A 115,343-nucleotide genomic window follows, 5' to 3' on the forward strand; every position below is an offset into this window, starting at 1 on the left:
GCAGCTCGTTTATATTGAACCGAGGGCACTGGAATATCCGTTAGGCAAAGAGCTAAGAGATAAATTTGAACATATGGGAATTGAAATCAGAGAAACAACATCACATAATCAGGTCCGGAATATACCCGGAAAAAACCACCTTCAGCAATACAGAAATGCAAAGTCGACACTGGTCATCGGCGTACGGAAAACATTAAAATTTGATTCTTCAAAACCATCGGCTGAATATGCGATTCCGTTTGCAACCGGCTGCATGGGCCATTGCCATTATTGCTATTTGCAAACGACGATGGGGTCTAAACCTTATATCAGAACGTATGTGAATGTGGAAGAAATATTAGATCAAGCGGATGAATACATGCAAGAACGGGCCCCTGATTTTACAAGGTTTGAAGCTTCTTGTACATCAGATATCGTCGGTATCGACCATCTGACACACACGCTGAAGCGTGCTATTGAACACTTCGGGCAAAGTGAATTGGGGAAACTCAGATTTGTAACCAAATTTCATCATGTGGATCATTTGCTGGATGCGAAACACAACGGGAAGACAAGGTTCAGATTCAGCATTAACGCCGACTATGTCATCAAAAATTTTGAACCAGGCACTTCTCCTCTCGATAAACGGATAGAAGCCGCTGTAAAGGTAGCAAAAGCAGGCTATCCTTTAGGCTTTATCGTCGCACCGATTTATATTCATGAAGGCTGGGAGGAAGGTTACAGGGTCCTGTTTGAAAAATTGGACGCCGCTTTGCCGAAAGACGTAAGACATGATATTACGTTTGAATTGATTCAGCACCGATTCACTAAGCCGGCGAAACGAGTGATTGAAAAGAACTATCCGAAATCAAAACTAGAACTTGATGAAGAAAAGCGCCGCTATAAATGGGGACGCTACGGCATCGGCAAATACATCTACCAAAAGGATGAAGAGCACGAACTTCGGGAAACGCTGGAATCCTATATCGACCGTTATTTCCCTAATGCAAAACTCGAATATTTCACTTAAAACGGGCTCACACAGCCCGTTTTTTGATAAAATGGGTTTTTCCACTCCATCAGGACGCCGTAATGTAAGGATTCCTCATCTTCCAAATAGTTTCTCACCACACCGACAGGTTCTCGCCCGCAATGCAGCAGAAATGACAGAACCGGATCATCCTTCTCTCCCTCTAGCACGGCTTCGACATATTGCTCAGCGGTAAGTTCATGCGAATATTTATGATAACAAGGAATTCGAGCGCCACCCAGCAAACGTTCCAGCTGCTTTGAAACCGTCAGTTCATACATCGTTTGCATCAGCCATTTTCCGATCCCCCGCTTTCGGTAAGAAGGGGACACCGAAATATCAACGACATATAACGTATTGCCTTCTTTATTATGATTTCTGATATATCCATGATCAGTAATTTCTGCCCAAGTATGATCAGGATGTCCAGGGTCAAATTGGACAATCAGCGCGGTCATGGAACCGATGATCACATCATTCACCAGCGCGCATAAAGCCCCTTCCTGAAAGGTTTCTATATGGCTGTGTAACTGCTCCTTGGACCACAGAAGTTCCTGAGGAAAAGGGGAAGGGAAACATTCTTTTTGCAGAGAAAGCAAACCTGCAACGTCTCTGTGAGTGTATTGCCTGATCAACAGCTTCTCGTATTTGCGGCCATCATAAAAACGGATATTCTTTTGAATGGTAATCACCCTCCTTTTTCCAAATTATTATATCGTATACCTTACGGCAGGAAAATAAAAAAAGTAATTTTCTGAATATATAGTTCCCATTTCATATTATTTTCTTTTTCAGTATATTCATTTTCCTAAAGAGAAAGCCGATATACTCATTAGGAGGGGATTGCTTTGTTTAAAAAACTGCATATGAAAATTGCTGTTTTTGTTTCGATTATGTTAATTTTGACGGTTATTCTTTTGCAGCTTTCTTCTTTTCTCATTTTAAAACCAATGATTACTGAAGAAGGTAAAAACGCAACAGAAAATGTAACGAATTCGCTTGAGCAAAACATACAAATACAATTAAAGAACTATGAAATCTCATTATTAAGATTGGCGAACGGGGATCTCTCCCAATCTTTTATAAAAAAACCCGCTAAAGAAGTGACTGCGCTGTTTCACGATGAAATTAAGCAAATCCAGGAAAATGATAAGTATGTCGCACTTGCTTACATAGGGACCGGCAAAAAAGAAATGTTTGCATATCCAAAGTCCGAATTTGCCAAAGATTATGATCCGACGGCAAGACCTTGGTACAAGCTTGCAGCTGAAACTCCTGATAAGGTCGTCTGGACGGAGCCTTATGAAGATGTTGTTTCAGGAGAAATGATTGTGACAGCCGCAAAAGCCATTAAGACCAATAACAAGGTAACAGCCGTCGCGAGCTTAGATCTGAAACTGTCCTCCATTCAGAGTATGGTGAATAAACAAAAGGTACCTTATCAAGGCTTTGCCTTTTTAGCAGACGGAAGCGGCAGCCTTTTGGCACACCCTTCTAAGCAGGGTAAAAATATATCTGAGGATCAGTCGCTTAAGGGACTAGCTTCAGACACTGAAGGAATACAAGATGAAAACGGAAAAATGGTTGTTTACCAAACCATTGAAGAAACAGGGTGGAAAGTCGGCACTCAGTTTAACACAGATGAGTTAATGTGGATCTCTGAGAAAATGAACCGTTCAGGCATTCTGATTGCCGTCATCGCGCTTTTAATCACGATTGTACTCAGCTATTTCCTGGCCAAAACGATTACCGGTCCGATTCAGCAGCTGATTGCAAATACAAAAGCAGTTTCAGCCGGTGATTTGACAGTCAGCGCGCAATCGAAATCAAAGGATGAAGTCGGCACACTGACGAAACATTTTAATGCCATGGTTGAAAACATGAAGGATATGGTGGAACAGGTTAGGAATTCATCAGGAAAAGTATCTCAGACAACTGATCAATTAAGCACAGTATCCGCAGAAACAAATGAAACGAGCGGGCAGATTGCCAAAGCGATTGAAGAAGTGGCGGCCGGAGCGACAGAACAAGCTTCAGAAGTCGAAACGATAAATGAAAAATCAGAGAACCTTTCAAACAAAATCAAACAAATTGCAACTCATGCGGGGGGCATCAAATCGCTGTCAAAATCATCTGAGGATGCCAGCTATAAAGGGCTGGATTCTCTCGGGCATCTGCTGATGAAATCAAATGAAGCCAATACGGAAACAAAGAAAGTAGAATCCATGCTGTCAGATCTTGAAAAGCAAACGAAAAACATTGAGGAAGTAGTTACGGCCATCTCAGCAGTATCTGATCAAACAAACCTGCTCGCGTTAAATGCCAGCATTGAAGCGGCCAGGGCCGGAGAAAGCGGACGAGGCTTTGCGGTTGTGGCTGACGAGGTTCGAAAGCTGGCTGAGCAATCAGCCCTCTCAACAAAGCATATCAGCGATACGGTGAAGCTGATTCAGAAGGAAACGGAAGAAGCGTCCCATGCGATGACAGAGGCGAGCAGGATGAATGATGAGCAAAACAGCGCCATTCATGAGACTGGTGAAGTATTAAACACCATTACCTCAGAAATGCAGTCTCTTGTGAAAGGGATTGATTATATTTATGAAGAAATCCAAAGAATGAGTGAAGAGCAGCTTGTGATCTCTGAAGCCATTCAAAGCATTTCCGCTATTTCACAGGAATCCGCTGCAGCTGCGGAGGAGGTTAACGCCTCTACTGATGAACAGCTGATCACGCTTGATAAGGTGAAACATTCAACAGATACCTTGAAAAATGCAAGTCAAGATCTCATGAATGCGATTGCCAAATTCACATTGTAATAGGACGATAGCCAGGTCATTTTGATGATCTGGCTTTTGTCTTTCTTTCAGTGTGACTGAAAACTCTTGAAGGCATGGATAGTGGGCATCGGAGCAGGATATGACAGTCATTGACCTGACATCCTAAACAGGCCTGACAATAGATTGGGAATTATCAACCCGCTGTAACCCTAAAGGTTTTTTTCAATGGCTGCTCTATTTCTATATAGATATGGTAAGCTAATGAATGTCAGATTATTACGAAACAACACTACATATCTCATCATCGGGGAGGAAGTCACATTGAAAAAAACAATCGGATTTATCGGACTGGGAGTTATGGGTAATAGCATGGCGTCACATATTCTGTCAGAAGGCCATCCTGTTTTAGTGTATACCCGCACGAAACAAAAAGCGGACAAGATATTGGAAAAAGGAGCGGTCTGGAAGGATACGGTCGCAGATATTTCTAAGGAAGCGGATGTTATTGTTACAATGGTAGGCTATCCAAGCGATGTGGAGGACATTTATCTTGGCAGTAATGGAATTATTGCTAACGCTAGAGAAGGCGCATATGTCATTGATATGACAACTTCAAAACCGTCACTCGCAAAACAGATTGCCGAAGAGGCTAAACAAAAATCCATATTTGCTTTAGATGCGCCAGTTTCCGGCGGGGATATCGGTGCTCAAAACGGGACGCTCGCCATTATGGTCGGGGGAGAGGAAGAAGCATTTGAAGCTTGCCTGCCGATCTTTGTATTAATGGGTGAAAATATTCAATATCAAGGCCCCGCGGGCAGCGGACAGCACACAAAAATGTGCAATCAAATCGCCATCGCGGCGGGTATGATCGGTGTATCAGAAGCAATGGCTTACGCTCAAAAATCAGGCCTGCAGCCGGAAAAGGTTCTCAAAAGTATCACAACAGGAGCCGCAGGAAGCTGGTCATTGTCAAATCTTGCTCCCCGTATGCTGAAGGGTGACTTTGAACCGGGATTCTATGTAAAACACTTTATTAAAGACATGGGGATCGCTCTTGAGGAAGCGGAATTGATGGGGGAAGAGATGCCTGGTCTGTCGCTTGCGAAATCATTATACGATCAGCTTGCGGAACAAGGAGAAGAGAACAGCGGAACTCAAAGCTTATATAAGCTGTGGGTAAAATAAGCAAAAAAAGAGATTGCCTATAAAACAGGCAATCTCTTTCACTATTATTTTCCGATGAATTGCTGTGTCCAGTAGTTTCCTGACTCAACATAGCCGACACCGATATGCGTAAAGCTCGGGTTCATAATATTTTCTCTGTGCCCTTGGCTGTTCATCCACGCTTTTACGACTTCTTCAGGTGTTTTTTGGCCTTGCGCGATGTTTTCACCTGCTGTTTTGTAGCTGATTCCGAATGATTTCATCATATCAAACGGTGATCCGTAAGTCGGGCTTTGGTGGTCAAAGTAGTTTTTATCTTTCATATCTTGTGATTTTGCATGTGCTGATTTGCTTAACTTTTCATCAATTTGAAGCGGTTTTAAGCCTTGTTTTTGTCTTTCAGCATTTGTAAGTTCAACGACTTTCTTTTCATACGCGCTTACAGATGAAGCGTCAGACGCAGTTGTATTTTTGTTTGTTTTTTCTGGCTGTTTTGAAGCGTCAGCTGCAGGTGCTTCCTTTTGAGTGTTTACATTGGCAGGCTCAACTTTCTTGGACGCCTTTGGTGCTGCTTTGCTTTCATCCTTTTTTTGTACATCTTTAATCGTCATATTTGAATTTGATTTTTTCGCATAATTTTGAAGCATATGCTGTAATTTCTCTGCATCCGCAGCATTTAGTTTCTTTATATCCGTTTTAATATGTAGTTTGGCAACCACATCTTGAAGTTTAAGAGTCTGCACCGTATTTCCTGTTTTAACAGTCACAACTGGCTGGCAGGAGAGTTCTTTGGCAGATGCTTGCTGAACGCCTCCGAATGTGAAAATTGATACCGCTGCCGCAGCAGATAAAATAAAAGCTTTCTTCATAAGTTCCGTACCTCCTAGAAATGTTTGTTTTTCTACACCAAAAATCATAACATGGACTTTCTGTCATAATGTATCCATCCTTTTCCTTTGACAAGTGCAGATTGTTATTTTTGTAATGTAGGAGACTGAAATGCTATCTGACTGGGAAATAAGTCTGTTACGCTTCTTCATTGGATAGTTATATAGCTTCCATTATTTTAAAACGCTACATAAATTTTAATAAATTTGAATCTTGACAAGTTTTTTTTACCTCTTTTCGCTGTAACAACTTTTACAAAGGTGTTACAATTAATATCAGTTTATGTAAATATATTGAATGTTTTGAGAGGGGAAAACCAGAAGTGACTGAAATAGGACGCGAATCGAAAACAAAGCCAAAAAACAAACGAAATAGAGCGTGGAGAATGAACCTTTATTTCCTTGTCGTTTTTGTTCTATTCGCTGCACTCATCTTTAAACTTGGCGTGGTTCAGATTGTAGAAGGAGAAAAGCATGTAGAAGACGCCCAAAAGGCAAATGCCAAGACGGCGTATTATCCTGCTCCGAGGGGCAAGATGTATGACAAGCAAAAAAGGGTGGCTGTCGATAACCAGGCAGTTCCTGAAATCGTATATGTCTCAACTTCAAAGACGAAAACAGAAGATAAATTAAAAACAGCGAAAAATCTTTCTTCTTATATCAGTATTGATACCGAGTTTTTGAAGGAAAGGGACCTGCGTGATTTTTGGCTTGCTTCCCATCCTAAAAAGGCGCTTAAGCTGCTGAAGACATCTGAAGATGACCTAAATGGGGCAGAAGCTTATAAACGGCAGGTAAAACGAGTTCCGGAAGAAGAACTGAAAGCCCTTAAAAAAAATAAGAAAGAGCTGGAAATCGCAGCAATCTTCACACGTTTTTCAAGCGGGAATTCATATGAGCCACAGGTTGTAAAATCAATGGACCCAAATAAAATCAGCGGTAACGGCAGCGAAGGATCCTTGCTGGATGAAAGTAAAAACACGTCTCTAAAACCGAAAAGCGACTTAACGTATGAGGAAGTCTCTCTTGTTTCCGAACATTTAGAGGAACTGCCGGGAATAGACGTTGTCGATGATTGGACGCGGAAATATCCGTTTGACAAAACACTCTATTCTGTATTTGGCGGTGTCACAACACCTGAACAAGGACTTTTGAGCGACCGTAAAGACTATTATTTAACAAGAGGCTATTCGAGAAATGACAGAGTCGGCAAAAGCTATCTTGAATATCAGTATGAAGATTATTTAAACTCGCAAAAAGCAAAAGTGGAGTACGTGGAAAACAGCAAAGGCGAAGTCACCAGCCAAAAAACCATTGATAAAGGAAGCAGGGGTTACGATCTTCAGCTTTCATTTGATATGGAATTACAGGCAAAGGTTGAAAAAATTATTGAAGAAGAGCTGAGAAACAGCAGAGCCCGTGGCAACTATATGGTGGACAGAGCTTTTGTTGTCATGATGGACCCGAATAACGGAGATATTCTAACAATGGCGGGCAAACGTATTGATCTGGAAACGAATAAATTACAGGATTATGCTATCGGAGCCTTTACGACCCAATATGAAATGGGATCGTCCGTCAAGGGAGCGACCGTGCTTTCCGGCTATCAAGCCGGGCTTCCGCATTACCAAACGTTTGTGGATAGGACTCTTGTTTTTAAGGGCGGATTGAAAAAGAGCTCTTATACGAATATGGGAAGCATTACTGAGCTGACGGCCCTGCAAAGAAGCTCAAACGTATATATGTTTAATGTCGCCATGCACATCGCGGGTGTGACATATAAGCCGAACGGGGCTCTTCCTGCTGATCAGGAGGACTTGCGCAAAATGAGAAATTACTACAGCCAATTTGGATTAGGCGTTAAGACGGGAATTGATCTTCCGCAAGAATCAGCGGGAATGCAGACAACTCCTGATGCAGTCGGGGGCCTCATTTTAGACTTAGCGATCGGCCAATATGATACATACACACCGCTCCAGCTAGTCCAATATATGTCTTCTATCGCAAACGGAGGCTATCGCATTCAGCCGCGAATCGTGACAAGTGTGCATAAACCGGGAAGGGATGATAAACTCGGCACGATGATCGAGGAGCGGCAGCCGAAAATTTTAAATAAAATAAACAACTCGGCAAGCGATATAGAACAGGTCAAAGCAGGGCTGAAAAAAGTAACATCTACAGGCGGGACCGCTGGAGGTGTTTTTGGAACAAATGATGTATCTGGAAAAACGGGGACGGCACAGACGTTTTATTATGGAACCAATAAAAATTGGTGGGGACTTGAAACATATAATCTGACGTTTGCCGGCTATTATCCGTCAACAAATCCGCAAGTGGCTTTCAGTGTCGTTGTTCCTTCCGTGAGGGACGATCACGATGAAATAACCAAAAAAATTGAAGGCCGCGCGATTGATGCCTATGTAAAATTGCAAAAAAGTTACTAAACGTCTAAGACAAGAAGGGCCGCTGGTTAATAGTTTGGCCCTCTTTCTTTTATTCAAAAATTGACGATCACAATAAGAATAGAAGGAGAATTCTCATTTTTTAGCGAATCAGTCTAGTGAAATTTCTTTTTGTGAAAAAAAGATGAAAAGCTGATGGTGATTACAATGCAAAGGAGGGATTCTGTGGAACAGGATACGCAGCACGCACGACAATTTCAAATCAAAACGGATATTCACGCCGTCTTAACTTCTAATGGACGCATCATTTATATTTCCGCAAATTGCAAGCCGTATTTAAGTTATGCCCAAGAAGAGATGATTGGATCATTCATGAAGGAGTTTCTGCACGAGGAAGACCAGTTTTTAGTGGAAAGCTACTTTTATAATGAACATCATCTGATGCCTTGTACCTTTCGTCTTATAAAAAAAGACCATACCATTGTGTGGATAGAAGCCGGTGTAGAAATCGTCACCACCCAGGTTGAAGGAAACGGCAGGGAGATTATACTGAAAATGAAGGTGCTTGAGGAGGAATCCGGTCATCAATCCCTCAACTGCAATAAAAATAAAATACAGCCTGAACATCAAACATCATCCTCTTATCTGAATAGTGAATTTGAACGGTTAGTTGAAACTCTTCCAAGCCCATTATGTATCAGCGTCAGCGGTAAAATCGTCTACGTCAACAATGCAATGCTCTCCATGCTCGGAGCGGAAACCAAGGATCACATTATCGGCAGATGGTCTTATGAATTTATCGAAGAGGAATACCATGACATCGTAAAAAATAGGATTTTGCGAATGCAAAAAGGGATGGAGGTAGGAATGATCGAACAGACGTGGAAAAGGCTTGACGGCACACCTGTTCATCTGGAAGTAAAAGCCGCTCCGGCCATTTACAAAAACCAGCGGGCTGAACTGCTGCTGCTGATTGATATATCCTCGCGAAAAAAATTCCAAACCATCTTGCAAAAAAGCAGGGAGCGGTATCAGCTCCTTATTCAAAACTCTATCGACACCATTGCGGTCATACACAATGGAAAATGGGTATTTATGAACGAATCAGGCATTTCTCTTTTTGAAGCGGCGACGTATGAAGATTTAATCGGAAAAAATATATACGACCACCTTCATCCGTGCGACCATGAAGATGTAAAAAAGCGAATTCAGAACATTGCGGAGCATAAAACTGATTCAGAAGTCATGAAGCAATCATGGTTCACTTTTCAAAATCGATTGATTTATACGGAAATGGTCTGCATTCCGACAACCTTTTTTGGCGAAACCGCCGTTCAAGTGATTCTGCGGGATATTTCTGAACGCAAGCAAACCGAGGAGTTAATGCTTAAATCTGAAAAGCTCTCGATCGCAGGGCAGCTTGCTGCTGGAATTGCCCATGAAATACGCAATCCGCTCACAGCGATTAAAGGATTTTTACAGCTTATGAAGCCGACGATGGAGGGCAATGATCATTACTTTGACATTGTATTTTCTGAGCTGAGCCGAATTGAATTGATTCTCAGCGAACTGCTTATGCTTGCCAAACCGCAGCAGCATGCCTATAAAGAGCATTTAAACCTTAAAAAATTGATCAGCGAAGTGACAGCCCTGTTGGAAACCCAGGCGAACTTAAATGGAATATTCATTAAAACCGCCTTTCAAAGAGAAAGTATTTTTATTAACGGTGATCAGAACCAGCTCAAACAAGTGTTCATCAATTTAATTAAAAACGCTGTGGAATCAATGCCTGACGGGGGAACAGTTGAAATTGACACGACAGAGGATGAGCATTCCGTCCACGTTACTATTAAAGACGAGGGAGAGGGCATCCCTGAAAAGGTACTGAAGCGTATAGGAGAACCATTTTTAACAACAAAAGAAAAGGGAACGGGACTCGGACTTATGGTTACATTTAATATTATTGAAAATCATCAAGGAACCATCCAGGTAGACAGCAAGCCGGAAAAAGGCACGGCATTTAAGATTTCATTTCCAAAAAAATAAAACAACGGCTTAAAGCCGTTGTTTATACAGTCTGCATTGATTCTCTTTTCTTTAATACAAACAATTCCAAACGGTCTAAGCCTTCTCTTAACGTATCTAACGAGTATGCAAAAGACAGCCTCACGTATCCTTCGCCAAACTCTGAGAATGAGCTGCCCGGCACAAGAGCGACGCCAGAATCCTCCAAAAGAGCCATGCTAAAATCAAATGACGACATTCCAAAGGATTTAATCGAAGGGAAAATATAAAATGCTCCTGATGGCTTCACGACATCCAGCCCCATTGAGACAAGGCGGTCATATACATAGTCGAGTCGCTTTTTATATTGCTCTCTCATAATAAGGGCGTCATCAACTCCGTTGGTGACTGCCTCCACCGCCGCTTTTTGAGAAATGGAGGAAGCGCACGACACGTTATACTGATGCACTTTTAAAATGTGCTTAGCGATTTCCTTGGGGGCGAATAAAAAGCCGATTCTCCAGCCAGTCATGCTGTGTGATTTTGATAAACCGTTAATGACAATCGTTTGATCTCTTAAAAATGTCGCAATTGAGTGATGCGGCCTGTCATATGTCAATTCGCTGTAGATCTCATCAGACAGGACAAAGATATTTCTTCCTTTTAAAAGAGAAGCGATGTTTTTCAGCTCTTCTTCAGACAGCGTAACGCCGGTCGGATTTGACGGATAAGGAAGCACGACACATTTTGTATTAGGCGTCAGCGCTTCTTCAATCAGCCGCGCGGTGAGCTTAAAGCCGTGAGAGGTTGTATCCGCGAATATAGGTGTGGCGCCGCACATTCTGATGATAGGCTCATAACCAGGGTAAATAGGACCCGGCAAAATGACTTCATCACCCGGGGACAAAATCGTCCGGAAAGAAGCGTCAATCGCCTGGCTTGCTCCCGTGGTTATGATGATTTCACTTTCAGCTTCATAATTGAAATCGTATTTTTTCTTCATATAAAGCTGCACAGCTTGTCTCAATTCAAGGTAGCCGGCATTTGGTGTATATGAAGTGACATTATCATCGATCGCCTGTTTGGCGGCAGCTTTTACATGATGCGGCGTAAAAAAATCAGGCTGGCCGATTGTGAGCGAGATGACATTATCGTATTGAGCTACAAGATTTGAGAATTTGCGAATTCCTGAAATTTCAATCTCTTTAACTTTCGGGTTCAGCAAATGTTCCATAATTCATCACCTTAAAATATATAATGAGTTTTTATCCTATTTTACCATTAGCTGATCATTTGTCATCTTTTTAGCTGATATATAGTTGATTGTATGCCGGAGTTTTTAAAACATACCTCTTATCAGAGAAAAAAATAAGACAACCAGCAAATATGATTGTCTTTATTGTATCATGATCTATTATTGTTTATATGTGTAAATTTGATCAATAACCATATTCTGAATGAAGGTCTTCGTGCCAAATCAAATACGCGGGATGTTCTTCATGCTGTTCAGCGGCTTTTTTCTTCATTTCGAGATAAGCCTTTTCGCTGACTTCCTCTAAAACAGTCATTTCATTTTGTTTAAATATTACTAAAGTACCCATTATTTACACCCTTCTTTCAAAAAATCCTTGACTATTGTACCATGGACAGATTGAAAGTCAATGGATAGCAGGCAAAAAGTATCTTTTTTCTGAAAAAATCCGGCTCAAATGAACAGGAATCGCAATTTGAAGCAGTGCGCCATTCACTTTTTATTATTTTGTCCGATATATACAGTACAATACTGAAAGCGAATTGTGAGGGATTGAATTGTCTTTACATCAACACGACATTTTATTAGATTCTGGAACTAATGAATTGGAGATTGTGAAATTTGGCGTCGGAGAGAATACGTTCGGCATTAACGTTATGAAAGTCAGAGAAATTATCCAGCCCGTCGGGGTCACCTCTGTGCCGCACTCCCACCAGCATGTAGAAGGAATGATCAAATTAAGAGGGGAGATTCTTCCGGTCATCAGCCTGTTTTCGTTTTTTGGCGTTGAGGGCAGCGGGTCTAAAGATGAGAAATACATCGTGACAGAGTTTAACAAACGGAAAATCGTATTTCATGTCGGCTCTGTTTCGCAAATCCACAGGGTATCTTGGGAGTCAATAGAAAAACCGACTTCCTTAAATCAGGGAATGGAACGGCATTTAACCGGAATCATTAAATTGGAAGAAACGATGATCTTTCTGCCTGATTACGAAAAAATCATTTATGATATTGAATCGAATTCAGGTGTTGAAACGTACAATGTGCACCAAGAAGGCTTTGATGAAAGAAGAACAGGCAAAAAACTCATTATTGTAGAGGATTCACCGCTTCTTTTACGCCTTTTGACTGATGAATTAAAGGAAGCCGGCTATAACGACATTACGTCATTTGAAAACGGGAAAGAAGCGTACGAACATATCATGGGCCTAACGGAAGAAGGGGGCGACCTCTCCGAACAGGTTGATATGATCATCAGTGATATTGAGATGCCGAAGATGGACGGACACAGGCTGACAAAGCTGCTTAAGGATAATCCGCGAAGTTCTGATGTTCCGGTGATGATCTTCTCGTCCTTAATAACAGACGATTTGCGGCATCGCGGTGAAGTCGTAGGTGCCGACGAGCAAATAAGCAAGCCGGAAATCAGCGATTTAATTAAAAAGGTCGATACGTATGTAATTGATTAGTATCCGTAAAAAAAAGCCGACGCGTAAAAACGCATCGGCTTTTTTTTTCAGCTTAAAAGTAACTTTCTCCAAGCTTTTTGAAAACAGGTTTATGGTAAGTTGGCTGCTGCCGATTTGTGACAAACGGTTTTTCTTTCATGCCGACATAATCTTGCAAAAGGTTTTTCGCTTTTGTTAAAGACATTTGAGCTTTAGGATTCCGGTACGATTGATTTAGCGTACCTAAATGCGGAAGGTGTTCGAAGTCTTCTTTTGTTGGAGGCATGTGAAAATAGTAGTCTCCGATTGAGATGAGCACGTCCGATTGCTGTTGGCTAAACCTTGGATTTTTTGAAAAATGAAGCCCTACTTTCTTTCCTTTACCTTCTTTCACCAGCTTTTGTAAAGCCCGTTTTTTCAAAGTATAAAGGTATTTAGGGTTGGGGGCGGTTTTTGCATGGCGGTTCACAGTGTAGACAGCTTTTGAAAGATTTTCGATGGTTGGCCGCAGATCTTTCGTATATGCATGGTCGTCCATTATTACTCTCCTTTACAATTCATCAATGTTCTTATGATTAGATTATACTTTTTTAAAGTTGAAATGCAAATATTGAATATAAAAATGCGCTTTTTCATTGGAAAACAGCGCATTTTTACCCTTTAATATACGGATTTTACTCTTTTTTTTCGCTGAGTTCCCAGTTTTTCCTGAACATCGATCTCAGCAGCCTGAGCACTGAATTTTGGCAGTGCAATGAAATAGAAAATAAAAACAAGAAGAATAACCGCTCCCATCCCATAATAAAGGTAATCTATATTTGGAACGATCTTTGGAAATAAAAGAGCGACTAAGCCAAGTGTCATGGACTGGGCAAACATCATAAACGGGTCTTGCCACCCGCTTACACGGCCCATTAATTTCGGATGAACAATCTTTGGCATCCAGCCTCCGATCGCAATATTGACAGGGCCGATGCACATTCCCAGTACAAATGCGGTAGCATAATAAACCCATAGCACATTTGTATATCCAAGCAGAAAAATAAGAAATCCTGCTATCAAAATGGGAACCGACATTAAAAAATGAGGCTTGATTTTTTTGGAGACCAAGGTGCCGATCACACTGCCGGCTAAGAGCCCAAACCCGATGGCGACCGTAAACACGGAAGTATGCCATTCATAACGGTCAGGGGCCAGTCCATATTTCATAGTGAACATAGGGAGCACGGCAAACGCCCCGTTAACAAAGCCGAATACAAAAAAGCCAAATATCAGGGAGGCGAGCAATTTGTTTTTTAAAATGTAAACAATGCCTTCCTTAAAATCGTTTAAAGAATCTTTGACGGAAGCCTTTCTCCAATTAAACGCTCCATTAGGCTGTCTGGCTTCTAAAGGTATTTGGCAGGCACGAATGAGAAAACCCGATACGATAAAGCTTACAAGATCAAGCAAGATGGCGCCGTGGATGCCGATGGTATTGTACATAAACGCTCCGATTCCGACACCGAAAACCATAAATATACTGAAGAGCATCTGATTAAGCCCCGCTGCTTTTGCATATTGCTCCTTCGGTAAAATAGCTTGTACAAGACTTGCCTCGGCGGGATAAAAAAACTTTGTGACAGCGCTTCTGACAAATAAAATGAAAAACACAAGCGGAATATTGCCGGTAAACAAAGTGAAGAAAAGAACGACAGTCAGTCCGGCTCTGATCCAATCACAATTCTCGGCGACTTTTTTCCTGTCAAACCTGTCAGCTACAACTCCGACAATCAGAAACACAAACACCGTCGGAAGAGAATACATAAGCTCAGCCAAAGTGGCATACGCAGGCTGGCTGCTGAACCGGTCCAGCAGGAAGAAAGCAAACGCCATGTTGCCTACTGTCGTTCCCATTTGAGAAGCAAGTGCTGCGAAAAAAAGTCGAACAAAATTACGATTTTTAAATATATCCATAAAAACGCTCCTTACCCTAAAGGTCCCACTTTATCATATTATAAACCGCTTGTTTTTCAAACTAATAAGTGAATATTACCGATTAATGGTTACTCTTGTTCCGTTTGGAACGATAGAAGCGAGTTCAACAACGTCTTTGTTATACATACGGATACAGCCTTTAGATACAGCCTTGCCAATTGATGAGGGATTATTCGTTCCGTGAATGCCGTAGTGCAGTTTTGAAAGGCTCATCCAATAGGCTCCGAAAGGACCTCCCGGATTAGGCTGCCGATTGACGATGTAATATTCTCCCGTCGGGGTTGTTGTCAGTATTTTTCCTACAGCTATCGGATAAGTCTTGATCAGCCGATTGTTTTGAAACAGCCGGAGTGTCTTGCCGCTGATAGAAACAACGATATGATACGGAATGGAATCCGGATTTGGGATCCCGGGTATAACAATAATCTGTCCTGCGAGGAGGATTCCTGTTTGCAGAGAAGGATTTGCACGCACTAAAGCCGCTTGGTCTATTCTGAAATCCGCTGCGATACTGGCTAATGTTTCACCCTGTTTCACTCGATAAGTGAGCAGTTGAGTCATCTCCCTTTTTTCAAAGCAAAAAGAACCATTCCTTTAGCTTTAATGGTTCTTTTTGTTTCTTCATTATTTTATATAAATATTGATGAGAATCGCATTTATGCATGAGGACAAAGACATAATGAAAATCTAATAAGTTCCTCTTAATACGAAAATTGTAATTTCCGGCTTGGCAAGAAACCGTAAAGGGAGCCTTGTCGTGCCAAGCCCGCGGTTGACATACACTTGCATGCCGTCAACTTTATACATTCCGTCTGTGTAGATTTTTCCATAGGGCGGCGTAATGAGCGGTCCGTAAAACGGGAGCTGTATTTGACCGCCGTGTGTGTGGCCTGAAAGCTGAAGATTAACAGGGTATGCTTTCGCTTTCAATGCGGCATCAGGCTCATGGACGAGCAAGATGGCAAAAACATCATCTCTCAGGTTTGAAAGCGTTCCTTTATAATCGGGTTTTCCGAGCATCAGGTCATCAAGAGCTGCGATGTCCAATTGACTTCCGTCCAAAAGCTTTATCGTCTTCAGCCCATTGCGAAACACCTCAAAACCGGCAGCCCTCATAAGATTTTCGTAAGCGGCAGATCCATAGCCTCCATGGTCGTGATTGCCGAAAACACAAAGCTTGCCAAAGGGCGCGCTCAGCTTTTTTAACGTCTGAAGCGCTGGATAATGGTCTTGGTAAATATGAGGTTTATCAATTAAGTCACCGGTAAAGACGATTAAATCCGGATGAAGATCATTGATATGAAGTACGGTCTTTTCCAGATCCTTCAAAGTAAACTCTTCGCTTAAATGCGTATCGCTGAATTGTACTATTTTAAATTGATCTAAACCGCCGGCAAGAAGAGGACTTTTAATGGTCTGTTTGACCGTAACCATCATTTGAGGTTCAAGGTATCTGGCATAGCCGTAGCCGCCTCCCGCAGTCAGCAGGCCTGCTGCAAAAGTGCCGAGCGCACCTTTTAAAAACTGTCTTCTTGATAATTTACGCATGGGTAATCCAACCTTTTGTAGAGTTTCTCCATTATATCATCAGGGCTTATGAAAAATCTCTTCTCAGCATCTGATGACGGAATGCGTGACATTATGTTAAAATTAAATTGAATGGCTATTCATTCATTATTTAGGGGGAGAACGTTATGGAAAAAAAGGTGGTCATTGTCACTGGCGGATCAAGCGGAATGGGAAAAGCGATTGCGAAGAAGCAGGCTGAGCTTGGCTGGAGTGTCATGCTGACGGGAAGAACGCTCGATGCACTTGAAGAAACGAAAAAAGAGATTGAAAACTCTGGAGGCAAAGCCGCTTTTTTTCAAATGGATGTCCGTTCTGAATCGGCGGCTAAGGAAATGATTACAGGAACGGTCGAAACCTTCGGACGGCTCGACGCGCTGATTAACAATGCGGCGGGAAACTTTATCTGTCCGGCTGAGAAGCTCACGCCAAATGGCTGGAGGGCAGTAATTGATATTGTCTTAAACGGTACATTTTTTTGCAGCCAGGCTGCAGCCCATTACTGGATTGAACAGCAGCAAAAAGGAACGATACTAAACATGGCTGCGACTTACGCTTGGGGAGCGGGGGCCGGAGTCGTCCATTCGGCCGCAGCCAAAGCGGGAGTGCTTTCTCTGACAAGAACGCTTGCCGTCGAGTGGGGCGGCAAATACGGCATCCGCACAAATGCCATCGCTCCCGGCCCGATTGAACGCACCGGCGGGGCAGAGAAGCTGTGGGAATCAGAGGAGGCGATGAACCGGACGCTGAACAGTGTGCCGCTCAGACGTCTCGGCACTCCTGAGGAAATTGCTGGGCTTGCCTCATTTTTGCTGTCTGATGAAGCATCTTACGTGAATGGGGAATGTGTGACGATGGATGGAGGCCAATGGCTGAATCCTTATCCGTTTTAATTACACGTTTCATGCATTTTATTTATGAACTTTAGAAAATAACCTTCTTCTTGATCAATTTTAATCTGTTGGATAAGTTTTTTCCTTGATGCAGTTGTTGTTCCTATTGTTAGCCTATAAAGAAATTTTTGATGTACCGGATTATAGTGAAGATATTGGGGGAATAACAGCACAAGCATTTAGAGTTGTTATTGAGAAGAAAATGATATCTGAATAAAAGCTGCAAACAAGCGAACATAAGCTGGTAGTTCGCTTGTTTTATTTTCTATTCAAATTTATGATATAATTTTTAAAATTAAGGGGTGGATGCTTGAAAAAAGGCTGGGCCCGAAGGCGATACCCCGGCTGTTTGATATGTATCTCTGCCAACAAGGCTGGTAGAAACACTTTAATTTGATACTCTATTAAATAAGATCTTGTATTAAGCAATCTATGAAGATATAAAACTCAAAATCATTCCTTCCTCCTCAGATACTCCCGCACTACCTAAACTCTTATCAATATAAATTTAAAAAATTTGTGGTGTCGATATAATTGTGTGTATAATCAGACAAAGATAGAGAAGCAGGTGATAACATGTTGGATCCACTTGATATTTTAACGAACATTGATGATGTCATCCCATATTACCAGGCGATTTTCAGTGCCGAGGAGCAGAAAATCATAGGATATGAAGTATTGGGACGTATTTTGGCAGATTCAGAAATTCAAAGTCTCGGACCCTTCTTTTTAGACGCAGGGATCCCCGAAGAATATAAATTAGAGATTGATAACAGGATTATCCGCCAGGCCCTTGACCGTTTTTTAGACGCAGATTCGGATTTGCTGATTTTTATGAATCAAGATGCGAATCTCTTGATGCTTGATCACGGCGAAAGCTTTCTGGAGCTTCTGAAAGAATATGAAGCGAAAGGGATCGAACTTCATCGTTTCGTGCTCGAAATTACGGAGCATAATTTTGATGGAGATATTGAGCAGCTTTACCATATGCTTGCTTACTATCGTACATATGGAATTAAAATTGCAGTTGATAATATCGGAAAAGAAAGCAGCAACTTGGATAGAATTGCACTTCTCTCACCAGATTTGCTAAAAATCGACTTACAGGCACTGAAAATATCACAGCCGTCGCCGTCATATGAACATGTGCTGTACAGCATTTCTCTGCTGGCGAGAAAAATCGGCGCCGTTTTGCTTTATGAAGACATTGAGGCGAACTTTCAGCTCCAATACGCCTGGAGAAACGGGGGCCGTTATTTTCAAGGTTTTTACTTGCAGTCTCCCTCTGAACGCTTTTTGGAAAGGGACTTGCTGAAGGATCGGCTCAAGGCTGAGTTTCATCAGTTTATCACTCACGAAAAAAAGAAGCTGGAAACCGTTTATGAGCATTCTGAACAGTTTTATAAGCGTGTCCACCAAGTCGTTTCAACATTGAAGAAGTCCAGTCAAGACGATGACGATTTTATTAAAAAGCTGGCGGAAGAACTAACCGATTGCAGCTTTAGAATTTATATGTGTGACGAGGAAGGCTACCAATTGACAGGGAATGTCTTTAAACAATCCGGTGAATGGATCTATCAGCCGGAATATGTGGAGAAAAACTGGAGCTGGCGTCCTTATTTCCTGGAAAATATCATGAGAATGAGAAATTCGCGAAAAGGATTTTTCAGTGATCTGTACAGTGATATTGAAACAGGCGAGATGATCAGAACGTTTTCTTATCCAATGGATGACAATATGTATCTGTTTATTGACCTTCCCTATTCTTACTTATACGAGCAGGACGGATTAATTTAAAGCGGCTGAAGAGCCGCTTTTTTATGTTTGACGTTTCGGCCGATTCTGAAGAGTTTTAAAAAAATTTCAAAAAACAATTGACATCGAGACTGATAATCATTATCATTTAGTTATAGAGAGAAGCTACTCTCTGTTCCCCAACCCCTCTATCAGATCAAGATCCGAAAAACTTGGCGCTACCCCCGCCAAGTTTTTTATTTGTCCAGGTATAAGACAAACTGTGCATTAAATAAACCTTACTAGTGGTGAGTGATGAACGCTGGGGAGGAAATCAAATGATAAAAAGAAGCAATAAACTATTAATTGATCTGCCTGTACCTGAGCATCCCGACGCCAATGCGGCGGCCGCTGTCCAAGAACTTCTGGGCGGCAAATTCGGCGAGATGTCCACTTTAAATAATTACATGTTCCAATCGTTTAACTTTCGCAGCAAGAAAAAATTAAAACCGTTTTATGATCTTGTATCAAGCATTACCGCCGAGGAATTCGGACATGTGGAACTGGTGTCCAACACCATTACTTTAATGCTGACAGGGACAACTTTTAAAGGTGATCCTGACGTAACTCCGATGAGAGACGCAAAAAACAAACGGAATGCACAGCATTTCATTGAAACGGCCCAAACTTCCTATCCTTTTGATTCAATGGGAAAAGCTTGGACCGGCGAAAATGTGTTCAACAGCGGAAACCTTGTGCTAGACCTGCTTCACAACTTTTTCCTTGAGTGCGGGGCCAGGACCCATAAAATGAGAGTCTATGAAATGACGGATCATCCCGTTGCAAGAGAAATGATCGGATATTTACTGGTCAGAGGCGGAGTGCATATTGTCGCATATGCAAAAGCCCTCGAAGTTGCCACAGGGGTTGATCTCGGGAAAATGCTGCCGATCCCGAATCTGGATAATAAGCATTTTGACACAGCCAGAAAGTTTGAAGAACAAGGCATTCATACAAAACTGTATACATTCAGCGATACAGATTATAAAGATATCAATAAAATTTGGAAGGGAGAGCATCCGATTGACGGGGAGCCTCTTCAAGTGATTGAAGGAACCCCTCAAGGCGCTCCGGTTCCGGAACACAGAGAGGTGCCTGAGGAATTTGCCCCGGGCATCTCAAAAGAGGATTTTGATGAGATTGCAAAAAGGCTGATGAGCTCCGCCGGAATATCAAAAAAATCATAATTGTGTGCATGACATTCAAAAAAAAGTCTCAAACTATGCCGGAAAACAGTTTTTTCCGCTTTTTTCTTTTCTTAAATTCCGCAGGGAAAATGCCATCCTGTCTAACTTTATGGTATGATGCTCAATAGAACTTGTATTATAATAAATACTTGTTGATTTGAAGTTGTTTTTTGAAAGGAGTCTTTTTTTAGAATGTCACAATTAATGGGTATCATCACTAGGCTGCAAAGCCTGCAAGAAACGGCGGAAGCGGCCAGCGAGCCAATGCAGCGTTATTTTGAAGTAAATGGCGAAAAAATATGCAGTGTAAAATATTTCGAAAAAAATCAAACGTTCGAACTTACGGTTTTTCAAAAAGGTGAAAAGCCAAACACATTCCCGTTTGATAACATCGACATGATTTCAATTGAAATCTTTGAACTTCTTCAGTAATTAAAGGATACCTTGTCTCTGGAGCAGCGGGTAATAGAATAAAGCGTAAAGGAACATACTTGTTTCATGGTTGTAAGATAATTGAAAAGGAGTGTCGCGATGGCTGATTCTTTTCTTTTTTATAATCTTTCTGAAGCACAGATGACCTTTCACGATGTGTTTCAACGGATGAAAACCTTTATTGAAAGAGATCCCCGTTCTGCTTATGTTTTATCAATCGGGACGGATTCTCAGGTTTACCGTGATCACACAAAGTTTATTACAGCGTTACATTTGCATCGTACAGGCAAGGGAGCATGGGGCTGTTTGAAAAATCATGCAGTGAACAGGCCCATACATAGCCTTCGGGAAAAGATCTCGTTAGAAACAGCGTACAGCCAAGAGGCAGCAGCCCATATCCTTGATGAATACTTTATGGATATTACGGATCTGCTCCTTCCTTTTACAGGCGAGGGAGCAGATCTTACCTTTGAGGTTCATTTGGATATCGGAAAAAAAGGGCTGACGAAAGAGCTGATTCAGGAAATGACGGGCCGCATCACTTCAATGGGAATTGAAGCAAAAATCAAACCTGATTCATATACAGCTTTTAGCTATGCAAATCGTTACACAAAATAATAGTCTCTCAAAAACCAAAGGAAATGTCGAAATATGCGGTTGACGATTTTTTTCTGTTTACTTATCCTAGCGGTAGAGGCTGAAAGTAAGATCATTCTTACCTTCAGAGGTATTCAGTAAAAAAACAGGGGGCCTGGTTACGAATGAGTCTTATCGGTGAAAGATTTACGGAAGAAGAACAGAAACTTCTGCTGAATGTCCTTATCAATCACGAATATGCAATCGAGCTTTTGAGCAGTGAAATCAATGATATAGAAACAGGCACAAAAAACGTTGATGGAACAACCTATAAAAAACTCGTGACTCTTTATGACCGATTTCGATTTGAAAATTAATGACAGATCTATAATTTGATACTCTGCTGATGAGTATCTTTTTTGTTGAGGGAAACTTTTCGACAAATACTGATAAAGTTTATATTATAGTAGTATAGGGAAAAAATGTGTTGATGAAAACGTAAAGGGGACGAAGTGACATGATTAGCTTACAATCAGATCAGCTTCTTGAAACAACGGTCGAACAATTTATGATTGAAGCGGACAAAGTGGCGCACGTTCAAGTCGGCAATAATCTGGAGCACGCCCTTCTTGTTCTGACAAAGACGGGCTATACAGCGATTCCCGTTCTTGATGCCTCATACCGGCTGCATGGATTGATCGGAACGAATATGATCATGAACAGCATTTTCGGGCTGGAGAGAATTGAATTTGAAAAGCTTGATCAGATTACCGTCGAGGAAGTAATGCTTAAAGATATTCCGCGGCTTCATATAAACGATCCAATCATAAAAGGGTTCAGCATGGTGATCAACAACGGGTTTGTTTGTGTCGAAAATGACGATCAGGTATTTGAAGGCATTTTCACAAGAAGAGTGGTTTTAAAGGAATTGCATAAACATATAAAGTCACTGAATAAGTAGGCTGCTATCGGCCTATTTTTTATATATCCGACCGGTAATTTGAAAACGTATACATATAACTATGTAAAAAAACTTGATTATGAATTGCCGATGTCATTACAATAAGAGATAAGAAAATCTTATTGTTTTTTATAAAAAGGAGGCCGACATGCAGCTTCAAGAGCTTCATATGCTCGTAGTTTTAGCTGAGGAATTAAACATGAGGAAGGCTGCTGAACGGCTTTTCGTGTCACAGCCCGCACTTTCGCAGCGTCTACAAACCATTGAAAAAACGTGGGGAACTAAAATATTTCTGCGCTCCCAAAAAGGACTGACCGTGACCCCAGCCGGTGAAAAGATTATTCAATTTGCAAATGATGTGACCGACCAGCAAGAGAAAATACGGGAAGATATTGATGAGCTTGAAGGAGAAATACACGGCACATTGAAACTAGCCGTCGCTTCGATTATTGGCCAGCACTGGCTTCCGAAGGTGCTGAAAACGTATGTCGAGCAGTACCCGAATGCAAAGGTTTCGCTCATTACCGGATGGAGCAGTGAAATGCTGAAGAGCCTTTACGAAGATCAGGTACATATCGGCATTATCCGGGGAAACCCTGAGTGGAAGGGGCGCAAGGATTATTTAATGACAGATCATTTATACTTGGTCGATACAGAAATTTCCTGCATTGATGACATTGCGCATACCGAACGGCCCTTTATTCAATTCAAAAGCGACAGCACCTATTTTCAAGAAATACAGCATTGGTGGCATCAAAAATTCAAAACATCGCCGAAGCAGACCATTTTGGTTGATCAGATTGAAACGTGCAAGCAGATGGCTCTCCATGGTATCGGTTACGCGATTCTTCCCTCTGTCACTCTTCAGGATGAAGACAAAGTCAATAAAATGCCTCTCTTAGACTTAAAAGGAAACCCAATCGGCAGGGACACGTGGCTTTTGGGGTATGAACCCGCATTTGAATTGAAACAAGTTCAGGCCTTTGTCGCAGTGATAAAGGATATGCTGAAACAGGATCGTCCATTTTAAGACAGCCCAGGAGCTGTCTTTTTTTATTTTATCATTGACAATGAAAATCATTATCATTTAAAGTAATGATATGAATTAATGAAAATCATTATCAATTACCGAGGTGGTACAAATGCCGAAAGCATTGATTACATATGCAAGCATGTCCGGAAACACAGAGGACATTGCCGGAATTATTAAAGAAACGCTTCAAGAGCATGATATGGAAATAGATTTTATAGAGATTGACGACACGGAAGCGGAGTCTCTGTCGTCATATGATTATGTTTTAATCGGTACATATACGTGGGGAGACGGAGATCTTCCGTATGAAGCAGAAGATTTTTATGAAGAGGTCTCAAGGCTTCAGCTTAATGGCTTAAAAACAGCCTGCTTCGGTTCAGGAGATTATTCCTATCCGAAATTTTGTGAAGCCGTCAATCTGTTCAGCAGCATGCTGGAAAAGACGGGAGCGGCGGTTTATCAAGAAACGCTGAAAATAGAGCTCGCTCCGGAAACAGATGAGGATACAGAATGCTGCAGAGAATTCACACGCGGTTTTCTTGCATGGGCTGCTCACCATAACAAGGGGAAAAGCCATGTTTCATAAAGGCGCCACCGCCGTTACAGCATCAAAGTCTTCTGGATATTTTGTGGCCGTTAAAAGGGAAGGGATTTTTCATTATTCTCTGGAGACAGGGTGGAAAAAGCTTTTTCATTTGAAGAGTAAAATACATTCCATCACTTACATCGGCCCTTATTTATTCGGAGTCGGTGAAAAAGGGACGGTCATTCGTTCATCAGATCAAGGGAGAAGCTGGATGATGTCCAGTTTTCCGACAAACGCGACAGTATGGGCCATAACCGGCCAAAAGGATGGATTTGTTTGCGCTCACGGCAAGCATTGCATTTATTTATCAGATGATTACGGAGTTTCCTGGCAGGTTGCCAAACCATTCAGTTCATTTTTACATCCGCCTGTTATCCGGTCGTTATGCCTGCATGGGGATACCCTTTTTATCGGCACACAAATACATAATATGCACGGAGGGATCTGGGCGTACGATTTTAAGCTCGAAGGCATCAGGATGATCAAGAAAGAAGAGTGCCGCATGACAGCATCTATGCTTGTATTTAACGGAAAGTGGCTTGTTTCCGCAATGGGTTCTGTCAAAGGAAAGAGAGGAGTTGTCACCGTTTTGAATGTGCAGACGCACGAAGAATATATGATTCACTCCGGCATTATCGGGAGTGAAGAGTCTTTTCTCGATGTGTCTGAAGACGACGGAATTATTTATGTGACGACAACTCAAGACGAGGATGGCTACTCAAGAATTTATCAGGTTGACCTGGCAGCGTATGAATTAAAATGGTTCGACACCATCAAGGGCCACGGATTGAGAGTGGCAAATCAAAAAGAAAACTTCTTTTGTGCTGGTTTATACGAATGCAAATTCGTCAGGCCATACGAGGAACCGGCAATCACACACTAAGAGCTTACACATCTTATAGAGGAGGAGTTTATATGGGGAATATTTTGCTTGTTTACGCAACGATGTCAGGCAATACGGAAGCAATGGCGGATTTAATTGAAAAAGGACTGAAGGACGCTGAAGCGGAGGTAGACCGCTATGAAGCGATGGATATAGATGCGGAGCTTCTGAATGACTATGATCATATTATTATGGGCGCTTATACATGGGGAGACGGTGACCTTCCCGATGAATTTTTAGATATAGCCGATGATATGGAAGAGCTTAATTTTGCCGGCAAAAAGTTTGCTGTTTTCGGTTCCGGCGATACCTCTTATGAGTTTTTCTGCGGGGCAGTTGATACACTTGAAGAAAAAATAAAAGAACGGGGCGGAGAAGTTATTCTCCCTTCAATTAAAATCGAGATGAATCCTGAAGGGGAAGAGGAAGAGCAATTGCTCGAGTTTGGCAGACAATTTGCCATTCAAAGCGGATTGGCTGTAGGATAATGGCATGAAGGAAACGAGCTGCCCGGCTGTTTCCTTTTTTTCTTGTCTTTGTATCTTTCCTTTGTTACAGTAATGAGGTAGAAAATCAGAAGGAGGACTATACATATGAAAATGATGGATGCAAATGAAATTATTTCATTTATTCAAAATAGTACAAAATCTACACCTGTAAAGGTTTATGTCAAAGGTGATCTTGAAGGAATTGATTTTGGCGCGTCAGCAAAAGCATTCCTAAACGGAAATACTGGTGTGGTATTTGGCGAATGGAACGAAATCAAATCCGCTATCGAAGAAAACAAAGGTAAAATCGAGGACTACGTTCTTGAAAATGACCGCCGCAATTCAGCGATCCCTATGCTTGATTTAAAAGATGTGAAAGCGCGAATTGAGCCAGGCGCTATCATTCGTGACCAAGTGGAGATCGGCGATAATGCCGTTATCATGATGGGAGCTTCTATTAACATCGGTTCTGTCATCGGAGAAGGCACAATGATTGATATGAATGTTGTGCTTGGCGGGCGTGCGACTGTCGGCAAAAACTGCCACATCGGAGCGGGTTCTGTATTGGCCGGCGTTATTGAGCCGCCATCTGCCAAGCCGGTTGTCATTGAAGATGACGTAGTCATTGGCGCAAACGCTGTTGTGCTTGAAGGTGTTACAGTCGGTAAAGGCGCTGTCGTTGCAGCCGGTGCGATCGTCGTAAACGATGTCGAACCATATACAGTTGTTGCAGGTACACCTGCAAAGAAAATCAAAGACATTGATGAAAAAACAAAAGGCAAAACCGAAATCAAACAGGAATTACGCCAACTGTAAGAAACCGTTTGATAGTAAGAGGCGTGGATGTCAGATCCACGCCTTATTCGTATAGGCAGGAGGTATATAAAAATGAAGATCGATCAGCTCATTGCAATCCGCAGAGACTTGCATCGGATACCTGAGCTTGGGTTTCAGGAGTATAAAACACAGCAATACTTGTTAAATGTATTGAACGAATATCCGAAAGACAGAATTGAAATCGAAAAATGGAGAACCGGGCTTTTTGTGAAAATTAACGGGACTGCACCGGAAAAAATGCTCGCATACAGAGCGGATATCGACGCGCTTTCTATCGAGGAACAGACCGGGCTTCCATTTGCTTCCGAACATCACGGCAAAATGCATGCTTGCGGACACGATTTACATATGACGATTGCGCTCGGCATTATTGATCATTTTGTCCATCAGCCGGTTAAACATGATCTGCTCTTTTTATTCCAGCCGGCTGAGGAAGGCCCTGGAGGCGCGGAACCAATGCTTGAGAGCGACGTGCTTAAAAAATGGAAGCCGGATTTTATCACGGCGCTTCACATTGCGCCGGAACTTCCGGTCGGGACCATTGCCACAAAAAGCGGGTTGCTTTTTGCCAATACGTCTGAGCTTGTCATTGACCTTGAAGGCAAGGGAGGACATGCCGCTTATCCGCATTTAGCAGAGGATATGGTGGTAGCGGCCAGCTCACTTGTCACTCAGCTTCAGACCATTGTGGCAAGAAATACAGATCCGCTTGACAGCGCCGTTGTTACAATCGGCACCATTACAGGAGGATCGGCTCAAAATATCATCGCGCAAACAGCTCACTTAGAAGGAACGATCCGTACACTCTCTGAAGAAGCGATGAAGCAGGTGAAGGAACGAATTGAGGACCTGGTGAAAGGCATAGAAATCGGATTCCGCTGCACTGGTAAAGTCACATATCCTTCTGTTTATCATCAAGTGTACAACACAAGCGGACTGACAGAAGAGTTTATGTCATTTGTGGCCGAACATCAGCTGGCAAACGTAATTGAAGCTAAGGAGGCCATGACCGGAGAGGATTTTGGCTACATGCTGAAAAAATATCCGGGCTTCATGTTTTGGCTTGGTGCTGATTCGTCCCATGGCCTTCATCACGCTAAACTTAACCCTGACGAAAACGCAATAGAAACGGCAGTGAATGTCATGACCGGTTATTTTTCAGCTTATGCCAATTAAGTCCGATTTGAAGAATAATATGTCATAAAATGAGCACTCTAATAACCGGAGGTGTTCTATATGACGAAAAAAATCGGGATTGAACAATCACTGACGGATGTAGAAGCAGCTTTAAAAGAAAAAGGCTATGACGTTGTCATGATGAAAACGCCGGAAGACGCAGCCGGATGCGACTGCTGTGTTGTGACCGGTCTTGACAGCAACGTGCAAGGAATAGCAGACACATCAACACAGGCATCTGTTATTACAGCTTCAGGTATGACTGCTGATGAAATTTGCAGCGAGGTCGAAAAGAAATTTCATTAATCTAAAAACCGAAGCAGCAAGGCTTCGGTTTTTTGTATTTACTGGGCTGAGGAGGCATGATAACGGTCGAGCGCGTTTTTCATTTCTTTTCGAAGCACCCGTTCCACCCGCCATTGCTCCATATTTTCTGTCTTGGCAATGATTCTGATAACAACCTCCGAAGCACCTAATTCCTGAACGCCGATCACATTAGGACCTTCTTTTATTTGCGGCAGCCCGGCAGCAGCATGATCACAGGCAGACTGAAGTATATGAATGGTCTCGTCGAGATTTTTTTCTAGCGGCACGCTGATATCAACCAATGCCTGCATCGTCCCTCGGGAATGATTGCTGACATTTATAATCCCCCGGTTCGGCACATAGTTAAGTGTTCCGTCGAAGCTGCGGATTTGAGTGGTTCTTAAACCGACTTGTTCTACAATTCCGTCAAAATTGGCAGCAGTTATATAATCGCCGACATCTATCTGTTTTTCTAAAAGGATAAAGAAACCTGTGACGATGTCGCTGACAAGCCCTTGTGCGCCGAAGCCGACAGCAAGCCCTACAACTCCAGCCCCCGCGATTAGGGCAGTCGGGTCATAATGAAATAAATCAAGCACCATCACGATGAAAATGAAAATCAATATGTAAGCAAACACGTTAAGCGTCAGCCCTTGCAGCGTCTGAGACCGCCCCAAGGACAGGTTGTTTTGTTGTTCGAATTTCTGAAATAAATGTTTAATGATTTTGCTGCCTAAAGAACGGACGATTAAATAGATGAGAATGATCGCAAGCAGTTTTAATAATAAAATACCGGCATTCATTAACAGTCCGGGCCAGTCGTAGTCTTTTATAACGTCCATTTGTGTCTTCCTTTCCTATGTATATTGCCGAAAGCTAAAAGTTTGTTTCCCTGTTCAGGAACGTGTTAAACTTTTTGTAGTATTCCTTCACGGGATGTTAATTAAATTTATTCTTTTTTAATTTTGACTAAAAAAACTAACTCCGTTATAATTGTTTTGTGAAGTTATTAACTAAATGAGAATTTATTAACTCTATTCTCATTTTAATATGGCTTTAAAGCCAAAAAACATTGCTGGAGGGATTTACATATGGCAGAACGTATGGTAGGTAAACAAGCTCCTCGTTTCGAAATGGAAGCAGTTCTTGCAAATAAGGAATTTGGTAAGGTTAATCTTGAAGAAAACATGAAAAATGACAAATGGACAGTGCTTTTCTTCTATCCAATGGACTTCACTTTTGTTTGTCCGACAGAAATCACAGCTATGTCTGACCGTTATGATGAATTCGAAGATCTTGATGCGGAAGTAATCGGTGTTTCTACTGACACTATCCACACTCACTTGGCTTGGATCAACACTGACCGTAAAGAAAACGGATTAGGCGAATTGAAATATCCGCTAGCTGCTGATACGAATCATGAAGTATCACGCGAATACGGCGTATTAATCGAAGAAGAAGGCGTAGCGCTTCGCGGATTGTTCATTATCAATCCTGAAGGCGAACTTCAATACCAAACTGTTTTCCATAACAACATCGGCCGCGACGTTGATGAAACATTGCGTGTGCTTCAAGCGCTTCAAACTGGCGGACTTTGCCCGGCTAACTGGAAACCAGGCCAAAAAACATTATAATTCTTTTTTAACAGCGAAAAAGAGAAAGAAGGTCTAACAATTCGTTAGGCCTTTTTGACTCTTACTTTATTGGAGGGAAAAAAGATGAAATTACGTCAACCAATGCCTGAACTGACAGGTGAAAAAGCATGGTTCAACGGTGAAGTAACCAAAGAGCAATTGATTGGTGAAAAACCGACACTGATTCATTTTTGGTCAATCAGCTGCCACTTGTGTAAAGAAGCAATGCCGCAAGTGAACGAATTTCGTGACAAATATAAGGATAAGCTAAACGTGGTGGCAGTTCATATGCCGCGTTCTGAAGACGACTTAGACCTTGATAAAATTAAAGAGGTTGCAGCGGAACATGATATTTCCCAGCCTATTTTTGTCGACAGTGATCATGCTTTAACTGAAGCATTTGAAAATGAGTATGTGCCTGCGTACTATGTGTTTGATAAAACAGGCCAGCTTCGCCACTTCCAAGCGGGCGGCAGCGGAATGAAAATGCTTGAAAAGCGTGTGAATCGCGTACTCGCTGAAACTGAGCAAGCAGCCGAATAATTAAGTTTATCCAAGAAACCTGATCAAAGTCAGGTTTTTTTGTATGGATTATTTTTATATCAATTGACTGGTTCCATAATTAGTAAATGAATAAAATGTAATAAGTTTATTTTTCCATATTTGGATGTTGAATATTGAAGGCGCAAAAAAGCGCTTTAAGCCTCCAATATTAGGAATTGACAACATTTAGCGCTTTATTGTCTGAAAAAGCAGGTTCTTCACTGAATGAATCGAAAAATGTAGATATTGCACTATTTTTCATTAAAGAAGTAATATTTTCAACTTTATGGCAAAAGAGAATAGGGACCTACAAACCCCATGAATAAAGGGTTCTTTGATAAAAGTTTTATTTTCAGAAAATAGGGAATTTTTCATAGAGTAAATATAATAGTAAAATGATAAAATAATAGTTGATAAAATTACTTTTGTAATCTAATATCTTAAATAAAGCATGATAATTTTGATAGGGGGTTAAATGGATGTTTAATGAGAGGGAAGCTTTACGCTTGCGTTTGGAACAGTTAAATGAGGCTGAGGTTAAAGTCATCCGTGAATATCAAATAGAGCGTGACAAAATATATGCAAAACTAAGAGAGCTTGACCGCAATGGAAGCTCAGCAGCGGAAACAAAAAAAGATTTTCGCCCTGAAAGAAAAAGTGAGTCTCTTCCTGTGCTAGCCGAGCTTGCAGCACAAGAGATCAGAAGCTATCAGCCGCAGCAGGCATCACAGCCGCAGCCGCAATCCATCTCTTCTATTCCGGCGGGTATTCCGGACGGAACGACAAGAAGAAGAAGAGGAACTGCAAGACCGGGTTCAAAGGCAGCAAAGCTTCGTGAAGCGGCAATCAAAACATTAAAACGCCATAACGCAGCGATCAAAAGCTCCGAACTTCAAAAGGAAATTGAGAAGGAAAGCGGGCTTGAAATCCCTAATATGACAACGTTTATGCAAAGTTTAATTAAAATGTATCCGGAAGTGAAAAAGCCGTATCGCGGCCAGTACATTTTAGAAGGCGAAATCGCTTCAGACTCTGCTGAAAATGTGACTGAATAACTTATAAAGAAAACTGCTTGGTTTGAATCAAGCAGTTTTTTGGTGCTATTTGGGCTTTTTCTGAGAGGATATGTTCTTTTTTTCAAGCTTGTAAACCCACTTTTGAGACGGCTTTTGCTCTGCCGCGCGATCCTTCCATCCCGCTAGCTTTTCGTCCAGAGACTGATCGTGCGATTGGGTATGATCCAGCTGTTTTTGGAGCGTAAATACTTGTTCTGTTACATCCTCTAAAATGTTTTCTACATGCTCAGAATGCTCAAAAACAGTTTGATTTTCTTCAAGAGCTTCTTCTGTTTGCCGCGAGTGGCTATCAATATCGGCAAAATGAGAAGCAATCCAGGCGTCACTTTCGTCAAGCTGCCGTTTGTAGGATAAAATAGTTTCTTGAAATAGTTTTTCTTTTGTTTTTTCTATTTGAAGCAGCCTTTCTTTTGTTTCTAGTATTCGATCTTTTATATGATCAATTTCTATTTTAATATTTTCTAACTGAAATTCTTTTTCCGCGATTTGTACATTGAGCTTGATATTTTCATCTTTTACGGCGGCTGTTTGCTGATTGGCTTTAGATAATTCAGCCTTTTCGTTTTGGATGGCGGTCTTGAGGGCGTCAATTTGTATATGTAAATTTTTATTTTCTTCCTCGAATCTTACATTTGTGATGTGCAGGCGATGTTTTTCATCAATCTCTTTTTTGTGTTTATATGTTTCGTTTTGAAGAAGTTCCTGCAAGGTGACGATTTTATCAAGGAGTTCAGCTTTCACATGGTTTAATGCTTGGCTTGTATCTAACGCATGCTTTTCTTTCGTTGTGATTTGTTCTAATTCAGCTGTCAGTGCTTGAAGCTTCTCTTTCATGCTTGAGTTTTCTTTTATCAGCTTATTGTTTTTCTGATGGAAATAGCTTGCCTCTAGCTCGGCGATTAACTTACGGCACCTGGCAAGTTCTGATTTTAAATAAAGGTTCTCCTGGGACATGTCATGGAAAAAAGGACCTGATATTTTCAATCGAACCATCTCCCTCGTGATGTTAACACTAAAATATGCAAAAGCCGGATAGCTATGCCTCTTTTATAAACAGACAAGCATTTAAAGATTGTCTTTGCCGATGAGCATTTGCTATTCTTTTTATATTATATAGGAGAGATGATATGAGACATGTAAACGTTTTGCTGGCAGGAGGAGCTTCCCGCCGATTTGGAGAACCGAAAGCATTTGTTAACTGGAGAAATAAGATGTTTTACGAATGGGGCAAAACAGCTTTAGGAGATAAAAAACCGGTCATCATCAGCCATCCGGAGCTGATCAAAAGATTTCAAAAATACGGGGAAAAAAACGTGTTTCAGGATGTGGATCCGTTTCAAGGCTTAGGACCGTTAGCCGGCATATATACAGCTTTTGAAAAAACGGACGGTGATGTTTATACTGTTCTTTCTTGTGATACGCCACTTATAAAAAGAAGCACTCTTCTAGCATTGAAAAGTGTTCTGAATGAACGAACAGACGCCGTAGTTCCGGTTTCTGAGGGCAGAGAGCAGCCTCTCATGGCGGTGTACCATAAACGTATCAGTTCATTGCTTTACGAGCAGCTTTCTCAAAAGCGTTTAAAGATATCGGACTTTCTGCACCAGCTTTCAGTGTGCTATGTGGATGCTGAAGAGATTGGCGCAAAACCGGAAGAGTTTATGAATATAAATACACCCTGTGATTACCAGCAAATGGATGAGCAGTACTGATAAGCCTCTCCAAGGACTGACAGCGTGAAAACATGATATGATGAGATAAAAAAGCAGAGGGAGCAAGTTTGATGCAGGAGCGTTATTCACGGCAAACCAGATATAAGCCAATAGGAGAAGAGGGTCAGCAAAAGCTGGCTGGCAGCCAAGTGCTTTTCGTCGGCGCCGGTGCGCTGGGAACGGCCGGCGCAGAAGGCCTCGTGAGGGCGGGAGCTGGAAACATCACGATCATTGACCGGGATTATGTAGAGTGGAGCAATCTGCAAAGGCAGCAGCTATATACAGAGGATGACGCAAACAAACGATTGCCGAAAGCAATGGCGGCTAAGCAGCATCTTACATCTATAAACAGTGATATACATATTGAGGCGCTTGTCGCTGAGGGAACAGCAGAAACACTTGAACCGCTCATCCGGCAAGCAGATGTCGTGATTGATGCGACCGATAATTTTGAAACGCGTATGATTATCAATGATTTGGCACAGAAAACGAAGACACCTTGGATTTATGGAGCTTGTGTAGGCAGCCAAGGCATGTTCATGACGATCATTCCCGGTGTTACACCTTGTTTATCGTGTTTATTTGACCAAATCCCGGTTGGAGGGGCCACATGCGATACGGCGGGGATCATTTCGCCGGCCGTTCAGATTGTCTCGGCATATCAGCAGGCTGAGGCGCTTAAGCTGTTAACGGGAAAATCAGGGGCCGTTCAGCGCGGCTTCGTGACCTTTGATGTGTGGAACAATTTACATATGAAAGTTGATGTAGAACAAATCAAGCGAAATGAGTGCCCTTCGTGCGGGTCTCAACAGATTTATCCGTATCTTCAAGAATGGAATATGCCAAAGGCAGCCGTTCTATGCGGAAGAGATACCGTTCAAGTCAGATCAGAGGCTCTGAAAAGAATTTCAAAGCAGGAGCTAGTTCAGCGTTTGGAGAAAATCGGCAAGGTAGAAGCTAATGAGTTCTTGCTTCATATTGTCTATGAACGGTTCAGAATCGTCATTTTTAACGATGGAAGGGCTCTTGTGCATGGAACAAAAGAAGTGAAAGAAGCAAACTCCGTTTTGGCGAGACTAATTGGAATGTAACAACAGGGGGTTTTTTAAAATGTTAGAGAAAAGAAAGCCGATACCGGTAGATGAAGCAGTGCGGCGCGTCAGTGAATTTCAAAAACAGGGAAAGACAGAGTGGGTGCCGCTTGAAGACAGCCTTCATCGTTTTTTAGCTGAAGATGTAAAAGCGGATCACGATGTGCCTGCTTTTGACCGTTCTCCTTACGATGGCTTCGCTGTCAGAGCATGTGATACAGCCTCTGCCACCCGTGAAAAGGCAGTCCGATTCGAAGTTATTGACCATATCGGAGCTGGCGCGGTTTCTGAAAAAGAACTAGGTTCGTTTCAGGCAGTCCGCATAATGACAGGCGCTCAAATTCCAAAAGGAGCGGATGCAGTGGTCATGCTTGAGCTGACGAAAACGGATGAAGAAGGCGGGAAGACTTACATGGCTTTAAAGCGTCCGTTCAAGTCGGGAGATAACATCTCAAAAACAGGAGAAGACGCGCAAAAGGGAAGCTCATTGCTGAAACGGGGAACGAAAATAACACCCGGAGTAACAGCTCTTTTAGCGACATTTGGCTATGCCTCCGTGCCTGTTGTAAGAAAACCTGTCGTCGGCATTATAGCAACCGGAACTGAGCTTCTCAATGTCAGTGATCCGCTCGAACCGGGAAAAATCCGCAACAGCAACGCCGGAATGGTCTGCGCGCAAGTCATTGAAGCCGGAGCTTCTCCACTGTATCTGGGGAAAATTTCCGATAACTTTGACGAAAGCTATGAAGCGGTAAAAGAAGCGATGAAAAAAGTCGACTTCCTGTTGACGACTGGGGGTGTCTCAGTAGGTGACTTTGACTTTTTGCCGGCAATCTATCAAAGGCTTGGGGCAAACGTTCTCTTTAATAAAGTAGCGATGAGACCCGGAAGCGTGACAACGGTTGCCCATGCAGATGACATGCTTTTGTTTGGTTTGTCAGGAAACCCGTCCGCATGCTATGTGGGTTTTGAATTGTTTGTAAAGCCGATGATTCAAACATGGCTGATGAATGATAAGCCTCATTCGATATGTGCTGAAGCCACCTTAACAAAGGACTTTCCAAAACCGAATCCATTTACAAGATTTGTCCGCGCGTTTGTTTATCATCAGGACGGTAAACTTGCGGCGTCTCCGGTCGGTTTGGACAAGTCTAGTTCTGTGACATCGCTTGCCGAAGCCAATGCTTTTATTATTTTACCGGGCGGTACAAGGGGATACGAATCAGGCCGGACGGTTAAGGTGCTTTTGATCAGAGAAGAGAACGGAAGTGAATGGCCTTGGACCGCCCTCTCCCAATCCTCCAAATCATAGGGTATCAAAACAGCGGAAAAACAACTTTTATTGAGCGTGTACTGAGAGAAGCTGCAAGACAGGGACTACATGCAGGCTGTCTGAAGCATCACGGGCATGGAGGCGAGCCAGAGGCGTTTACTGAAGGAAAAGATACAGATCGCTATTCGGAGGCTGGAGCCGCAGCGTCAGCTGTTGAGGGGGCAGGCGTTTTGCAGCTCACTGCCCGGCGTCAGTGGGATCTTCCCCAGCTAATTGAGCTATATCGTTTTCTAGATGTGGACTGCCTTCTCGTAGAAGGCTTTAAAAAAGCCTCCTATCCTAAAGTTGTCATCTTAAAAGAAACGTCGGAATGGCGTGAACTTCAACAATTGGATCACATCATTGCCGTTATCTGCAGAAAAAAAGAACATGTGACAGCACAGAGCGGAGCACCCGTTTTCCATGCGGATGATCCGGCTGCCATCGCTTTTGTGCTTTCACAGTTGAAGGGAGGATCTGCATAATGGAACGTTTTCAGATTACGAAGCATCCAATTATTGCGGAAGACATTGTAAAGAAAGTCGAGAAACGGGAAGCAGGGGCGATTACCACATTCATCGGGACAGTCAGAGAATGGACACATGGAAGAAAAACCGTTCGTCTCGAATACGAAGCGTACGAACCGATGGCTGTGAAAATGCTTGCGAAAATCGGAGCTGAAATTGAGGCTGAATGGCCGGGGGCTTCTGCTGCTATCACCCACCGTGTCGGCGTGCTGGATATCGGGGAAGCGGCGGTTGTCATTGCCGTGTCATCTCCGCATCGTAAAGCTGCTTATGAAGCAAATGAATACGCCATTGAAAGAATAAAACAAATTGTTCCGATTTGGAAAAAAGAAATATGGGAAGACGGTGCACAGTGGATCGGCGATCAACTTGAGAAAACTCCCTATCCAAACGGAAAGCCTGATATAGAAGGGGACGGGGCAAATGATTAAAATCCTTTTATTTGCGGGGTTGGCTGAACAGGCCGGTACCCAAATGATTGAGTACAATAAGGATCGGGCAACAACAGATGAAATAAAAGACCTGCTGAAGGAACAATACGGCCTTCAGTCCATTGACACAGCAATGGTAGCCATAAATGAAATATACGCAAAAGAAAATACTCCTTTAACATCGGGCGACACAATCGCCCTCATCCCTCCTGTCAGCGGAGGATGAAAAAAACCGGACGGCAAAGCTTTCAATGAGCTCAGGCCGCCCGGTTTTTTATTTGCATAAATGGCATTGTGCCCTGCATATAATGATGTTCTGTAGGCATTGATTTTTACATAAACCCTCCGTCTAAAAGGCGGAAAAAACCTCCATACTAAGTCTGAATTTTTAAAATATAGTGGAAATTGATTTTGGTAATCGATATAGTAATCACAAATTGCTAAAGAGAAAGGTGCTATAGAATGGAAACGTTTAAAAAGTTGAGACATTTTTACTGGCCTTATAAAAAAGTATTTATATGGTCACTTGCCGCAATGCTTTTGATGACAGCTATTACAGTTATTTATCCGATTATCCTGCAAATTACGATTGATGAAATTGTAATCGGCGGACGCTATCAGCTCGTGGCGTGGGTCAGTCTTGGTTTTATCGCTGTAATGGCGGTGAAAGGAACAGCCACCTTCTTTCATCAATATTTGGGTGATCTGTTTGGAATCAAATCTGTTTATCGATTAAGAAACGGTTTGTATGGAAAGCTGCAGAAACTTCCGTTTTCCTATTATGATAACGCCAAAACAGGCGATCTTATGTCAAGGCTGACAGCTGATGTAGAAGGGCTTCGTTTTTTCTTGTCATACGGGCTTTCAGAGCTGATCCGTTTTGTCTTGCTTGTGGCGATCAGCTTATCCGTTATGTTTTACTACTCTGTCCCCTTGACCCTTGTAACCATTGCAGTTCTCCCGTTTTTGGCAGTCGCTGTTTACCGGTTTGATAAAAGAGTACATCCCGCCTTCAGGGGAATCAGAAAATCATTTGCGAATCTTAATACGAAGGTTCAGGAAAATATCAGCGGCATCAATACGGTCAAATCACTCTCAAGAGAAGATTTTCAGATCAGCGGTTTTAACAAAGCGAATCAAGAGTACCGTGCTACATTTTTACAGACTTCCTCGATTTGGTCGACATACTTTCCGCTGATGGAGTTTATCGGCAATATTTGTTTAGTTGCCCTCCTGTCTTACGGCGGCTACCTAGTCATGCAGAATCAGCTGAATCCCGGTGAGCTTGTGGCTTTTTTCAGTCTTGTCAACTATATGATGTGGCCAATTATGAACCTTGGCTTTGTCATTAATATGTTTTCACAGGCAAAAGCATCTGGAGAGCGACTGCTGGATATTCTTGAAAAGGAAGAAGACATCAGCGATCAGGTTCATGCTTTGACAGATCAAAAGCTGGCGGGTGATGTTGAGTTCAAACGGGTCTCGCTTCGGTACGTAAATGAGGACCATGCAGTTCGAGGCATAAATTTCACGGCAGAACGGGGAAAGATAGTCGGACTGTTCGGGCCAACAGGCTCCGGAAAAAGCACAATCACGCAGCTGCTCACCCGATTCTACAGCCCGGAAGACGGCATCATCACTATCGACGGCAAAGCGCTGACAGATTACTCATTAAAAACTCTTCGTTCAAACATCGGAGTTGTGCTTCAGGAATCTTTTTTATTCTCTTCTACTATTAAATCTAACATTTCTTACGGAAAGCCGGACGCTTCGATGCAGGAGATAGTAGAGGCTGCAAAAAGGGCGCAAGCACATGATTTTATCAAAGAGCTGCCTGATGGGTATGACACGATGCTTGGCGAAAGAGGCATGGGCCTTTCAGGAGGACAAAAACAGCGGATCGCCATTGCAAGGGCTATCTGTTTGAATCCAAGCATTTTAATATTAGACGATGCGACAAGCGCGGTTGATATGGAAACTGAACATCAAATTCAGCTTGCTTTAAAAGAAGTCATGAAAGGACGCACGACTTTTATTATCGCCCACCGAATTTCTTCCCTGAAGCATGCTGATGAAATTCTTGTGCTGAACAAAGGGGAAATCTGTGAAAGAGGAACACACGAAGAGCTTCTTGTACAGAATGGCTATTATAAGAGAATTTATGACTTGCAATATCAAGATTTGAAAATAGTGAATGAGCCGCATCAGGTCGGATAGGAGGGCTTATGGAAAAAACAAAAAAACAAGCGATCATGGAGCGGTTTTTTTACACCGCGGATGAAATTATTGAAAAGCCTTTTAACTGGGCGCAGATGTGGCGGCTGCTAAGTTATGTTAAACCTTATCGGAAAAATATCCTGCCGCTTTCTTTTCTTATGGTGATCATCGGGACGGCTGTCAGACTCCTCATTCCCATTTTAATTGGTGTTTATGTGCTGGATCACGCGATCTCCCGGCAAAACCCCCAGCTCCTTTTACAGCTTATCTTGATTATCAGCGGCCTGTACGTGATAAATTACGCGGCTAACATATTAAGAATACGTTGGATGAACCAGCTTGGGCAGCATGTCATTTATGATTTGCGCCAGCATTTATTCACACATGTTCAGCGCTTGTCTCATAGATTCTTTGACCAGCGGTCCGCAGGGTCTATTCTCGTTAGAATCATGAATGATATTAATTCCCTTCAGGAACTTTTTACAAGCGGCGTGATCAATCTGCTGACAGATCTTTTGCTCCTTCTCGGCATAGTCGTGATCTTATTCACGCTGAGTCCCGAGCTGACCATTGCAATCATGATTACATTGCCGATCATGTTTTTCATTTCAACAAGCCTGCGCAGAAAAATTCGCCGCTCATGGCAAATGGTGCGACTAAAACAATCTAAGCTCAACTCGCATCTAAACGAAAGCATCCAAGGTATCCGGGTGACACAGGCATATACACAAGAACAAGAAAATATGGCCTATTTTGATGGAGTGAATCATGAAAATTATCAATCTTGGCGGGATGCTACAAGAAAAAATGCGATGTTCCGGCCGCTTGTGGAACTGACAAACGCGGCAGGAACAGCTGTTTTGATCTGGTATGGGGCGACGCTGATTATGAATGGCACTGTCACGATTGGCATTTTTGTCTCATTTGCATTTTATTTAGGTATGTTTTGGGAACCGATATCACGGCTTGGTCAAGTGTACAATCAGCTCTTAATGGGAATGGCATCTTCTGAACGGATATTCGAGTTTTTGGACGAACAACCGAGCGTCAAAGAAATAGAAAATGCAATTCACATCAAGAAATTGAAAGGTGACGTTGAATTTGAGGATGTTGAGTTTTCTTACGATCACAAACGGAAAGCTCTTCATACTGTCTCTTTTTCAATCCCTGCCGGAACCACATTGGCGCTGGTTGGTCATACGGGCAGCGGGAAAACGACGATTGCCAATTTAATCAGCCGCTTTTATGATGCGACTGGCGGCACAATAAAAATAGACGGAATTCCCATTACTGATATGTCTCTATCCAGTCTGCGCTCACAAATCAGCATAGTGCTCCAAGACACATTTATTTTTTCCGGCACCATTATGGAAAATATTCGATTCGGAAGACCGAATGCTGCGGATCAAGAGGTTATAAAAGCCGCAAAAGCCGTCGGCGCAGACGATTTTATCTCAAGATTAGCAATGGGATATAAAACCGAGGTAGAGGAAAGGGGGAGCGCATTATCAGCAGGGCAGCGCCAGCTCATTTCCTTTGCAAGGGCGCTTCTTGCCGACCCGGCAATTCTGATCCTTGACGAAGCCACGGCAAGTATAGATACAGAAACGGAGGTCAAGATCCAGCAAGCGCTGAAAACCCTCCTCCACGGGCGCACGGCTGTAATGATCGCCCACAGACTTTCCACAATCCGCGACGCCGACCGGATTATCGTCCTTGACCATGGCAAAAAAATAGAAGAAGGCAGCCATAAACAATTAATGAACAAAGCAGGTATATACTCAGGGCTTGTGAAAGCACAATACAGCGTATCCTGAGATCTAAAATAACCTTCAGAGCTATCTGTCTGAAGGTTTCTCAATTTTAATAAAAATTAAATTTCGAAAAATTGGTTTTGTGATACACTTTTAGTATAAATATGGATGTTTACGAAAAAATGAAACTTTTTTTCTGAATTTTCGTATTTACATTCAGAACAATTCATAGGAGGTTTTATAAAAATGGAGACCAATCTAGAAAAAGGCCACGAGGCTCAAACCGAAAAACCCTCACTTCTCGGAGTGATTACAAGCCCGGGTGTCCAGTTTGAGAGAATAAGAGTAAAGCCTGTTATTGGAATGCCGTTAATTATCGTTCTTGCAATGATTATCGTTGGAACTGTGTTGCAGGGATTAGGCATGGACTATGGGGATTTGATGAGAGAATCTGGTTTGACAGGCGAGGAATTAGAAATGGCTCAATCATTTGCTGCCATAGTAGGAATCATTGGCGGTATTTTTGCAGGCGTTGCCATGTTGTTTATTGCGCCGCTTATTTATTGGCTTTGTGTAAAAATATCCGGGGGAACTACAACATATAAAAAAATGTTATCTCTCACACTTTTTATTTCGTTTATTACCAGCTTAGGCTTGCTTATTAATGGAATCGTTCTGTACTTTACTGATACAAATTCCTTTTATAGCGTCACATCCTTGGCGAGTTTAATTACTTCTGATCAGCCGTTAACAAGTGTTTTAAGTGCATTTGAAATTTTTAGCATTTGGGGATATGTTTTATTGGCTATCGGTCTGCAAAAAACAGGCGGAATCTCTAAGAAATCGGCATGGATTTCTGTCATTGTCTTGTTTGTTCTTATGCTGCTATATTCATTTATTACAGGCTTTTTCAATTCACAGGCAGGTGTATGATCATTGAAAAAACTTTGGATCGGAATCGGAATCGCAGCCATTGTCGCACTGTTTATCGGAATCAACATATATAAATCTGCCGCTCAAACGGGCGGCAGCACTGCGGAGAGTATAAAAACCGGGAAAATGGAAGAGGAGGAAATAGGTACAACTGTTATGGTCCCCGGCACTCTGAAGTTTTCTAATGAACAATATGTATTTTATGAAGCTGACAAAGGGACTCTTACAGACATTAAGGTAAAAGAAGGGGACAAGGTCGAAAAGGGAACGGCTTTGATCAGCTATGAGAATGAACAGCTGAACCTGGAAAAGGAGCAAAACGCATTAACCGCCGAATCCAACCAGCTGCAAATTGATCAAATAAATGAAAAAAAGAATGCATTAAACAGTAAAGAAAAAGAGCTGACAAAGCAGCTGGGAGAAAAGGAAGCGAAAAAACAAATAGAGTCAGAACGCACTGAGCTTGAGATGCAAGAAAAGAGCGCCCAAATTGAATTAAAGCAATCTGAGCTGCAAAAGCAATCGCTGGCAAACCAAGTGGCAGACCTTGAGGTAAAAAGTGAAATGGAGGGAACCGTCATTGCAGTCAACCAAGAGGCGGCCTCGAAAAAGTCCGACATTCAAGAACCGGTGATACATATTGGAAATCCTAAAGACCTCATCGTTTCTGGTAAGCTGTCTGAATACGATACGCTAAAGGTAAAAAAAGGCCAAAAAGTGACCCTGACATCAGATGTCATTCAGGATAAGTCATGGAAAGGCACGGTGTCAGCGGTCGGCCTTGTCCCTGACCAGCAAGAAAACGCCGCAGCATCAGGTGCGGAGCAGGCGGTTCAGTATCCGCTTCAAGTCAAAATAAAAGGCAGCCTTCCGGAAGGCAAGCCCGGCTTCAAATTTATTATGAACATCGAAACAAATAAACGAAAAGCGAATACCCTTCCTTCAAAAGCTGTGAAAAAGGAAGATGATACGTACTATGTATACGTAGTAAAAGACGGCAAGGCCCAGCGGACGGAAGTAAAAGTCGGCGAAACAACAGATGATTTGGTGGAAATTAAAGAAGGCATTTCAAAAGATGATCAAGTCATTTTAAATCCTTCTGACGATGTTGCCGACGGAACGGATGTGAAGGCTTAATGATTCAGCTTTCTAAAGTGAAAAAAAGCTATCAGATCGGCAAGGAGACTTTTGATGTTCTCCATTCGATTGATCTTTTGATTGAAGGAGGAGAGTATGTCTCCATTATGGGGCCGTCCGGTTCGGGCAAATCAACGATCATGAATATTATCGGCTGTCTGGACCGGCCGACATCAGGCATTTACAGGCTGGACGGAGAGGACATTTCTTCCTATAAAGATAAAGAGCTGGCCGCTGTCCGCAACAAATCCATCGGCTTTGTATTTCAGCAGTTTCAGCTGCTCCCCCGTCTGAACGCCAAAAAAAATGTCGAGCTTCCAATGATCTATTCAGGTTTTAATAAGAAAGAACGGCAAGAAAGGGCTGAAAAGGCGCTGGAAAAAGTCGGATTAAAGGACAGAATGCTTCATATGCCAAATGAACTGTCCGGCGGGCAAAAGCAAAGGGTTGCCATTGCGAGAGCCATTGTAAATAATCCTAAATTAATTTTAGCGGATGAGCCGACAGGTGCGCTTGATACAAAAACAAGTGCCGCTATTATGGAACAATTTACGGAGTTAAATGCGGAAGGTACGACAATTGTGCTCGTCACCCACGAATCGGAAATTGCTGACTACACAAATCGGGTGATTACCGTGCGTGACGGTGAAATCGTCCCTCTCCAAGAACAAAGGAGAGTGGGAGAATGAGCCTGTTAGAAAATTTGGGCATGGCTCTCAGTTCCGTGTTGGCGCATAAAATGCGCTCCATCTTGACAATGCTCGGTATCATTATCGGCGTTGGTTCGGTAATTGTCGTAGTCGCTGTCGGGCAGGGCGGAGAACAAATGCTGAAGCAGTCCATCAGCGGACCCGGAAACACGGTAGAATTATATTATTTGCCAAGTGATGAAGAGCTTGCGAGTAACCCTAATGCCATGCAGGGAGCAAGTTTTACAGAAGACGATATTAAAGGATTGAAAGATATCAAAGGCGTAAAACAGGTCGTCGCTTCCTATGCCGGTAATATGACTGCCCGTTATCGGGAGGAAGAAACAGATACGTCAATCAACGGCATTAATGACGGATATATGAATGTAAATTCATTAGACATTGAAAAGGGCAGAAGCTTTACGGATAATGACTTTCTTTCCGGAAAAAGAGCGGGTGTGATTTCTCAAAAAATGGCGGAAGAATTATTTCATAAAAAAACTCCGCTCGGTCAAGTCGTCTGGATTAATGGACAGCCAGTTGAAATTATCGGGGTGCTCAAAAAACAAACAGGTTTGCTGGCTTACGGGCTCAGTGAAATGTACGTGCCCTTTACGATGATGAAAACCTCTTTTGGCACAAGCGATTACAGCAATGTGTCTCTGCAAGTCGAATCAGCCGACATGATTAAAGAAGTCGGTAAAGAGGCGGTTCAGCTAATGAATGATCATCACGGGACGGAAGATTCTTACCAGGTAATGAATATGGAAGAGCTTGCGGCGGGCATCGGTAAAGTGACGACAATCATGACGACGATTATCGGCTCAATCGCAGGTATTTCTCTTTTGGTCGGAGGAATCGGTGTGATGAACATTATGCTTGTGTCAGTTACAGAAAGGACACGGGAAATCGGAATCAGAAAATCACTGGGAGCGACAAGAGGGCAAATTTTAACTCAATTCTTAATTGAATCCGTCGTTTTAACTCTGATCGGAGGACTGATCGGAATCGGAATCGGCTATGGAGGAGCCTCGCTTGTCTCTATGTTTGCAGGCTGGCCGTCCCTTGTATCATGGGAGGTCGTCTTAGGCGGTGTATTATTCAGTATGGTCATCGGCGTCATCTTCGGGATGCTCCCTGCAAATAAAGCCGCGCGTTTAGATCCGATTGAATCTTTACGTTACGAATAACCTCATGCAAAGCATGGGGTTTTTTATATGTATGCGTTTTTTACTATCAAATGAATATAATAGATTTTTTTATTTATGATAAGAAGAAAATTGTCATACAATCGTCCTTCTTTTTGTCGAATTTACAGTTTACAAACCATACTTGCATACGTTAATATGAACAAATGTGAAAGATTTTGATAGTTATTGAATGAATTTGAATGATTTTAGTTGCCTAACGTAAAAAAAGCGAATACAATTAGATTGTATCCAAAATGAATACGTTTTCATTGGAGGTGAAGCATGTTAACTCCTGAAAGGCATCAACTGATTATTGATCAGATTGAAAAGTACGATGTGGTTAAAATTCAAGAGCTGATAAACCTGACAAATGCTTCTGAATCAACGATAAGAAGGGATTTATCAACGCTCGAAGAACGCGGCTTTTTAAAGCGTGTTCATGGCGGAGCTTCAAAGCTTTCCGACATTCGGCTTGAACCCGACATGCTTGAAAAATCATCCAAAAACCTTCACGATAAATTAAAAATCGCTGAAACAGCGGCTTCTCTGTTGGAAGAGGGTGATTGCATTTATCTTGATGCAGGCACTACAACTTTACACATGATTGAATTTATGGATAAAAGTAAAGATATAGTCGTTGTCACAAATGGGATCATGCACATTGACGCTTTAATAAGGAAAGAGATTACTTTTTATTTGCTTGGCGGTTATGTCAAACAAAGGACGGGTGCAATGATCGGCGGCACTTCTCTGACTGCGATGGAGCAGTACAGATTCGATAAAAGTTTTCTGGGAGTCAACGGCATTCATGCAGAAGCCGGTTATACGACTCCGGACCCTGATGAATCTCTTTTAAAGCATAAAGCGGTCAAACAGGCGAAAAACGCTTATGTGTTAGCAGATCCTTCAAAATTTGGAGAAATTTCATTTTCAGCTTTTGCCAGCTTAGGCGACGCAACAATCATTACCACTGACGCTAAGGAATGCACATTCGATAATTACCAAGAAAAAACTGTCGTAAAGGTAGTGAAACCATGATTTACACTGTAACGCTTAATCCATCTGTCGATTATATTGTGCATGTTGAAGATTTTATCGTCGGAGGGCTGAACCGCTCTAAATATGATACAAAATATCCAGGCGGTAAGGGAATCAACGTATCAAGATTGCTTAACAGACATCATGTTCCGTCAAAAGCACTCGGATTTGTCGGCGGATTTACCGGTGAATATATCAAATCATTTTTGAAACAGGAAAAACTTGAAACAGCGTTTTCCGAGGTCAAAGAAGATACACGTATCAATGTAAAGCTGAAAACCGGCGATGAAACGGAAATTAATGGACAAGGGCCGTCTATAACAAATGAAGATTTCAATACCTTTTTAGAGCAGTTCTCAGCGCTTGAAGAAGAAGATATCGTCGTCCTTGCGGGAAGTATCCCTTCATCATTGCCGCAAGATACGTATGAAAAAATTGCAAAAGCGTGCCAGCAGCAGGGCGCCCGCGTTGTTTTAGATATTTCAGGCGAAGCGCTCACGAAAGCAGCTGACATGAAACCGTTATTGATGAAGCCGAATCATCATGAGCTTGGCGAAATGTTCAATACAACAATCGAAACTGTTGAACAGGCTGTTCCTTATGGGAAGAAGCTTGTTGAGCAAGGTGCTGAACATGTGATCGTATCAATGGCTGGAGACGGCGCGCTTTTATTTACAAAGGACGCTGTTTTCTTTGCCAATGTACCGAAGGGGAAATTAGTGAACTCAGTGGGAGCGGGCGATTCTGTCGTAGCAGGTTTCCTTGCGGGTGTATCGAAACAGCTGCCGCTTGAAGAGGCATTTCGTTTAGGGGTTACTTCCGGAAGCGCAACCGCATTTTCCGAAGAGCTCGGAACAGAAGAATTTGTACAGCAGCTTCTCTCGGAAGTTCAGGTCACACGTCTATAGAGGAGGAATGAAAGTGAAAATAACTGAGCTGTTAACGAAACATACGATAAAGCTGAACATTGAAAGCAAAGAAAAAGAAAATGTCATTGACGAAATGGTTACAGTACTTGACCATGCCGGAAAACTGAATGACAGAGCAGCTTATAAAGAAGCAATTTTAAACCGTGAAAGCCAAAGCTCTACAGGAATCGGCGAAGGGATTGCCATCCCGCATGCGAAAACAGCAAGCGTCATAAATCCTGCTATCGCATTCGGACGTTCTAAAGAGGGTGTTGATTATGAATCACTTGATGCACAGCCTGCGCATCTGATCTTTATGATTGCGGCTACCGAAGGGGCAAATAACACCCACCTTGAAGCGTTATCAAGACTCTCTACTCTTTTAATGAGGGAAGAAATCCGCAAACAGCTGCTCGAGGCTGAAACAGAAGATGCGATCATTGATATCATCAATGCACATGATAAAGATGACGACGAAGAGGAAGAAGAAAATGAGCCGCAAGCTCCGTCATCAAAAGGGAAAATTTTAGCGGTCACAGCTTGTCCGACCGGAATTGCCCATACATTTATGGCAGCGGATGCGCTTAAAGAAAAAGCAAAAGAGCTCGGCGTTGATATCAAAGTGGAAACGAACGGTTCTAGCGGAATTAAGCATGCGTTGACGGCTCAAGAAATCGAAGACGCGCCGGCCATTATAGTTGCTGCTGACAAGCAGGTTGAAATGGAACGCTTTAAAGGAAAACACGTGCTTGAAGTGCCTGTAACTGCAGGGATCAGACGTCCGCAAGAACTGATCGAAAAAGCCGTAAATCAGGATGCTCCTATCTATAAGGGCAACGGCGGCGGTTCTTCTGCCGGCAGTGAAGAAGCTGAGTCCAAAGGCAAATCGGGCGGCATAGGAAACACATTTTATAAACACTTAATGAGCGGTGTCAGCAACATGCTTCCGTTCGTTGTAGGCGGCGGTATACTCGTTGCGATTTCGTTCTTCTGGGGGATTAATTCATCCAAACCAGATGATCCGACTTACAATGCATTCGCGGCTGCTCTTAAGTTTATTGGCGGCGACAATGCGTTAGCCTTAATCGTGGCTGTTCTTGCCGGATTTATCGCAATGAGCATCGCAGACCGCCCGGGTTTAGCCCCAGGTATGGTAGGCGGTTTCATGGCATACCAGGCAGACGCTGGATTTTTAGGCGGGCTGATCGCAGGGTTCTTGGCTGGTTACATTGTCGTTCTGCTTAAAAAAGTGTTCGCCGGTATTCCTCAGTCACTTGACGGATTAAAACCAGTATTGCTTTACCCGCTGTTTGGTATTTTCTTAACCGGTATTATTATGCGCTTTGTCATCAACACACCGGTAGCTGCTTTTATGTCGTTCTTGACAAACTGGCTTGAAAGTCTCGGCACAGGCAACCTTGTGCTTATGGGAATTATTTTAGGCGGTATGATGGCAATTGACATGGGAGGCCCCCTGAATAAAGCTGCCTTCACATTCGGAATTGCGATGATTGACGCAGGAAACTATGCGCCTCATGCGGCAATTATGGCAGGCGGTATGGTTCCGCCGCTTGGCATCGCACTTGCGACAACGTTTTTCAAAAGCAAATTCTCAAAACGTGACCGTGAAGCAGGGGTTACATGCTATTTCATGGGAGCGGCTTTTGTAACAGAAGGGGCGATCCCGTTTGCTGCAGCTGATCCGCTTCGCGTCATTCCTGCATCCGTTATCGGTGCAGCCGTAGCGGGCGGTTTGACAGAATTTTTCCGGGTGACATTGCCTGCACCTCACGGAGGAGTTTTCGTAGCCTTTATTACTAACCATCCGCTGCTTTACTTATTGAGCATTGTGATCGGTGCTGTCATAACGGCCGTTCTTCTCGGGATATTTAAAAAACCTGTTACAGAACAATAAGATGAAAAAAGCGTCCTTTAGGGGACGCTTTTTCTTCATCAGCCTATTTGGCAGCATGGTTAGGTTATGTATTTTATGATGAATTGTGATAAAGTAAAGATAATGAGAATCAACTGAAATAGTGATCGTCTAGGAGGAACCATTTTGACCGAAGAGAAAAATCCTAAAACTGAAAAACCGGTGAAAAAAAAATCCAATACGTATTGGGAATGGGCAAAAGCGATTGTCATTGCCGTGGTTTTGGCACTCTTAATCCGCCACTTTTTGTTTGAACCGTATTTAGTGGAAGGTTCATCCATGTATCCAACCTTGCATGACGGAGAACGTTTGTTTGTGAATAAAACCGTCAACTATGTCGGAGAGCTGAAGCGGGGAGATATCGTCATTATTAACGGCGATTCATCAAAAGTGCATTATGTGAAGCGGTTGATCGGTAAGCCTGGAGAAACCGTAGAGATGAAGGATGACACGCTTTATATAAACGGGAAAAAGATAGACGAGTCATATCTGTCTAATAATAAAAAAGATGCGAAAAAGCTGGGTGTTAATCTTACCGGGGATTTTGGGCCTGTCAAGGTTCCGAAAGGGAAGTACTTTGTAATGGGTGATAATCGCCTGAATTCGATGGACAGCCGGAATGGACTCGGGCTTATTGCCGAAGATCGGATTGTCGGCACTTCCAAGTTTGTCTTCTTCCCATTTAACGAAATGCGCCAAACAAAATAAAAAACGCCATGCTGTACTCACTCCGGAGTCAGCAGGCGTTTTTTTACATTGAAAAAGAGGCAGCTATCGCGATAAACAATACGGTTACAAACACGGAGCCTATAATGGCTAACACACTGAAGAAAAGGTGAATTTGCTTTTGTTCTTTCCCGCGTTTTTGCCAAAAGCGCTTCGCAAATATGTGCGAAAATGTGTATATAAAAGCAATACCGATGTATAAGCCGATATCTTTGGCGGTAAACCCTGTTACGGCCAGATATATGCCTGTAAAAAAGATAAGTAAACAATATTCTGAAAGTGTTAAGAGCCTCAACGTAATCCTCCGTTACTATGGTCATTGACCCACTTCTTTTCTTCTATTGTAACATAGCTGCATCCCTTATCGTGTAAGTGTTTTCGGCTTCCATTTAGCAGGAAGCATTTCTCTTCCTTCTTATTCATGGTATACTTTTATTGATGATAGATACGATGGAGGATTATAAATGATTGCTGTAAATAATGTGAGCTTACGGTTTGCGGACCGTAAGTTATTTGAAGATGTAAATATTAAGTTTACGCCGGGCAACTGCTACGGATTAATCGGTGCGAATGGTGCGGGTAAATCAACGTTTCTTAAGATTTTATCCGGAGAGCTTGAACCTCAGTCGGGCGATGTCCATATGAGTCCGGGCGAACGCCTTGCCATCTTAAAGCAAAACCACTTTGAATATGAAGAGCATGAAGTATTAAAAGTCGTTATTATGGGCCACAAACGTCTGTACGAAGTGATGCAGGAGAAAGATGCGATTTACATGAAGCCTGATTTCTCTGATGAAGACGGCATTCGCGCCGCTGAACTTGAAGGCGAGTTTGCGGAGTTAAACGGCTGGGAAGCTGAAAGTGAAGCCGCAATTCTTCTGAAAGGGCTTGGTATTTCAGAGGATTTGCACTCTAAGAAAATGGAAGACTTGGGCGGATCAGAGAAAGTGAAAGTTCTATTGGCTCAGGCATTATTCGGGAAACCTGATGTATTGCTGCTGGATGAGCCGACAAACCACTTGGACCTTCAAGCTATCCAATGGCTGGAAGAATTTCTGATTAATTTTGAGAATACCGTTATTGTGGTATCACATGACCGTCACTTCTTAAATAAAGTATGTACCCATATTGCTGATCTCGATTTTAACAAAATTCAAATCTATGTCGGCAACTATGATTTCTGGTATGAATCAAGCCAGCTTGCTTTAAAACTTTCACAAGAAGCGAACAAGAAAAAAGAAGAGCAAATTAAACAGCTGCAAGAGTTTGTGGCCAGATTCAGCGCAAATGCGTCTAAATCAAAACAGGCTACTTCAAGAAAGAAACTTCTTGATAAAATTTCTCTTGATGATATTAAACCGTCTTCACGCCGTTATCCTTACGTCAACTTCACACCGGAACGAGAAATCGGAAATGATGTTCTTCGGGTGGAAGGTCTGACAAAAACAATTGACGGAGTAAAGGTACTCGACAATGTCAGCTTTATTATGAATAAAGAGGATAAAATTGCGTTTACCGGACGCAATGAATTAGCTGTTACTACGTTATTTAAAATCATTTCCGGGGAAATGGAAGCAGACAGCGGCACATACAAATGGGGTGTCACAACGTCTCAGGCATACTTCCCTAAAGACAACAGCGAATATTTTGACGGCAGCGATGTGAACCTTGTTGACTGGCTTCGCCAATATTCGCCTCATGATCAAAGTGAAAGCTTCCTGCGCGGCTTCCTGGGCCGGATGCTATTCTCGGGTGAAGAAGTGCTTAAAAAATCAAATGTATTATCAGGTGGAGAAAAAGTCCGCTGTATGCTCTCGAAAGCAATGCTTTCAGGCGCTAATATTTTAATACTCGATGAGCCGACGAACCACTTAGATCTAGAATCCATCACGGCTTTGAACAACGGCTTAATCAGCTTTAAAGGAGCCATGCTGTTCACATCACATGACCATCAGTTTGTTCAAACCATTGCCAACCGTATTATTGAAGTAACACCTAAGGGCATTGTTGACAAAAAAATGAGTTATGATGAATTCTTAGAGAGCAAAGACGTACAGCAAAAACTCTCAGAATTATACGCCTAACCAAAAAAGCAGAGGAAACTCTGCTTTTTTTCTTTTTCACTTAAAGTGTTCAGAGTCGCTGAGGCCGTTGTAATAAAAAAATGAGACAGTTCATTAAAGAAAAATTCATTATTGTCTGTTTTTACTGTAAACTTTTATTTTAAAAGGGGATAGAGTGTTATATGCTGTAGACATTGTATTTCAAATGCAAGTAAATGAAATAAACAATAATCGCGGCAAGAAAGGACTTATCGAGACTTAGAGAGTTCACTATAATGAAGTAAATACATAAAGAGAAAGGATTGTTACCAATGAAAATTCTAGTGGCAGGAGCAGGCGGAGTAGGCGGATATATCGGCGGAAGGCTGGCGGAGCAGGGGAAAGACGTTACGTTTCTCGTCCGCCAGCAAAGAGCCGCGAAGTTAAAGAAAACAGGACTCGTTATTAAAAGTGAAAAAGGTAATATATCGTTTCAGCCTTCCTTAATTCAGGCAGGAGAAAACGGATCTTTCGACGTTGTCATTATCGCCTCTAAGGCCTACTCTTTACAGCATGTGATAGAGGATGTCAAACCCTTTATTCATGCTGAGTCGGTCATTATCCCTTTTTTAAACGGCTATCAGCACTACGAGCAGCTGTTTGCGGCATTTGCGAAAAGCCGGGTGCTTGGAGGTCTTTGCTTTATCGAAAGTGCATTAAATGAGGAGGGTGAAGTAATTCATACAAGCGCTTCCCACCGTTTTGTGTTCGGCGAATGGAATGGCGAACAGACTGAGAGAATGAAAGAGCTTGAGAAGGTGTTTGCCAACGTTAACGCAGAGGTCATGATAAGCAGAAATATAGAGAAGGACATATGGAAGAAGTATTTGTTTATTGCAGCTCAGGCGGGGATCACTTCTTTATTTCAAAAGCCGATCGGACCCATTTTGGAAACAGACAGCGGCAGAAATACTGCGAAAACCCTTATCGGAGAAATTGGTGCAATTTTGCGTGCGGAGGGGGTTCCGGCTGATCCTGATCTAGAGGAAGAGAGTTATTGCACGATGACAAAAATGTCTTATCAAATGAAATCCTCTATGCTGCGGGACATGGAAAAGGGACAAACAACAGAAGGAGACCATCTGCATGGCTTTTTGCTGGAAAAAGCAAGGGATTTATCAGTGATAGCTCCCGTTTTGGAAACCGTTTATGCGAATGTGCAAATCTATGAGGCGGAAACGAAATAAAAAAAGGAGGCGGTCAGCCTCCTTTTTTTGTTTAAAACGCCCAATTCCCATTTCTGAAAACAGGTTCTCTTTTTCCGTCTGCCGTAATGCCGTCAATACTCATATCTTTAGACCCTATCATAAAATCCACATGGGTAATGCTTTCATTCAGGCCTTCTTTTACGAGTTCCTCACGAGACATTTGTTTTCCGCCTTCAATGTTAAAGGCATAAGCACTGCCGATCGCCAAATGGTTTGACGCGTTTTCATCGAATAAGGTGTTATAAAAAAGAATATCCGACTTTGAAATCGGTGAATCATACGGCACAAGCGCCACTTCGCCAAGATAATGGGAGCCTTCATCCGTTTCAACTAATTCTTTTAGAATGTCTTCTCCTTTTTCGGCCTTAATATCTACAATACGGCCGTTTTTAAAGGTTAATGTAAAGTTATCGATAATATTTCCGCCATAACTTAAAGGCTTGGTGCTTGATACGGTTCCGTTTACACCGTCTTTTTGAGGCAGAGTGAACACTTCTTCGGTCGGCATGTTTGCCATAAATTCATTTCCGTTCTCATTAATGCTTCCTGCTCCCGCCCACACATGTTTCTTAGGAAGTTCAATCGTCAGGTCTGTTCCTTTCGCCTGATAATGCAAAGCGCTGTAGTGTTTCGCATTAAGATGATCGACCTTCTCATGAAGAGTTTGATCATGCTCTTTCCATGCTTGAACCGGATTTTCTTCATTTACCCGTGTTGTATTAAAAATCTCTTCCCACAGCAGCTGAATCGCTTCTTCTTCTGAATGACCGGGGAATACCTTTGATGCCCAGCCAGCCGATGCTGCGCCGATGACTGTCCAGCTAACCTTATCTGATTGAATATATTGTCTGTATGTATGTAATGCTTTACCTGCTGCTTTTTGGAAAGCCGCAATTCGTTTTGATTCGATCCCTTTTAATAAATCTGGGTTTGATGATACGACTGAAATAAAGGCGGCACCTTTCTCAGCAAGCGCTTCTTTGCCTTTCGCTTCCCACTCCGGATACTCGTCAAAGGCTTCAGGCGGCGCCAATTCATATTTTAATCTTGATACTTCATCGTCCTGCCAGTTCACTGTCACATGTTTTGCGCCTTTTTCATAAGCGTGCTTTACAATTAGCCGGACAAAACCCCGCACCTCTGTAGACGCGTTGACGACAACATGCTGCCCCTTTTGGACATTAACGCCGACTTCAACCGCCAGCAGGGCGTATGTGCTTAACTTCTTTGAAAAAGAATCCATGGTTCATTCCTCCTAATCCTTTTTCTCATCATAACAAATATTCTCTCGAAAAGAAAAGAAAGGAGCGTGATTGAAAAAAGGCACAGCAAGCGCTGCGCCTCTTACGGATGATTCAGTTTTACAGTTTCTCCTGCGGGTGAAGGAGGCATATTCGCCAACGAGATACTCATTCCCCCAAGAATAATTCCGCTCAAAATAATCGCTATAGCTACTCGTCTTCCCAAATCTCTGATCATTTGTTTCCTCCTTATGGTTTCTCCATTCCTCACCATATGAACGAAACAAGGGAAAGAGAAGCAAAAGATTTATTAAATTTGCTTCTGGGTTTGTAAAAGGCTTATTTAACGGCTTTTTGAAGTTTATCAATCACTTCTAAAGAGCGTCCGGTTCCGATTGCAACAGATTCAAGCGGATTAGGCGCAAGATGCACGGGAACGACAATTTCACTGGAAAGCCACTCTTTAATGCCGTTTAACAGCGCGCCTCCGCCTGTTAAAATCACGCCGCGGTCTACAATGTCCCCGCTCAGTTCAGGCGGACAGTCCTCAAGGGTGGCTCTGATGGCTTCAAGAATATGAAGGAGAGATTCGCGCATTGCACCTTGAATTTCATTTGACTGAAGCATAATTGTTTTCGGCAGCCCTGTTACAAGATCGCGGCCGCGAATTTCAAGTGTCTCAGGCGCATGTTCAATAAGCGCGTAGCCGATTTCCATTTTGACTTGCTCAGCAGTCCGTTCGCCAATCAGCAAATTATATTTCTTTCTGACGAAGGAGATGATATCTTCATCAAGCTGGTCGCCGCCGATACGGATGGAATGGCAAGATACAACACCGCCAAATGAAATAATGGCGACTTCAGTTGTTCCGCCGCCGATGTCTACCACTACATTGGCCACAGGCTCATCGACCGGCAGATCTGCACCTATTGCAGCAGCAACCGGTTCTTCAATTAAATGGACGTTTTTGGCGCCGCAATTTTTAACCGCGTCACTGATTGCGCGTCTTTCTACTGCCGTTGAGCCTGACGGGGTGCATACGACCACGTTTGGCTTTCTGAACGTCATGCCGATGCTTTTACCGGCTTTCTTCATGATGTGTTTTAACAAATCAGTTGTCATATCATAGTCTGCGATGACGCCGTCTTTCATAGGTCTGACTGCGACAATTTTTCCGGGTGTTTTCCCGATCATGTTTTTTGCATCGGTTCCGATCGCAAGTACTGCTTTTGTAGCCGTGTCTACTGCGACAACAGAAGGTTCATTTAAGATGATGCCTTTATTTTTACTGTAAACAAGTATATTAGCTGTTCCTAAGTCGATTCCAATTTCGGTTGATTGAAACATTTTTTCACCCAATCTCTATCCTGATTTAAAATGATTTTACATTTAAAGTTTCTTAAAAACTGTAGGATTTTTGGGGGTGGGTGTCGGGAATGAAATGTTTTTGTAAAAAAACAACGAATTATGTATTTGACGTAATAAACATTTCGTTATAATGTCAAAAATATCTCTTGTTTCTGTGGAAAAAAGGAAACTTTTTTAAAGTTTCATTCGTCTAGGTTGTATTAAGGTCTAGCCTTGAACTTAGATGACTAAAGAAACATTTAAAGGAAGTAGGGGATTTCTATGAAATCAATTGGTGTTGTAAGAAAAGTAGATGAACTTGGCCGTATTGTTATGCCGATAGAATTAAGAAGAGCGTTAGATATTGCGATTAAAGACAGTATTGAGTTCTTTGTAGACGGAGATAAAATCGTCTTGAAAAAATATAAGCCGCACGGCGTGTGTTTAATGACAGGGGAAATTACGACAGAAAATAAAGAATACGGCAATGGAAAAATCATTTTAAGTCCAGAAGGCGCACAGCAGCTGCTTGACGAAATTCAGGCTGCTTTAAAAGCATAATGTGAAAAGTGGTAAAAAAGGCGGGGGGCGATTCTCCGCCTTTTTTTGCGTGCAGGTGTCTGATGGCTAGTCTATTTGCCGTGCAAGCGCGATTTTATTTGATAAAAAACAGGTAAGGAACCCCAAATAATTGGGATACTTTTCATATTTTAATCAAATGTTTTCTAAACAATGTTACAATAAACAGAGAAACACAAGCGGCAGGTGGGAGTATGAAAAAATATCAAGCACGCATCATTTCCACATCTCTGGCAATGATTTTTATTTTGTTTTGGGATTATATATTCTATTATATCGAAAAAAATCCGATTAACTGGCCTGTTGATATTTTATTTTCAGCAGTCGTCATTTTCAGTGTCTGGATGATGGCGTATTATTTCGATCAAAAACAACAGCTTATTGAAAAAGTCCAAGAAAGTGAACGCAAGTACAAATATCTTTCTAATGAAAAGAACCGCATCATGGATAATTTGCAAGAAATCGTATTTCAAACAAATGCAAAAGGTGAAATTACATATTTAAATCAAGCATGGGTGATCATTACCGGCTATTCGATCAAAGAATGTATGGGAACCATGTATAATGACTACTTTATTAAAGAAAAACACGTAGTCGACTATATCAGCAACCAAATCAGAATAAAGGCATCCTCGGGCACGTTTAACGCAAAGTATGTCACAAAAGCCGGCGTGGAATTTTGGGGCGAAGTACATTATAAGCTTTACTATGACAAGTATCACCGGTTCACAGGAAGCTTGGGGACTTTGTCTGATATCACAGAGCGGAAAAACGCCGAAGAGAAATTGTTTGAAACAAATGAGCGGCTCGCGATGCAGTCGCAAAAGCTGGCAATCGCAGGAGAACTTGCAGCCGGTATCGCCCACGAGGTAAGAAACCCTTTAACATCAGTAAGCGGGTTCCTTCAGCTCATGAAGACGCAATATCCTGACAGAACAGATTATTTTGACATTATATTTTCTGAGATTAAAAGGATTGATTTAGTGCTCGGTGAACTGCTGCTTCTCGCAAAGCCGCAGACGGTTACCTTTAAGCCTCATAAAATCAACGGCATTTTGAAACAAGTGACAACATTGCTTGATACAAACGCGGTACTGTCCAATATTGTGATTGAGAAGAATTTTAATCTGACGGAAAGCTGCAAAATTAACGGAGACGAAAATCAGCTGAAACAAGTGTTTATTAATATTATCAAAAACGGAATTGAAGCGATGCCTGCCGGCGGCGTTATTAACATTTCTTCTGAGAAAAAAGGGTCTTACACAATCATCAGCATCAAAGATCAAGGAAGCGGCATGACAAAAGAAAATATGAAACAAATCGGTGAGCCTTTTTTCTCTACAAAGGAAAAGGGTACGGGGCTCGGCCTGCCGATTTGTTTAAGAATTTTGAAAGAACATAAAGGTGAATTGAAAATTGAAAGCGAATCTGGAAAAGGAAGCACGTTTTATGTTATTTTGCCTTTAGAGTCAGACAAGTGAGGGGAGATCAGGATGAATTCACTTCTGTTTGTATACGGCACATTAAGGAAGCATGAGACCTGTCACGGTGTCTTATCACAGTCAGCATGCGTAAATCAGCAGGCAAGAATAAAGGGAAAGATGTACGATACAGGACAAGGGCGCCCGGCTGCGGCGTTTTCAGAACATACATATATTTGCGGAGAAGTATATGAAGCGGACGAATCTGTCATACATAAACTGGACTTTCTGAAAGAAGGATATCATAAACGGCGGGTTACCGTTGAGACTGACACCGGAAAGAAAACAGCATATGCCTATTTCATTAAGGAAGAAGAATGCGCCGCTTACACCGAAATTAAAAGCGGCGATTGGAAAGAATATCAGATGATCAGCCGCAAACAAAAGCCAGTGTATTATTTTGCTTACGGATCATGTATGGACAACGCACGCTTTAAAACGGCACGGGTCGACCATTATTTTAATCATCTGGTAGGCGGAGCCGGTCTTCCGGGATATTCAACCCGATTTACGTTAAGAAGAGAAGATGGTTCAAGGGCTGATCTTGTAGAGGACGGAGGCTCGGCAGAAGGTGTGTTATACCGCCTTCCTTTTGAAGCCGTTGCTTATTTGTATAAAAGAGAAGGTGTTGATTCGCGCACTTATCGTCCGGCTTTTGTGGATGTCGAGGCAGACGGACATTTGTACACAGACTGTTTAACATTTCTTGTGCTGGATAAAAAAGCGGAAATCGCGCCGCCTGAGCACTATAGCAGAGAAATTGAACGGGGCGCGCAGCAGTATTTGTCAGCAGATTATGCTGAAAAGCTGAAGCGGCACATAGAATCCCTGCCTATACAGCATGTTCGTTAAAAATATGATAAAATTTTCATCATGATATGTTAACTAAAGGAGCTCCATTATGAAAAAAGAATTTGCAGTCATTGGACTTGGCCGCTTTGGAGGCAGCATTTGCAAAGCATTAAGTGAAGAGGGCCTTGAGGTTATGGCAATGGATATTGATGAGGACAAGGTAAATGAATATGCCAAAATCGCTTCTCATGCCGTAATCGGAGATTCGACGGACGAATCTGTTTTGAAAAATTTAGGCATGCGCAATTTTGATCATGTTATTGTAGCCATTGGTGAAAATATTCAAGCGAGTATTTTGACGACTCTGATATTAAAAGAATTGGGTGTCAACACAATCACGGTGAAAGCGCAAAACGATTATCATGAGAAAGTACTTTCTAAAATCGGCGCCGATCATATCGTGCATCCTGAACGTGACATGGCGAAAAGAATCGCCCATAACATTGTTTCAAATAATGTTCTTGATTATTTAGAACTTTCTGATGAGCACAGTCTCGTTGAGATTGTGGCAAACAGCCGCCTGGCCGGAAATACCTTGCTTGATTTAGACATCCGTGCCAAATACGGGGTAAACATCGTAGCCATTAAACGCGGGAAAGAGGTTATTGTGTCACCGCTGGCAACAGAAGTGATACAAAAAGAAGATATTTTAATTGTGATTGGTTCGATCACTGACATTTCCCGATTTGAAAAAAGAGTGCTGCACATAAAATAAATCAGATGTAATGCCGTTCGATCGCTATGAACGGTTTTTTTGTCTGTTTAATTATCTGAATATAAAAACATTCAATATGTTTGTACGATTTCTTCGGTTTTTTATTGACTAAGCATTATCGTTCCGATAGCATATTGTACCATATAAATAAAAAGAGGAGGGGGCATAATTGAATAAGGAAACATTGGTCAAACGGCTTGATGCTTCAGCCCGCCGGAGAAAAGCTGATACCGTCATCAAGAACGGAAAAATCATGGATGTTTTTAACCAAGAATGGATTCAAGCTGATATCGCCATTACTGACGGAGTGATCATCGGTCTGGGCCAGTATGAAGGGGAAGAAACAATAGACGCAGAAGGCCAAATGATTGTACCGGGTTTTATTGACGGACATGTACATATCGAATCCTCTATGGTGACACCGATTGAGTTTGCAAAAGCGGTTTTGCCGCATGGTGTGACAACCATTATTACTGATCCGCATGAAATCGCGAATGTCGCCGGAGGTAAAGGGATCAAATTTATGATTGAACAGGCGCGAAAAACGCCGCTGAATATACATTTTATGCTGCCCTCCAGTGTTCCCGCCGCAAGCTTCGAGAAATCTGGCGCCATCTTGAAAGCGGCAGACCTTAAGTCTTTCTATAAAGAGGAAGAGGTATTGGGGCTTGCGGAGGTTATGGATTATGTATCAGTCGGACAAGGCGAAGACGATATGCTGGATAAATTGCTTGATGCCAAGCTGGCCGGGAAGCGAATTGACGGCCATCTAGCCGGCTTGTCAACAGATTTCGTCAATATATACAGAACGGCTTTTGTCCTGAATGATCATGAAGTAACAACTAAAGAAGAAGCGCTTGACCGCATCAGAAGAGGAATGTATGTCATGCTTCGTGAAGGTTCAGTAGCCAAAAATGTCCTCAATGTTCTGCCGGCTGTAAATGAAAAAAATGCCCGCCGATTCTTTTTCTGTACGGATGATAAGCATGTGGATGATTTATTGGAAGAGGGAAGCATTAATCATCAGGTCAAAATAGCCATCAAAGCAGGGCTTGATCCGTTTTTAGCTTATCAATTGGGCAGCCTGAATGCCGCGGAATGCTACGGCCTTGATACAAAAGGCGCTATAGCACCGGGCTATGATGCTGATCTGCTGTTCATTTCAAATGTAGAAAATGTCAGTATCACTAAGACAATGGTAAAAGGACAAACAATCGCGGAAAAAGGAAGAAACGTATATCAAAACGAGCAGGAGTCTATTACACCAGATCAGTCTCTGCTTCAATCCGTCCGTCTTGCGCCTCTGAACAAACAAGATTTTGTCATACCAATTGACCCGAAAAAGAATATTCGTGTCATTCGTATTATCCCGAATCAGCTTGAAACAAAGCTGATTAGTGCCCCTGCGGCCAATAGTGTGTTTCAGCCGGATATCAATCAAGATTTATTAAAGATTGCTGTTGTTGAACGGCATAAAGCATTGAGGGAAACAGGCCTTGGGGTTGTTCAAGGCTTTGGTTTAAAAGACGGAGCGCTGGCGACTACGATTTCCCATGATTCACATAATATTATAGCTGTTGGCACGAACGATACGGATATAGCAGCTGCGGTCAATAAGCTCCAGGAAATCGGCGGCGGATTAACGGTCGTAAAAGGCGGCAAGGAGCTTCACTCCGTTCCGCTTCCGATCGCAGGTTTATTATCTGATCAATCTGCTGAATGGGTAAACGACAGCCTGCATGTTCTTCATGAACAGCTTTCATTGATCGGGTTCACCGGTGATTTCAATCCTTTCCTTACTCTTTCATTTTTGGCGTTACCAGTCATTCCTGATATAAAAATGACGACAAAAGGGCTTTTTGATGTAAAGGCGTTTCAACATATCTCATTACAATAAAAAAGATGCACTCAAGGTCGAGTGCATCTTTTTTTATACTTCCATAATAATCGGAAGGATCATCGGACGGCGTTTTGTCTTTTCGTATAGGAAAGGAGCAAGCGTGTCTGTTATTTCATTTTTAATTTCAGACCATTGAGTTGTTTTTCTTTCCATAACCGTTTCTAAATGGTTTGAAATCAGCTCTTGTGCGTCATGGATCAGATCACCGGATTCTCTCATATAAACGAATCCTCTTGAAATCAAGTCAGGACCTGCTGAGATTTTAAATTCATTCATATCCATGCTGACAACTACAATGACAAGTCCTTCTTCGGACAGAATTCTGCGGTCGCGAAGTACAATGTTGCCGATATCGCCAATTCCGCTTCCGTCAATATACACTGAACCGGATGGAATTTTGCCCGCTACAGAAGCTTCATTGCCTTTAAGCGCTAAAACCTCGCCATTATCCATGATAAAGCAGTTTTCTTCTGGTATGCCGCAATCTGTCGCAAGCTTGATATGCATTTTTTGCATTCTGTATTCCCCGTGAATCGGCATAAAGAATTTAGGCTTCATCAAGCGGAGCATCAGCTTTTGTTCTTCCTGTCCGCCGTGTCCGGATGTATGGATATCACTAAGCGATCCGTGAATAACCTCGGCACCGGCACGGTACAATTGGTTGATTGTACGGCTTACGCTGATTGTGTTCCCCGGTATAGGAGATGAAGAAAAGACTACCGTATCTCCCGGATTAATTGAGATTTGACGGTGAGTGCCATTTGCAATCCGTGACAATGCGGCCATCGGCTCTCCCTGGCTTCCCGTACATAAAATTGTTACTTTGTTTGCAGGGATCCGATTAATTTCATTGTGCTCGATAAATGTATTTTTAGGACAATTAATATACCCGAGATTTTGGCCTATTTCAATTGCCGATTCCATACTGCGTCCAAATACGGCGACTTTTCTGCCGTTTAACACGGCAGCTTCTATTACCTGCTGCAAACGGTGAATGTTCGAAGCAAAGGTTGCAAAGATAATTCTTCCGTCCACTTTTCGGAAAATATCGTGAATGCTCTCACCGACACGGCGTTCAGACATAGTGAAATCGGGTACTTCACTGTTTGTGCTGTCTGATAAGAGGCATAACACGCCTTCTTTTCCGATCTCAGCCATCTTTGTCAAGTCCGCCGGTTCACCGACTGGAGTAAAGTCGAACTTGAAGTCTCCAGTATGTACGATGTTTCCGGGCGGTGTTTTCACAACAACCCCGTAGGAATCCGGAATACTGTGAGTCGTTCTGAAGAAGGATACAGCTGTTTTTCTGAATTTAATAATATCGTCTTCACCGATAATATTGAGTTTCGTTTGTCTTAATAAACCATGCTCTTCAAGTTTATTCCGAAGTAAGCCGATCGCGAGTTTACCGCCGTAAACGGGAATATTAACTTGTCTGAGCAGATACGGAATGCCGCCAATGTGGTCTTCATGTCCGTGTGTAATAAACAAACCTTTAATTTTATCTTCGTTCTTAACTAAATACGTGTAATCGGGAATGACATAGTCAATGCCGAGAAGCTCATCTTCCGGAAACTTAATTCCCGCATCAATCAGAACAATCTCGTCTTGAAACTGCACTCCGTACGTATTTTTGCCGATTTCACCCAAACCTCCGAGGGCGAAAACAGCAGCCTGATCATTTTTTACAAATTTCATTCCGCTCATAACTCCAATACTTTAAAATTTTCGCTCTGTTTTTCGTATTCTAAAAAAGCACCGTCAACAGATTGAACAAATTCAATGTTATACTTTTTGTCTTTTAGCTTAGTTCTGACGTCTCTTTCTGATACGCCTTCAATGTAAAGTGAAGCTGTTTTTTCACGAACAGGTACTTCGTCAGCCTTCTCTTGATAAAATACCTTATAAATCATCCAAATCTCTCCTTAAATGCCGTATGTTAGACTCGCTTATTCTATTATATTCGAAAACCGAATATAAGAAAAGTCTTGAGCAAAAAAGGACCATTCGAAAAACGAAGGATCCCTTGTCAGGCAATGCCTTTTTTACGGAGCATTCCGTTCCATTGTCGTCTTATTTTTTTGCGTAATCGGCGCAGCATCTGAAAACCTCCTTACAAAACATATCAACTAGGCCAATTCTCTTTAAGGATAGTATGCGGAGTTATGATGTGAATTTTCATGGGTATTTATGGGATTTAAATGAAAAAGTAAAGGAAATGGTTTGCCCGAAGAAAAACTTTCTGTATGATGGGAGTGGGAAAGCATGTACTAAGTGACAATGGGATAAAGGAGAAATCAGCCATGGATACGAAATTAATCTTTCTGGATATTGACGGAACGATATATGATCATGATAAAAATATACCTGAGAGTACAAGGGAAACAGTTGCGGCGCTTCAGGAGCGGGGACACCATGTGTTTATCGCCAGCGGCCGTGCGCCGTTTATGGTTAAACCGATCTTGAATGAACTGGGGATCCATTCGTTTATCTCCTACAATGGACAGTACGTTGTCTTTGAAGGGGAAGTCATTTTTAAAAATCCGCTGCCTGAACAAGCGATCAAGCGTCTGTTAAAACAAGCCGGAGAAGGTAAGCACCCTGTTGTATTTATGGCGGAAGACGCCATGAAGACCAACACCGATAAGCATCCCCACGTATTCGAAGGGATCAGCAGTTTAAAGGCTCAGTATCCGGAACTGGATGAATTATTTTATGAGGGAAAAGAAATCTTCCAGCTCCTTTTATTCTGCCGCGATCATGAAGAAAAAGCGTATACGGCTATGAACGAGTTTGATTTCGTGCGATGGCATGAGGTTTCCACTGATGTGCTTCCTCGCGGCGGATCAAAAGCGGAAGGAATTAAAAAAGTGATCGAACGGCTTCCTTTTGACATCAGTGATACATATGCGTTCGGTGACGGGCTCAATGACCTGCAAATGATTGAGTTTGTCGGAACGGGCGTTGCCATGGGAAATGCAGTGCCGGAATTGAAAGAAATCGCGGATTTTGTGACCAAACCCGTAGATGAAGACGGGATCGCGTTTGCTGTAAAAGAATTAGGGCTTTTGAAATGAAAAAACGGCTGACACTACTGATGTGTCGGCCGTTTTTAATTTACCGTTCAATAGGGACTGCGTTTCCCGGTTCCCGAAATGGATTCTCTTTATCAATATGGTCATAAAACATCACGCCGTTCAGGTGATCAATTTCATGTTGAAATACAATAGCGAGGAAACCTTTTAACCGAATATCAATCTCTTCTCCTTCAAGCGTCGTTGCTTTCACTCTGATTCGGGCGTACCTGGGAACATAGCCTGGGATAGCCTCATCAACGGAAAGGCAGCCTTCTCCGCTGGTTAAATAGCTTTTTTCAACCGAATGGCTGATGATTTTCGGATTAAACAGTGCATAGCTGTACAAGGTTCCTGAAGCGTCCTCAGCGTGTATCGCTATCATTCGTTTGTTTATATTGATTTGAGGCGCAGCGAGCCCCACTCCGGGCCGAAGCTGATGCTGTTCAGCCAGCACAGGATCTTGGCTGTTTTTTACAAACTCAATCATCTCAGCCAGCTGTTTTTTTTCTGTATCACTTGCAGGCAGCTGAACGTTTTCAGCAACCTCTCTGAGTGCGGGATGTCCGTCACGCACAATATTCTCCATAGTAATCAAGAAACTTCACTCCTAAAGCTTAATATGTAAATTATAAAGGATTTCTTTAGCGCGGCGCAACGAATCAAATAAGACCAGCCGTTTTAAGGCTGGTCAATCGTCCGCATTTAGCAGCCTAAATAAGCAGCGCCGACGATAATCAACAAGATAAACAATACAACGATTAAAGCGAATGTGCGTCCGTAACCGCCTCCGCAGCCGCCTCCGCCGTACCCATAACCGCCGTAACTGCAACAGCCTCCGCCATATCCATAACCGTACATAAAAAAACCTCCTCTTGTAATTACGCGCAGCCTTTTTTTGTAGGCATAGCGTCTACTATAACCTATGTAAAAGCACAGAAGTTGTATGGTCATATGCCCTGATATTTCATTTTTTTATTTCATTTTTTTGAGCGCCGAGATTCTGCATAAATGAGGATTGGTTTGTCGAAACATTCAATTACAGCTCAGCTATTGTCAAAATCCGCGAGAGATCCTATAGTAGAAAATGTCAAGATTGGGGGATTTCAGCATGAAATTTAATAAAAAACACATATTTGCAGGAATCTGTGCGCTTGGAGCATCGAGTGTGCTGCTGACCGGCTGTGCGGAACAGGATCCGGTTGAATCGCTGCATGACTCATTAGAAAAAGTCGTGCAGCTGGAAAAACCGTTTCAAAAAGAACAGAAGACATTAGAAAAGTTGGAGAAAGATGAGAATAAGCTGTACGACAGCGTAATTCAATTGAATATGGATGATTATAAAAAGATCGTTTCATTATCAAATCAGGCACTTGATAATGCCAGCAAGCGTGAGGAACATCTGAAAACCGAAAAGAGCAGTATTGACGATTCCAAAAAGGAATTTAAAACAGCAAAAGAATCGGCAGAAGACATTAAAGATGAGAAAATTAAAGAAAAAGCTGAAAATGCAGCTTCCTATATGGAGAAGAGATATTCTTCCTACAGCTCCATGTATAAGGAATATGAAAAGGCAATCAAACTGGACAAAGAACTGTATAAGCTTATGAAGAAAAAAGACTTGACATTGGATGATTTAGATCAGCAGATCGACAAAGTGAACACTTCCTATGATAAAGTACTCAAACAAAGCGAAGAATTTAATAAGCAAACGGAAAAATATAATCAAGCAAGAGAAGAGTTATATAACACTGCAGGGTTTGATGTGAAAAAGAGCTGACTGGTCAGCTCTTTTTTTATTTAAAAATGAGTTTCGCTTAATTTTTAATTTTCTATTGTAGTACAGCACTCTGCTGTATACTAGTACAGTTTTGGAGGTGGGGAAACACAGGATGACCATTGAAAATATAAAGCGAATACATTTATTGAAAATCAATGATTAAAACGATTGACGGGTCTTCTTTGTTTAGTGTAAACTAATCCATGTTAAGTGATGTTGTATTAGTTTTTTTAAAACTACAAGATAATACAGTTCAGAATAGAATGTGACTATCCTACATAAAAGGTTTTGGCAAACTGGGGATCGGCTAAAATATATACGACTTACTGCTAATACTTTAGGGTACCCTAAGTTTGTATGTATAAAAGGTATGCACGTCTAATGACTGTTTAAAAGAAAGGAAGAGGTGACTTTAGTATGGCTGCAAAAACGAAAAAAGCTATCGTTGACAGTAAAAAGCAATTTGATGCCATTAAAAAGCAGTTCGAAACGTTCCAAATTTTAAATGAAAAGGGAGAAGTCGTGAATGAAGCGGCGATGCCTGATTTATCTGATGATCAATTAAAAGAGCTTATGCGCCGCATGGTATTTACGCGTGTGCTTGATCAGCGCTCCATTTCATTGAACCGCCAAGGGCGTCTCGGTTTCTACGCTCCTACTGCCGGTCAGGAAGCTTCACAAATTGCAACACATTTCGCGCTTGAAAAAGAAGATTTTGTTCTTCCGGGATACCGTGATGTGCCTCAGTTAATCTGGCATGGCCTTCCATTGTACCAAGCATTCCTTTTCTCTCGCGGACATTTCAGAGGAAACCAAATGCCTGATGATGTGAACGCCCTTTCTCCGCAAATCATTATCGGTGCGCAGTACATTCAAACTGCAGGTGTTGCACTAGGTCTTAAAAAACGCGGCAAGAAAGCTGTTGCAATTACTTATACTGGTGACGGGGGAGCTTCTCAAGGGGACTTCTACGAAGGAATCAACTTTGCCGGTGCTTATAAAGCCCCTGCGATTTTCGTTGTTCAAAACAACCGTTACGCAATCTCAACTCCGGTTGAAAAACAATCTGCAGCGAGCACAATTGCTCAAAAAGCGGCAGCTGCTGGTATTGTCGGTGTTCAAGTAGACGGAATGGATGCACTTGCTGTGTACGCTGCAACTGCAGAAGCACGCGAACGCGCTGTAAACGGCGAAGGCCCGACTTTGATTGAAACTCTTACATTCCGTTACGGCCCGCACACAATGGCTGGTGACGATCCGACGAAATACCGTACGAAAGAAATTGAAAACGAATGGGAACAAAAAGATCCGCTTGTTCGTTTCCGCGCGTTCTTAGAAAACAAAGGCCTATGGTCTGAAGAAGAAGAAACGAAAGTTATTGAGGCTGCTAAAGAAGAAATCAAGCAAGCCATCAAAAAAGCGGATGAAGAACCAAAACAAAAAGTATCAGATTTAATCAATATTATGTATGAAGAACTGCCTTACAACCTTGAAGAGCAGTTAGAAACTTATACACAGAAGGAGTCGAAGTAAGCCATGGCGCAAATGACAATGATTCAAGCAATCACGGATGCGTTACGCACAGAACTGAAAAATGACGAAAACGTCTTAGTTTTCGGAGAAGACGTTGGTGTAAACGGCGGCGTATTCCGTGCGACTGAAGGTTTGCAAAAAGAATTTGGTGAGGATCGCGTATTTGACACGCCACTTGCTGAATCTGGTATCGGCGGTCTTGCCCTTGGTTTAGGCTTAAATGATTTCCGTCCGGTTATGGAGATTCAATTCTTCGGATTTGTATATGAAGTAATGGATTCAGTTTCAGGACAAATGGCACGTATGCGCTACCGTTCAGGCGGACGCTGGACTTCACCAGTTACGATCCGTTCTCCTTTCGGCGGCGGTGTTCATACTCCTGAACTTCACGCTGACAGCTTGGAAGGGCTTGTAGCTCAGCAGCCTGGTCTTAAAGTTGTTATCCCGTCAACTCCGTATGACGCTAAAGGTCTTTTGATCTCTGCAATCCGCGACAATGATCCGGTTGTATTCTTAGAGCATATGAAGCTGTACCGTTCTTTCCGTCAGGAAGTTCCTGAAGAAGAGTACACAATTGAACTTGGCAAAGCTGATGTGAAACGTGAAGGAACTGATCTTTCCATCATCACTTACGGTGCAATGGTTCATGAATCATTAAAAGCTGCTGAAGAGCTTGAAAAAGACGGCATTTCTGCTGAGGTTGTCGACCTTCGCACAGTCAGCCCGCTTGATATTGAAACGATCATCGCATCTGTAGAAAAAACAGGCCGCGCGATTGTGGTCCAAGAGGCTCAAAAACAAGCCGGCGTTGCTGCTAACGTAGTAGCTGAAATTAACGACCGCGCGATCTTAAGCTTGGAAGCTCCTGTGCTTCGCGTAACAGCGCCTGACACAGTATTTGCTTTCTCTCAAGCTGAGAGCGTATGGCTTCCAAACCATAAAGACGTTCTTGAAACAGCCAGAAAAGTACTTGAATTTTAATCAAACTTCATAAAAAGGAGGAAAAGACTTGATCTTTTCCTCCATTATATAATCAGAGGCGTGTGTTTCTGAATTTTCAATGCTTACGATTCAAACTTAAAATTGCTTAATCAAACTAGGAGGTCGAGAACTGTGGCATTTGAATTTAAACTTCCAGATATCGGGGAAGGTATCCACGAAGGCGAAATCGTAAAATGGTTTGTCAAGCCAAACGACGAGGTAGACGAAGATGATGTGCTTGCAGAAGTACAAAATGATAAAGCAGTAGTAGAAATTCCTTCACCTGTAAAAGGAAAAGTATTAGAATTAAAAGTTGAAGAGGGAACAGTTGCAACTGTTGGACAAACGATTATTACGTTTGATGCACCTGGTTACGAAGACCTTCAATTTAAAGGAAGCGAAGAGTCAGGCGACGCAAAAACTGAAGCGCAAGTTCAGTCAACTGGTGAAGCCGGACAAGACGTAGCTAAAGAAGAACGCGCAGAAGAGCCTGCTAAAGCAACTGGTGCCGGACAACAGGACCAAGCGGAAGCAGATCCGAATAAACGCGTTATCGCGATGCCTTCTGTACGCAAATATGCGCGCGAAAAAGGCGTTGATATCAAAAAAGTAACAGGTTCTGGAAACAACGGACGTGTTGTAAAAGAAGATATTGACAGCTTCGTAAATGGGGGAGCATCTCAAGAGACAGCTGCGCCGCAAGAAACAGCATCGAAAGAATCTGCTGCTAAGCCGGCTGCTGCTGCTGCACTAGCTCCTGAAGGCGAGTTCCCTGAGACACGCGAAAAAATGAGCGGTATCCGCAAAGCAATTGCTAAAGCGATGGTTAACTCTAAACATACTGCTCCTCACGTTACTCTAATGGACGAAATTGATGTAACAAACCTTGTTGCTCATCGTAAACAGTTCAAACAGGTTGCTGCTGATCAAGGAGTTAAACTGACATACTTGCCTTATGTTGTTAAAGCTCTTACATCTGCACTTAAAAAATTCCCTGTTCTAAACACTTCAATTGACGATAAAACAGATGAAGTTGTTCAGAAGCATTACTACAACATCGGTATCGCTGCTGATACTGAAAAAGGCTTGTTAGTTCCTGTTGTGAAAAATGCTGATCGTAAAGCGATCTTTGAAATTTCTGATGAAATCAACGGCCTTGCAACAAAAGCACGTGAAGGTAAGCTTGCTCCTGCAGAAATGAAAGGCGCATCTTGCACAATCACTAACATCGGTTCTGCGGGCGGACAATGGTTCACTCCGGTTATCAACCATCCAGAGGTTGCGATTCTCGGAATCGGCCGCATTGCTGAAAAAGCGATTGTACGTGACGGCGAAATTGTAGCTGCTCCAGTCTTGGCTCTTTCTCTCAGCTTTGACCACCGTATGATTGACGGAGCAACTGCACAAAATGCGTTAAATCACATCAAGCGTTTACTAAACGATCCACAATTAATTTTAATGGAGGCGTAATGTTATGGTAGTAGGAGATTTCCCTATTGAAACAGATACTCTTGTCATTGGTGCGGGACCTGGCGGCTATGTAGCTGCCATCCGCGCTGCTCAGCTTGGACAAAAAGTAACAGTCGTTGAAAAAGCAACTCTTGGAGGCGTTTGTCTGAACGTGGGATGTATCCCTTCAAAAGCGCTGATCAATGCAGGCCACCGTTATGAGAATGCTAAGCATTCTGATGATATGGGTATCACTGCTGAGAACGTAACAGTTGACTTTACAAAAGTTCAAGAATGGAAAGCCTCTGTAGTTGACAAGCTTACAGGCGGTGTTGCAGGTCTTTTGAAAGGCAACAAAGTTGATGTCGTAAAAGGCGAAGCTTATTTTGTAGACAGCAATTCTGTCCGTGTAATGGATGAGAACTCTGCTCAAACATACACGTTCAAAAACGCGATCCTTGCAACTGGGTCTCGTCCTATCGAATTGCCAAACTTCAAATATAGCGATCGCGTTCTGAATTCAACAGGCGCTCTTGCTCTTAAAGAAATTCCTAAGAAACTTGTCGTTATCGGCGGCGGTTACATCGGAACAGAGCTTGGCACAGCGTATGCGAACTTCGGAACTGAACTTGTGATTTTAGAAGGCGGAGACGAAATTCTTCCTGGCTTTGAAAAACAAATGAGTTCTCTTGTGAAACGCAACCTGAAGAAAAAAGGCAACGTTGAAATTCATACAAAAGCGATGGCGAAAAGCGTTGAAGAAAAAGCTGACGGCGTAACAGTCACTTTTGAAGTAAATGGTGAAGAGAAAACCGTTGATGCTGATTACGTATTAATCACAGTCGGACGCCGTCCAAACACTGACGAGCTTGGCTTAGAGCAAGTCGGCGTTGAAATGACAGACCGCGGTGTCGTAAAAACCGATAAACAATGCCGTACGAACGTACCTAACATTTACGCGATCGGTGATATTATCGACGGACCGCCGCTTGCTCATAAAGCGTCTTACGAAGGTAAAATCGCTGCAGAAGCAATCGCTGGTGAGCCTGCAGAAATTGATTACCTTGGTATTCCTGCGGTTGTCTTCTCTGAGCCTGAGCTTGCATCAGTCGGTTACACTGAAGCACAGGCGAAAGAAGAAGGCCTTGAGATTGTTGCTGCTAAATTCCCATTTGCAGCAAACGGCCGCGCGCTTTCTCTTAACGAAACTGACGGCTTCATGAAGCTGATCACTCGTAAAGAGGATGGCCTTGTAATCGGTGCGCAAATCGCCGGAGCAAGCGCTTCTGACATGATTTCTGAATTAAGCTTGGCAATCGAAGGCGGCATGACTGCTGAAGATATCGCTATGACAATTCACGCTCACCCAACATTGGGAGAGATCACGATGGAAGCTGCTGAAGTGGCAATCGGGAGCCCGATTCATATTGTGAAATAATTGTTAGATTATACAACAAAACAGCCTCTGCTTAGGTGCGGAGGCTGTTTTTTATTTTGCCAAAACATGCTGTAATGGCTTAATGATATCTTCTTTCCTTTTTACGCATCCCTCTATCTTCACTACAACATGACTTTGATCTACAACCATAAGTGTCGGGACGGTTTCTATTTCATCTTCCCATCCTTTTTTATCATCATAAACCTTCATATTTTCCACATGATCAGGATAATCCTTCTCTAAATCAAGAAGGGCGTCATAATAAGGAACTTCTTTATCTATATGGTCTTCATCAGAAAAAAACAGGATTTGAGTATGATGAATGCTGTCGACCCCGCTTTTTTTGACTGGGCTGATAGTCGAAAGAGTGCAGCCTGACAAAACCAATATCGTGATTACAATGGGGATTGCCGCGCGAAATAGCATCTATCTTTCTCCTCTGTTTAAGATTATTAAACTTGTATTTCACCATTGGTAAACTAGTTCTAGTCTATCATGAGAACCGTTTAATCCTTGGCTTGTTACCTAATTGTTATATAATTGAAACCGTTTTTAAAGACAGATAACAAAACCTTCATATGGGCTGTATGAGTGAGTCGTTTCAGATGACACATTATTCTTCGTTCTGATCAAATTTTTTCGTTATACTGGGGGAAAATATAAATTTGAAATACGGAGGGTTTTGATGTTTAAAGCGTTTGTATTTATAACGATGATGCTGCTTTTGGCAGCCTGTAATTCTGAAACTAGTACAAATGAGGAAGGAAAAACAGACAAAACACATTCTCATGTGTCCGATAAGGAGAGCCAGCAGCAAAAAAACGAGAAGAAAAAAGCTGAGAAAGACGATAAAGCCGAAAAAAAAGAAGCCAAGTATGAAATCAATCCTGACACCGCTTCTGTTCAGAAGCTGAAGGGAAATAAGGAAGAAAAGCCAGTTGTGCTCTTAACAATTGACGACGCACCTGATAAGCATTCAGCAGATATTGCAGATCAATTGCACAAACTGAATGCATCAGCAATCTTTTTTGTGAATGGACATTTTTTAAAAAATGAAGAAAATAAAAAAGCATTAAAGCATATTTATGATTTAGGTTTTATGATTGGCAATCATACAATGACACATCAAAATTTAAAGGATTTGTCAGAAAAAGAACAAAAAGAAGAAATTCTCGGTGTGAATAAAATGGTCGAGGATGTAACCGGAGAAAAGCCTGCATTTTTCAGAGCGCCTTTCGGAAGCAATACAGATTATAGTGAGAAGCTGATTAAGCAGGAGGGCATGGTGAAAATGAATTGGACGTACGGGTATGATTGGGAAACAAAATACCAATCAAAAGATGCCCTTACTGATATCATGGTGAACAGCCCTTATTTAACTGACGGAGCTAATTTATTGATGCATGATCGGGAGTGGACAGATCATGCAATGCCGCAAATTGTGACAAAGTTAAGAGATAAAGGATACAAAATCATTGATCCGAGAGAAATAAAACAAGTGGCTGAATAACTCATTAATAAACATTTTTCATCCTCAAAAAATAAATGTGACATACAGTTTGTTGTTGACATTTTAAATGTGACATATTAATATAATAACAACAAAAGAAATTAAGCGTTTTCAAAAAAAGAGAAATGGGGAATGAGAGATGGGAACGATTGTTTGCCAAGACTGTAACGAAGCCATTCATTACTTTGAGGATGAGAAGGTTACAACGTTTTATGGAACGTGCTGCGGACAATGTCAGTGTCATCTTGAAGAAGAATAATAAAAGCATGCGGTGTAAAAACCGCATGCTTTTTTGTTGATTATTTTATTGTATGGCTTTTTGTTCCTTTATAACTCGAATCATTTGCAGCGTGGAATCTTCAGGTCCTTGGACAGGAAGCCCTGCTTCAAGATTCTTAAATATATAGCTGACGTTTTCTTCTGTAATGATCTCGCCGGGAATAAAGATCGGAATTCCGGGCGGGTATACCATAACAAACTCAGCGATTATTCGTCCCGCAGACTCTTTTAAAGGGATGATTTCTGTATTGGCGTAAAAAGCGTCACGCGGAGTCATCGCGAGTAACGGAATATTAGGAAGAAGAACCTCCGTTTGATTTTGTTTACACTCACTTGCTGAAGCTTGGCGGGCGATTTCTTCCAATGCCGTCACCAAACGCTCTGCATCATCAGTCCGGTCTCCGGGGGTAAAGATACACAAGATATTATACAAATCCGACAGTTCTACTTCGATGTTATATGATTCACGGAGCCATTTTTCTACATCGTGACCTGTAAGCCCCAAATCCTTAACGGAAATGATCAATTTTGTCGGGTCATAATGGTACGCCGCTTTTGAACCGATGATCTCGGAGCCTACACAATATATGCCTTCGATATGATTCAGCCGTTCTCTCGTTTTGCCGGCAAGCATAATGGTTTCTTCAATGAGCTGATACCCTTCTGTCGCCAGACGTTTTCTTGCCACGTCTAAAGAAGCCAGAAGCAGATATGATGTGGATGTCGTTGTCATCATACTGAGAATGGTTTGGACTCTTTCTTTTGACACAAGGCCTTCTTTTATATTTAAAATAGAGCTTTGGGTCAGCGATCCGCCCAATTTGTGAACACTGGTTGCTGCCATATCGGCTCCGGCCTGCATGGCTGAAAGCGGCAATTGGTCATGGAAATGAATATGAACGCCATGTGCTTCATCTACGAGCACGGGCACATCAAAGGAATGAGCAAGCTCCACAATGCTTTTCAAATCAGCGGCCACTCCAAAATACGTCGGATTGATAACCAATAGTCCCTTGGCATCAGGATGCTCAGTGAGTGCCCGTTTGGCCGATTCCGGAGTGATTCCGTGAGATATTCCAAGTTCATTGTCAATTTCAGGATGAATAAAAATAGGAACAGCTCCAGAAAATACAATGGCTGTCATAATTGACTTGTGAACGTTTCGCGGAATGATGATTTTGTCTCCCGGTCCGCAAACCGCCATTACCATTGTCATTATGGCGCCGCTGGTTCCTTGTACAGAAAAGAACGTATGATCAGCGCCAAAAGCTTTGGCAGCGAGATCCTGCGCATCTTTTATAATACCCTTCGGCGCATGAAGGTCATCCAATGGTTCAATGTTAATTAAATCTATACTTAGCGCATTTTCGCCGATAAATTGTCTGAATTCAGGGTCCATTCCTGCCCCTTTTTTGTGGCCGGGAATGTGAAATTGGACAGGCTGTCTGCTTGCGTGATTTTTCAGCCCGGTATATAGGGGTGTATCATGTTGCGACAATTGTTTTCCCACCTTCTTCATAATACCTTAACGTTAGTGTGTGTTATATTTAGTTTGTCAAACCGATTTTAGACGTAAAACAAATGAATTATATTACGAACTTGAAAGAAAGTAAAGAACAATTTATGATCTAATAAGGATGTTTCCTAAAAGGGAAGCAGTGAATAAGGAGTGAAGAAAATGAATTACCAATATCCGATGGATGAGGATTGGACAACAGAAGAAGCGGTAGATGTGATTGCTTTTTTTCAGCAGGTTGAATTAGCCTACGAAAAAGGGGCTAACCGTGAAGAACTGCTGAGTGCCTATCGGCGCTTTAAAGAAATAGTGCCGGGGAAAGCGCAGGAAAAAACGTTATGCAGCGAGTTTGAAGAGCAAAGTACATATTCTCCGTACCGTACGGTAAAACAAGCGAAGGGATCAGAAGAAGCGATCATTAAAATGTAAGAAAACGAGCCGGATGAAAGTCACGGCTCGTTTTTCTTATGCTTGCGTCACTTTTTGGGTCAGTCGGTACAAAAAGGCAAGCTGTTGAAATGCATCTTCAATTTTTGAAAGAAACTCCTGGTTATTCATCTGAAGCACTTCTTCTTTTTGAAGCTGAATGCCGCATAAGAGCTCGGCTTTTTTGATTGTTTGTAATCGTTCGAACAAGGTTTTGAGCTGTTCTCTGTCCATGTCTGATTGCTTGTACACGCCAGGTTTCGTATGATCGGCTGACCAGACAAAGCTTCCGGGGATTTTTTTTGTGATACTGTCTTGCTGTGCTTCGAGCAATTTTCCGTATTCCTCTTTAATCGGAGACTCATAAATAATCGCAAACCATACAAATACATGAGTTTCCCACAGCCCGATTTGAAAATGAGGCAGTTTTTTGTATCCTCTTTTACTGTTGGCAAACGCAACCCAGCTATCGGCAGGAGGGTTGACGGATCTTCTGGCGTGCTTTGCGACATGGGGAAACATTTCGTCACCGGTTAGAGCGGATAAAGAAGGTGCGAAATGCTCTCCTAAAGCGGTCAGTTTCGGCCGGACTTGCTCTTTCAGCACCTCCATACGGGCATCCAAACCTTCTATAGTAAATGTGTTAAAGTCTTCTTCCGTAAAACGCATGTGTGTCATGATTTTCCTCCTTAAACTAAGTATTCATATTTTATCACAGTTAGAATCACCAGCAAAAACATTGAGCACGTTTTAATTGAAGGGAAATGTGGTAATCAATGAGTAGGTAAACACACAATTTTCAGAATCATGTTACAGCTGATTATAAGATTCATACGATATAAGAAGTATCATTAGTGATTTGGGAAAATGGGATGCTTTTTAACACACAAATGATCTCTGGAAGGGGCGAAAGACAATGAGGCAAGTTGTGAAAGAAGGGTTTAAGGAAGAGAAAAACAACCGTGAAGCTGTCTGGAGACTAGAGGTTGATTATGAATTGGCAACCCTGTATGAGGCTCTGCAAAAAGGCAATGATGAACAAATTGATCTGACCAAACGCAAGCTTGAACGTCTCAGAAAAGAATGGATTCGTCTGAACGGTTAAAAGCTATAGTAAAAACGAACCGCTTGACTGGTTCGTTTTTACGTGAGAAGGCATTTTTTTCATATTTCTTGCTTTTTTACCGTTATTATCAGTATGCTAGAGAATAAAGAAAAAGGTATACATAGAAAAGAGGTACGGCGACATGACAAATTGGACGGAAATTGATGAAATTGCGAAAAAGTGGGTAAGAGAAGCGGGCAGCAGAATAAAACAATCCATGCATGAAAATTTGACAATAGAAACAAAATCAAATCCGAATGATTTAGTCACAAATATTGACAAGGAAACGGAAAAGTTTTTTATTGACCGCATTCAAGAAACGTTTCCCGGCCATCGCATACTCGGAGAAGAAGGACAAGGAGACGAACTCCATTCATTGGACGGAGTGGTCTGGATTATCGACCCGATTGATGGGACGATGAATTTTGTACACCAGCAGAGACATTTTGCAATATCAATCGGAATTTTTGAAAACGGAAAAGGCAAAATCGGTTTAATTTATGATGTGGTGCATGATGAACTGTATCACGCATTTAGCGGAAAGGGAGCTTATATGAATGAAACGAAGCTTGTTCCTTTACAGGAAACCTCCATTGAAGAAGCGATTCTTGCCATTAACGCTACATGGGTGACAGAGAATAGAAGAATCGATCCAAGCGTTTTAGCGCCGCTTGTGAAAAGAGTAAGAGGCACGCGTTCCTATGGCTCTGCCGCTTTAGAACTGGCTAATGTCGCAGCGGGGAGAATTGACGCTTACATTACAATGCGGCTCGCTCCCTGGGATTATGCAGCCGGCTGTATCCTGTTAAATGAAGTGGGGGGCTTATATACGACAATTGACGGCGAACCGTTCACCTTTTTAGAAAATCACAGTGTATTGGCCGGAAATCCTTCCATACATAGAACGATATTCGAAGAGTACCTGCATGCTGGAAAATAGATATTTTGAACAAGATGACCTGAGCTTGTTAGAAAAGCTTGCGGAAGCTCATCCTGCCTGGAAAGAGGAGGAGCTAGGAGAGAAGAAAGACGCAGCAAGCTATATGCTCTCCTATTCCATGTATAACGGGTCATGGCTTGTATGGGAAAAAGACGGTCTGCCTATTGCGGTCAGCTACCATCTTGAGTGGGCCCCTTCCAATGGAAAGCCGTGGCTTGGAACAGTGTTAGTTGACCCTGCTGAGGAAAAAAAGGGGTATGCCCGGACGATTATTGAACAGATCGGCCAAACGCTTAATGAAAAACATAAAGCGGTGTTTGCAGCGGTTCCGATCAATCGGAATGAATGGATACTGTTTTTGAACCAATGCGGCTTTGAACAGTTGAAACTAGAGAAAGATGAGAATGGCAAACAATTTATCATCTTGGTAAAGCCCTTGGCAGAAGCTGATGCTTAAATCGCTTTTTCCAGGATTTTGAGAAGTTGCCGTCACTCATACGGCAGCTTCTTTTCTTTAGGCTATGTTTATCATGTTAGACGTTTCGGGCTGTGAATATGCAAAAATAATAAACAGCCTCCCAATCCTTAGCGATAGATTGAGAGGCAAGTCTGTTACTAACTGAAATATTATTTTTTTATCGCATGGATATAATGAATTGTTTCGAATGCAGACAGATAATCCGTCCGATTAGTAAAGAAAAGGTCATTGATCGCAGCTGGTGATAAATGTTCATAAATGAGCAAACCTGATTTTTCTAACATGTTTTCGATTTCATAATAAGTGAAACAAGATTTCATTGGTTCTCCACTTGCCGAAGCCATTTTCACCATATTTTCAACTCTATTAGACATTCCTTTTTCTTTAAAGAGTGTTTCGTCTGCAAAATCAAAAACGATCGAGCTTCCTGATGGGACTTTGGTGAATAAATCTTTGATTAACCTTGAATTTTCTTCTTTCGTTAAATAATAAGAAACGCCCAATAGGCTAAAGAAAGTTTTTTTATTTTCAAACCCTTCATCTATTAGTTGCTGATAAGAAAACTTATTGGTGAAGTCCATCGGAACAAAATGAAGATTACCCGGGATTTTAAAATTGGCATCATCCAATTTTTTCTTTTTAAATTCCTGTGTAGCCGGATAATCAATTTCAAATATTTCTAAGCTGTTTTTCAATTCAGGACGCCGCAAACAAAAAGTATCTAATCCAGCTCCAAGTATGACGTACTGTTTTAACCCTAACATTACCTCATGAAGTATTACTTTTTCGCAATACGCAGCACGTGCTAAGGGCGTTGGAGAAAGCTGGACTTGGGTAATCCATTTTAAAATTTCATCTGGATCATCTTGAAATCTTTGAGCAAGATCTTTGTTGAAGAACTGTATTCCTTGAATCATATTCTCACTGATGTCTGAAAACTCTTTTTGAGAAATTAGATCTTTTGCAATAAAATCATCGAAAATTTTTGGTGTGTCATATTTACTGTGATATGCTCGACCAAAAGCTGAAATTAAGGAAGTTAAACTGGACTCATTTTCCTTCATACAATGACCCTCCCGCATAAACAAAAAAAGATTCCCCTGGCCAGGAGAATCTTATTATACAAATAAAAATTTTAATTTTCAATTATAGCACAAACAAATAATTTTGTCAATAAAAACTTATGTTTAAAAGTGTGAAATTAGCGCTTTTGCAATTTCAAGCGTATGGGCTTGGATAAAACCGAATTCGGCACCTTTTACTTTATACATCTTGATCTCCATGCATAATTATAATAGCCGGTACCTCGCGGTGCACATAGTCAGAGCTTGCTTTTGGGTTCTTCCAATAAGTTTTGATCCCGTAGAATGAAAGAGGGGGAATCAATTAATTTTTAAAAAACAAAGCCTGAGACATTTGCATCTCAGGCTTTGTTAAGAGTTTCAAAGGATTACAAACCTACAGCATTCCAGGCAGCTTCCACCTTAGCGGCGTCAGTTGAGCCGTAAAGGTCGCGCGCAGATTGAATCAAGGCAGCCTTCGCCTCTTTGAAAGTGGAAGAAGGCGTGAGGTACGTTGTTAACGCACGGTAATAAATCTGCTGTGATTTAGAGACGCCGAGTTTTGTAATGGTATTGTAAGCAGCTTTGTTTGGAATTCCGCTGTTAGTGTGCACACCGCCATAATCACCTTCATCCGTATTCGGCAGGTTTTGATAGTCGGCATAATTGTCAGGCTGGTCATATTTAGTTGGATTTGACAGACTGCGGAGAGCCGGCTGGCTGACCGTAATGTCTTCACCGATATCCCAGTCTTCTGTATCGTTAAAATAGCCAAATACGTCGGAGAAGGACTCGTTTAATGCCCCTGGCTGATTTTCATAGACAAGGTTTGCCGTTTCTTGTGTGACACCGTGTGTCATTTCATGCGCCGTCACATCCAATGAACCGGAAAGCGGGGAGAAGAATGATCCGTCGCCGTCACCATAAATCATTTGATCTCCTGTCCAGGCGGCATTATTATAACGGCTGCCGAAATGAACCGAAGAAACGATTTTGCTGCCTCTGTTATCATAACTGTTGCGTTTAAAATTAGAATAAAAATAATCATACACTTTACCCAAGTTATAGTGAGCATCAACGGCTGCCCGCTGTGATGAAGCTGTGAATTTATTTGTCGTGCTTGAGACAAGCGTTCCTGGAAGGCGGCTTTCTCTATTTTGCAAATCGTACGTGATAATTTGAGTGCCTGTTGGTTTTGAAAGGTCTCTTAATACATATTTGCCATTTTCTGAAGAGATATTAAGTGGCACCGTGGCTCCTTTTAAGGTTGTGCCTGTTCCTGTAGCAGCTACATGCTCTACTTTATTTTGCTGTTTTAATATTTTTCCTGTTTCAGCATCAACGATGACTTCCCAGTTTGCAGGTTCCGGTTCGATATAGCGAATCGTCACATCATAGGCGAGACGATAGCTGCCGTCCTCGGTTTTCACTGCTTTTAAATCTGCTTTGTTGCTGTTTCCGGCATTGCCGTTTGACACAGCATCTTGTGCTTTGCCTATTGCTTTGAAAGCCAGTGACAAAGCTTTCTCAGAGGACACTTTTTTACTATTCTCTGTTTTGGAAGCAGATTCATTGTGTAATTCTCCGTTAATCGCATAGACATTATCGGCTTTGTCGACGTGAATGATCACTTGTGAATCTTTAATAGGCACCCCATTAATGACGGGAGCATATCGAAAATGCTTGTACCCGAGGTTATCTGTCGTGCTTTCCACAAGCTTCAGCCTCTTGGAAGGATCACCTTTAAAAATGGCGCTGTTCTTTTTCAAAAACTGTTTTACAGCTGCGTCATTATTAGCAGCGAGCTCCGTTTGCGCTATTGCGTTTTTCGACAGGAAGTTCGTTTGATTCTCCTTAAGCTGATGACTTTCTGCAGCCTGAACTCCCGGAAGGCTGATTGACAAACTCATAAATGAAGCGGCGACAGCAACAGACAATTTCTTACCTAAACCCACAATAAATCCCCCTTTTTTGAAAAAACTGAAAAATCTTATATCATTATATTAAACGAGCATTCTAGGTTTCACAACAAAAATTAACATTACTAGACAAAATTGATATATTTGTCCTGTGTTTACTTTTGTTGAATAATATCGAAATAAGCCAAGTGTCATACGAGATGCGTTTTGATTGTAAGACATTTGTGTTTTCTCTTTTTTTCAATAAGCCGTTTGACGCTTTTTGTAAGTCTGTGCACATTCAGAGCATAAAAGAAAAGAGTTGTTTAGAGAGGGAGATTTTTTTGTTTTTATTGAAACTTTTTAATAAGTGGTGTGTCTAAACCGAATGAGGCCTTAATAAGATGTAAAGGATTGTTGGACATGTTGGAGTTATTCAGTCATTATATACTGCATTTTGAGCGGTATTTTATTTTAAGCAGGCAGAGCGTTTTGATTATTCAATGGTCAATCGTCGGGCTTGCTGCTTTATACGCTTTAAATGTAACAAAAGGTTTCGATTGAACACTTAAACCCGCCATCTGGAGACTGCTAAGGATTTAGCACAAGATACTTTTATCAAGGCATTTAACGGGCTTTCCCCTATCACATGTTTATTGATTGGTACCGGCGCGATGAGAAATATTTTGTGAGAGATTTGCTCCCTTTATATATAGAAGGTGACTGCGGCAAAGAAACGGAAACGTTTATAAAAGGGCATATAAGCAGCTGTGAAGAGTGCGGAGAATTATATGAATTAATGAAGGAGCCTATTGAACTCGAATCAGCGGAAAACGAGGAAGTTGTCTTATTAGAGACAGAGGAAAAGCGATTTCAGCAAAGATATTATGGCCTGCTTCTGATAAAAGCGGCCTGCTGGTTCGGTGCTGTTTTTATTGCGATGCTCATCATAAAGCTGCTGATATAATATAAAAAGCGCCCAGCCGATAAGGACCGGGCGCTTTTGATGGTTAAGCCTCAGGGTGGAGCGCGTTATAAATAGCCGCCAACTGCTCTTGAGAAAGAGAACTGAAGAGCTTTTCATAAATTTTCACTTGTGCAGGTGAGGCACCCGCTTCGATTGCTGCATCAATATCAAATGAATATTCACCATCTGCTTCAACAATGGATGCCTTAAGAATTTGAATTTTATGAGAGAAGGAAGTGAAAATCTTATCGACAATAAGGGCTTCTTTTTCCGTGAAACCAAGCTCCTGCGCTTTCTCAACATCGAATTTGTACTCACCATCTTCTACATAAATACTCTGTGATACGATCTCAATGAATTCGGATGATGTATCCCAAATTTTCGCGATAACTTGAGCTTCTTCCTCGGTCAGACCCAATTCGACTGCTTTTTCACTGTCAAAAAAGTATTTGCCGTCCTTTTCATATATAGACTGATTTAAGATATCGATAAATTTTTCAAGATCCTCTTGGTTTACAACAGTATGATTCGCAACCGGTGTGCTGGAATTGAATGGTTTTTCACTGGCGGAAGCGTCAGGTCCGAACGCAAGCAAAGTGGCTGAAGTAAGAGCGGCAGTCGTTAATACGGCTTTTTTTAAGAATGGTTTGTTCATTTTTTTCTCTCCCTTTTTGTGAATGTTTTGGTTACATTCACCATTATAGGAGGAGAATGGTGTAAGAAAAATGGGCTTTATGGTATTTTATGTCTTTTGCCGGCGAACTATTTGTTCTGTTAAAAAATAGGAATCTCAGCTGAATGAACTAACATCCTGAATTTATTTTGCGGCTTCCTGACTAGCTTTCGGGTGAGATAAGACTTAAAAAACACCGCTATAGAGAGCGGTGTTTTTTTCTTTCTTTGATTAATTTTTTCGCTGAACGGTAATGCTTTTAATCAAGCAGGCCTTGTTCGCGCATTTTTCTTTTTAAAGTGAATCCGCTTCCCATGACGGCACAGACAAGCAAGATGCTTCCAATGATGCCTAATGCACTTTTTTCGGCGATTGAGACGCCGATCAGCATAATGCTGAAAACTGCCGCGAATGCAAATAATAATAAAACCCATTTGATCTTTTTCATAATCCGCCATCCCCTTTTTACATCTTCATCATAAGTTTACAGAAAAACGTGACGCTTTTAAAGAGGATGTGTGATATAATATGAAAGTTATCTATTTATTTTAGGAGATGAAAATGTGAAACTTCGAACAGACCTTCGCAACATCGCGATTATTGCCCACGTTGACCATGGGAAAACGACATTGGTCGATCAGCTTTTGCATCAGGCTGGTACGTTCCGTGCCAACGAAAATATCGCCGAGCGCGCTATGGACTCAAATGATCTTGAACGCGAACGCGGTATTACAATATTAGCGAAAAATACTGCGATTAATTATAAAGATACACGCATTAATATTTTGGATACTCCGGGACACGCAGATTTCGGGGGAGAAGTAGAACGTATCATGAAAATGGTTGACGGCGTATTGCTTGTTGTTGATGCCTATGAAGGCTGTATGCCGCAGACTCGTTTCGTATTAAAGAAAGCACTGGAACAAAACCTTAACCCGGTTGTTGTTGTAAACAAAATCGACCGTGATTTTGCACGTCCAGAAGAAGTAATTGATGAAGTTCTTGACTTGTTTATCGAGCTTGACGCTTCTGAAGAACAGCTTGAATTCCCTGTTGTTTATGCTTCTGCGATTAACGGGACAGCCAGCCTGGACCCGAAACAGCAGGATGAAAACATGGAATCTTTATATGAAACGATTGTAAATCATGTTCCTGCTCCTGTTGATAATTCTGAAGAGCCGCTTCAATTCCAAGTTGCGCTTCTTGATTACAACGATTATGTCGGCCGTATCGGAATCGGACGTGTATTCCGCGGGACGATGAAAGTCGGACAGCAAGTTTCCTTAATGAAGCTTGACGGAACAGCAAAATCTTTCCGTGTAACAAAAATCTTAGGTTTCCAAGGCTTAAAGCGTGTGGAAATTGAAGAAGCAAAAGCCGGAGATCTTGTGGCTGTTTCAGGTATGGAGGATATTAACGTCGGTGAAACGGTGTGTCCTGTTGAGCATCAAGATCCGCTGCCGATCCTTCGCATTGATGAGCCTACTCTTCAAATGACATTTGTTGTGAATAACAGTCCCTTTGCAGGCCGAGAAGGAAAATACGTTACTTCACGTAAAATTGAAGAGCGCCTTCAAGCCCAGCTTCAGACAGATGTCAGCTTGCGCGTAGATCCGACTGCATCACCTGACGCTTGGGTGGTATCCGGACGCGGTGAGCTTCACTTGTCTATTTTAATTGAAAACATGCGCCGTGAAGGTTATGAGCTGCAAGTATCAAAACCTGAAGTTATCGTCAGAGATATCGACGGTGTCCGCTGTGAGCCTGTAGAACGGGTTCAAATTGATGTGCCTGAAGAGCATACCGGTTCTGTTATGGAATCAATGGGTGCAAGAAAAGGCGAAATGATTGATATGATCAATAACGGTAACGGGCAAGTCCGCCTGATCTTTACTGTGCCTTCCCGCGGCTTAATCGGATACTCAACTGAGTTCCTTTCATTAACGCGCGGCTTCGGTATTCTTAACCATACATTTGACAGCTACCAGCCGATGCAAAAAGGCCAAGTCGGCGGACGTCGTCAAGGTGTGCTTGTTTCAATGGAAAACGGAAAATCTACGGCGTACGGAATTCAAGGAATTGAAGACCGCGGTGTGATTTTTGTTGAGCCTGGTACAGAAGTATACGAAGGAATGATTGTCGGCGAACATAACCGTGACAACGACTTGGTTGTTAACGTAAGCAAAATGAAACAGCAGACAAACGTGCGTTCAGCTACTAAAGACCAGACAACAACCATTAAAAAAGCGCGTATCATGTCTCTTGAGGAATCTTTAGAGTACTTAAATGAAGATGAATATTGCGAAGTAACGCCAGAATCCATCCGTTTAAGAAAGAAAATCCTTAATAAAAACGAACGCGAAAAATCTGCTAAAAAGAAAAAAACAGCAGGATTGTCCTAATCCCTTGCAGAATTTGAAAAGGTAGTACCTGCACGTTATAGGGGAGGGAACCTTTTTGAATGAAGTGAGCGAACGCCTGTCGTTCTTCGCTGCTCTCTATAAAGTGGATGAGCAGCCGGGAACGGGCATGTGGCTGTTATACGGAACGATCTTTGTTTTGGCTGTTATCGTATTTAAACTCGGCTTTGCCAAGCGGCTTCCTATTTTAAAATCAGCCGTTGTCTACTTGTTTTTAGCGCTCGGCTGTACTGTATTAACCTTTTTGGGTGTGTTTTTGCCAGTCGCCGAGGGGTTGGTTGTGGCAGCGCTGATTTTAATCATATACAAAATCCGTTTGCATCAGTCGAAAAAAGAACAGTCGGCGGAATCGTAAATAAAAATGACTTAGCCAAGCGGCTAAGTCATTTTTTTCTGACAAGAATGATAATCGTAATAGGAAGCGCCTGAAATGAGCGCGCATTTTTTATGTGAAGACAATTAAGATCAATAGTAAAAAATCTGGCCTGAGGCTGATATGCGTTTTATAAGCGTAACATGCCTCATTTTTTCACTTTTTCTTTTTTAGGTTGTCCAGGGTGAAAAGAGAAGCGCCCGGTGTTCAACCGTTCTTCAGTCCTGATTTTTATCCGTTCATGACATACTTGGCACATATATGTATGAATCGGGCGGTTTCGAAGCCGTTTCGCCATCAGTGTTTCATCATCAATTTGTTCAATTTTGTCGCAAATAGAACATTGAACCCTCATTGAATATCACCTCTTTCACTCTGAAAAGCATTATACCATGGATTGCCGTTTTTCGAAAAAAAGAAAAAGCTTAAGCCGCTTGGCTTAAAGCTTAATCATTTTTGTTCTTTTTCATATGATTGTCTGATTGGTCGTTTTGTTCCTGATCCAGTTCTTTTTCCTGCTTTTGATTAAGTTGGTCATTATTATGTTCAGTCTGTGACTCTTTTTCGTTGTCTGTCACGTCGTTTGGCACTTCAGGGAGCACTCGGCCGACAATTGCAGCCAGTTCATCCAAAATGCCTGTGACCGGACGCCCGGCGGTGATTTCTCTGCCCATTTCCTGTAAACGGCTGACTGTGTCCGGGTCAGCGATGACAGCGGCATTGGCACCGTATGGGTCATTCTTTAAGGCTTGAGCGACAGAGTACTTGATGGTTTCAACTTTGCTTCTCTCCAAGGTGTCGTCCACATCAATGCCGACAACCGCATATCTTCCAAGAACGATGGCTGTAGCATCTTTTACTTCAGGCACTCTCTCTGTGACCTTGACAAGGTGCTTTGCAATGTCTGGCCGGGATGTATTGTCTGCCGTTTCCTGTGAAGTGTTTTTCACGTGAATCGGTTTTGAATTTTCTTGTCGCGCGGAATCATTTTGAAGATGCTGCTTAGAGCCTCCCTGTTGGTTGGCACATGCTGACAGCACAAGAACAGCTTGGATGATGATAAAAAGAATTCGCACTTGCAGGTTCCCTCCTTGAAATGCATTCAATAATTTTATTGTTGAATTAACCTTCTATCTTTATTCACAAAAACATATATTTTAGCAGGCACTTCACCATTTTTCATCTAAGAGAAGCAGGAAGGACTTTGACCCTTATATCGGGAGGCTGAGACTTGAGTAAAATTTATGTGTTAGATACGAACGTATTATTGCAGGATCCTAACGCCATTTTTTCTTTTGAAGAAAATGAAGTTGTCATCCCTGCTGTTGTTTTAGAAGAGGTTGACTCGAAAAAACGGTATATGGACGAAGTTGGGAGGAACGCGAGGCACGTATCTAAGCTGATAGACGGATTAAGGCTGAAGGGAAGACTGCATGAACAAGTGCCGCTCGACTGCGGAGGAACGCTCAGGATTGAGCTGAACCACCGCTCTTTCCATCAGCTTCAAGAAATATTTATTGAAAAAACAAATGACAATCGCATACTGGCGGTTGCTAAAAATTTAAGTCTCGAAGAAGAAACAAAGGAAGAGGGACGGCCTGTCATACTGGTCAGTAAGGACGTGCTGGTGAGAGTGAAAGCGGATGCGATCGGTCTCTTGGCTGAGGACTTTTTAAATGATCGGGTTGTGGACAATGATGACATGTATGCCGGCTATAAAGATTTGTATGTCAATAAAGAACTCTTCTCCTCTTTTTACGGGAAAAAAGAAATTAAGGCGAAGGATCTAAAGCACCACCGGTTTTATCCGAATCAGTTTGCGTTAATGAAGGATGAACTGGGCGGCTCTTCTTCGGCGATCGGCATAGCTGACAAAACCGGAACAATCGTTAAAAGGCTTGTGTTTGATGATGAGCACGTATGGGGAATCCGACCGAAAAATGTGCAGCAGACTATGGCTCTAGAGCTTTTGCTGCGCGAAGATATTCCGCTCGTCACTTTGACAGGAAAAGCGGGCACAGGCAAAACGCTTCTTGCTTTGGCGGCTGGGCTATTGCAGACCGAAGACTTAGGCATTTATAAAAAGCTCATTGTCGCAAGGCCAATCGTCCCGGTCGGGAAAGATATCGGCTATTTGCCGGGAGAAAAAGAGGAAAAGCTTAAGCCGTGGATGCAGCCTATTTTTGATAATTTGGAGTTTCTGTTCAACGCAAAGAAACCGGGAGAGCTGGAGGCCATTTTGGCCGGGATCGGTTCGATTCAAGTTGAGGCGTTGACATATATCAGGGGAAGGAGCATTCCGGATCAATTTATCATCATTGATGAGGCGCAAAACCTGACCAAGCATGAAGTGAAAACTTTGCTGACTAGGGTCGGGGAAGGCAGTAAAATCGTATTGATGGGTGACCCAGAACAAATAGATCACCCATATTTAGACAGTTTAAATAATGGTCTTGCATATGTGGTGGAACGGTTTAAAGAACAGCATATTTCCGGCAGTGTCAAGCTTCTAAAAGGAGAGCGGTCCGGACTCGCCCAGCTAGCTGCGGATCTGCTGTAGCTTATGCCTTAGATAATTTCTAATTCTTTTAGGCCGGTGATCGGCTGCTCACGATTTGAGTGATCGGCAAAATAAATGTGAACGGGACCGTCCTCTTGTAACGGTTTGCCGGTTTCACTAAAATGGACAATACTGTCCAGTGCCTTATCCAGCGGAACAGAAATTCTTTCCGTATTGGTGATAAATACACATTGGGCAGCAGATTCCAGTGGCTCGGCATTTTTCAGCACAGTGCCTAGTTTCATCGCAAAGCTGCCATTCATCAGTTTTTCTTTTTCGAACCGCTTTTCTGTTTTTAATGTCGGCGGGGCAATTTGCCCTTCCCTGATCAGACGCTCTGTATCGAGTGTTTCTTGCTCTTCCCCCGTTTGATAGCCGGTTGCGGATTCTTTATTCCAGCTGTCAAATGGGAACTTGCGGTCATCAAAAATCCAAACGCTTGGATCAATCGTAATCGGGTATGTAACATTGCCTTTTACTTGTATGATACTCATGCTTATGACCTCCTTCTCTCAAAAGTATAAAAGTTTTCGCATGAATTGTCACTTTACGTAACAAATTATGTGTAATGAACTGCTGAAGAGCGAGGGTGATTATATGGTATGCCGGCATAATGATGAGCTGGAAGCGTTGGTGCGAGAAGCGAAAAAAATGACAGGGCGGGGAAAAGTGGCTGATTATATTCCTGCATTGGCAGAGGCTGACGAGAATGACCTTTCTGTGGCGATATATTATACAGAAAATACATGTCTGTCAGCCGGTGATATAGAAAAAACATTTACTCTTCAAAGCATATCTAAAGTATTGTCGCTTGCGCTCGTGTTAATGGATTATGGTAAAGACAGGGTATTCAGCTATGTGGGGCAAGAACCGACCGGCGACCCGTTTAATTCTATTATAAAGCTGGAAACGGTGAATCCGAGCAAACCGTTAAATCCGATGATCAATGCAGGCGCACTAGTAGTTACAAGCTTAATCAAAGGAAAGTCTGCAAAAGACAGACTCGATTATTTACTTGCATTTATCAGAAGGCTTGCGAACAATGAGAAGATAACCTACTGCCAAAATGTGGCGGAGTCTGAATATAAAACATCTATGATTAATAGGGCAATGTGTTATTACATGAAACAATATGAGATCCTTCATGGTGATGTGGAATCTGTGATGGATTTATATACCAAACAATGCGCGATTGAGATGAACAGTCTTGATTTGGCCAAAATCGGATGTGTATTTGCTTTAAACGGAAAACATCCTGAAACGGGGGAGCAAGTCATTCCGAAAGATGTTGCTAGAATTTGCAAAACTTTCATGGTGACATGCGGCATGTATAATGCAAGCGGAGAATTTGCCATCAAGATCGGAGTTCCTGCGAAAAGCGGAGTATCAGGGGGCATCATGGGCATTTCGCCTTATGATTTCGGCATCGGCATTTTTGGTCCGGCTTTAGATGAAAAAGGCAACAGCATAGCGGGTGTGAAGCTTTTGGAATTAATGTCTGAGACATACAGGCTGAGTATTTTTTAATTTCGCTATTATCATGACATCTGCGTAAATCCTCTTGCAATTTCAGCTGATACCCTTTATGATAAATAGAAGAATTAGGTACTCGCCTGGGGAACGGAGGGATACTTTTGGCTTCAGAGATGATAGTTGACCATCGGCAGAAGGCACTAGATTTGCTGAAATTAGATGCTGAGAAGATTTTGAAGCTGATCCGAGTACAAATGGATAACTTAACGATGCCTCAATGTCCTCTTTATGAAGAGGTTTTGGATACTCAAATGTTCGGACTGTCGAGGGAGATCGATTTTGCTGTCCGCCTGGGATTAGTTGATGAAAAAGACGGAAAAGAGCTTTTAACCACATTGGAACGCGAATTGTCAGCTTTACATGACGCGTTTACAGGAAAATAAATGATAAAACTCAAACTCGATTAACGGTTTGGGTTTTTTTGTAACCGCGATTATAGGGGTTCATTCACTTCGTTAAGACGGACTTTTTTTGCACAGTTCATCCGAATCTTATAGAGAATCTTCGTGCTGATTCATAAATTGTAGTAAAATAAAAAAGGTACATATTCACTTATAGCCAAGGGAAGCAGGAAGCAGGGAAGAGGATGTTATGTTAAAAAGAATGTTAAAATCTTATGATTACTCATTGATATTCGCAATTATTTTACTATGCGGATTCGGTTTAGTGATGGTATACAGCGCCAGTATGATTACCGCTGTTTCGCGCTACGGGGTGAACAGTGATTTTTTCTTTAACAGGCAGGTGCTGTTTTTCATAGCGGGAAGTATTTTGTTTATTATCATGGCGTTATTCCCGTACAAGGCGCTCGCCAATCAGAAATTTCAAAAAATAATGCTGCTCACATCTTTAATCGCGTTGATTGCACTCTTTGGATTCGGACATGTAGCCGGTAATGCGCAAAGCTGGTTTAAAATTTTCGGGATCAGCATTCAGCCCGGTGAATTCGTAAAACTGACAGTCATTTTATACCTTGCGGCTGTTTACGCCAAAAAACAAAGCTACATCGACCAGTTATTAACCGGAGTGGCGCCGCCGGTGGTTGTCACAGTCATTATCTGCTCATTAATCGCCATTCAGCCCGATCTTGGTACAGCGATGATTATCGGGATGATTGCGCTGTGCATGATCCTATGCTCGGGATTCAGCGGAAAAACCCTATTAAAGCTTGTGGTTATGAGCGGAATCGTTTTGCTGCTCGTCAGTCCTCTCGTTTATTTTAATTTGGACAGCATTTTGACAGAAGGCAGATTAGCCCGTTTTGAAAGTTTTGAGAACCCGTTTAATTATGCGAATTCATCAGGACTTCAGGTTGTCAACTCATATTATGCGATCGGGTCGGGCGGGATTTTCGGTCTCGGGCTTGGGGAAAGCATTCAGAAGTATGGTTACCTGCCTGAATCGCATACCGACTTTATCATGGCCGTTATCGCTGAAGAACTAGGTGTTTTTGGAGTTTTATTTGTTATTTTTCTATTGAGCTTTATCGTTTTAAAAGGCTTTTATATTGCCCGCAAATGTGAAGATCCGTTTGGGAGCCTGCTTGCGATCGGGATATCCAGCATGATTGCCATTCAATCGTTCATTAACCTTGGCGGTGTCAGCGGGTTAATCCCGATTACGGGTGTGACGCTGCCGTTTGTCAGTTATGGAGGCTCTTCATTGCTCTTATTATTAGGCAGCACGGGGATTTTGGTCAATATCAGCATGTTTGTTGACTATTTCGAAAAAAAGAAAAAGAAAGAGGACTTGTCACCAAAGGGATTGAAAAAGAAACAGGTGAAAAAATCTGTTTATCTGTAAAAAACAAGTGTATACATGGGAAGGATATTCCTTTATTATAGATTATTAAATGGGACGAGGGGGAGAGAAATTTGTCACAACAACAGTTGATACAAAAGGTTTTAGTTGCCAACAGAGGGGAAATCGCTATTCGGATATTCCGGGCTTGTACAGAGCTGAATATCCGTACAGTTGCGGTTTACTCAAAAGAAGATTCAGGTTCTTATCATCGCTACAAAGCGGATGAAGCGTATCTGGTCGGTGAAGGTAAAAAGCCGATTGACGCTTATCTGGATATCGAGGGAATCATTGAAATTGCAAAGAGAAACCAGGTGGACGCCATTCATCCGGGATACGGTTTCTTATCAGAAAATATACAATTTGCGAAACGGTGTGAAGAGGAAGGGATCGTCTTTATCGGACCGACTTCAGAGCATTTAAATATGTTTGGTGACAAAGTGAAAGCCCGTGAGCAAGCGGAAAAAGCAGGAATCCCTGTTATACCGGGAAGCGACGGACCAGCAGAAACCCTCGAAGCTGTTGAGCAATTTGGACAAGCACATGGCTATCCGTTCATTATTAAAGCTTCACTTGGCGGCGGCGGACGCGGTATGAGGATTGTCAGAAGTGAAAATGAAGTCAAAGAAGCGTTTGAACGTGCGAAATCTGAAGCGAAAGCAGCCTTTGGAAATGATGAAGTTTATGTAGAGAAACTGATCGAAAACCCAAAACATATTGAAGTCCAGGTGATTGGGGATAAAAACGGCAATGTCGTTCATCTCTATGAAAGAGACTGCTCCGTTCAAAGACGCCATCAAAAAGTCATCGAGGTAGCACCAAGTGTGTCGCTATCAAATGAATTGAGAGATCAGATTTGCGAAGCTGCAGTGGCGCTCGCTAAAAATGTTCAATACATAAATGCAGGGACAGTAGAATTTCTGGTTGCTAATGACGAGTTTTTCTTCATTGAAGTAAACCCGCGTGTACAGGTCGAGCATACGATTACAGAAATGATTACAGGAGTCGATATTGTTCAAACGCAAATTCTAGTTGCACAAGGGTACGAACTGCACAGCCGTGAAGTAAACATTCCTGAGCAAAAGGATATTTTCACAATCGGTTTCGCCATCCAGTCTCGTGTCACAACGGAAGATCCGCTGAACGATTTTATGCCTGATACAGGGAAAATCATGGCTTACCGCTCAGGCGGCGGCTTCGGTGTCCGCCTCGATACCGGAAACAGTTTTCAGGGCGCAGTTATTACACCGTATTACGACTCTCTGCTCGTGAAGCTGTCTACATGGGCTTTAACATTTGAACAGGCATCAGCAAAAATGGTTCGAAACCTTCAAGAATTCCGGATTAGAGGAATTAAAACAAATATTCCGTTTCTTGAAAATGTGGCTAAGCATGAAAAATTCCTGACAGGCCAGTACGATACGTCCTTTATCGATACAACGCCTGAATTATTCGTATTCCCAAAACAGAAGGACCGCGGCACAAAAATGCTGACTTATATCGGCAACGTGACAGTTAATGGATTCCCGGGGATTGGAAAAACAGAAAAACCTGCCTTTGACAAGCCGCATACGGTTAAAGTGAATATTGATGTAGAGCCTAAAAAGGGCACAAAGCAAATTCTCGATGAAAGAGGGGCTGAAGGTCTGGCGAATTGGGTAAAAGAGCAAAAATCTGTTCTTTTAACGGATACAACATTCAGAGACGCCCATCAGTCACTATTAGCAACCAGAATCAGAACAAATGATTTGAAGAAAATCGCTAACCCTACGTCTGTGTTATGGCCTGAACTCTTCAGTATGGAGGTTTGGGGAGGCGCGACCTTTGATGTAGCGTACCGTTTCTTGAAAGAAGATCCTTGGAAGCGCCTTGAGGATTTACGCAAGGAAGTGCCGAATACGCTGTTCCAAATGCTGCTTCGTTCTTCAAATGCAGTCGGCTATACAAATTATCCCGACAATGTCATTCAGGAGTTTGTGAAACAGTCCGCCCATTCCGGCGTTGATGTGTTCCGGATTTTCGACAGTCTTAACTGGGTAAAAGGAATGACACTGGCAATTGATGCGGTGCGCAAAACGGGGAAAGTAGCAGAAGCGGCAATCTGTTATACCGGAGATATTCTTGATAAGAGCCGCTCTAAATATGATTTGGCTTACTATACATCTATGGCGAAGGAGCTTGAAGCAGCCGGAGCCCATATATTAGGCATTAAAGATATGGCCGGCCTGTTAAAGCCTCAGGCGGCATATGAATTAGTGTCTGCGTTAAAAGAAACAGTTGATATTCCGGTTCATCTTCATACGCATGATACAAGCGGCAACGGAATTTACATGTATGCGAAAGCAGCAGAAGCAGGCGCGGACATCGTTGACGTGGCAGTAAGCTCAATGGCGGGCTTAACATCTCAGCCGAGCGCAAGCGGATTTTATCATGCAATGGAAGGAAACGGCCGCCGCCCGAATATGAATGTACAGGGCGTTGAGTTGCTGTCGCAGTATTGGGAGTCAGTCCGTAAATACTACAATGAATTTGAAAGCGGAATGAACTCGCCGCATACAGAAATTTATGAGCATGAGATGCCGGGCGGACAATACAGCAACCTTCAGCAGCAGGCGAAGGGTGTAGGGCTCGGCGACCGCTGGAATGAAGTGAAAACGATGTACAGACGTGTAAATGACATGTTTGGCGACATTGTGAAGGTGACGCCATCCTCTAAGGTAGTCGGAGACATGGCCCTTTATATGGTGCAAAACAACCTGTCTGAAAATGACGTTTACGAAAAAGGCGAAACACTGGATTTTCCTGACTCTGTTGTGGAGCTGTTTAAAGGAAATATCGGCCAGCCGCACGGCGGATTTCCGGAAAAACTTCAAAAACTGATCTTAAAAGGCCAAGAGCCGATCACGGTCAGACCTGGTGAATTGCTTGAACCAGTATCCTTTGAAGCAATTAAACAGGAATTTAAAGAAAAACATGGGACGGAAATCACAGATCAGGAAGCAGTAGCTTATGCGCTCTACCCTAAAGTATTTACTGACTTTGTGAAAACGGCTGAAAGCTATGGCGATATTTCCGTATTAGACACGCCGACTTTCTTCTACGGCATGACACTCGGTGAAGAGATCGAAGTTGAAATTGAACGCGGAAAAACATTGATTGTGAAGCTCGTTTCGATTGGTGAGCCTCAGCCTGATGCCACGCGTGTCCTTTACTTCGAACTGAATGGCCAGCCGCGTGAGGTTGTCATAAAGGATGAAAGCATTAAATCTTCCGTTCAGGAGAAATTAAAGGCCGACCGGTCTAACCCAAATCACATTGCGGCATCTATGCCCGGCACTGTTATTAAGCTATTGACGGAAGCTGGAGCGAAGGTGGAAAAAGGTGATCATCTGATGATTAACGAAGCAATGAAAATGGAAACAACTGTACAGGCGCCTTTCTCAGGAACAATAACAAATGTATATGTGAAAAACGGAGATCCGATTCAAACAGGGGATCTTCTGCTTGAAATAGAAAAGGCTTGAGTGGCAAGAGTGTATATCTGATGATATACACTCTTGTTTTGATTTCCGGTAAAAGAAGTGTAAACAAGGGAGAGAAACTTAAAAAGAGTAATCATGTAGCTTCGCAGAGATTTCCGGCTTACATTCAATACTATTTTGACAGGATGATCTTCCGAATAGAATTTCATTAGGACAGTGCTTGAATGACGAAAGTTTTCCGGATGAAGGCAAACAAGACCCAGAGCCATTTCCCATAAAAAAAGGCCAGAGCTTTTTACCAGCTTTGGCCTTTTTTATAAATTAATTGTTCGATTGTTTTGATTCGTAGCGGAAGCGTGCAATTAATAATAAGAAATAACACAAAACGCCAAACAAGCACGCGATAAAGAATGAGTGGGCGAGTGCAAAGCCCAGCGCCATTTCGGAGTACACAATCATAATTCCTGAAAGCGCCTGTAATGTGACAAATGTCAGGCAGGCGATCCAGCCCCAAAAAATTTGTTTTTGCTCTCTATAAGAAGTGATGGCATGAACAGAGGCTACGATAATCCAGACAAACAGCAAAACGGCTGCCGCTCTGTGCCCCATTTGCACCCATTCTTGAAATTGAGTCGGGATGCCGTTATTCAGCCGGCTGCATAACGGGACATCCGGACATGCCAAGCTTGATTTCGTATGCCGGACGTAAGCGCCTGTATAGACGACAATATAGGAATAAATCAGAATGCCTATCATATGAAATTGCATTTTCTTACCGATCTGAAGCGGTTTTACGAGTTTTCTAGCCGATTTATCAGCTTCAAATATCAGTAATGTTAATAGTAAAACTGAAGCGAAAGAAATCAGAGAAATTCCAAAGTGAAGCGCCATAATGAGCGCGTTTGATCCGAAGACGACTGCCAATGCGCCGAGCAGCGCCTGTAGAAACAAAAAGATAATTGACATGATAGCGAGAAATGTTGTCTCACGGAAGATAGGCGTAATTTTTCTCCATGACCAAAACGCCAAGCTAAGCACTAATATAATTGATACACCGCTTGCAAGCCTGTGGCTCCATTCTATAATCGAAGCGGGATTTAATTCAGGAAAGAATCGTCCGTGACAAAGCGGCCATTGTCTTCCGCACCCTTGGCCTGATCCTGTTTTGGTGACGAGAGCGCCGCCAATCAGCACGATGAGCATCACAAATGTTGTTAATACGCTGAGAGCTTTTAGTAACTTATTCATCAAGTATCCACCTTCTTAACTAACTGCTGCAATTTTATATACGTTCCAAGTGTAAGCGAAGATGTGTTCCGTGGCAATTCCCAGACCCTTTTGTTCACAAAAATATAATAGAATCCGGACTTCTGGAAATTGTACCCTTGATTATTCATGCGGGGTTTGATAGAACTAAGGTAACGGCATTTTAAAATGGTGAACGCCTTCATCTTTGGTAAAATTCATAAAAAGTTCACAAATAAATTCCTGTTTCTCGTTTAATATTTAAGAGGATGTTTTTTTACAAGGAATAATCTTGTATGATAGAGTTGCAGGTTCATGAAGAATAACCTGCTTTTAGGTTTGAGTAAGGGAGGTTTACGTTATGGCTAATTCCAGAATTTTAAATGATACAGCTATAGACGGACAAATTGAAGAAACAACAGCGTGGAAAGATTTCCTTTCCCTTATCAAAATAGGGATTGTGAATTCGAATTTAATTACAACCTTTACCGGAATGTGGCTTGCTTTTCATTTTTCCGGTTTAAGCTTTTTAGGCAATTTAAATACCGTGCTTCTCACATTAATCGGGTCTTCTCTGATCATTGCGGGCTCTTGCGCCATCAATAACTATTATGACCGGGATATTGACCATTTAATGGAACGGACGAAGGTAAGGCCGACGGTTACCGGGAAAATCCAGCCGAATCAGGCTTTGTGGTCAGGGATATTGCTGGTTGCCTTAGGGTTAATCATGCTGCTGATGACAACAGTGATGGCTGCGGTTATCGGGTTTATCGGAGTATTTACTTACGTTGTCCTGTATACGATGTGGACGAAACGCCATTATACGATTAATACGGTTGTCGGAAGCGTATCCGGCGCTGTTCCGCCGTTAATCGGGTGGACGGCAGTTGAAGGAAACATCAGTGTACTGGCATGGGTATTATTCTTAATTATGTTTATTTGGCAAATTCCGCATTTCTTAGCTTTGGCAATTAAGAAAACCGAAGATTACAGGGCGGCGAATATACCGATGCTTCCGGTGGTTCACGGTTTTGAAGTCACAAAAAGACAAATTATTGTCTGGGTTGCCTGTCTGCTTCCTCTCCCGTTTTTCTTAGGGGGGCTCGGTCTGCCGATCGTGATCCTGGGGACCTTGTTAAACATCGGCTGGCTTGTTCTCGGCTTGATGGGTTTCCGGATGAAGAACATTATGAAGTGGGCGACGCTAATGTTCGTCTACTCGCTTAATTACTTAACGATATATTTTGTCGCAATGGTCGTCTTTACCCTATTCTAAAAATAATAGGCAGAGCCTTAATCTGCCGCTTCATAATACGAAATGACAACTACGTAAACGCCGCCTTGACCTTTTGCTTGATCAGGCGGCTTTACTTTTATACATAGATGGTATTTTGAGTAAAAAAACTCATATTTTAAGAAATGAGGAAATGTAAGTGCTTTATTCGGAGGGAGTCTGATTTGGCTGAAGAAAGAATCCTGCCTTGGATTTCCGCCTTGGTATTGATCAAAAAAGGGGTTGGGTGAAATGTTAAAGCATTGGCGTCTTATTTCATTATTAGCCTTAGTGCCGCTTGTCTTAAGCGGCTGTGGAAAACCGTTTTTGTCCACACTCAAGCCTGCCGGCGAGGTGGCTGATAAACAGTATTACCTGACAGTGCTTAGTACACTCATTATGGTCATTGTCGTCGTAGTGGTGTCGATCATTTTCTTTTATGTCATTGTGAGGTTCAGAAGAGCGCGGGTGGGAGAGAACACCATACCGAAACAAGTGGAAGGCAATCGCTTTTTAGAAATCACGTGGACCGTGATTCCGATTGTGCTGCTGATTGTTCTAGTCATCCCTGTCGTATTATATACGCTGGAGCTTGCGGATACATCACCGATGGATAAGAAAAACCGCAAAGCGGAGGATGCTCTCGTTGTGAATGTCAGAGCCAATTTATACTGGTGGGAATTTGAATACCCTGATTACGATATCGTGACGAGTCAGGAACTGATTGTACCGACCGACCAGCGCGTGTATTTTAACTTGAAAGCTTCAGATGTAAAACATTCTTTTTGGATTCCTTCGGTAGGGGGAAAGATTGATACAAATACGGATAACGAGAATAAATTCTTTTTGACCTTCGATTCAAAACGGAGTAAAGAAGCGGGAGAATACTTTTTCGGAAAGTGCGCTGAACTTTGCGGACCTTCTCACGCGCTGATGGATTTTAAAGTGAAGCCGCTGTCAGCCGATGACTTTCAGGATTGGACGAAGGAAATGAAAAACTATAAACACACATCCGAGAACGAACTGGCGACTCAGGGAGAAGAGCTGTTTGAGCAAAAGAATTGCCTGAGCTGCCATGCGGTAGAACCGAATGACAAACGTGCGGAAGCGGCAAGAACTGCGCCGAATTTGGCCAGCTTCGGGGAAAGATCAAAAGTCGCAGGCGTTAAAGATGCAAATAAAGAGAATGTGAAGGCGTGGCTGAAAGATCCAGAAAGCATCAAGCCGGGCAATAAAATGACAGGAACATATCCGGAACTGTCTGATGCTGAAATGGACGCGCTTTATGAATACTTAAAGGGATTAAAAGCAGGAAGCAAGTAAGGGAAGAAAGGGAGATATTGGGGGAGGTCACACATGTTGAATGCGCTTACAGAAAAGCGGACGCGCGGATCTTTGCTTTGGGATTATTTAACGACAGTCGACCATAAAAAAATTGCGATTCTTTATTTAGCGGCCGGGGGGTTTTTCTTTCTTGTCGGCGGGCTTGAAGCAATGTTTATCAGAATCCAGCTCGCTAAGCCGGGTAATGATTTTGTCAGTGCGGGATTATACAATGAAATCATGACGATGCACGGCACCACCATGATTTTCCTAGCAGCGATGCCGCTCTTGTTTGGTTTTATGAATGCGGTAGTACCACTGCAGATCGGAGCGCGTGATGTTTCGTTTCCGTTTTTGAACGCGCTTGGTTTTTGGCTCTTCTTTTTCGGAGGAGTATTCCTTAATCTCAGCTGGTTTTTGGGAGGGGCTCCTGATGCGGGATGGACGTCGTATGCGTCACTTTCTCTTCATTCAAAAGGGCATGGAATTGATTTCTTCGTTCTGGGTCTGCAAATATCAGGGCTCGGAACCTTGATAGCCGGGATCAACTTTTTAGCAACGATCATAAACATGAGGGCCCCGGGTTTGACGTACATGAGAATGCCTCTGTTTACATGGACGACATTTGTTGCGTCAGCACTGATTTTATTCGCTTTTCCGCCGTTGACAGTCGGTTTGGCTTTTATGATGCTTGACCGTTTGTTCGGAACCAACTTCTTTAATCCGGAGCTTGGCGGAAACACGATTATTTGGGAGCATTTATTCTGGATATTCGGACACCCGGAAGTATATATATTGATTTTGCCTGCTTTCGGCATTTTCTCAGAAATTATTCCGGTCTTTGCCAGGAAGCGATTATTTGGATATTCCTCAATGGTGTTCGCCATCGTGTTAATCGGTTTTCTGGGCTTTATGGTCTGGGTGCACCATATGTTTACAACAGGGCTTGGACCGATAGCAAACGCGATTTTTGCGGTCGCGACAATGGCCATTGCGATACCGACGGGAATAAAGATTTTCAACTGGCTGCTGACCATTTGGGGAGGAAACGTGAAATACACGACTCCAATGCTGTACGCGGTGTCGTTTATTCCGTCCTTTGTTCTAGGCGGTGTGACGGGTGTCATGCTGGCGGCAGCGGCGGCAGACTACCAGTTCCATGATACGTATTTCGTTGTTGCTCACTTCCATTATGTCATTATCGGCGGTGTTGTATTCGGCATCTTGGCCGGTGTGCATTTCTGGTGGCCGAAAATGTTCGGCAAGGTGCTGCATGAAACGATGGGCAAAATTTCATTTGTTTTATTTTTTATCGGTTTTCACCTTACTTTCTTTATTCAGCATTTCCTCGGGTTAATGGGAATGCCGCGGCGTGTTTTCACCTTTTTGCCCGGCCAGGGGCTTGAGGCCGGAAACTTGATCAGTACGATCGGTGCGTTTTTCATGGCTGCTGCTGTCGTTATCTTGCTTATCAACGTGATTTGGACATCAGTTAAAGGCGAATATGTCGGCAATGATCCTTGGCATGACGGACGGACACTTGAATGGGCTGTCTCTTCACCGCCGCCGGAATATAATTTTAAGCAGCTTCCGTTTGTCAGAGGTCTTGATCCGCTTTGGATCGAAAAGCAGGCCGGAAACAAGTCGATGACACCGGCTGAACCGGTAAACGATATTCACATGCCGAACGGGTCGATTCTTCCGTTCATTATATCTTTCGGTCTTTTTGTCGCAGCGTTCGGGCTGTTATACAGATCAGATCACGCTTGGGGACTGCCTGTGATCTTTGTGGGCCTTGGCATCACCTTCTTTACCATGCTGCTTCGCTCAGTAATTGATGATCACGGCTATCATATTCATAAAGAGGATTTAGCCAATGATGATAAAGGAGTGAAGACATGATGCAAACAGAGGAACAATTGACTGCGGAAACCTTCCCCGCTTCTCCAGAAAAAGCAACACTGGAAGGGAAAAATAAATTTTTGGGCTTTTGGCTTTTCCTTGGCGGAGAGACTGTGCTGTTCGCATCTCTCTTTGCGACATTTCTTGCTCTCAGAAATTCGAATGCCAGTGATCCGCCGACATCAGAGATGTTTGATTTGTCACTTGTTTTTATTGCGACGATGCTATTATTAACGAGCAGTTTAACGAGTGTATATGCGATGTATCATATGAAAAACTTCGCGTTTGGGAAAATGCAGCTGTGGCTCTTATTAACACTCTTATTAGGGGCTGGTTTCTTAGGCGTCGAGATTTATGAATTCAAACATTACACGCATGAGTTTGGATTTACGATTACAAGCTCGGCACTCGGCTCATCATTTTATACACTCGTCGGCACACACGGCGCTCACGTAGCGTTTGGGCTGCTGTGGATCAGCGCGCTTATGATCCGCAATGCAAAACGAGGCCTCAGCCTGTATAACGCGCCTAAATTTTATGTCGCAAGCCTGTATTGGCATTTTATTGATGTCGTATGGGTATTTATCTTTACCGTTGTATATTTAATGGGGATGGTGGGATAAACATGGACGATAGAAAAGGCAAAGGGAACGTAAGTACAGATCTTGCTTATCGAAAAAAGAAAAATGCTGAGGAGATGAAATACCAAGTTTTATCCTTCGGTTTGATGATCGGTCTCACGCTTGTTGCGTTTTTGACTGTGGCTTCGGATGATATCGGAAATTGGTTTACGATTCCGTTTATTATTCTTCTGGCAGTCATTCAAGTGATTTTTCAGCTTTTTTACTTCATGCATATGAATCAGAAAGGACATGAAGCGCCGGCTTTATTTCTGTATTCAGGGATATTTGTCGCATTTATTACGGTGCTGGCTTTTGTCACCATTATTTGGTGGTAAAGCCGGCGCGGCCGGGAGGTGAAGGTCATCAATAATCTGGAGATATTTGGGTTTCGCGCGATGTGGAGCCCTTATCTTTTTTGTTTTCTCGTGCTGATCACGGTTCTTTATTTTCTTTTGTGCAGACGGTTGTCTTCACGTCATGAACAGGTGACACGGAAAGAGAAGGCATTGTTTGTCCTTGCAATGGCCTTTTTATATCTGGCTGAGGGAAGCCCGATTGATCTGCTCGGACATATTATGTTCAGCGCGCATATGGGGCAGATGGCGGTTTTATATTTAGTCGTGCCTCCGCTGCTGATTGCGGGAATTCCTGCGCAGACATGGAGAAAGCTTATTTTTCATCCGATGGTTAAGCCTGTTTTTTCATTCTTCTCTGTGCCTTTAATCGCTTTACTCTTGTTTAATGGCCTTTTTTCAATCTATCATGTTCCGTTTATTTTTGATTTGGTGAAAACTGATTCGCTGTATCATACGCTGATGACTTGTCTGATCTTCATTACAGCATTTTTTATGTGGTGGCCTCTTGTGCACAAGCTTAAGGAACTGCCGCAGCTTAGCGGGCTGATGAAACTCGGTTATATTATGGCCGATGGCATCTTGCTCACTCCTGCCTGTGCTCTCATTATGTTTAGCGGAACCCCTTTGTATGCAACATATACTGAACCGTCTGCCTGGGCGGAAGCGATGAAGCTTTGTGTTCCTGCTGACATGCTGGGGCAAATCCCGTTAACAGGTCCGGAAATGTTTAATACGCTGCCTCTGGTGGAAGATCAGCAGCTTGGAGCTGTCATTATGAAGATCATACAGGAAATTGTGTATGGCGCCTGCTTAGCTATTATCTTTTTTCAGTGGGTGAAAAAGGAGAGGGAAAAAGACGGACAAGAGGAACCGCCGTATATTCAGCATCATTTATCGTAAAAAGGTACAGCATGAAAGGCTGTACCTTTTTTTAGAGCCTACAGTTGAACGGTTTTTAAGGTATCGGATATTTCCTGTATCAGCGATTTGCTCTTTGAAACGACTTGGATCGGAAACTCTTCTGCGTCTCCATACTCCACACCGTGCGGATAATAATGCTTGCCTAATAAAGGGGTCATCAATTCAATGACAGCTTGGCCTCTTCCGACATCCCCCTCTACCGCATAACCTTGAATGCGCAGATAAAATGTTCCCTCAATCATCGAAAACTTCTTATCATAGGTCACTCTTTCATAATCCCATTGACCGGCTCGAACCAGCCCCTTGCTTTCCATCAGATCATCCAAGCGGCTAAGCTCGGCCTTTACCCCTTCAAGTCCGCTTTCCGTAAATTTCAACCGCGACCCCTCCTTATAAAATTTACCTTTCCTGACAATCATAGTATGAAAACATGAAACTTTCAATGAATCTTCTTGTGTTGAAAGTATGTAAAAAACAAAACTTGACGACAATGTCAGTAGAATAAAGGAGGAGGTTTTCAGGATGACAAAAATAAAAGAACTGATGACGGCTGACTTGCAATATTGCACTGTATTAGATAATGTATATGAAGCTGCGGTAAAGATGAAAGACGCAGATGTAGGAGCTGTTCCTGTAGTTGACGAAGACGGAGAAACACTTGTTGGTATTGTCACAGACCGTGATCTGGTATTAAGAGGAATCGCTTCGAAAAGACCTAATTCTCAAAAAATAACCGATGCTATGACAAAAGAGCCCGTCAGCGTTGAAGAAGATACATCGGTGGATGAAGTGCTTCATTTGATGGCGGCCCGTCAGCTCAGAAGAATACCTGTAACAAAGAACAAGAAGCTGGTCGGTATTGTGACGCTTGGCGATCTGGCTTTGTCTGAGCAAACAAATGAACGTGCAGGCAGTGCATTATCTGATATATCCGAAGATGATGAAAACGGCCGGCAAGGTTTTGTTCATTAACACATATTTCATTGACATAAAAAATAGGCTGTATTGTAATTGAATCATGTAAACTGTACTCGATGCAGACGTGAATCAATCTTGGGAGGTGGAAGGTTGAAAAACATAGCAAGAGCTCTTGTTATTCTCTTGATTATTGCCGGAACCTACGTTCTGTTTATTCAATATGGATCTGTTCCTGAAAAGAAAACAAATGACAGCGAACCGAAAGTATCAAATGAGGAAACGGAAAACGGCAAGCGGATCAAAATGCCGACATCAGGCTTACTGTCGTTGATGGGCAAGTCAGCAGATGAATTGAAGGAAAAATTGGGAGAACCGGAACGTAAAGATCCGTCCGCATATGATTACGAATGGTGGGTCTACAACAAGGGAAAAGACCAATATGTTCAAATCGGCGTTCTGAACGATAAAGTTGTCACCTTGTTTGCTTCAGGAAACGGTATAAATGCCAAGCCGTTTCAAATCGGCGAAACAACAGGGGAAGTATTTAAGACCACACAAGTTGCACCGTTTGTGAATGTGGAATACAAAGGGAATTCCTACAGATTTGAATTTTCAGAAGAAGATATCAATACCCGTCCTACCGTAAAAGTGGGAAAAGTATATGTTCAGCTATATATGGACAAATTTGAGGGCAGCCTGTCAAGCATTCGTGCGTTTGATGCTGAAACCTTTGTGAAGCAAAGGCCTTATGAGGTTGTGTACCGGGGAGAATTGATTGAGCCGAAAACAGTTTCGGACAAAGAATGGAAAGAAATAGAGGATACGAGTGAACAGCAAATCCTCGATTTGACCAATGTCATTCGCGTAAAGCATGGTTTGGCAAAGCTGGCATGGGATGAACCGACCGCACAAGTGGCTTTTGGACATAGTGAGGATATGAAGGATAATGATTATTTCTCCCATGTTTCCAAAAAATACGGAACGCTGAAAGACCGTTTGGAAAAAGGCGATGTGGAGTTTCAGCAGGCAGGGGAGAATATTGCTTATAACTATGTGGACGGCCCGGCGGCTGTTGAGGGTTGGCTGAACAGCGAGGGCCATAGAAAAGCGCTGTTAAATGAGGATTATACGCACCTCGGCGTCGGAGTAGATCACAAATATTACACCCAAAATTTCATCAAGCAATAGTCAGACAGATTCGGACCGCGGGAGGTTACACTCCCGCGGTTATTTTAGATTATGGCCTGCCGCTCCGTGCGCCAAGAGAAGATGAGAGAAAGCAGCAGTCATTCTCCGTTTTTCTATGAATTTAGGCGAACACAATCCATCCCGGCCCGATACATTATAGTAGGCATATATTTACGAGGGGGGTGAGGATTGTGGCGAATCAACATGCTCATCAGTCAATCAATGATTTTAAACAATTTGTCAAGAAGCATCCAAAGCTGATAAAAGAAGTACGAAAAGAAGAAAGAAGCTGGCAGGACGTGTATGAAAATTGGGTGCTGCTCGGTGAAAACGATCCGATATGGGACCCATATAAAGATAAACCGGCCGAGGGTCAAGAAGCGGTGCCTGAAGCGGCCGATAAATATGATTTTGTCTCCAAAATGGTGACGGCAGTGAAAAAAATGGATGTCAATCAAATGAATGAACAAATTAATAAAATGAGTCAGTCGATCTCATCATTGCAAAATCTCCTCAGCCAGTTCTCAGGCAGCGGCTCCAAACAATCTCAAACAGGCTCTGGACAACATCCTTTTTCTTTCAGAAAGGATTAATAAAGGGGTACATTCATGCGTAAAGATGTTCAGGAATTTATAATGGCTGATGAAGAACGGAGACGGTTCATAAGAGAGCAGCCGATATGGTACCGGAGACTCGCCAGAAATCCGGATGAATTGGCTGCCTTTCAGCTGGCAATGATGAATTACTATGAAAAAACCATTCCGCATCGGGTCCATCAATTTACAAACGGCATTCAAATGGCGCAAATGATGGTGCAGATGTTTCAGGCTATGCGTACTCAAGATTAAAAGACCCAGATCAGGGTCTTTTTTATTCATAAAATGGTCTCCGGCAGCAAAAGCTACTCTCAGATGATAAAAAGGAGACCTTCTATGAAAATATTGTGGTGTATATGTGTGTTGTGTATGGTGACGGCTGGCTGTTCGGTACATAAACCGGTTCCGAAAGGAGAGCTGGGGGAAACAGCTGCACTGGAAGCTCAGGCGCACCCAAAAGAGCTGCAAGTCGATTGGCTTACATATAAAATAAAGGATTCCCGCGTTTACGTGGAATGTATGCTGAACGATTTCCACTTTAAAACGGGGCCGGCATCAGTCAGAGACAAGCAAGGCTATTTAGCGGTTTACGCAGACGGAAAGAAACTAAGAAACGAGTATACTGCGGCATTTATCGTCAGACACCTGTCCAAAGGGAACCACAGGCTGACCGTAGAGGTAATCTCCCGCCACCCTGATTTCAAACAGATCTCAAAAACGTGGGACGTATTCATTCGCTAGACATTTTCCAATTGGATGGTTTCGTGGTAAACTAACAACTGGAGGTGCGTGCTATGTATGCAACGATGGAATCCGTGCGGCTTCAAAGTGAGGCGCAGAAGCTTGCCGGCATGATTCTTCAGTCAGAGACGGCTGAAAATTACCGTAATTGTTATAAGCGTCTCCAGCAAGATGAAGAGGCAGGCCGGATTATTCGTTCCTTTATGGACATAAAAGACAAATATGAAGATGTGCAGCGATTTGGCAAATATCATCCTGACTATAGAGAGATTTCCCGAAAAATGAGGGAAATCAAACGGGAGCTGGACCTCAATGACAAAGTGGCGGACTTTAAAAAAGCGGAGACTGAGCTGCAGTCAATTCTTGATGAAGTCAGCATAGAGCTTGGGACCGCCGTTTCCGAACATATAAAAGTTCCGACGGGAAACCCTTACTTTGACGGTCTGTCTTCTTGCGGAGGCGGATGCGGTTCAGGCGGCGGCTGCGGATGCAAAGTATCCTGACGAGACGAACAGTCTCGTCTTTTACATAACAAGACAAGAAAAATCAGGCAGGTGATTGAATTGGAGAATAAACGCCAAGGTATGATTGTATATCTGCATTCCTTGAAGCAGAGTAAAATGCTGAGAAAATTCGGGAATGTCCATTATGTCTCAAAACGTTTAAAATACGTTGTGCTGTATTGCGATATGAATCAGCTCGAAAGAACGATGGACAAGATATCCTCCTACTCTTTTGTGAAAAAAGTAGAGCCTTCCTATAAACCGTTTTTGAAATTAGAATTCGAATCAAAACTTGATAAGGCGAAAGAATACGATTATAAAATCGGCATTTAGCCCAATAAAAAAATCCCCGCAGACATCTGCGGGGTCCTTCTATTCCTTAACATGTTAAGGGAGAAGGCAAAGGGAGAGGAGAAACCGGAGGAAGAACTTATGGGGAAACGTAAGTCTTCTCCGCGGTTGGCAACAACATCCCAAAAGATGCTGTTGCATGTAGTATGGACATATAGCAGCCGCGCTATACATAAAAGAGAAGAAATTCTCGCCGGATTGGCGCTCATTGTGAGCGTGATAGCTTTATGATAAGATAGTGTTGGTTTTTTAAAATCATTTACATACGGCTTTTTGCCGGACTGGAAACCTATAAGCTTGAGAAAAAGTGGTGTGGAAGATGAGAGTAATTTCTGGATCAAAAAAAGGCCGCGCGCTAAAAGCTGTGCCGGGCACATCAACAAGACCGACGACTGACAAAGTAAAGGAATCTATTTTTAATATGATAGGCCCTTATTTTGAAGGGGGCAGAGCGCTCGATTTGTTTGCAGGAAGCGGAGGCCTCGGGATTGAAGCCCTTTCGCGCGGATTTGACCATTGCGTTTTTGTCGATCGTGAATTTAAAGCGATCCAAACCGTAAAGGCGAATTTAAAAACATTAGATTTGATAAAAGCGGCGGACGTTTACCGTAATGACGCGGAACGCGCCTTGCATGCCGCTGCAAAAAGAGAGACAGGATTTCATGGCATCTTTTTAGATCCTCCGTATAAGGAGCAAAAGCTGAAAGCGCTTTTAAGCTCGATTGACGAACATCAGATGCTGGAAGATGACGGATTCATCGTGACAGAGCACGACAAAGGCGTTGAACTTCCGGAAACCATCGGCGGACTTGTGTTGGCGAGACAGGAAATGTACGGGCTTACAGGAGTGTCGATTTATAGAAAAAGGGGGGAGTAAGGTGGCGAGTATAGCTGTTTGTCCCGGCAGTTTTGATCCTGTGACCTACGGGCATCTGGATATTATCAGACGGGGAGCCGGCATTTTTGAACAGGTTTATGTATGTGTGCTGAACAATTCTTCGAAGAAACCGTTATTTACTGTAGAAGAGCGGTGCGAGCTGCTGAGAGAAGTCACAAAAGATATACCGAACATAACGGTTGAGACCTCACAGGGACTGCTCATTGATTATATGAAAAGGAAAAATGCAAAAGTCATATTAAGAGGATTGAGAGCTGTATCGGATTTTGAATATGAGATGCAGGGGACATCAATGAATCGTGTGTTGGATGAATCCATCGAGACCTTTTTCATGATGACAAACAATCAATACTCATTTTTAAGCTCAAGCATTGTAAAAGAAGTCGCAAAGTATAAAGGCTCTGTGTCAGAGCTTGTTCCGCCGGAAGTCGATCTTGCGCTTCAATATAAGTTCAGTAAAGGATGAGGGCTTTTTTTAAGCTCTCATCCTTTTTTTTCATTGTTCGTTAATCGATATGAATAAATCAGTACATATGATAACAGCGCTCCTAACGTGACCGCAGGGCCTGACGCCACGAGAAAATTCCAGCCGCTTATGAACGCTTCCTGTGCGGCAGGCTTTTGGAGAGGCTGAAAGACATGCTGATACGGCTCTTCTAGAACGGTATAGAGAGGCTTCCATAAAATGATAATAAATACAGCCGCATAAATGCCCTGTAAAATACGCGCAAAGAAAAATGGTTTAAACCGGATATCCGTGTCTGACAAAATGCCCGCCACCTGTGCCTGTACCGAAAAACCGCTGAATCCGAGAATAAAGCTGACGATGATTGCTTTTTGTAAAAGCGCCGCATCGGATTCACTGACAAGCTTGCTGCCGAGAGTGATTTCAAACATACCTGACAAAAGGGGAATGTCCAGCTGGGCGGGAAGCTGAAAAAGTGAAAGCACCGCTTTTGTGAAGATGGACAGAATATCAGTTAATTGAACGACTGACAATAAGCGGTTGAACACAGAGAATAAAATGATAAAGCCGCCTACCATAAGAAGCGTTTGGACAGAAGAGGTCACCGCATCACCCAAAATTTTTCCGAGGGGCCTTTTTTCTGCCAAGCGTGCGGTATGAAGGGCATGAAATGCATCTTTTAGAGAAGGAAAACGCACGGCTCTATGTCTCATCGTGCTATCTTCTTCTTTTCGCCCATAGGAACGCATCGTCAAACCTACGGCTAAATTTCCGAGGTAGTGGGCGCAGGCTAAGAGAATCCCTAAAGATGCATTATGAAAAAAACCAACAGCCACGGCGCCAAATATAAACAAAGGATTTGAAGAGTTTGTGAAAGAAACAAGGCGTTCTGCTTCAACTCTGGAAATCTGCTTTTCTTGCCGAAGTCTCGCAGTAAGCTTTGCTCCAGCCGGGTTGCCAGATGCCATTCCCATGGCCAGCACAAATCCGCCGACACCCGGCACACGAAAGATCGGCCGCATGAAAGGCTCAAGCAGCAGGCCGACAAACCTGACGATCCCAAACCCGATTAATAGTTCGGAAAGAATAAAAAACGGCAGCAAAGACGGAAAGACAACTTCCCACCACATAGCAAGTCCTGTTTTAGAGGCATCAAATGAAGCCTGCGGGTGTAATATGACAGTCGCTGTCAAAAAAATAAAAAACGAAGCAATTAAAAAAGTATTTATCTTCGACAAGTTCATTCTGACCTCCCCGACGCTAAAAATGCACACAAATTTATATCATGATAAAATAAGTAACAGACCTTAGAGCGGCCAAACCACATCCTGTCCCAATGGCCCTTTGTACTAATATACGAGCATAGGGGTTCAGTTTAGACCATAGAATTCGTATATAGGGTGTCAGAGGGGGAAATGCGTTGGCCAAACCTAAAATCGGGTTAGCACTCGGCTCGGGAGGAGCGAGGGGACTGGCTCATCTCGGAGTGCTTTCAAGTTTACATAAGCATCAAATTCAGGTTGATATGATTGCAGGAAGCAGTATGGGAGCTTTAGTGGGCAGTTTTCATGCCGCGGGACATGATGTAGAGACAATGAAAAAAGTCGCCAAGGCATTTAAAAAGCGGCTGTATGCCGATTATACGATGCCTAAGCTCGGTTTTTTGAAAGGCGACCGCGTCAGGCAGCTCGTACACGCTTATACATTCGGCAAGCCTATTGAAGAGCTGCAAATTCCGTTAGGTATTGTCGCGTGCGATTTACAGACAGGCGAAAAGGTAGTGTTTCACAAAGGCTCTGTGTCAGAAGCGGTGCGGGCAAGCATAAGCATACCGGGCATTTTTGTTCCGCAGCGGATGGATGGACGCCTTTTGGTAGACGGCGCGGTAGTTGACCGGATTCCGGTTTCTGTCGTCAAGGATATGGGAGCTGATATTATTATCGCTTCGGATGTATCACGTGTCAGAAAAACAGAAAAAGCGGCACATATTTTTGACGTAATCATGCAAAGTATGGATATATTACAAAATGAATTGGTCCGCCATCAAACGATTGCCGCAGATGTCGTCATTCGCCCTTCTCTTGAAACACACAGCTCAAGCTCTTTTGCAAACATTGAAGACGTGATCCATGCCGGTGAAAAAGCAACAAACGGACTGATCAGGCAGATTAAACAAGAAATAGAGAATTGGGAGGGCTAAAAAGTTGATACATATGAAGAAAAGACATTTCCGGTGGATGCTCGTCATCCTCATTCTGATTGTCGCTGTCACATTCATCAAGCTTCCATACTACGTGACGAAACCGGGAGAGGCGACAGAACTTGCCTCGCTCGTTAAAGTGAAAGGAGGCTATCCGGAAAAGGGAAGCTTATCCTTAATGACTGTGAAAGTAGGCCCGGCCAACCCCTATACATATCTATGGGCGAAGATGCATCCGTATTATGAAATTGTCCCGGACGAAAGCATTAAGCAAGAAGGCGAATCGGATGAAGAATATATGAAACGCCAGGTGCAAATGATGAAAAGCTCACAGGAAAATGCCGTCATTGCAGCCTATCAAAAAGCGGGAAAAGAAGTGAGCTACTCTTTTAACGGCATTTATGCAAGCTCTGTTGTAGCAAATATGCCGGCCAAGGGAAAAATTGAAGTCGGAGACAAAATTATCAGCGCCGACGGAAAAACCTATCAGTCCTCAGAGAAATTGATCGACTATATCAGCAGTAAAAAACCAGGGGACAAGGTGACCTTTAAAATTGAAAGAGATACAAAAGAAAAAACAGTTACACTCGCGCTGAAGGCATTCCCGGAGGAGCCGGGCCGAGCCGGCATAGGTGTGGCTTTATACACTGACCGGAATGTAAAGGTAAAGCCGGATATTGATTTTAAAATTGAAAATATCGGCGGGCCGTCAGCAGGTTTAATGATGTCGCTAGAAATTTATAATCAGCTCACCAAAACGGATGAAACAAAAGGCTATAATATTGCCGGAACAGGAACAATTGATATCGACGGCAAGGTAGGCCCGATCGGCGGTATTGATCAAAAGGTAGTGGCGGCAGATAAAGCCGGCAAAGACATTTTCTTTGCGCCAAACCAAAACGGCGCCAGCAATTCCGATTATAAAAACGCAGTAAAAACAGCAAAAGACATTGATTCGGATATGAAAATCGTTCCCGTTGACACGATGCAGGATGCGATTGACTATTTGAATAAGCTCAAAGCAAAAAGCACCTGATGATTCAGGTGCTTTTTTATGAACTCAAAAAACGCTTTTCATCCTCATCGTAGCGGATGGGCGCATGCGCATATTCCTGGTCATTAAAAACGGTTCTCTGCGGCTCGTTCATAGGCAGGCTGTAAATCCGGCTTGCCCTTATATCTAAATCGAGGGCGGGGTGGGAAAATGAAGACAGCTTGCTGATGAGCGGAACGGAAAGCTTTTTTTTCTGTTGTGATAAAAAGACTTGTCCTTTTTTTGTCATGCCGAGCAATCTGATATAAGGAATTTCGGAATCTTCAAGAAGACGGTGCATATCTTGTTTTCTCGTTCTCATTAATATATGCGTATTCATGCGCTGCAGTCTCGTCCACGTATAGCGTTTTGTTTTCAGAAGTTCCATGTACTCTTGATACGAACGCGCTTTTCTGATTGAACGAAGGATTCTGTGTTCAAGTCCTTCTTCTACTTCGTAGATTTGCTGCAGTTCCTGCGCTGAAAGAGTAGTGAGACTGTATTTTAAATAAGAAAAATAAGACTCTGAAGAATGCCGCAGACCGAATGTTTGGACATAATCTTCTAATTCCCGTATAGAGGCGGAAGGAAGAAAGCCGCCGCAGGTATCAAGACCTTCTTCTTCAAGCGCTTTGCGAATGCTTGTCGCGCTTGCGATACTGGTTTCTCCTTTAGGCAGGTCGGCATCATGATAATCCGAAGAAATACGGGCTGTGGTATACGGCTGCATAAGAGAGCCGATCTCTTGAATGGATTTCACATAGTGATAGCCGAGAATGTTATTCGGCTTCGACAAGTCCAGCGTATTTTCCTCCTTTAGAATTGTTCTGAAAGCAGCAGCCGCCGCCGAAGGATAACTGGCTCCCCGTTGCAATTCTTCTTTTACACATTGGTGAAATAAATCTTCATGTTTCTGAAAGACTTTGGCCGTTTCAAAAAAAGGAGCAATATGTCCGGTCTCGCTTCCGAAAAAGAGAGATTCGCAGCCTAAATGATGCAATATCCTGACGCTGCCCCCGGCGAACGTTTCCGCTTTTTGAACGGCATATATATAAGGGAGCTCAACAACAAGGTCAACGCCGCTTTGAAGAGCCATTTTCGTTCGGGCCCATTTTGATACGACCGCCGGTTCCCCGCGCTGCAAAAAGTGTCCGCTCATAACAGCAACCGCCGCTGTGCTTTCGGTTTCCGTTTTTGCTTTTTGGGCATGATAAAGATGCCCGTTATGAAAGGGATTATATTCAACAACCAATCCGACTGCTCTCACATTTATCCGCCTTTCTTGCTATGAATGAAAACGTATGGTACATTTGCAAATGAAATACTTTTCACAGCTGTTTTGTTAAGTGTATGCATAGCATATTCAGCTGTCAACGGCGCTTTAATGACAGCATTATGCTGTAAAGAAAAAATATTGACAAAAACATTGATAAAAGCTATAATCATGTTTGTTGCTTTCCTGAGGTGATACAAATGAAATGGACGATTTATCAGCTGCATCAAATGGCAAAAAAGAGTTTTGAGTTTGATGAAACAGTTGAGTTAAATGAGATGACAACATTGAATTCTGACATTCGCAGCATTTCTCCCGTCCGGGTGAAAGGAAGAGCGGATATTGAATCCAAACAGGTTTCGTTTGACTTTACGATTTCAGGCGAAATGATTTTGCCATGCTCAAGAACACTTGTTGATGTTCCGTATCCATTTACAATTTCAACAAAAGAACTGTTTATATTTCATAAGACGGATGATATAGAAGATGAGGACGTGCAGATTGTTGAAGACGATACTATCGACTTAACTCCGATCGTAAAAGAAGAAATTCTTTTAGAAATCCCTATGCAAATCTTTTGTGAATCTGTTCAAAAAGAAGGAGCTGCTCCTCAAGAAGGAAAGGATTGGCAGGTTATTTCGGAAGAAGACAAGAAAAATCAGGTCGATCCGAGGCTCGCAGGTCTTGAAAAGCTCTTAAAACAAGATGATGAATCTTAACTCTTTAAGGAGGTGGGAATAATGGCTGTACCTTTTAGAAGAACTTCTAAAATGAAAAAAAGATTGCGCCGTACACATTTCAAACTTAATGTACCTGGTATGACAGAATGTCCGTCATGCGGAGAGATGAAATTGTCTCACCGTGTATGCAAAGCATGCGGATCATACAACGGCAAAGACATAAATGTAAAAAGCAATTAATGAATGACAAAAGCATGGGAGAATAACTCCTGTGCTTTTTTCTTTTTCTCTTCAAGCTGGCTCCGGGAAAATTTGTGAGTGCAAATAGTCTATCTAATCTATTATCCGCATATGTATGAGGTAAATGAGCTAACTTGGAGGGAGATCGCATTGACCATTACGAGACAAGATGCTTGGACACAGGATGAAGATTTGCTGCTGGCGGAGGTGGTGCTTCGCCATATTCGCGAGGGCGGAACACAGCTTTCCGCATTTGAGGAAGTAGGAAGGGCGCTGACCAGAACGGCCGCCGCCTGCGGATTTAGATGGAATTCATTTGTGAGGAAACAATATCAATCAGGCATAGAACTTGCTAAAAAACAGCGAAAAGAACTGAGAAAGCAAATCGGTGTTCACGCCGCTAACATGCCTGATACGGTAAAGCAGGCTCCGCCCGTAACTCCAGAAAGAAATAGAGATCTATCTATACAAGATGTCATACAATTTCTCGAACAATTTAAAGAAGCGCCATCTGCACAAGAATTTCATCATGAAAGAGAAAGGCTCACAGAGCAAGTAAACGCGCTGCAAAAAGAACTTGAGGACTTACGCAGTGAAAATCAAACGCTGCGGAATCAGCTGGAGATGACAGAAGAGGATTACAAGGCCTTGATCGACATCATGGACAGAGCGAGGAAAATGGTGGTGTCCAAAGAAGACGGGCGAAACAAAAAATCAAACCAAGGCTCATACGAACGCATCTGAAAATGAACCGGCCTTTTGGGTCCAGCCCGGCCGGTTTTCTTTTGTTATGCCGTTTCCCCTGATGTCATTTCCCCATCCATGTCCGGATGCCAAATTAAAGGATTTTCTCCTTTGTCACGCGCCATGTCGTATTTCACCGGCTCAAAATTCATTTTATCCCAGAAGCCGGTTGACTTCATTCTTGGATTTGTCCGGATCGGCATGCGGAAGGATTTTGCAAATTCAACAAGCGTCGTTCCATAGCCGTTTTTCTGATAACCTGGCAGAACCTCGAGCTTCCAAAGCTCTAAATAATCTTGATGATGTTCAAAATAAGGATTTGATTTTCCATTTGCCTGATATAAGCTCATTCGTGCGACAAGTGTATCCCCGAAATAAATCCCGTAAAACGGCGAGCTGCTGTCGTTTTCAATGATGTTTTCTTGAAGCTCTTCAAGCATAGACAGCTCCTGCATCCCGTATTCCTTGAATTTCTTGAACTCTTCAAGTGTTTTGTAGTTGATGAGCAAGCGCTCTACCTTCATCATGCTTATTTCCCCCTTTGTTGTCATTCTATTTATATTGTAAACGCATTATCCAAAAAATCCAAATATTAAGATTCTGATTATTCTGCAGGAAGCGAAACCTCTGACAAGTAATTCGGCAAGACATCTGCTATGATAATACGTAAAAGTAAAATAGGGTGTGACATTGTGAAAATAGGAATTATCGGCGGGGGGTCGGTCGGCCTCTTGTGTGCCTGCTACCTATCCTTGCATCATCAGGTGACCGTTCTGACGAGACGCGCCGAACAAGCGGAAGCCATCTGTTCTGACGGCATCCGTCTATATAAAGAAGGGAGAGAGTATAGCGGAGAGTGCGAAGCGGACACGGAAATCAATTCATCTTATGACCTGCTTCTTGTCACTGTCAAACAACATCAGCTCGGAGCTGTTTTTCCGAAACTGGATCAAATAAAAGAAACAAACATTTTATTTTTGCAAAATGGTATGGCTCATATCCATGAGATTCAGAATTGGAGGACCGCCCATTCGCTTTATGTCGGTATTGTGGAGCACGGTGCTGTCAGGAAATCAGATACGGCTGTTGAACACACCGGTTTAGGTGCGGTAAAATGGAGCGCGTTCGGTCATTCATCGCCAGAATCGCTGCATCCCTTTTTTCAACAAGAAACGCCGGGCTTTCCGATCGTTTATGAAACTGATTGGCACCGTCTTTTAACGGGGAAACTGATCATAAATGCCTGCATTAATCCGTTAACGGCTCTTTTGCGTGTGAAAAATGGGGAACTGCTGGCATCTCCGGCTTATTTCTCATATATGAAAATGATATTTCGTGAAGCCTGTACAATTTTAGGTCTGAAAGATCGGGAAAAAGCCTGGGAGCAGGTGTGCGCAGTTTGCGAAAATACAAAAGACAATTACTCTTCTATGCTTGTTGATGTATATGCCGGCAGGCTGACAGAAGCTGATGCCATTATCGGCTATCTATTAAAGGAAGCAGAAATCGGCGGTCATGATGCCATTCATTTTGAATTTCTGTACCGCAGCATTACTGCTTTGCGGCAAAAACCAGACAAAGTCTTTTGAGCTTTGGAGGGAACATGCTATACTCATTTCGGAAAACTAACTATTTATTGGAGAAAGGAAGTTCCAGAAGATGCAGCTAACTGAACTTTCCATCAAGAGTCAAAATGTGTTTGTACAGCACTATATAGATGGAAAAGAAGAAATGTCTTCTTTTTTTGATTACAATATTCACAACTCAGGCATGTGGCGTGAAAGACTTGATGACGTGTCGGCACGTACCTTTGCCAGAGAGGAATTAGCAGACTATTTATCCTCTTATCACAGCAAATTTGATTCCGCCGCCATGCAAGCGTCTATCGAGAAAATAAAGGACCCATCAAGTGTCGCTGTGGTGGGGGGACAGCAGGCAGGGCTTCTTACAGGGCCGCTTTACACGATACATAAAATCATTTCAATCATTGTTTTTGCAAAGCAGCAGGAAGAGGAATTGAAGGTGCCTGTCATCCCGCTGTTTTGGGTTGCCGGAGAAGACCATGACCTGGAAGAAATTAATTATGTGCATACGTCAGAACAAAACAGCCCTGTGAAGAAAAAGCTGCCTCAATCCTATTGGAAAAAAACTTCAGCGGCAAATACATCGCTTGATCAAGAGAAATGTGCTATGTGGATTGATGAAGTGTTTGCCTCTTTTGAAGAAACAGACCACACGAACACGCTCATTGAACATGTTAAACGATGTTTAAGGGATTCAACGACCTTTACGGACTTTTTCGAGCATCTGATCGCCGCTATGTTCCAGGAAGAAGGGCTTGTCCTCTTAAATTCGGGAGATCCGGGAATTAAAAAGCTCGAGACCGCTATGTTCCAAAAGATTTTGCGCCTTAATGGCGAGCTGGCTAATTCAGTAGCAGAACAGCAGCTTCTTATGAATCAAACGGGCTATCAGCCGATTATTGAGTCTGGAAAAGATCAGGCCAATCTATTTTATGAATACGAAACAGAACGCTTTTTAATCGAAAAAGATAATGCCGGGTTTATCGTCAGAGAGCTTGAACTGACATGGACAGAAGATGAGCTTTACATTCATATGGAAGAAAATCCGGAGAGATTCAGCAATAATGTTGTGACGAGACCGCTGATGCAG

At 42.5% G+C, this 115,343-nt stretch carries 122 protein-coding genes and 3 pseudogenes (2 of these 125 only partly in view); 92 read left to right on the forward strand and 33 right to left on the reverse strand.

Features of this window, described 5'->3' with window-relative positions:
• A protein-coding gene (gene splB / locus AAHT65_RS14370; protein WP_003327283.1) for a spore photoproduct lyase crosses the window boundary here: on the forward strand, window positions 1-1,009 show its 3' portion. The gene continues 20 nt to the left of window position 1, outside the view; 1,009 of the gene's 1,029 nt are visible here — the last part of the coding sequence; its start codon lies off the left edge, out of view; its stop codon occupies window positions 1,007-1,009.
• Here splB and AAHT65_RS14375 read toward each other — a convergent pair.
• A complete protein-coding gene (locus tag AAHT65_RS14375) occupies window positions 1,006-1,701 on the reverse strand; it encodes a GNAT family N-acetyltransferase (protein WP_343310423.1) in 696 nt (231 codons plus the stop codon). The genes splB and AAHT65_RS14375 overlap by 4 nt on opposite strands.
• 156 nt (window positions 1,702-1,857) lie before the next feature.
• Between AAHT65_RS14375 and AAHT65_RS14380 the strand changes: the two genes are divergently transcribed.
• Entirely contained in the window at window positions 1,858-3,825 is a 1,968-nt protein-coding gene (locus AAHT65_RS14380; protein ID WP_106359669.1) for a methyl-accepting chemotaxis protein, read from the forward strand.
• A gap of 282 nt (window positions 3,826-4,107) precedes the next feature.
• Entirely contained in the window at window positions 4,108-4,974 is an 867-nt protein-coding gene (locus AAHT65_RS14385) for an NAD(P)-dependent oxidoreductase (protein ID WP_343310424.1), read from the forward strand.
• A 44-nt stretch (window positions 4,975-5,018) separates the two neighbouring features.
• Here the strand turns inward: AAHT65_RS14385 and AAHT65_RS14390 are convergent, their stop codons facing one another.
• Complete coding sequence (locus tag AAHT65_RS14390) at window positions 5,019-5,822, reverse strand: CAP domain-containing protein (RefSeq protein WP_343310425.1); 804 nt, start codon at window positions 5,820-5,822, stop codon at window positions 5,019-5,021.
• Window positions 5,823-6,163: 341 nt separating this feature from the next.
• Between AAHT65_RS14390 and AAHT65_RS14395 the strand changes: the two genes are divergently transcribed.
• Window positions 6,164-8,284 carry a peptidoglycan D,D-transpeptidase FtsI family protein gene (locus AAHT65_RS14395; RefSeq protein ID WP_142396258.1) on the forward strand — a complete coding sequence of 707 codons (2,121 nt, stop codon included), beginning with the start codon at window positions 6,164-6,166 and terminating at the stop codon, window positions 8,282-8,284.
• A 183-nt stretch (window positions 8,285-8,467) separates the two neighbouring features.
• On the forward strand, window positions 8,468-10,288 hold the full coding sequence (locus tag AAHT65_RS14400) for a PAS domain-containing protein (RefSeq protein ID WP_343310426.1): 1,821 nt from the start codon (window positions 8,468-8,470) through the stop codon (window positions 10,286-10,288).
• A 22-nt stretch (window positions 10,289-10,310) separates the two neighbouring features.
• Here the strand turns inward: AAHT65_RS14400 and AAHT65_RS14405 are convergent, their stop codons facing one another.
• Window positions 10,311-11,480 (reverse strand): aminotransferase A, encoded by a 1,170-nt coding sequence (locus AAHT65_RS14405; RefSeq protein WP_088117074.1) that lies wholly within the window; start codon window positions 11,478-11,480, stop codon window positions 10,311-10,313.
• Window positions 11,481-11,685: 205 nt separating this feature from the next.
• Complete coding sequence (locus tag AAHT65_RS14410; RefSeq protein WP_003327276.1) at window positions 11,686-11,847, reverse strand: hypothetical protein; 162 nt, start codon at window positions 11,845-11,847, stop codon at window positions 11,686-11,688.
• Window positions 11,848-12,055: 208 nt separating this feature from the next.
• Here AAHT65_RS14410 and cheV point away from each other — a divergent pair, with 208 nt between their 5' ends.
• Window positions 12,056-12,967: a chemotaxis protein CheV gene (gene cheV / locus AAHT65_RS14415; RefSeq protein WP_343310427.1), complete on the forward strand. Its 912-nt coding sequence runs from the start codon at window positions 12,056-12,058 to the stop codon at window positions 12,965-12,967.
• A gap of 52 nt (window positions 12,968-13,019) precedes the next feature.
• Here cheV and AAHT65_RS14420 read toward each other — a convergent pair whose 3' ends face one another.
• From AAHT65_RS14420 to AAHT65_RS14435, 4 genes are all read right to left on the reverse strand, one after another.
• A complete protein-coding gene (locus tag AAHT65_RS14420; RefSeq protein ID WP_003327274.1) occupies window positions 13,020-13,484 on the reverse strand; it encodes a YkyB family protein in 465 nt (154 codons plus the stop codon).
• A gap of 122 nt (window positions 13,485-13,606) precedes the next feature.
• A complete protein-coding gene (locus AAHT65_RS14425; RefSeq protein ID WP_343310428.1) occupies window positions 13,607-14,902 on the reverse strand; it encodes an MFS transporter in 1,296 nt (431 codons plus the stop codon).
• A 75-nt stretch (window positions 14,903-14,977) separates the two neighbouring features.
• Window positions 14,978-15,475, reverse strand: coding sequence for a L,D-transpeptidase family protein (locus AAHT65_RS14430; RefSeq protein WP_087941879.1), 498 nt, complete (start codon window positions 15,473-15,475; stop codon window positions 14,978-14,980).
• A gap of 135 nt (window positions 15,476-15,610) precedes the next feature.
• Window positions 15,611-16,471: a metallophosphoesterase gene (locus AAHT65_RS14435; RefSeq protein WP_343310429.1), complete on the reverse strand. Its 861-nt coding sequence runs from the start codon at window positions 16,469-16,471 to the stop codon at window positions 15,611-15,613.
• A gap of 146 nt (window positions 16,472-16,617) precedes the next feature.
• Here AAHT65_RS14435 and fadH point away from each other — a divergent pair, with 146 nt between their 5' ends.
• The 15 genes and pseudogenes from fadH to AAHT65_RS14505 all read left to right on the forward strand — a co-directional run bounded on the left by fadH (window position 16,618) and on the right by AAHT65_RS14505 (window position 27,641).
• A complete protein-coding gene (gene fadH / locus AAHT65_RS14440; RefSeq protein ID WP_003327269.1) occupies window positions 16,618-17,382 on the forward strand; it encodes a 2,4-dienoyl-CoA reductase in 765 nt (254 codons plus the stop codon).
• Between the two features lie 84 nt (window positions 17,383-17,466).
• Window positions 17,467-17,599 (forward strand): annotated as a pseudogene (locus AAHT65_RS21665) (hypothetical protein); the annotation flags it as partial.
• Between the two features lie 359 nt (window positions 17,600-17,958).
• A complete protein-coding gene (locus tag AAHT65_RS14445; protein ID WP_343310430.1) occupies window positions 17,959-19,179 on the forward strand; it encodes an EAL domain-containing protein in 1,221 nt (406 codons plus the stop codon).
• 275 nt (window positions 19,180-19,454) lie between these two features.
• On the forward strand, window positions 19,455-20,363 hold the full coding sequence (locus AAHT65_RS14450) for a manganese catalase family protein (protein ID WP_343310431.1): 909 nt from the start codon (window positions 19,455-19,457) through the stop codon (window positions 20,361-20,363).
• A 192-nt stretch (window positions 20,364-20,555) separates the two neighbouring features.
• The gene (locus tag AAHT65_RS14455; protein ID WP_003327266.1) at window positions 20,556-20,795 is read left to right on the forward strand and encodes a YkuJ family protein; all 240 of its coding nucleotides are present in this window, start codon (window positions 20,556-20,558) and stop codon (window positions 20,793-20,795) included.
• A gap of 99 nt (window positions 20,796-20,894) precedes the next feature.
• Window positions 20,895-21,413, forward strand: coding sequence for a ribonuclease H-like YkuK family protein (locus AAHT65_RS14460; protein ID WP_003327265.1), 519 nt, complete (start codon window positions 20,895-20,897; stop codon window positions 21,411-21,413).
• Window positions 21,414-21,556: 143 nt separating this feature from the next.
• Window positions 21,557-21,748, forward strand: a complete 192-nt coding sequence (abbA, locus tag AAHT65_RS14465) for an AbrB antirepressor AbbA (protein ID WP_003327264.1) — start codon at window positions 21,557-21,559, stop codon at window positions 21,746-21,748.
• 140 nt (window positions 21,749-21,888) lie between these two features.
• Window positions 21,889-22,332, forward strand: a complete 444-nt coding sequence (cbpB, locus tag AAHT65_RS14470; protein WP_003327263.1) for a cyclic-di-AMP-binding protein CbpB — start codon at window positions 21,889-21,891, stop codon at window positions 22,330-22,332.
• A gap of 148 nt (window positions 22,333-22,480) precedes the next feature.
• Window positions 22,481-23,362, forward strand: a complete 882-nt coding sequence (ccpC, locus tag AAHT65_RS14475) for a transcriptional regulator CcpC (RefSeq protein WP_003327262.1) — start codon at window positions 22,481-22,483, stop codon at window positions 23,360-23,362.
• A gap of 112 nt (window positions 23,363-23,474) precedes the next feature.
• Entirely contained in the window at window positions 23,475-23,951 is a 477-nt protein-coding gene (locus AAHT65_RS14480; RefSeq protein ID WP_343310432.1) for a flavodoxin, read from the forward strand.
• Complete coding sequence (locus AAHT65_RS14485; protein WP_343310433.1) at window positions 23,941-24,834, forward strand: exo-alpha-sialidase; 894 nt, start codon at window positions 23,941-23,943, stop codon at window positions 24,832-24,834. The genes AAHT65_RS14480 and AAHT65_RS14485 overlap by 11 nt, the downstream gene beginning before the upstream one ends.
• Window positions 24,835-24,866: 32 nt before the next feature.
• A complete protein-coding gene (locus tag AAHT65_RS14490; protein ID WP_013390496.1) occupies window positions 24,867-25,322 on the forward strand; it encodes a flavodoxin in 456 nt (151 codons plus the stop codon).
• A gap of 105 nt (window positions 25,323-25,427) precedes the next feature.
• On the forward strand, window positions 25,428-26,138 hold the full coding sequence (dapD, locus tag AAHT65_RS14495; protein ID WP_003327258.1) for a 2,3,4,5-tetrahydropyridine-2,6-dicarboxylate N-acetyltransferase: 711 nt from the start codon (window positions 25,428-25,430) through the stop codon (window positions 26,136-26,138).
• Between the two features lie 72 nt (window positions 26,139-26,210).
• Window positions 26,211-27,335, forward strand: a complete 1,125-nt coding sequence (locus AAHT65_RS14500; RefSeq protein ID WP_061670698.1) for an N-acetyldiaminopimelate deacetylase — start codon at window positions 26,211-26,213, stop codon at window positions 27,333-27,335.
• Between the two features lie 60 nt (window positions 27,336-27,395).
• A complete protein-coding gene (locus AAHT65_RS14505) occupies window positions 27,396-27,641 on the forward strand; it encodes a YkuS family protein (RefSeq protein WP_003327256.1) in 246 nt (81 codons plus the stop codon).
• Between the two features lie 38 nt (window positions 27,642-27,679).
• Here the strand turns inward: AAHT65_RS14505 and AAHT65_RS14510 are convergent, their stop codons facing one another.
• Entirely contained in the window at window positions 27,680-28,483 is an 804-nt protein-coding gene (locus tag AAHT65_RS14510; RefSeq protein WP_343310434.1) for a mechanosensitive ion channel family protein, read from the reverse strand.
• A 249-nt stretch (window positions 28,484-28,732) separates the two neighbouring features.
• On the opposite strand from AAHT65_RS14510, the gene ahpA reads away from it, so the two are divergent.
• The 3 genes from ahpA (at window position 28,733) to rok (ending at window position 30,873) form a co-directional block, all read left to right on the forward strand.
• Window positions 28,733-29,275 (forward strand): biofilm-specific peroxidase AhpA, encoded by a 543-nt coding sequence (ahpA, locus tag AAHT65_RS14515; RefSeq protein WP_003327254.1) that lies wholly within the window; start codon window positions 28,733-28,735, stop codon window positions 29,273-29,275.
• Window positions 29,276-29,359: 84 nt separating this feature from the next.
• Window positions 29,360-29,818 (forward strand): TlpA family protein disulfide reductase, encoded by a 459-nt coding sequence (locus AAHT65_RS14520; RefSeq protein WP_003327253.1) that lies wholly within the window; start codon window positions 29,360-29,362, stop codon window positions 29,816-29,818.
• A gap of 479 nt (window positions 29,819-30,297) precedes the next feature.
• Entirely contained in the window at window positions 30,298-30,873 is a 576-nt protein-coding gene (gene rok, locus AAHT65_RS14525; protein ID WP_003327252.1) for a transcriptional regulator Rok, read from the forward strand.
• A gap of 45 nt (window positions 30,874-30,918) precedes the next feature.
• Here the strand turns inward: rok and AAHT65_RS14530 are convergent, their stop codons facing one another.
• Complete coding sequence (locus AAHT65_RS14530) at window positions 30,919-31,878, reverse strand: sporulation protein (protein ID WP_343310435.1); 960 nt, start codon at window positions 31,876-31,878, stop codon at window positions 30,919-30,921.
• 143 nt (window positions 31,879-32,021) lie between these two features.
• On the opposite strand from AAHT65_RS14530, the gene AAHT65_RS14535 reads away from it, so the two are divergent.
• The 16 genes from AAHT65_RS14535 to sipT all read left to right on the forward strand — a co-directional run bounded on the left by AAHT65_RS14535 (window position 32,022) and on the right by sipT (window position 48,474).
• Window positions 32,022-32,606: a molybdenum cofactor guanylyltransferase gene (locus tag AAHT65_RS14535; protein ID WP_010788467.1), complete on the forward strand. Its 585-nt coding sequence runs from the start codon at window positions 32,022-32,024 to the stop codon at window positions 32,604-32,606.
• Window positions 32,607-32,677: 71 nt separating this feature from the next.
• Window positions 32,678-33,697 carry a MoeB/ThiF family adenylyltransferase gene (locus tag AAHT65_RS14540; RefSeq protein ID WP_343310436.1) on the forward strand — a complete coding sequence of 340 codons (1,020 nt, stop codon included), beginning with the start codon at window positions 32,678-32,680 and terminating at the stop codon, window positions 33,695-33,697.
• A gap of 19 nt (window positions 33,698-33,716) precedes the next feature.
• Window positions 33,717-35,009: a molybdenum cofactor synthesis domain-containing protein gene (locus AAHT65_RS14545; protein WP_343310437.1), complete on the forward strand. Its 1,293-nt coding sequence runs from the start codon at window positions 33,717-33,719 to the stop codon at window positions 35,007-35,009.
• Complete coding sequence (gene mobB, locus AAHT65_RS14550) at window positions 34,970-35,494, forward strand: molybdopterin-guanine dinucleotide biosynthesis protein B (protein ID WP_010788470.1); 525 nt, start codon at window positions 34,970-34,972, stop codon at window positions 35,492-35,494. The genes AAHT65_RS14545 and mobB overlap by 40 nt, the downstream gene beginning before the upstream one ends.
• Window positions 35,494-35,967 (forward strand): molybdenum cofactor biosynthesis protein MoaE, encoded by a 474-nt coding sequence (locus AAHT65_RS14555; protein WP_088117084.1) that lies wholly within the window; start codon window positions 35,494-35,496, stop codon window positions 35,965-35,967. Before mobB ends, AAHT65_RS14555 begins: the two co-directional genes overlap by 1 nt.
• A complete protein-coding gene (gene moaD / locus AAHT65_RS14560; RefSeq protein ID WP_003327245.1) occupies window positions 35,960-36,193 on the forward strand; it encodes a molybdopterin converting factor subunit 1 in 234 nt (77 codons plus the stop codon). The genes AAHT65_RS14555 and moaD overlap by 8 nt, the downstream gene beginning before the upstream one ends.
• Before the next feature lie 236 nt (window positions 36,194-36,429).
• Window positions 36,430-38,184 (forward strand): ABC transporter ATP-binding protein, encoded by a 1,755-nt coding sequence (locus AAHT65_RS14565; RefSeq protein WP_094231946.1) that lies wholly within the window; start codon window positions 36,430-36,432, stop codon window positions 38,182-38,184.
• A gap of 8 nt (window positions 38,185-38,192) precedes the next feature.
• The gene (locus AAHT65_RS14570; protein WP_268521440.1) at window positions 38,193-40,001 is read left to right on the forward strand and encodes an ABC transporter ATP-binding protein; all 1,809 of its coding nucleotides are present in this window, start codon (window positions 38,193-38,195) and stop codon (window positions 39,999-40,001) included.
• Window positions 40,002-40,184: 183 nt separating this feature from the next.
• A complete protein-coding gene (locus AAHT65_RS14575) occupies window positions 40,185-40,871 on the forward strand; it encodes a Yip1 family protein (RefSeq protein ID WP_343310438.1) in 687 nt (228 codons plus the stop codon).
• Between the two features lie 3 nt (window positions 40,872-40,874).
• Entirely contained in the window at window positions 40,875-42,008 is a 1,134-nt protein-coding gene (locus AAHT65_RS14580) for an efflux RND transporter periplasmic adaptor subunit (protein WP_343310439.1), read from the forward strand.
• The gene (locus tag AAHT65_RS14585; RefSeq protein WP_010788476.1) at window positions 42,008-42,697 is read left to right on the forward strand and encodes an ABC transporter ATP-binding protein; all 690 of its coding nucleotides are present in this window, start codon (window positions 42,008-42,010) and stop codon (window positions 42,695-42,697) included. Before AAHT65_RS14580 ends, AAHT65_RS14585 begins: the two co-directional genes overlap by 1 nt.
• Window positions 42,694-43,887: an ABC transporter permease gene (locus AAHT65_RS14590; protein WP_343310440.1), complete on the forward strand. Its 1,194-nt coding sequence runs from the start codon at window positions 42,694-42,696 to the stop codon at window positions 43,885-43,887. The genes AAHT65_RS14585 and AAHT65_RS14590 overlap by 4 nt, the downstream gene beginning before the upstream one ends.
• Before the next feature lie 282 nt (window positions 43,888-44,169).
• The gene (locus AAHT65_RS14595) at window positions 44,170-44,925 is read left to right on the forward strand and encodes a DeoR/GlpR family DNA-binding transcription regulator (RefSeq protein ID WP_003327238.1); all 756 of its coding nucleotides are present in this window, start codon (window positions 44,170-44,172) and stop codon (window positions 44,923-44,925) included.
• A complete protein-coding gene (pfkB, locus tag AAHT65_RS14600) occupies window positions 44,922-45,833 on the forward strand; it encodes a 1-phosphofructokinase (protein WP_094231952.1) in 912 nt (303 codons plus the stop codon). The genes AAHT65_RS14595 and pfkB overlap by 4 nt, the downstream gene beginning before the upstream one ends.
• Window positions 45,834-45,846: 13 nt before the next feature.
• Entirely contained in the window at window positions 45,847-47,748 is a 1,902-nt protein-coding gene (locus AAHT65_RS14605; RefSeq protein WP_094231953.1) for a PTS fructose transporter subunit IIABC, read from the forward strand.
• 144 nt (window positions 47,749-47,892) lie between these two features.
• Complete coding sequence (gene sipT / locus AAHT65_RS14610) at window positions 47,893-48,474, forward strand: signal peptidase I sipT (RefSeq protein WP_003327235.1); 582 nt, start codon at window positions 47,893-47,895, stop codon at window positions 48,472-48,474.
• A 43-nt stretch (window positions 48,475-48,517) separates the two neighbouring features.
• Here sipT and AAHT65_RS14615 read toward each other — a convergent pair whose 3' ends face one another.
• Window positions 48,518-48,787 carry a hypothetical protein gene (locus AAHT65_RS14615; protein WP_063637629.1) on the reverse strand — a complete coding sequence of 90 codons (270 nt, stop codon included), beginning with the start codon at window positions 48,785-48,787 and terminating at the stop codon, window positions 48,518-48,520.
• 169 nt (window positions 48,788-48,956) lie between these two features.
• Between AAHT65_RS14615 and AAHT65_RS14620 the strand changes: the two genes are divergently transcribed.
• Window positions 48,957-50,576: an ABC-F family ATP-binding cassette domain-containing protein gene (locus AAHT65_RS14620; RefSeq protein ID WP_088117091.1), complete on the forward strand. Its 1,620-nt coding sequence runs from the start codon at window positions 48,957-48,959 to the stop codon at window positions 50,574-50,576.
• Between the two features lie 290 nt (window positions 50,577-50,866).
• On the forward strand, window positions 50,867-51,781 hold the full coding sequence (locus AAHT65_RS14625; RefSeq protein WP_094231954.1) for a ketopantoate reductase family protein: 915 nt from the start codon (window positions 50,867-50,869) through the stop codon (window positions 51,779-51,781).
• Between the two features lie 31 nt (window positions 51,782-51,812).
• Here AAHT65_RS14625 and AAHT65_RS14630 read toward each other — a convergent pair whose 3' ends face one another.
• The 3 genes from AAHT65_RS14630 to mreBH all read right to left on the reverse strand — a co-directional run bounded on the left by AAHT65_RS14630 (window position 51,813) and on the right by mreBH (window position 54,390).
• On the reverse strand, window positions 51,813-53,045 hold the full coding sequence (locus AAHT65_RS14630) for an aminopeptidase (RefSeq protein ID WP_094231955.1): 1,233 nt from the start codon (window positions 53,043-53,045) through the stop codon (window positions 51,813-51,815).
• A gap of 101 nt (window positions 53,046-53,146) precedes the next feature.
• Entirely contained in the window at window positions 53,147-53,281 is a 135-nt protein-coding gene (locus AAHT65_RS14635; protein ID WP_010788482.1) for a protein YkpC, read from the reverse strand.
• Window positions 53,282-53,382: 101 nt separating this feature from the next.
• Window positions 53,383-54,390 carry a cell shape-determining protein MreBH gene (mreBH, locus tag AAHT65_RS14640; RefSeq protein WP_094233180.1) on the reverse strand — a complete coding sequence of 336 codons (1,008 nt, stop codon included), beginning with the start codon at window positions 54,388-54,390 and terminating at the stop codon, window positions 53,383-53,385.
• Window positions 54,391-54,672: 282 nt separating this feature from the next.
• Here mreBH and abhA point away from each other — a divergent pair, with 282 nt between their 5' ends.
• From abhA to ade, 5 genes are all read left to right on the forward strand, one after another.
• On the forward strand, window positions 54,673-54,951 hold the full coding sequence (gene abhA / locus AAHT65_RS14645; RefSeq protein WP_003329146.1) for a transcriptional regulator AbhA: 279 nt from the start codon (window positions 54,673-54,675) through the stop codon (window positions 54,949-54,951).
• A 212-nt stretch (window positions 54,952-55,163) separates the two neighbouring features.
• Window positions 55,164-56,450 (forward strand): ATP-binding protein, encoded by a 1,287-nt coding sequence (locus AAHT65_RS14650; protein ID WP_003329145.1) that lies wholly within the window; start codon window positions 55,164-55,166, stop codon window positions 56,448-56,450.
• Between the two features lie 12 nt (window positions 56,451-56,462).
• A complete protein-coding gene (locus tag AAHT65_RS14655; protein WP_343310441.1) occupies window positions 56,463-57,302 on the forward strand; it encodes a gamma-glutamylcyclotransferase in 840 nt (279 codons plus the stop codon).
• A 49-nt stretch (window positions 57,303-57,351) separates the two neighbouring features.
• On the forward strand, window positions 57,352-58,017 hold the full coding sequence (ktrC, locus tag AAHT65_RS14660) for a Ktr system potassium transporter KtrC (protein WP_061571456.1): 666 nt from the start codon (window positions 57,352-57,354) through the stop codon (window positions 58,015-58,017).
• A gap of 169 nt (window positions 58,018-58,186) precedes the next feature.
• Window positions 58,187-59,914 carry an adenine deaminase gene (gene ade, locus AAHT65_RS14665; RefSeq protein ID WP_343310442.1) on the forward strand — a complete coding sequence of 576 codons (1,728 nt, stop codon included), beginning with the start codon at window positions 58,187-58,189 and terminating at the stop codon, window positions 59,912-59,914.
• 33 nt (window positions 59,915-59,947) lie between these two features.
• Here ade and rnjA read toward each other — a convergent pair whose 3' ends face one another.
• Together rnjA and AAHT65_RS14675 are read right to left on the reverse strand one after the other, a co-directional pair.
• Window positions 59,948-61,615 carry a ribonuclease J1 gene (rnjA, locus tag AAHT65_RS14670; RefSeq protein WP_003329141.1) on the reverse strand — a complete coding sequence of 556 codons (1,668 nt, stop codon included), beginning with the start codon at window positions 61,613-61,615 and terminating at the stop codon, window positions 59,948-59,950.
• 5 nt (window positions 61,616-61,620) lie between these two features.
• Entirely contained in the window at window positions 61,621-61,830 is a 210-nt protein-coding gene (locus AAHT65_RS14675; RefSeq protein WP_003329140.1) for a DNA-dependent RNA polymerase subunit epsilon, read from the reverse strand.
• Window positions 61,831-62,220: 390 nt separating this feature from the next.
• Between AAHT65_RS14675 and AAHT65_RS14680 the strand changes: the two genes are divergently transcribed.
• The gene (locus AAHT65_RS14680; RefSeq protein ID WP_003329138.1) at window positions 62,221-62,994 is read left to right on the forward strand and encodes a Cof-type HAD-IIB family hydrolase; all 774 of its coding nucleotides are present in this window, start codon (window positions 62,221-62,223) and stop codon (window positions 62,992-62,994) included.
• A 40-nt stretch (window positions 62,995-63,034) separates the two neighbouring features.
• Here AAHT65_RS14680 and def read toward each other — a convergent pair whose 3' ends face one another.
• Together def and AAHT65_RS14690 are read right to left on the reverse strand one after the other, a co-directional pair.
• Window positions 63,035-63,589, reverse strand: a complete 555-nt coding sequence (gene def / locus AAHT65_RS14685) for a peptide deformylase (RefSeq protein ID WP_268537703.1) — start codon at window positions 63,587-63,589, stop codon at window positions 63,035-63,037.
• Between the two features lie 107 nt (window positions 63,590-63,696).
• On the reverse strand, window positions 63,697-63,852 hold the full coding sequence (locus AAHT65_RS14690) for a YjcZ family sporulation protein (RefSeq protein ID WP_035175110.1): 156 nt from the start codon (window positions 63,850-63,852) through the stop codon (window positions 63,697-63,699).
• Between the two features lie 250 nt (window positions 63,853-64,102).
• On the opposite strand from AAHT65_RS14690, the gene AAHT65_RS14695 reads away from it, so the two are divergent.
• The 5 genes from AAHT65_RS14695 to lpdA all read left to right on the forward strand — a co-directional run bounded on the left by AAHT65_RS14695 (window position 64,103) and on the right by lpdA (window position 70,172).
• Window positions 64,103-64,771 (forward strand): YkyA family protein, encoded by a 669-nt coding sequence (locus AAHT65_RS14695; RefSeq protein WP_081112785.1) that lies wholly within the window; start codon window positions 64,103-64,105, stop codon window positions 64,769-64,771.
• Window positions 64,772-65,188: 417 nt separating this feature from the next.
• A complete protein-coding gene (gene pdhA, locus AAHT65_RS14700; RefSeq protein WP_003329134.1) occupies window positions 65,189-66,304 on the forward strand; it encodes a pyruvate dehydrogenase (acetyl-transferring) E1 component subunit alpha in 1,116 nt (371 codons plus the stop codon).
• 3 nt (window positions 66,305-66,307) lie between these two features.
• A complete protein-coding gene (gene pdhB / locus AAHT65_RS14705; RefSeq protein WP_003329133.1) occupies window positions 66,308-67,285 on the forward strand; it encodes a pyruvate dehydrogenase complex E1 component subunit beta in 978 nt (325 codons plus the stop codon).
• A 132-nt stretch (window positions 67,286-67,417) separates the two neighbouring features.
• The gene (pdhC, locus tag AAHT65_RS14710; protein ID WP_343310443.1) at window positions 67,418-68,755 is read left to right on the forward strand and encodes a pyruvate dehydrogenase complex dihydrolipoyllysine-residue acetyltransferase; all 1,338 of its coding nucleotides are present in this window, start codon (window positions 67,418-67,420) and stop codon (window positions 68,753-68,755) included.
• Between the two features lie 4 nt (window positions 68,756-68,759).
• On the forward strand, window positions 68,760-70,172 hold the full coding sequence (gene lpdA, locus AAHT65_RS14715; protein ID WP_003329131.1) for a dihydrolipoyl dehydrogenase: 1,413 nt from the start codon (window positions 68,760-68,762) through the stop codon (window positions 70,170-70,172).
• Window positions 70,173-70,223: 51 nt separating this feature from the next.
• Here lpdA and AAHT65_RS14720 read toward each other — a convergent pair whose 3' ends face one another.
• Window positions 70,224-70,598: a hypothetical protein gene (locus tag AAHT65_RS14720; RefSeq protein WP_003329130.1), complete on the reverse strand. Its 375-nt coding sequence runs from the start codon at window positions 70,596-70,598 to the stop codon at window positions 70,224-70,226.
• Between the two features lie 259 nt (window positions 70,599-70,857).
• Here AAHT65_RS14720 and AAHT65_RS14725 point away from each other — a divergent pair, with 259 nt between their 5' ends.
• Together AAHT65_RS14725 and AAHT65_RS14730 are read left to right on the forward strand one after the other, a co-directional pair.
• Window positions 70,858-71,682, forward strand: a complete 825-nt coding sequence (locus AAHT65_RS14725; protein ID WP_343310444.1) for a polysaccharide deacetylase family protein — start codon at window positions 70,858-70,860, stop codon at window positions 71,680-71,682.
• 139 nt (window positions 71,683-71,821) lie between these two features.
• Window positions 71,822-71,941, forward strand: a complete 120-nt coding sequence (locus tag AAHT65_RS14730) for a GapA-binding peptide SR1P (RefSeq protein WP_003329127.1) — start codon at window positions 71,822-71,824, stop codon at window positions 71,939-71,941.
• A 45-nt stretch (window positions 71,942-71,986) separates the two neighbouring features.
• Here the strand turns inward: AAHT65_RS14730 and AAHT65_RS14735 are convergent, their stop codons facing one another.
• Window positions 71,987-73,459 carry an aminotransferase class I/II-fold pyridoxal phosphate-dependent enzyme gene (locus tag AAHT65_RS14735; RefSeq protein ID WP_003329126.1) on the reverse strand — a complete coding sequence of 491 codons (1,473 nt, stop codon included), beginning with the start codon at window positions 73,457-73,459 and terminating at the stop codon, window positions 71,987-71,989.
• Between the two features lie 180 nt (window positions 73,460-73,639).
• On the opposite strand from AAHT65_RS14735, the gene AAHT65_RS14740 reads away from it, so the two are divergent.
• Window positions 73,640-73,906 carry a UPF0223 family protein gene (locus tag AAHT65_RS14740; protein ID WP_003329125.1) on the forward strand — a complete coding sequence of 89 codons (267 nt, stop codon included), beginning with the start codon at window positions 73,640-73,642 and terminating at the stop codon, window positions 73,904-73,906.
• 36 nt (window positions 73,907-73,942) lie between these two features.
• Here AAHT65_RS14740 and AAHT65_RS14745 read toward each other — a convergent pair whose 3' ends face one another.
• Complete coding sequence (locus AAHT65_RS14745) at window positions 73,943-74,581, reverse strand: YktB family protein (RefSeq protein ID WP_003329124.1); 639 nt, start codon at window positions 74,579-74,581, stop codon at window positions 73,943-73,945.
• A 238-nt stretch (window positions 74,582-74,819) separates the two neighbouring features.
• On the opposite strand from AAHT65_RS14745, the gene AAHT65_RS14750 reads away from it, so the two are divergent.
• From AAHT65_RS14750 to AAHT65_RS14760, 3 genes are all read left to right on the forward strand, one after another.
• Entirely contained in the window at window positions 74,820-75,008 is a 189-nt protein-coding gene (locus tag AAHT65_RS14750) for a hypothetical protein (protein ID WP_003329123.1), read from the forward strand.
• Between the two features lie 142 nt (window positions 75,009-75,150).
• Window positions 75,151-75,948 carry an inositol-1-monophosphatase gene (gene suhB, locus AAHT65_RS14755; RefSeq protein WP_010788494.1) on the forward strand — a complete coding sequence of 266 codons (798 nt, stop codon included), beginning with the start codon at window positions 75,151-75,153 and terminating at the stop codon, window positions 75,946-75,948.
• A 25-nt stretch (window positions 75,949-75,973) separates the two neighbouring features.
• Entirely contained in the window at window positions 75,974-76,405 is a 432-nt protein-coding gene (locus AAHT65_RS14760; protein ID WP_088118472.1) for a GNAT family N-acetyltransferase, read from the forward strand.
• Window positions 76,406-76,575: 170 nt separating this feature from the next.
• Here AAHT65_RS14760 and AAHT65_RS14765 read toward each other — a convergent pair whose 3' ends face one another.
• Both AAHT65_RS14765 and AAHT65_RS14770 read right to left on the reverse strand, forming a co-directional pair.
• Complete coding sequence (locus AAHT65_RS14765) at window positions 76,576-77,490, reverse strand: class I SAM-dependent methyltransferase (RefSeq protein WP_212064538.1); 915 nt, start codon at window positions 77,488-77,490, stop codon at window positions 76,576-76,578.
• A 386-nt stretch (window positions 77,491-77,876) separates the two neighbouring features.
• Window positions 77,877-79,442: a M4 family metallopeptidase gene (locus AAHT65_RS14770; protein ID WP_094231968.1), complete on the reverse strand. Its 1,566-nt coding sequence runs from the start codon at window positions 79,440-79,442 to the stop codon at window positions 77,877-77,879.
• A 357-nt stretch (window positions 79,443-79,799) separates the two neighbouring features.
• Between AAHT65_RS14770 and AAHT65_RS14775 the strand changes: the two are divergent.
• The 3 genes and pseudogenes from AAHT65_RS14775 to AAHT65_RS14785 form a co-directional block, all read left to right on the forward strand.
• Window positions 79,800-79,925: pseudogene (locus AAHT65_RS14775) on the forward strand (hypothetical protein); the annotation flags it as partial.
• Between the two features lie 32 nt (window positions 79,926-79,957).
• A pseudogene (locus AAHT65_RS14780) lies at window positions 79,958-80,070 on the forward strand (RNA polymerase subunit sigma-70); the annotation flags it as partial.
• 3 nt (window positions 80,071-80,073) lie between these two features.
• Window positions 80,074-80,352: a zf-HC2 domain-containing protein gene (locus AAHT65_RS14785; protein WP_189328148.1), complete on the forward strand. Its 279-nt coding sequence runs from the start codon at window positions 80,074-80,076 to the stop codon at window positions 80,350-80,352.
• Window positions 80,353-80,395: 43 nt separating this feature from the next.
• Here the strand turns inward: AAHT65_RS14785 and AAHT65_RS14790 are convergent, their stop codons facing one another.
• On the reverse strand, window positions 80,396-81,007 hold the full coding sequence (locus AAHT65_RS14790) for a hypothetical protein (protein WP_212064539.1): 612 nt from the start codon (window positions 81,005-81,007) through the stop codon (window positions 80,396-80,398).
• A 277-nt stretch (window positions 81,008-81,284) separates the two neighbouring features.
• A complete protein-coding gene (locus AAHT65_RS14795) occupies window positions 81,285-81,473 on the reverse strand; it encodes a YlaF family protein (RefSeq protein ID WP_003329112.1) in 189 nt (62 codons plus the stop codon).
• A 115-nt stretch (window positions 81,474-81,588) separates the two neighbouring features.
• Between AAHT65_RS14795 and typA the strand changes: the two genes are divergently transcribed.
• A complete protein-coding gene (typA, locus tag AAHT65_RS14800; protein WP_088117104.1) occupies window positions 81,589-83,427 on the forward strand; it encodes a translational GTPase TypA in 1,839 nt (612 codons plus the stop codon).
• 55 nt (window positions 83,428-83,482) lie between these two features.
• Window positions 83,483-83,800, forward strand: coding sequence for a YlaH-like family protein (locus AAHT65_RS14805; protein WP_003329109.1), 318 nt, complete (start codon window positions 83,483-83,485; stop codon window positions 83,798-83,800).
• A 166-nt stretch (window positions 83,801-83,966) separates the two neighbouring features.
• On the opposite strand, the gene AAHT65_RS14810 is transcribed toward AAHT65_RS14805, so the two are convergent.
• A complete protein-coding gene (locus tag AAHT65_RS14810; RefSeq protein ID WP_003329108.1) occupies window positions 83,967-84,173 on the reverse strand; it encodes a YlaI family protein in 207 nt (68 codons plus the stop codon).
• A 91-nt stretch (window positions 84,174-84,264) separates the two neighbouring features.
• Entirely contained in the window at window positions 84,265-84,894 is a 630-nt protein-coding gene (locus tag AAHT65_RS14815; RefSeq protein WP_003329107.1) for a YhcN/YlaJ family sporulation lipoprotein, read from the reverse strand.
• A gap of 155 nt (window positions 84,895-85,049) precedes the next feature.
• Between AAHT65_RS14815 and AAHT65_RS14820 the strand changes: the two genes are divergently transcribed.
• On the forward strand, window positions 85,050-86,378 hold the full coding sequence (locus AAHT65_RS14820; protein WP_088117105.1) for a PhoH family protein: 1,329 nt from the start codon (window positions 85,050-85,052) through the stop codon (window positions 86,376-86,378).
• Window positions 86,379-86,386: 8 nt separating this feature from the next.
• Here AAHT65_RS14820 and AAHT65_RS14825 read toward each other — a convergent pair whose 3' ends face one another.
• Window positions 86,387-86,872 (reverse strand): hypothetical protein, encoded by a 486-nt coding sequence (locus AAHT65_RS14825; protein WP_010788503.1) that lies wholly within the window; start codon window positions 86,870-86,872, stop codon window positions 86,387-86,389.
• 103 nt (window positions 86,873-86,975) lie between these two features.
• Between AAHT65_RS14825 and glsA the strand changes: the two genes are divergently transcribed.
• From glsA to pyc, 4 genes are all read left to right on the forward strand, one after another.
• Entirely contained in the window at window positions 86,976-87,905 is a 930-nt protein-coding gene (gene glsA / locus AAHT65_RS14830; RefSeq protein ID WP_003329104.1) for a glutaminase A, read from the forward strand.
• Between the two features lie 107 nt (window positions 87,906-88,012).
• A complete protein-coding gene (locus tag AAHT65_RS14835; protein WP_003329103.1) occupies window positions 88,013-88,294 on the forward strand; it encodes a YlaN family protein in 282 nt (93 codons plus the stop codon).
• Window positions 88,295-88,502: 208 nt separating this feature from the next.
• Window positions 88,503-89,714: an FtsW/RodA/SpoVE family cell cycle protein gene (locus AAHT65_RS14840; RefSeq protein WP_061571476.1), complete on the forward strand. Its 1,212-nt coding sequence runs from the start codon at window positions 88,503-88,505 to the stop codon at window positions 89,712-89,714.
• A gap of 71 nt (window positions 89,715-89,785) precedes the next feature.
• Window positions 89,786-93,235: a pyruvate carboxylase gene (gene pyc / locus AAHT65_RS14845; protein WP_088117106.1), complete on the forward strand. Its 3,450-nt coding sequence runs from the start codon at window positions 89,786-89,788 to the stop codon at window positions 93,233-93,235.
• Window positions 93,236-93,514: 279 nt separating this feature from the next.
• Here the strand turns inward: pyc and ctaA are convergent, their stop codons facing one another.
• Window positions 93,515-94,441: a heme A synthase CtaA gene (ctaA, locus tag AAHT65_RS14850; protein ID WP_013390501.1), complete on the reverse strand. Its 927-nt coding sequence runs from the start codon at window positions 94,439-94,441 to the stop codon at window positions 93,515-93,517.
• A 358-nt stretch (window positions 94,442-94,799) separates the two neighbouring features.
• On the opposite strand from ctaA, the gene cyoE reads away from it, so the two are divergent.
• The 6 genes from cyoE to ctaG all read left to right on the forward strand — a co-directional run bounded on the left by cyoE (window position 94,800) and on the right by ctaG (window position 100,818).
• The gene (gene cyoE, locus AAHT65_RS14855; RefSeq protein WP_003329098.1) at window positions 94,800-95,717 is read left to right on the forward strand and encodes a heme o synthase; all 918 of its coding nucleotides are present in this window, start codon (window positions 94,800-94,802) and stop codon (window positions 95,715-95,717) included.
• Window positions 95,718-95,966: 249 nt separating this feature from the next.
• Window positions 95,967-97,037 (forward strand): cytochrome c oxidase subunit II, encoded by a 1,071-nt coding sequence (gene coxB, locus AAHT65_RS14860; RefSeq protein WP_035175112.1) that lies wholly within the window; start codon window positions 95,967-95,969, stop codon window positions 97,035-97,037.
• Window positions 97,038-97,070: 33 nt separating this feature from the next.
• Window positions 97,071-98,939, forward strand: a complete 1,869-nt coding sequence (gene ctaD, locus AAHT65_RS14865) for a cytochrome c oxidase subunit I (RefSeq protein WP_010788510.1) — start codon at window positions 97,071-97,073, stop codon at window positions 98,937-98,939.
• Window positions 98,939-99,562, forward strand: coding sequence for a cytochrome c oxidase subunit III (ctaE, locus tag AAHT65_RS14870; protein ID WP_003329095.1), 624 nt, complete (start codon window positions 98,939-98,941; stop codon window positions 99,560-99,562). Before ctaD ends, ctaE begins: the two co-directional genes overlap by 1 nt.
• Window positions 99,563-99,564: 2 nt before the next feature.
• Complete coding sequence (gene ctaF, locus AAHT65_RS14875) at window positions 99,565-99,897, forward strand: cytochrome c oxidase subunit IVB (RefSeq protein WP_003329094.1); 333 nt, start codon at window positions 99,565-99,567, stop codon at window positions 99,895-99,897.
• Between the two features lie 27 nt (window positions 99,898-99,924).
• Entirely contained in the window at window positions 99,925-100,818 is an 894-nt protein-coding gene (gene ctaG, locus AAHT65_RS14880; protein ID WP_094233182.1) for a cytochrome c oxidase assembly factor CtaG, read from the forward strand.
• A gap of 38 nt (window positions 100,819-100,856) precedes the next feature.
• On the opposite strand, the gene AAHT65_RS14885 is transcribed toward ctaG, so the two are convergent.
• Window positions 100,857-101,216 (reverse strand): YugN family protein, encoded by a 360-nt coding sequence (locus AAHT65_RS14885; RefSeq protein ID WP_003329092.1) that lies wholly within the window; start codon window positions 101,214-101,216, stop codon window positions 100,857-100,859.
• 145 nt (window positions 101,217-101,361) lie between these two features.
• Between AAHT65_RS14885 and AAHT65_RS14890 the strand changes: the two genes are divergently transcribed.
• The 10 genes from AAHT65_RS14890 (at window position 101,362) to coaD (ending at window position 106,500) form a co-directional block, all read left to right on the forward strand.
• The gene (locus AAHT65_RS14890; RefSeq protein ID WP_003329091.1) at window positions 101,362-101,811 is read left to right on the forward strand and encodes a CBS domain-containing protein; all 450 of its coding nucleotides are present in this window, start codon (window positions 101,362-101,364) and stop codon (window positions 101,809-101,811) included.
• Between the two features lie 96 nt (window positions 101,812-101,907).
• Window positions 101,908-102,945: a CAP domain-containing protein gene (locus tag AAHT65_RS14895; protein ID WP_088117108.1), complete on the forward strand. Its 1,038-nt coding sequence runs from the start codon at window positions 101,908-101,910 to the stop codon at window positions 102,943-102,945.
• 191 nt (window positions 102,946-103,136) lie between these two features.
• The gene (locus AAHT65_RS14900) at window positions 103,137-103,538 is read left to right on the forward strand and encodes a YlbD family protein (protein WP_003329088.1); all 402 of its coding nucleotides are present in this window, start codon (window positions 103,137-103,139) and stop codon (window positions 103,536-103,538) included.
• Between the two features lie 15 nt (window positions 103,539-103,553).
• The gene (locus AAHT65_RS14905; protein WP_061571481.1) at window positions 103,554-103,793 is read left to right on the forward strand and encodes a YlbE-like family protein; all 240 of its coding nucleotides are present in this window, start codon (window positions 103,554-103,556) and stop codon (window positions 103,791-103,793) included.
• An 84-nt stretch (window positions 103,794-103,877) separates the two neighbouring features.
• Entirely contained in the window at window positions 103,878-104,282 is a 405-nt protein-coding gene (locus tag AAHT65_RS14910; RefSeq protein ID WP_343310445.1) for a hypothetical protein, read from the forward strand.
• 53 nt (window positions 104,283-104,335) lie between these two features.
• Window positions 104,336-104,785, forward strand: a complete 450-nt coding sequence (locus AAHT65_RS14915; protein WP_003329085.1) for a YlbF family regulator — start codon at window positions 104,336-104,338, stop codon at window positions 104,783-104,785.
• A 60-nt stretch (window positions 104,786-104,845) separates the two neighbouring features.
• Complete coding sequence (locus AAHT65_RS14920; RefSeq protein WP_035175113.1) at window positions 104,846-105,118, forward strand: YlbG family protein; 273 nt, start codon at window positions 104,846-104,848, stop codon at window positions 105,116-105,118.
• A gap of 99 nt (window positions 105,119-105,217) precedes the next feature.
• Window positions 105,218-105,367, forward strand: a complete 150-nt coding sequence (locus tag AAHT65_RS14925) for a hypothetical protein (RefSeq protein WP_003329083.1) — start codon at window positions 105,218-105,220, stop codon at window positions 105,365-105,367.
• Between the two features lie 88 nt (window positions 105,368-105,455).
• Window positions 105,456-106,013: a 16S rRNA (guanine(966)-N(2))-methyltransferase RsmD gene (rsmD, locus tag AAHT65_RS14930; RefSeq protein ID WP_106044904.1), complete on the forward strand. Its 558-nt coding sequence runs from the start codon at window positions 105,456-105,458 to the stop codon at window positions 106,011-106,013.
• A gap of 1 nt (window position 106,014) precedes the next feature.
• On the forward strand, window positions 106,015-106,500 hold the full coding sequence (gene coaD / locus AAHT65_RS14935) for a pantetheine-phosphate adenylyltransferase (protein ID WP_003329081.1): 486 nt from the start codon (window positions 106,015-106,017) through the stop codon (window positions 106,498-106,500).
• A 17-nt stretch (window positions 106,501-106,517) separates the two neighbouring features.
• On the opposite strand, the gene ylbJ is transcribed toward coaD, so the two are convergent.
• Complete coding sequence (gene ylbJ / locus AAHT65_RS14940) at window positions 106,518-107,744, reverse strand: sporulation integral membrane protein YlbJ (protein ID WP_343310446.1); 1,227 nt, start codon at window positions 107,742-107,744, stop codon at window positions 106,518-106,520.
• A gap of 176 nt (window positions 107,745-107,920) precedes the next feature.
• Between ylbJ and AAHT65_RS14945 the strand changes: the two genes are divergently transcribed.
• The gene (locus tag AAHT65_RS14945) at window positions 107,921-108,700 is read left to right on the forward strand and encodes a patatin family protein (protein ID WP_010788520.1); all 780 of its coding nucleotides are present in this window, start codon (window positions 107,921-107,923) and stop codon (window positions 108,698-108,700) included.
• 13 nt (window positions 108,701-108,713) lie between these two features.
• On the forward strand, window positions 108,714-109,736 hold the full coding sequence (locus AAHT65_RS14950; protein ID WP_343311544.1) for a SepM family pheromone-processing serine protease: 1,023 nt from the start codon (window positions 108,714-108,716) through the stop codon (window positions 109,734-109,736).
• Between the two features lie 16 nt (window positions 109,737-109,752).
• On the opposite strand, the gene AAHT65_RS14955 is transcribed toward AAHT65_RS14950, so the two are convergent.
• Window positions 109,753-111,000 carry a nucleotidyltransferase gene (locus AAHT65_RS14955; RefSeq protein WP_343310447.1) on the reverse strand — a complete coding sequence of 416 codons (1,248 nt, stop codon included), beginning with the start codon at window positions 110,998-111,000 and terminating at the stop codon, window positions 109,753-109,755.
• A gap of 206 nt (window positions 111,001-111,206) precedes the next feature.
• Here AAHT65_RS14955 and AAHT65_RS14965 point away from each other — a divergent pair, with 206 nt between their 5' ends.
• The 3 genes from AAHT65_RS14965 to gerR all read left to right on the forward strand — a co-directional run bounded on the left by AAHT65_RS14965 (window position 111,207) and on the right by gerR (window position 112,670).
• Window positions 111,207-111,725 carry a YceD family protein gene (locus AAHT65_RS14965; protein WP_003329074.1) on the forward strand — a complete coding sequence of 173 codons (519 nt, stop codon included), beginning with the start codon at window positions 111,207-111,209 and terminating at the stop codon, window positions 111,723-111,725.
• Between the two features lie 21 nt (window positions 111,726-111,746).
• Window positions 111,747-111,926, forward strand: coding sequence for a 50S ribosomal protein L32 (gene rpmF, locus AAHT65_RS14970; RefSeq protein ID WP_003154457.1), 180 nt, complete (start codon window positions 111,747-111,749; stop codon window positions 111,924-111,926).
• Between the two features lie 150 nt (window positions 111,927-112,076).
• Window positions 112,077-112,670 (forward strand): sporulation-specific transcriptional regulator GerR, encoded by a 594-nt coding sequence (gene gerR / locus AAHT65_RS14975; protein WP_010788523.1) that lies wholly within the window; start codon window positions 112,077-112,079, stop codon window positions 112,668-112,670.
• Window positions 112,671-112,714: 44 nt separating this feature from the next.
• Here gerR and AAHT65_RS14980 read toward each other — a convergent pair whose 3' ends face one another.
• Window positions 112,715-113,197, reverse strand: a complete 483-nt coding sequence (locus AAHT65_RS14980) for an N-acetyltransferase (RefSeq protein WP_010788524.1) — start codon at window positions 113,195-113,197, stop codon at window positions 112,715-112,717.
• A gap of 165 nt (window positions 113,198-113,362) precedes the next feature.
• Between AAHT65_RS14980 and AAHT65_RS14985 the strand changes: the two genes are divergently transcribed.
• On the forward strand, window positions 113,363-114,259 hold the full coding sequence (locus tag AAHT65_RS14985) for a 2-dehydropantoate 2-reductase (RefSeq protein WP_343310448.1): 897 nt from the start codon (window positions 113,363-113,365) through the stop codon (window positions 114,257-114,259).
• Between the two features lie 70 nt (window positions 114,260-114,329).
• On the forward strand, window positions 114,330-115,343 hold the 5' portion of the coding sequence (gene bshC, locus AAHT65_RS14990) for a bacillithiol biosynthesis cysteine-adding enzyme BshC (RefSeq protein ID WP_343310449.1). 606 nt of this gene lie beyond the right edge of the window; only the first 1,014 of its 1,620 coding nucleotides appear in the window; the start codon lies at window positions 114,330-114,332; the stop codon falls past the right edge of the window.

It is taken from the genome of Bacillus atrophaeus (assembly GCF_039519175.1).
Taxonomy (GTDB): domain Bacteria; phylum Bacillota; class Bacilli; order Bacillales; family Bacillaceae; genus Bacillus; species Bacillus atrophaeus.

Excerpts from the sequence above, each read along its gene's own strand:
- AAHT65_RS14390 (WP_343310425.1), bottom strand. The coding sequence starts at position 5,822 with ATGAAGAAAGCTTTTATTTTATCTGCTGCGGCAGCGGTATCAATTTTC.
- AAHT65_RS14405 (WP_088117074.1), bottom strand. The coding sequence starts at position 11,480 with ATGGAACATTTGCTGAACCCGAAAGTTAAAGAGATTGAAATTTCAGGA.
- AAHT65_RS14410 (WP_003327276.1), bottom strand. The coding sequence starts at position 11,847 with ATGGGTACTTTAGTAATATTTAAACAAAATGAAATGACTGTTTTAGAG.
- AAHT65_RS14420 (WP_003327274.1), bottom strand. The coding sequence starts at position 13,484 with ATGGACGACCATGCATATACGAAAGATCTGCGGCCAACCATCGAAAAT.
- AAHT65_RS14425 (WP_343310428.1), bottom strand. The coding sequence starts at position 14,902 with ATGGATATATTTAAAAATCGTAATTTTGTTCGACTTTTTTTCGCAGCA.
- AAHT65_RS14435 (WP_343310429.1), bottom strand. The coding sequence starts at position 16,471 with ATGCGTAAATTATCAAGAAGACAGTTTTTAAAAGGTGCGCTCGGCACT.
- fadH (WP_003327269.1), top strand. The coding sequence starts at position 16,618 with ATGGAAAAAAAGGTGGTCATTGTCACTGGCGGATCAAGCGGAATGGGA.
- AAHT65_RS14445 (WP_343310430.1), top strand. The coding sequence starts at position 17,959 with ATGTTGGATCCACTTGATATTTTAACGAACATTGATGATGTCATCCCA.
- AAHT65_RS14450 (WP_343310431.1), top strand. The coding sequence starts at position 19,455 with ATGATAAAAAGAAGCAATAAACTATTAATTGATCTGCCTGTACCTGAG.
- AAHT65_RS14455 (WP_003327266.1), top strand. The coding sequence starts at position 20,556 with ATGTCACAATTAATGGGTATCATCACTAGGCTGCAAAGCCTGCAAGAA.
- AAHT65_RS14460 (WP_003327265.1), top strand. The coding sequence starts at position 20,895 with ATGGCTGATTCTTTTCTTTTTTATAATCTTTCTGAAGCACAGATGACC.
- abbA (WP_003327264.1), top strand. The coding sequence starts at position 21,557 with ATGAGTCTTATCGGTGAAAGATTTACGGAAGAAGAACAGAAACTTCTG.
- cbpB (WP_003327263.1), top strand. The coding sequence starts at position 21,889 with ATGATTAGCTTACAATCAGATCAGCTTCTTGAAACAACGGTCGAACAA.
- ccpC (WP_003327262.1), top strand. The coding sequence starts at position 22,481 with ATGCAGCTTCAAGAGCTTCATATGCTCGTAGTTTTAGCTGAGGAATTA.
- AAHT65_RS14480 (WP_343310432.1), top strand. The coding sequence starts at position 23,475 with ATGCCGAAAGCATTGATTACATATGCAAGCATGTCCGGAAACACAGAG.
- AAHT65_RS14485 (WP_343310433.1), top strand. The coding sequence starts at position 23,941 with ATGTTTCATAAAGGCGCCACCGCCGTTACAGCATCAAAGTCTTCTGGA.
- AAHT65_RS14490 (WP_013390496.1), top strand. The coding sequence starts at position 24,867 with ATGGGGAATATTTTGCTTGTTTACGCAACGATGTCAGGCAATACGGAA.
- dapD (WP_003327258.1), top strand. The coding sequence starts at position 25,428 with ATGAAAATGATGGATGCAAATGAAATTATTTCATTTATTCAAAATAGT.
- AAHT65_RS14500 (WP_061670698.1), top strand. The coding sequence starts at position 26,211 with ATGAAGATCGATCAGCTCATTGCAATCCGCAGAGACTTGCATCGGATA.
- AAHT65_RS14505 (WP_003327256.1), top strand. The coding sequence starts at position 27,396 with ATGACGAAAAAAATCGGGATTGAACAATCACTGACGGATGTAGAAGCA.
- AAHT65_RS14510 (WP_343310434.1), bottom strand. The coding sequence starts at position 28,483 with ATGGACGTTATAAAAGACTACGACTGGCCCGGACTGTTAATGAATGCC.
- ahpA (WP_003327254.1), top strand. The coding sequence starts at position 28,733 with ATGGCAGAACGTATGGTAGGTAAACAAGCTCCTCGTTTCGAAATGGAA.
- AAHT65_RS14520 (WP_003327253.1), top strand. The coding sequence starts at position 29,360 with ATGAAATTACGTCAACCAATGCCTGAACTGACAGGTGAAAAAGCATGG.
- rok (WP_003327252.1), top strand. The coding sequence starts at position 30,298 with ATGTTTAATGAGAGGGAAGCTTTACGCTTGCGTTTGGAACAGTTAAAT.
- AAHT65_RS14535 (WP_010788467.1), top strand. The coding sequence starts at position 32,022 with ATGAGACATGTAAACGTTTTGCTGGCAGGAGGAGCTTCCCGCCGATTT.
- AAHT65_RS14540 (WP_343310436.1), top strand. The coding sequence starts at position 32,678 with ATGCAGGAGCGTTATTCACGGCAAACCAGATATAAGCCAATAGGAGAA.
- AAHT65_RS14545 (WP_343310437.1), top strand. The coding sequence starts at position 33,717 with ATGTTAGAGAAAAGAAAGCCGATACCGGTAGATGAAGCAGTGCGGCGC.
- mobB (WP_010788470.1), top strand. The coding sequence starts at position 34,970 with ATGGCCTTGGACCGCCCTCTCCCAATCCTCCAAATCATAGGGTATCAA.
- AAHT65_RS14555 (WP_088117084.1), top strand. The coding sequence starts at position 35,494 with ATGGAACGTTTTCAGATTACGAAGCATCCAATTATTGCGGAAGACATT.
- moaD (WP_003327245.1), top strand. The coding sequence starts at position 35,960 with ATGATTAAAATCCTTTTATTTGCGGGGTTGGCTGAACAGGCCGGTACC.
- AAHT65_RS14565 (WP_094231946.1), top strand. The coding sequence starts at position 36,430 with ATGGAAACGTTTAAAAAGTTGAGACATTTTTACTGGCCTTATAAAAAA.
- AAHT65_RS14570 (WP_268521440.1), top strand. The coding sequence starts at position 38,193 with ATGGAAAAAACAAAAAAACAAGCGATCATGGAGCGGTTTTTTTACACC.
- AAHT65_RS14575 (WP_343310438.1), top strand. The coding sequence starts at position 40,185 with ATGGAGACCAATCTAGAAAAAGGCCACGAGGCTCAAACCGAAAAACCC.
- AAHT65_RS14585 (WP_010788476.1), top strand. The coding sequence starts at position 42,008 with ATGATTCAGCTTTCTAAAGTGAAAAAAAGCTATCAGATCGGCAAGGAG.
- AAHT65_RS14590 (WP_343310440.1), top strand. The coding sequence starts at position 42,694 with ATGAGCCTGTTAGAAAATTTGGGCATGGCTCTCAGTTCCGTGTTGGCG.
- AAHT65_RS14595 (WP_003327238.1), top strand. The coding sequence starts at position 44,170 with ATGTTAACTCCTGAAAGGCATCAACTGATTATTGATCAGATTGAAAAG.
- pfkB (WP_094231952.1), top strand. The coding sequence starts at position 44,922 with ATGATTTACACTGTAACGCTTAATCCATCTGTCGATTATATTGTGCAT.
- AAHT65_RS14620 (WP_088117091.1), top strand. The coding sequence starts at position 48,957 with ATGATTGCTGTAAATAATGTGAGCTTACGGTTTGCGGACCGTAAGTTA.
- AAHT65_RS14625 (WP_094231954.1), top strand. The coding sequence starts at position 50,867 with ATGAAAATTCTAGTGGCAGGAGCAGGCGGAGTAGGCGGATATATCGGC.
- AAHT65_RS14630 (WP_094231955.1), bottom strand. The coding sequence starts at position 53,045 with ATGGATTCTTTTTCAAAGAAGTTAAGCACATACGCCCTGCTGGCGGTT.
- AAHT65_RS14635 (WP_010788482.1), bottom strand. The coding sequence starts at position 53,281 with ATGATCAGAGATTTGGGAAGACGAGTAGCTATAGCGATTATTTTGAGC.
- mreBH (WP_094233180.1), bottom strand. The coding sequence starts at position 54,390 with ATGTTTCAATCAACCGAAATTGGAATCGACTTAGGAACAGCTAATATA.
- abhA (WP_003329146.1), top strand. The coding sequence starts at position 54,673 with ATGAAATCAATTGGTGTTGTAAGAAAAGTAGATGAACTTGGCCGTATT.
- AAHT65_RS14650 (WP_003329145.1), top strand. The coding sequence starts at position 55,164 with ATGAAAAAATATCAAGCACGCATCATTTCCACATCTCTGGCAATGATT.
- AAHT65_RS14655 (WP_343310441.1), top strand. The coding sequence starts at position 56,463 with ATGAATTCACTTCTGTTTGTATACGGCACATTAAGGAAGCATGAGACC.
- ktrC (WP_061571456.1), top strand. The coding sequence starts at position 57,352 with ATGAAAAAAGAATTTGCAGTCATTGGACTTGGCCGCTTTGGAGGCAGC.
- rnjA (WP_003329141.1), bottom strand. The coding sequence starts at position 61,615 with ATGAAATTTGTAAAAAATGATCAGGCTGCTGTTTTCGCCCTCGGAGGT.
- AAHT65_RS14675 (WP_003329140.1), bottom strand. The coding sequence starts at position 61,830 with ATGATTTATAAGGTATTTTATCAAGAGAAGGCTGACGAAGTACCTGTT.
- AAHT65_RS14680 (WP_003329138.1), top strand. The coding sequence starts at position 62,221 with ATGGATACGAAATTAATCTTTCTGGATATTGACGGAACGATATATGAT.
- AAHT65_RS14690 (WP_035175110.1), bottom strand. The coding sequence starts at position 63,852 with ATGTACGGTTATGGATATGGCGGAGGCTGTTGCAGTTACGGCGGTTAT.
- AAHT65_RS14695 (WP_081112785.1), top strand. The coding sequence starts at position 64,103 with ATGAAATTTAATAAAAAACACATATTTGCAGGAATCTGTGCGCTTGGA.
- pdhA (WP_003329134.1), top strand. The coding sequence starts at position 65,189 with ATGGCTGCAAAAACGAAAAAAGCTATCGTTGACAGTAAAAAGCAATTT.
- pdhB (WP_003329133.1), top strand. The coding sequence starts at position 66,308 with ATGGCGCAAATGACAATGATTCAAGCAATCACGGATGCGTTACGCACA.
- lpdA (WP_003329131.1), top strand. The coding sequence starts at position 68,760 with ATGGTAGTAGGAGATTTCCCTATTGAAACAGATACTCTTGTCATTGGT.
- AAHT65_RS14720 (WP_003329130.1), bottom strand. The coding sequence starts at position 70,598 with ATGCTATTTCGCGCGGCAATCCCCATTGTAATCACGATATTGGTTTTG.
- AAHT65_RS14725 (WP_343310444.1), top strand. The coding sequence starts at position 70,858 with ATGTTTAAAGCGTTTGTATTTATAACGATGATGCTGCTTTTGGCAGCC.
- AAHT65_RS14730 (WP_003329127.1), top strand. The coding sequence starts at position 71,822 with ATGGGAACGATTGTTTGCCAAGACTGTAACGAAGCCATTCATTACTTT.
- AAHT65_RS14740 (WP_003329125.1), top strand. The coding sequence starts at position 73,640 with ATGAATTACCAATATCCGATGGATGAGGATTGGACAACAGAAGAAGCG.
- AAHT65_RS14745 (WP_003329124.1), bottom strand. The coding sequence starts at position 74,581 with ATGACACACATGCGTTTTACGGAAGAAGACTTTAACACATTTACTATA.
- AAHT65_RS14750 (WP_003329123.1), top strand. The coding sequence starts at position 74,820 with ATGAGGCAAGTTGTGAAAGAAGGGTTTAAGGAAGAGAAAAACAACCGT.
- suhB (WP_010788494.1), top strand. The coding sequence starts at position 75,151 with ATGACAAATTGGACGGAAATTGATGAAATTGCGAAAAAGTGGGTAAGA.
- AAHT65_RS14765 (WP_212064538.1), bottom strand. The coding sequence starts at position 77,490 with ATGAAGGAAAATGAGTCCAGTTTAACTTCCTTAATTTCAGCTTTTGGT.
- AAHT65_RS14790 (WP_212064539.1), bottom strand. The coding sequence starts at position 81,007 with ATGAACAAACCATTCTTAAAAAAAGCCGTATTAACGACTGCCGCTCTT.
- AAHT65_RS14795 (WP_003329112.1), bottom strand. The coding sequence starts at position 81,473 with ATGAAAAAGATCAAATGGGTTTTATTATTATTTGCATTCGCGGCAGTT.
- AAHT65_RS14810 (WP_003329108.1), bottom strand. The coding sequence starts at position 84,173 with ATGAGGGTTCAATGTTCTATTTGCGACAAAATTGAACAAATTGATGAT.
- AAHT65_RS14825 (WP_010788503.1), bottom strand. The coding sequence starts at position 86,872 with ATGAGTATCATACAAGTAAAAGGCAATGTTACATACCCGATTACGATT.
- glsA (WP_003329104.1), top strand. The coding sequence starts at position 86,976 with ATGGTATGCCGGCATAATGATGAGCTGGAAGCGTTGGTGCGAGAAGCG.
- AAHT65_RS14840 (WP_061571476.1), top strand. The coding sequence starts at position 88,503 with ATGTTAAAAAGAATGTTAAAATCTTATGATTACTCATTGATATTCGCA.
- ctaA (WP_013390501.1), bottom strand. The coding sequence starts at position 94,441 with ATGAATAAGTTACTAAAAGCTCTCAGCGTATTAACAACATTTGTGATG.
- cyoE (WP_003329098.1), top strand. The coding sequence starts at position 94,800 with ATGGCTAATTCCAGAATTTTAAATGATACAGCTATAGACGGACAAATT.
- coxB (WP_035175112.1), top strand. The coding sequence starts at position 95,967 with ATGTTAAAGCATTGGCGTCTTATTTCATTATTAGCCTTAGTGCCGCTT.
- ctaD (WP_010788510.1), top strand. The coding sequence starts at position 97,071 with ATGTTGAATGCGCTTACAGAAAAGCGGACGCGCGGATCTTTGCTTTGG.
- ctaE (WP_003329095.1), top strand. The coding sequence starts at position 98,939 with ATGCAAACAGAGGAACAATTGACTGCGGAAACCTTCCCCGCTTCTCCA.
- ctaF (WP_003329094.1), top strand. The coding sequence starts at position 99,565 with ATGGACGATAGAAAAGGCAAAGGGAACGTAAGTACAGATCTTGCTTAT.
- AAHT65_RS14890 (WP_003329091.1), top strand. The coding sequence starts at position 101,362 with ATGACAAAAATAAAAGAACTGATGACGGCTGACTTGCAATATTGCACT.
- AAHT65_RS14905 (WP_061571481.1), top strand. The coding sequence starts at position 103,554 with ATGCGTAAAGATGTTCAGGAATTTATAATGGCTGATGAAGAACGGAGA.
- AAHT65_RS14910 (WP_343310445.1), top strand. The coding sequence starts at position 103,878 with ATGAAAATATTGTGGTGTATATGTGTGTTGTGTATGGTGACGGCTGGC.
- AAHT65_RS14915 (WP_003329085.1), top strand. The coding sequence starts at position 104,336 with ATGTATGCAACGATGGAATCCGTGCGGCTTCAAAGTGAGGCGCAGAAG.
- AAHT65_RS14925 (WP_003329083.1), top strand. The coding sequence starts at position 105,218 with ATGGGGAAACGTAAGTCTTCTCCGCGGTTGGCAACAACATCCCAAAAG.
- rsmD (WP_106044904.1), top strand. The coding sequence starts at position 105,456 with ATGAGAGTAATTTCTGGATCAAAAAAAGGCCGCGCGCTAAAAGCTGTG.
- ylbJ (WP_343310446.1), bottom strand. The coding sequence starts at position 107,744 with ATGAACTTGTCGAAGATAAATACTTTTTTAATTGCTTCGTTTTTTATT.
- AAHT65_RS14950 (WP_343311544.1), top strand. The coding sequence starts at position 108,714 with ATGAAGAAAAGACATTTCCGGTGGATGCTCGTCATCCTCATTCTGATT.
- AAHT65_RS14965 (WP_003329074.1), top strand. The coding sequence starts at position 111,207 with ATGAAATGGACGATTTATCAGCTGCATCAAATGGCAAAAAAGAGTTTT.
- rpmF (WP_003154457.1), top strand. The coding sequence starts at position 111,747 with ATGGCTGTACCTTTTAGAAGAACTTCTAAAATGAAAAAAAGATTGCGC.
- AAHT65_RS14980 (WP_010788524.1), bottom strand. The coding sequence starts at position 113,197 with ATGATGAAGGTAGAGCGCTTGCTCATCAACTACAAAACACTTGAAGAG.